The 114924-nt window shown below is 65.8% G+C and carries 98 protein-coding genes, 2 tRNA genes, 1 pseudogene and 2 riboswitches (2 of these 103 cut by a window edge); of the genes and pseudogenes, 78 read left to right on the top strand and 23 right to left on the bottom strand.

Annotated features, from left to right (window positions below; translation table 11 throughout):
• The 5 genes from metF to NP825_RS13480 form a co-directional block, all read left to right on the top strand.
• A protein-coding gene (gene metF, locus NP825_RS13500) for a methylenetetrahydrofolate reductase (protein WP_257544321.1) crosses the window boundary here: on the top strand, positions 1–854 show its 3' portion. The gene continues 91 nt to the left of window position 1, outside the view; the window shows 854 of its 945 coding nt (coding positions 92–945); its start codon lies off the left edge, out of view; it ends in the stop codon at positions 852–854.
• Entirely contained in the window at positions 851–1915 is a 1065-nt protein-coding gene (locus NP825_RS13495) for a homocysteine S-methyltransferase family protein (RefSeq protein WP_257544319.1), read from the top strand. The genes metF and NP825_RS13495 overlap by 4 nt, the downstream gene beginning before the upstream one ends.
• Positions 1915–2439: a GNAT family N-acetyltransferase gene (locus tag NP825_RS13490; RefSeq protein ID WP_257544317.1), complete on the top strand. Its 525-nt coding sequence runs from the start codon at positions 1915–1917 to the stop codon at positions 2437–2439. Before NP825_RS13495 ends, NP825_RS13490 begins: the two co-directional genes overlap by 1 nt.
• A 22-nt stretch (positions 2440–2461) precedes the next feature.
• The gene (gene metH / locus NP825_RS13485; RefSeq protein WP_257544315.1) at positions 2462–5083 is read left to right on the top strand and encodes a methionine synthase; all 2622 of its coding nucleotides are present in this window, start codon (positions 2462–2464) and stop codon (positions 5081–5083) included.
• 125 nt (positions 5084–5208) lie between these two features.
• Positions 5209–6162, top strand: coding sequence for a right-handed parallel beta-helix repeat-containing protein (locus NP825_RS13480; RefSeq protein ID WP_257544313.1), 954 nt, complete (start codon positions 5209–5211; stop codon positions 6160–6162).
• 280 nt (positions 6163–6442) lie between these two features.
• On the opposite strand, the gene NP825_RS13475 is transcribed toward NP825_RS13480, so the two are convergent.
• From NP825_RS13475 to NP825_RS13455, 5 genes are all read right to left on the bottom strand, one after another.
• Positions 6443–6949 (bottom strand): YbjN domain-containing protein, encoded by a 507-nt coding sequence (locus NP825_RS13475; protein ID WP_257544311.1) that lies wholly within the window; start codon positions 6947–6949, stop codon positions 6443–6445.
• A 167-nt stretch (positions 6950–7116) separates the two neighbouring features.
• Entirely contained in the window at positions 7117–7449 is a 333-nt protein-coding gene (locus NP825_RS13470) for an accessory factor UbiK family protein (RefSeq protein WP_257544309.1), read from the bottom strand.
• A gap of 36 nt (positions 7450–7485) precedes the next feature.
• Complete coding sequence (locus tag NP825_RS13465; RefSeq protein WP_257544306.1) at positions 7486–8037, bottom strand: TspO/MBR family protein; 552 nt, start codon at positions 8035–8037, stop codon at positions 7486–7488.
• Positions 8038–8099: 62 nt separating this feature from the next.
• Entirely contained in the window at positions 8100–8840 is a 741-nt protein-coding gene (locus tag NP825_RS13460) for a TlyA family RNA methyltransferase (RefSeq protein WP_257544304.1), read from the bottom strand.
• Positions 8840–10882: a protein-disulfide reductase DsbD gene (locus NP825_RS13455; RefSeq protein WP_257544301.1), complete on the bottom strand. Its 2043-nt coding sequence runs from the start codon at positions 10880–10882 to the stop codon at positions 8840–8842. Before NP825_RS13455 ends, NP825_RS13460 begins: the two co-directional genes overlap by 1 nt.
• Before the next feature lie 124 nt (positions 10883–11006).
• Between NP825_RS13455 and NP825_RS13450 the strand changes: the two genes are divergently transcribed.
• Both NP825_RS13450 and proC read left to right on the top strand, forming a co-directional pair.
• The gene (locus NP825_RS13450; RefSeq protein ID WP_257544298.1) at positions 11007–12689 is read left to right on the top strand and encodes an alkaline phosphatase family protein; all 1683 of its coding nucleotides are present in this window, start codon (positions 11007–11009) and stop codon (positions 12687–12689) included.
• A 22-nt stretch (positions 12690–12711) separates the two neighbouring features.
• Complete coding sequence (gene proC / locus NP825_RS13445; RefSeq protein WP_257544296.1) at positions 12712–13542, top strand: pyrroline-5-carboxylate reductase; 831 nt, start codon at positions 12712–12714, stop codon at positions 13540–13542.
• Here proC and NP825_RS13440 read toward each other — a convergent pair.
• Positions 13539–14048: a MarR family winged helix-turn-helix transcriptional regulator gene (locus NP825_RS13440; protein ID WP_257544294.1), complete on the bottom strand. Its 510-nt coding sequence runs from the start codon at positions 14046–14048 to the stop codon at positions 13539–13541. The genes proC and NP825_RS13440 overlap by 4 nt on opposite strands.
• Positions 14049–14139: 91 nt before the next feature.
• Between NP825_RS13440 and NP825_RS13435 the strand changes: the two genes are divergently transcribed.
• Both NP825_RS13435 and NP825_RS13430 read left to right on the top strand, forming a co-directional pair.
• A complete protein-coding gene (locus tag NP825_RS13435; RefSeq protein ID WP_257544292.1) occupies positions 14140–15225 on the top strand; it encodes a branched-chain amino acid aminotransferase in 1086 nt (361 codons plus the stop codon).
• A gap of 199 nt (positions 15226–15424) precedes the next feature.
• Positions 15425–15499 (top strand) — tRNA-Gln (locus tag NP825_RS13430).
• 599 nt (positions 15500–16098) lie between these two features.
• On the opposite strand, the pseudogene NP825_RS13425 reads toward NP825_RS13430, so the two are convergent.
• Positions 16099–16709: pseudogene (locus NP825_RS13425) on the bottom strand (IS3 family transposase); the annotation flags it as partial.
• A gap of 98 nt (positions 16710–16807) precedes the next feature.
• Here NP825_RS13425 and NP825_RS13420 point away from each other — a divergent pair.
• Genes NP825_RS13420 through NP825_RS13405 form a run of 4 tightly spaced genes read left to right on the top strand, consistent with a single transcriptional unit; the run spans position 16808 to position 20564 of the window.
• Complete coding sequence (locus NP825_RS13420) at positions 16808–17485, top strand: molybdopterin cofactor-binding domain-containing protein (protein WP_374046492.1); 678 nt, start codon at positions 16808–16810, stop codon at positions 17483–17485.
• Positions 17482–18084, top strand: coding sequence for a PepSY domain-containing protein (locus NP825_RS13415; RefSeq protein WP_257544289.1), 603 nt, complete (start codon positions 17482–17484; stop codon positions 18082–18084). Before NP825_RS13420 ends, NP825_RS13415 begins: the two co-directional genes overlap by 4 nt.
• Entirely contained in the window at positions 18081–18368 is a 288-nt protein-coding gene (locus NP825_RS13410; RefSeq protein WP_257544287.1) for a DUF3325 domain-containing protein, read from the top strand. Before NP825_RS13415 ends, NP825_RS13410 begins: the two co-directional genes overlap by 4 nt.
• A 48-nt stretch (positions 18369–18416) precedes the next feature.
• The gene (locus NP825_RS13405; RefSeq protein WP_257544285.1) at positions 18417–20564 is read left to right on the top strand and encodes a TonB-dependent siderophore receptor; all 2148 of its coding nucleotides are present in this window, start codon (positions 18417–18419) and stop codon (positions 20562–20564) included.
• Between the two features lie 319 nt (positions 20565–20883).
• Here NP825_RS13405 and NP825_RS13400 read toward each other — a convergent pair whose 3' ends face one another.
• Entirely contained in the window at positions 20884–21813 is a 930-nt protein-coding gene (locus NP825_RS13400) for a formylglycine-generating enzyme family protein (RefSeq protein ID WP_257551426.1), read from the bottom strand.
• Between the two features lie 139 nt (positions 21814–21952).
• On the opposite strand from NP825_RS13400, the gene NP825_RS13395 reads away from it, so the two are divergent.
• The 5 genes from NP825_RS13395 to NP825_RS13375 all read left to right on the top strand — a co-directional run bounded on the left by NP825_RS13395 (position 21953) and on the right by NP825_RS13375 (position 29833).
• The gene (locus tag NP825_RS13395; RefSeq protein ID WP_257544283.1) at positions 21953–23011 is read left to right on the top strand and encodes a LacI family DNA-binding transcriptional regulator; all 1059 of its coding nucleotides are present in this window, start codon (positions 21953–21955) and stop codon (positions 23009–23011) included.
• A gap of 149 nt (positions 23012–23160) precedes the next feature.
• A complete protein-coding gene (locus NP825_RS13390) occupies positions 23161–25452 on the top strand; it encodes a TonB-dependent receptor (protein WP_257544281.1) in 2292 nt (763 codons plus the stop codon).
• A 65-nt stretch (positions 25453–25517) separates the two neighbouring features.
• Complete coding sequence (locus tag NP825_RS13385; RefSeq protein WP_257544279.1) at positions 25518–27257, top strand: arylsulfatase; 1740 nt, start codon at positions 25518–25520, stop codon at positions 27255–27257.
• A 25-nt stretch (positions 27258–27282) separates the two neighbouring features.
• A complete protein-coding gene (locus tag NP825_RS13380; protein ID WP_257544276.1) occupies positions 27283–29493 on the top strand; it encodes a beta-glucosidase in 2211 nt (736 codons plus the stop codon).
• A gap of 169 nt (positions 29494–29662) precedes the next feature.
• The gene (locus tag NP825_RS13375; RefSeq protein WP_257544274.1) at positions 29663–29833 is read left to right on the top strand and encodes a hypothetical protein; all 171 of its coding nucleotides are present in this window, start codon (positions 29663–29665) and stop codon (positions 29831–29833) included.
• A gap of 61 nt (positions 29834–29894) precedes the next feature.
• Here NP825_RS13375 and NP825_RS13370 read toward each other — a convergent pair whose 3' ends face one another.
• Positions 29895–30554: a TetR/AcrR family transcriptional regulator gene (locus tag NP825_RS13370; RefSeq protein ID WP_257544272.1), complete on the bottom strand. Its 660-nt coding sequence runs from the start codon at positions 30552–30554 to the stop codon at positions 29895–29897.
• Positions 30555–30701: 147 nt separating this feature from the next.
• Here NP825_RS13370 and NP825_RS13365 point away from each other — a divergent pair, with 147 nt between their 5' ends.
• Genes NP825_RS13365 through NP825_RS13315 form a run of 11 tightly spaced genes read left to right on the top strand, consistent with a single transcriptional unit; the run spans position 30702 to position 41388 of the window.
• On the top strand, positions 30702–31868 hold the full coding sequence (locus tag NP825_RS13365) for an amine dehydrogenase large subunit (RefSeq protein WP_257544247.1): 1167 nt from the start codon (positions 30702–30704) through the stop codon (positions 31866–31868).
• Positions 31868–32386: a MauE/DoxX family redox-associated membrane protein gene (locus NP825_RS13360; RefSeq protein WP_257544245.1), complete on the top strand. Its 519-nt coding sequence runs from the start codon at positions 31868–31870 to the stop codon at positions 32384–32386. The genes NP825_RS13365 and NP825_RS13360 overlap by 1 nt, the downstream gene beginning before the upstream one ends.
• The gene (locus tag NP825_RS13355) at positions 32383–32973 is read left to right on the top strand and encodes a redoxin family protein (RefSeq protein ID WP_257544243.1); all 591 of its coding nucleotides are present in this window, start codon (positions 32383–32385) and stop codon (positions 32971–32973) included. The genes NP825_RS13360 and NP825_RS13355 overlap by 4 nt, the downstream gene beginning before the upstream one ends.
• Positions 32974–33003: 30 nt before the next feature.
• Positions 33004–33558, top strand: coding sequence for a methylamine dehydrogenase light chain (locus NP825_RS13350; RefSeq protein WP_257544240.1), 555 nt, complete (start codon positions 33004–33006; stop codon positions 33556–33558).
• Positions 33558–33998, top strand: a complete 441-nt coding sequence (locus NP825_RS13345; RefSeq protein WP_257544238.1) for a cytochrome c — start codon at positions 33558–33560, stop codon at positions 33996–33998. The genes NP825_RS13350 and NP825_RS13345 overlap by 1 nt, the downstream gene beginning before the upstream one ends.
• Positions 33995–34465, top strand: a complete 471-nt coding sequence (locus NP825_RS13340; RefSeq protein WP_257544236.1) for a cytochrome C — start codon at positions 33995–33997, stop codon at positions 34463–34465. The genes NP825_RS13345 and NP825_RS13340 overlap by 4 nt, the downstream gene beginning before the upstream one ends.
• Positions 34466–34503: 38 nt before the next feature.
• Positions 34504–36126 (top strand): TonB-dependent receptor, encoded by a 1623-nt coding sequence (locus tag NP825_RS13335; RefSeq protein WP_257544234.1) that lies wholly within the window; start codon positions 34504–34506, stop codon positions 36124–36126.
• Positions 36123–36731 carry a TonB-dependent receptor domain-containing protein gene (locus NP825_RS13330; RefSeq protein ID WP_257544232.1) on the top strand — a complete coding sequence of 203 codons (609 nt, stop codon included), beginning with the start codon at positions 36123–36125 and terminating at the stop codon, positions 36729–36731. Before NP825_RS13335 ends, NP825_RS13330 begins: the two co-directional genes overlap by 4 nt.
• Positions 36732–36743: 12 nt before the next feature.
• Positions 36744–38153 carry an aldehyde dehydrogenase family protein gene (locus NP825_RS13325; RefSeq protein ID WP_257544229.1) on the top strand — a complete coding sequence of 470 codons (1410 nt, stop codon included), beginning with the start codon at positions 36744–36746 and terminating at the stop codon, positions 38151–38153.
• The gene (locus NP825_RS13320) at positions 38150–39742 is read left to right on the top strand and encodes an AMP-binding protein (protein ID WP_257544227.1); all 1593 of its coding nucleotides are present in this window, start codon (positions 38150–38152) and stop codon (positions 39740–39742) included. The genes NP825_RS13325 and NP825_RS13320 overlap by 4 nt, the downstream gene beginning before the upstream one ends.
• Positions 39739–41388 carry an AMP-binding protein gene (locus tag NP825_RS13315; RefSeq protein ID WP_257544225.1) on the top strand — a complete coding sequence of 550 codons (1650 nt, stop codon included), beginning with the start codon at positions 39739–39741 and terminating at the stop codon, positions 41386–41388. Before NP825_RS13320 ends, NP825_RS13315 begins: the two co-directional genes overlap by 4 nt.
• 23 nt (positions 41389–41411) lie before the next feature.
• On the opposite strand, the gene NP825_RS13310 is transcribed toward NP825_RS13315, so the two are convergent.
• Positions 41412–42017 (bottom strand): cytochrome b, encoded by a 606-nt coding sequence (locus NP825_RS13310; RefSeq protein ID WP_257544223.1) that lies wholly within the window; start codon positions 42015–42017, stop codon positions 41412–41414.
• Positions 42018–42299: 282 nt separating this feature from the next.
• Between NP825_RS13310 and NP825_RS13305 the strand changes: the two genes are divergently transcribed.
• Positions 42300–44858, top strand: a complete 2559-nt coding sequence (locus NP825_RS13305) for a TonB-dependent receptor (protein WP_257544221.1) — start codon at positions 42300–42302, stop codon at positions 44856–44858.
• A gap of 105 nt (positions 44859–44963) precedes the next feature.
• Here NP825_RS13305 and NP825_RS13300 read toward each other — a convergent pair whose 3' ends face one another.
• Positions 44964–48002 (bottom strand): TonB-dependent receptor, encoded by a 3039-nt coding sequence (locus NP825_RS13300; protein ID WP_257544219.1) that lies wholly within the window; start codon positions 48000–48002, stop codon positions 44964–44966.
• 436 nt (positions 48003–48438) lie between these two features.
• Between NP825_RS13300 and folE the strand changes: the two genes are divergently transcribed.
• Positions 48439–49035 (top strand): GTP cyclohydrolase I FolE, encoded by a 597-nt coding sequence (gene folE, locus NP825_RS13295; RefSeq protein ID WP_257544217.1) that lies wholly within the window; start codon positions 48439–48441, stop codon positions 49033–49035.
• A 354-nt stretch (positions 49036–49389) separates the two neighbouring features.
• On the opposite strand, the gene rplI is transcribed toward folE, so the two are convergent.
• The 4 genes from rplI to NP825_RS13275 all read right to left on the bottom strand — a co-directional run bounded on the left by rplI (position 49390) and on the right by NP825_RS13275 (position 52370).
• On the bottom strand, positions 49390–50025 hold the full coding sequence (rplI, locus tag NP825_RS13290; protein WP_257544215.1) for a 50S ribosomal protein L9: 636 nt from the start codon (positions 50023–50025) through the stop codon (positions 49390–49392).
• A 13-nt stretch (positions 50026–50038) separates the two neighbouring features.
• Positions 50039–50263, bottom strand: coding sequence for a 30S ribosomal protein S18 (rpsR, locus tag NP825_RS13285; protein ID WP_037554562.1), 225 nt, complete (start codon positions 50261–50263; stop codon positions 50039–50041).
• Positions 50264–50274: 11 nt separating this feature from the next.
• A complete protein-coding gene (gene rpsF / locus NP825_RS13280) occupies positions 50275–50640 on the bottom strand; it encodes a 30S ribosomal protein S6 (protein WP_257544208.1) in 366 nt (121 codons plus the stop codon).
• 350 nt (positions 50641–50990) lie between these two features.
• Positions 50991–52370, bottom strand: a complete 1380-nt coding sequence (locus tag NP825_RS13275) for a Mur ligase family protein (protein WP_257544206.1) — start codon at positions 52368–52370, stop codon at positions 50991–50993.
• A 157-nt stretch (positions 52371–52527) separates the two neighbouring features.
• Between NP825_RS13275 and NP825_RS13270 the strand changes: the two genes are divergently transcribed.
• The 4 genes from NP825_RS13270 to fabG all read left to right on the top strand — a co-directional run bounded on the left by NP825_RS13270 (position 52528) and on the right by fabG (position 55615).
• Positions 52528–53355, top strand: a complete 828-nt coding sequence (locus NP825_RS13270) for an LD-carboxypeptidase (protein WP_257544203.1) — start codon at positions 52528–52530, stop codon at positions 53353–53355.
• 114 nt (positions 53356–53469) lie between these two features.
• A complete protein-coding gene (gene fabD, locus NP825_RS13265) occupies positions 53470–54408 on the top strand; it encodes an ACP S-malonyltransferase (protein ID WP_257544201.1) in 939 nt (312 codons plus the stop codon).
• A gap of 31 nt (positions 54409–54439) precedes the next feature.
• The gene (locus tag NP825_RS13260; protein WP_257544199.1) at positions 54440–54859 is read left to right on the top strand and encodes a GxxExxY protein; all 420 of its coding nucleotides are present in this window, start codon (positions 54440–54442) and stop codon (positions 54857–54859) included.
• 15 nt (positions 54860–54874) lie between these two features.
• Positions 54875–55615 (top strand): 3-oxoacyl-[acyl-carrier-protein] reductase, encoded by a 741-nt coding sequence (fabG, locus tag NP825_RS13255; RefSeq protein ID WP_257544197.1) that lies wholly within the window; start codon positions 54875–54877, stop codon positions 55613–55615.
• 230 nt (positions 55616–55845) lie between these two features.
• On the opposite strand, the gene NP825_RS13250 is transcribed toward fabG, so the two are convergent.
• The gene (locus tag NP825_RS13250; protein ID WP_257544195.1) at positions 55846–57918 is read right to left on the bottom strand and encodes a TonB-dependent receptor; all 2073 of its coding nucleotides are present in this window, start codon (positions 57916–57918) and stop codon (positions 55846–55848) included.
• Positions 57919–58113: 195 nt separating this feature from the next.
• Here NP825_RS13250 and NP825_RS13245 point away from each other — a divergent pair, with 195 nt between their 5' ends.
• The 31 genes from NP825_RS13245 (at position 58114) to NP825_RS13095 (ending at position 92242) form a co-directional block, all read left to right on the top strand.
• Positions 58114–59085: a cysteine synthase A gene (locus NP825_RS13245; protein WP_257544193.1), complete on the top strand. Its 972-nt coding sequence runs from the start codon at positions 58114–58116 to the stop codon at positions 59083–59085.
• Complete coding sequence (locus NP825_RS13240; RefSeq protein WP_257544191.1) at positions 59082–59429, top strand: hypothetical protein; 348 nt, start codon at positions 59082–59084, stop codon at positions 59427–59429. The genes NP825_RS13245 and NP825_RS13240 overlap by 4 nt, the downstream gene beginning before the upstream one ends.
• Positions 59426–60667 carry a GldG family protein gene (locus NP825_RS13235; RefSeq protein ID WP_257544189.1) on the top strand — a complete coding sequence of 414 codons (1242 nt, stop codon included), beginning with the start codon at positions 59426–59428 and terminating at the stop codon, positions 60665–60667. The genes NP825_RS13240 and NP825_RS13235 overlap by 4 nt, the downstream gene beginning before the upstream one ends.
• A 297-nt stretch (positions 60668–60964) precedes the next feature.
• The gene (locus tag NP825_RS13230) at positions 60965–61465 is read left to right on the top strand and encodes a division/cell wall cluster transcriptional repressor MraZ (RefSeq protein WP_257544187.1); all 501 of its coding nucleotides are present in this window, start codon (positions 60965–60967) and stop codon (positions 61463–61465) included.
• Positions 61462–62454, top strand: coding sequence for a 16S rRNA (cytosine(1402)-N(4))-methyltransferase RsmH (rsmH, locus tag NP825_RS13225; RefSeq protein ID WP_257544184.1), 993 nt, complete (start codon positions 61462–61464; stop codon positions 62452–62454). Before NP825_RS13230 ends, rsmH begins: the two co-directional genes overlap by 4 nt.
• Positions 62448–63062, top strand: a complete 615-nt coding sequence (locus NP825_RS13220; protein WP_257544180.1) for a hypothetical protein — start codon at positions 62448–62450, stop codon at positions 63060–63062. Before rsmH ends, NP825_RS13220 begins: the two co-directional genes overlap by 7 nt.
• Complete coding sequence (locus NP825_RS13215) at positions 63059–64753, top strand: penicillin-binding protein 2 (protein WP_257544178.1); 1695 nt, start codon at positions 63059–63061, stop codon at positions 64751–64753. The genes NP825_RS13220 and NP825_RS13215 overlap by 4 nt, the downstream gene beginning before the upstream one ends.
• Positions 64753–66192, top strand: a complete 1440-nt coding sequence (locus NP825_RS13210; protein ID WP_257544176.1) for a UDP-N-acetylmuramoyl-L-alanyl-D-glutamate--2,6-diaminopimelate ligase — start codon at positions 64753–64755, stop codon at positions 66190–66192. Before NP825_RS13215 ends, NP825_RS13210 begins: the two co-directional genes overlap by 1 nt.
• Positions 66189–67565, top strand: coding sequence for a UDP-N-acetylmuramoyl-tripeptide--D-alanyl-D-alanine ligase (gene murF / locus NP825_RS13205; protein ID WP_257544173.1), 1377 nt, complete (start codon positions 66189–66191; stop codon positions 67563–67565). The genes NP825_RS13210 and murF overlap by 4 nt, the downstream gene beginning before the upstream one ends.
• The gene (gene mraY, locus NP825_RS13200) at positions 67565–68635 is read left to right on the top strand and encodes a phospho-N-acetylmuramoyl-pentapeptide-transferase (protein WP_257544171.1); all 1071 of its coding nucleotides are present in this window, start codon (positions 67565–67567) and stop codon (positions 68633–68635) included. Before murF ends, mraY begins: the two co-directional genes overlap by 1 nt.
• A complete protein-coding gene (gene murD, locus NP825_RS13195; RefSeq protein WP_257544169.1) occupies positions 68632–69939 on the top strand; it encodes a UDP-N-acetylmuramoyl-L-alanine--D-glutamate ligase in 1308 nt (435 codons plus the stop codon). Before mraY ends, murD begins: the two co-directional genes overlap by 4 nt.
• A 4-nt stretch (positions 69940–69943) precedes the next feature.
• A complete protein-coding gene (locus tag NP825_RS13190) occupies positions 69944–71179 on the top strand; it encodes a putative peptidoglycan glycosyltransferase FtsW (protein WP_257544167.1) in 1236 nt (411 codons plus the stop codon).
• The gene (gene murG, locus NP825_RS13185) at positions 71176–72357 is read left to right on the top strand and encodes an undecaprenyldiphospho-muramoylpentapeptide beta-N-acetylglucosaminyltransferase (protein ID WP_257544165.1); all 1182 of its coding nucleotides are present in this window, start codon (positions 71176–71178) and stop codon (positions 72355–72357) included. Before NP825_RS13190 ends, murG begins: the two co-directional genes overlap by 4 nt.
• Positions 72357–73790: a UDP-N-acetylmuramate--L-alanine ligase gene (gene murC, locus NP825_RS13180; protein ID WP_257544162.1), complete on the top strand. Its 1434-nt coding sequence runs from the start codon at positions 72357–72359 to the stop codon at positions 73788–73790. The genes murG and murC overlap by 1 nt, the downstream gene beginning before the upstream one ends.
• Before the next feature lie 118 nt (positions 73791–73908).
• Positions 73909–74808: a UDP-N-acetylmuramate dehydrogenase gene (gene murB / locus NP825_RS13175; RefSeq protein ID WP_257544160.1), complete on the top strand. Its 900-nt coding sequence runs from the start codon at positions 73909–73911 to the stop codon at positions 74806–74808.
• Entirely contained in the window at positions 74805–75728 is a 924-nt protein-coding gene (locus NP825_RS13170; protein WP_257544158.1) for a D-alanine--D-alanine ligase, read from the top strand. Before murB ends, NP825_RS13170 begins: the two co-directional genes overlap by 4 nt.
• Positions 75725–76666, top strand: coding sequence for a cell division protein FtsQ/DivIB (locus NP825_RS13165; protein WP_257544156.1), 942 nt, complete (start codon positions 75725–75727; stop codon positions 76664–76666). Before NP825_RS13170 ends, NP825_RS13165 begins: the two co-directional genes overlap by 4 nt.
• A 3-nt stretch (positions 76667–76669) precedes the next feature.
• A complete protein-coding gene (ftsA, locus tag NP825_RS13160) occupies positions 76670–77926 on the top strand; it encodes a cell division protein FtsA (protein WP_257544154.1) in 1257 nt (418 codons plus the stop codon).
• 151 nt (positions 77927–78077) lie between these two features.
• Positions 78078–79547 carry a cell division protein FtsZ gene (gene ftsZ / locus NP825_RS13155; protein WP_257544151.1) on the top strand — a complete coding sequence of 490 codons (1470 nt, stop codon included), beginning with the start codon at positions 78078–78080 and terminating at the stop codon, positions 79545–79547.
• 137 nt (positions 79548–79684) lie between these two features.
• On the top strand, positions 79685–81466 hold the full coding sequence (locus NP825_RS13150; protein ID WP_257551424.1) for an SPOR domain-containing protein: 1782 nt from the start codon (positions 79685–79687) through the stop codon (positions 81464–81466).
• Positions 81463–82635: a deoxyguanosinetriphosphate triphosphohydrolase gene (locus NP825_RS13145; RefSeq protein WP_257544149.1), complete on the top strand. Its 1173-nt coding sequence runs from the start codon at positions 81463–81465 to the stop codon at positions 82633–82635. Before NP825_RS13150 ends, NP825_RS13145 begins: the two co-directional genes overlap by 4 nt.
• Positions 82636–82702: 67 nt before the next feature.
• A complete protein-coding gene (locus tag NP825_RS13140) occupies positions 82703–83347 on the top strand; it encodes an NAD(P)H-binding protein (RefSeq protein ID WP_257544147.1) in 645 nt (214 codons plus the stop codon).
• 59 nt (positions 83348–83406) lie between these two features.
• Positions 83407–83504: riboswitch (glycine riboswitch) on the top strand.
• A riboswitch (glycine riboswitch) is annotated at positions 83505–83613 on the top strand.
• 53 nt (positions 83614–83666) lie between these two features.
• Positions 83667–84800, top strand: a complete 1134-nt coding sequence (gcvT, locus tag NP825_RS13135; RefSeq protein WP_257544145.1) for a glycine cleavage system aminomethyltransferase GcvT — start codon at positions 83667–83669, stop codon at positions 84798–84800.
• 3 nt (positions 84801–84803) lie between these two features.
• The gene (gene gcvH / locus NP825_RS13130) at positions 84804–85175 is read left to right on the top strand and encodes a glycine cleavage system protein GcvH (RefSeq protein ID WP_257544142.1); all 372 of its coding nucleotides are present in this window, start codon (positions 84804–84806) and stop codon (positions 85173–85175) included.
• A gap of 112 nt (positions 85176–85287) precedes the next feature.
• On the top strand, positions 85288–86106 hold the full coding sequence (locus tag NP825_RS13125) for a glycosyltransferase (protein ID WP_257544140.1): 819 nt from the start codon (positions 85288–85290) through the stop codon (positions 86104–86106).
• Positions 86107–86109: 3 nt separating this feature from the next.
• Positions 86110–87468 (top strand): aminomethyl-transferring glycine dehydrogenase subunit GcvPA, encoded by a 1359-nt coding sequence (gene gcvPA / locus NP825_RS13120; RefSeq protein WP_257544138.1) that lies wholly within the window; start codon positions 86110–86112, stop codon positions 87466–87468.
• A 32-nt stretch (positions 87469–87500) separates the two neighbouring features.
• Entirely contained in the window at positions 87501–89024 is a 1524-nt protein-coding gene (gcvPB, locus tag NP825_RS13115) for an aminomethyl-transferring glycine dehydrogenase subunit GcvPB (RefSeq protein WP_257551422.1), read from the top strand.
• The gene (locus NP825_RS13110) at positions 89021–89359 is read left to right on the top strand and encodes a hypothetical protein (RefSeq protein WP_257544135.1); all 339 of its coding nucleotides are present in this window, start codon (positions 89021–89023) and stop codon (positions 89357–89359) included. Before gcvPB ends, NP825_RS13110 begins: the two co-directional genes overlap by 4 nt.
• Before the next feature lie 149 nt (positions 89360–89508).
• Positions 89509–89955 carry an ABA4-like family protein gene (locus NP825_RS13105; protein ID WP_257544131.1) on the top strand — a complete coding sequence of 149 codons (447 nt, stop codon included), beginning with the start codon at positions 89509–89511 and terminating at the stop codon, positions 89953–89955.
• A gap of 11 nt (positions 89956–89966) precedes the next feature.
• Positions 89967–90584, top strand: a complete 618-nt coding sequence (locus NP825_RS13100; protein ID WP_257551419.1) for a class I SAM-dependent methyltransferase — start codon at positions 89967–89969, stop codon at positions 90582–90584.
• Between the two features lie 98 nt (positions 90585–90682).
• Positions 90683–92242 carry a fatty acid--CoA ligase gene (locus tag NP825_RS13095; protein WP_257544129.1) on the top strand — a complete coding sequence of 520 codons (1560 nt, stop codon included), beginning with the start codon at positions 90683–90685 and terminating at the stop codon, positions 92240–92242.
• A gap of 247 nt (positions 92243–92489) precedes the next feature.
• On the opposite strand, the gene NP825_RS13090 is transcribed toward NP825_RS13095, so the two are convergent.
• Both NP825_RS13090 and NP825_RS13085 read right to left on the bottom strand, forming a co-directional pair.
• Positions 92490–93107 carry a glutathione S-transferase family protein gene (locus NP825_RS13090; protein WP_257544127.1) on the bottom strand — a complete coding sequence of 206 codons (618 nt, stop codon included), beginning with the start codon at positions 93105–93107 and terminating at the stop codon, positions 92490–92492.
• Positions 93104–94057 carry a DMT family transporter gene (locus NP825_RS13085; RefSeq protein ID WP_257544125.1) on the bottom strand — a complete coding sequence of 318 codons (954 nt, stop codon included), beginning with the start codon at positions 94055–94057 and terminating at the stop codon, positions 93104–93106. The genes NP825_RS13090 and NP825_RS13085 overlap by 4 nt, the downstream gene beginning before the upstream one ends.
• A gap of 78 nt (positions 94058–94135) precedes the next feature.
• Between NP825_RS13085 and NP825_RS13080 the strand changes: the two genes are divergently transcribed.
• The 3 genes from NP825_RS13080 (at position 94136) to NP825_RS13070 (ending at position 98373) form a co-directional block, all read left to right on the top strand.
• Positions 94136–94211, top strand: a tRNA-Trp gene (locus NP825_RS13080).
• Positions 94212–94848: 637 nt separating this feature from the next.
• Entirely contained in the window at positions 94849–96300 is a 1452-nt protein-coding gene (locus NP825_RS13075; RefSeq protein ID WP_306996842.1) for an MFS transporter, read from the top strand.
• Positions 96301–96456: 156 nt separating this feature from the next.
• Entirely contained in the window at positions 96457–98373 is a 1917-nt protein-coding gene (locus NP825_RS13070) for an NAD(P)/FAD-dependent oxidoreductase (RefSeq protein WP_257544123.1), read from the top strand.
• A gap of 7 nt (positions 98374–98380) precedes the next feature.
• Here NP825_RS13070 and NP825_RS13065 read toward each other — a convergent pair whose 3' ends face one another.
• Positions 98381–99007, bottom strand: coding sequence for a TetR/AcrR family transcriptional regulator (locus tag NP825_RS13065; RefSeq protein ID WP_184095194.1), 627 nt, complete (start codon positions 99005–99007; stop codon positions 98381–98383).
• A gap of 181 nt (positions 99008–99188) precedes the next feature.
• On the opposite strand from NP825_RS13065, the gene NP825_RS13060 reads away from it, so the two are divergent.
• Entirely contained in the window at positions 99189–100052 is an 864-nt protein-coding gene (locus NP825_RS13060) for an SDR family oxidoreductase (RefSeq protein ID WP_257544119.1), read from the top strand.
• 8 nt (positions 100053–100060) lie between these two features.
• Here the strand turns inward: NP825_RS13060 and NP825_RS13055 are convergent, their stop codons facing one another.
• Positions 100061–101203, bottom strand: coding sequence for an acyl-CoA dehydrogenase family protein (locus tag NP825_RS13055; protein ID WP_184095190.1), 1143 nt, complete (start codon positions 101201–101203; stop codon positions 100061–100063).
• 149 nt (positions 101204–101352) lie between these two features.
• Between NP825_RS13055 and NP825_RS13050 the strand changes: the two genes are divergently transcribed.
• Positions 101353–102234 carry a crotonase/enoyl-CoA hydratase family protein gene (locus NP825_RS13050; protein WP_184095188.1) on the top strand — a complete coding sequence of 294 codons (882 nt, stop codon included), beginning with the start codon at positions 101353–101355 and terminating at the stop codon, positions 102232–102234.
• 20 nt (positions 102235–102254) lie between these two features.
• Positions 102255–102827, top strand: coding sequence for a carboxymuconolactone decarboxylase family protein (locus tag NP825_RS13045; protein ID WP_257544111.1), 573 nt, complete (start codon positions 102255–102257; stop codon positions 102825–102827).
• Here the strand turns inward: NP825_RS13045 and NP825_RS13040 are convergent.
• The 3 genes from NP825_RS13040 to NP825_RS13030 are packed head-to-tail and all read right to left on the bottom strand — an operon-like array spanning position 102824 to position 106764.
• Positions 102824–104158, bottom strand: a complete 1335-nt coding sequence (locus NP825_RS13040) for a TetR/AcrR family transcriptional regulator (protein WP_257544109.1) — start codon at positions 104156–104158, stop codon at positions 102824–102826. The two genes, NP825_RS13045 and NP825_RS13040, sit on opposite strands and share 4 nt — an antisense overlap.
• A 9-nt stretch (positions 104159–104167) precedes the next feature.
• Entirely contained in the window at positions 104168–105631 is a 1464-nt protein-coding gene (locus NP825_RS13035) for an AMP-binding protein (protein ID WP_257544107.1), read from the bottom strand.
• The gene (locus NP825_RS13030) at positions 105619–106764 is read right to left on the bottom strand and encodes a serine hydrolase (RefSeq protein WP_257544105.1); all 1146 of its coding nucleotides are present in this window, start codon (positions 106762–106764) and stop codon (positions 105619–105621) included. The genes NP825_RS13035 and NP825_RS13030 overlap by 13 nt, the downstream gene beginning before the upstream one ends.
• A gap of 273 nt (positions 106765–107037) precedes the next feature.
• Between NP825_RS13030 and NP825_RS13025 the strand changes: the two genes are divergently transcribed.
• The 6 genes from NP825_RS13025 to NP825_RS13000 all read left to right on the top strand — a co-directional run.
• Positions 107038–109398 carry a TonB-dependent receptor gene (locus tag NP825_RS13025; protein ID WP_257544103.1) on the top strand — a complete coding sequence of 787 codons (2361 nt, stop codon included), beginning with the start codon at positions 107038–107040 and terminating at the stop codon, positions 109396–109398.
• A 62-nt stretch (positions 109399–109460) separates the two neighbouring features.
• A complete protein-coding gene (locus NP825_RS13020; RefSeq protein WP_184095178.1) occupies positions 109461–110237 on the top strand; it encodes an SDR family oxidoreductase in 777 nt (258 codons plus the stop codon).
• Between the two features lie 11 nt (positions 110238–110248).
• Positions 110249–110992 (top strand): enoyl-CoA hydratase/isomerase family protein, encoded by a 744-nt coding sequence (locus tag NP825_RS13015; RefSeq protein WP_257544098.1) that lies wholly within the window; start codon positions 110249–110251, stop codon positions 110990–110992.
• Positions 110989–113373, top strand: coding sequence for an acyl-CoA dehydrogenase (locus NP825_RS13010; protein ID WP_257544096.1), 2385 nt, complete (start codon positions 110989–110991; stop codon positions 113371–113373). The genes NP825_RS13015 and NP825_RS13010 overlap by 4 nt, the downstream gene beginning before the upstream one ends.
• A 67-nt stretch (positions 113374–113440) precedes the next feature.
• Positions 113441–114691: an acyl-CoA dehydrogenase family protein gene (locus NP825_RS13005; RefSeq protein ID WP_257544093.1), complete on the top strand. Its 1251-nt coding sequence runs from the start codon at positions 113441–113443 to the stop codon at positions 114689–114691.
• A 62-nt stretch (positions 114692–114753) separates the two neighbouring features.
• Positions 114754–114924 carry the 5' portion of an NADPH:quinone oxidoreductase family protein gene (locus NP825_RS13000; protein WP_257544091.1) on the top strand. 825 nt of this gene lie beyond the right edge of the window, so only the first 171 of its 996 coding nucleotides appear in the window; the start codon lies at positions 114754–114756; its stop codon lies beyond the right edge, outside the window.

Raw genomic sequence — 114924 nt, 5'->3', positions numbered from 1 at the left:
TCGAATTCTTCCCGCCCAAGACCGAGAAGATGGAGGCGCAGCTCTGGGACACGTTCCACACGCTCGAACCGCTCGCCCCCAGCTTCGTCTCGGTGACCTATGGCGCGGGCGGCTCGACGCGCGAGCGCACCCATGCGACGGTCGCGCGGATCGCTGCGACGAGCCCGGTGGCGCCCGCCGCGCACCTGACCTGCGTCGAGGCGTCGCGCGCCGAGATCGACGAGGTGGCAGAGGCTTATTGGGAAGCGGGGGTGCGGCATATCGTCGCGCTGCGCGGCGACATGCCCGGCGGCGCGCCCTATCGTGCGCACCCGGACGGCTATGCCAATGCGGTCGAGCTCGTCGCTGGGCTGAAGGCGGTGGCGCCGTTCGACATTTCGGTCGCCGCCTATCCCGAAGTGCATCCCGACGCGTCGTGCGCCGAGGCCGATCTCGATAACCTCAAGCGCAAGCTCGACGCGGGCGCGACCCGCGCGATCACCCAATTCTTCTTCTCGCCCGACGCCTTCCTGCGCTTTCGCGACGCGGCGGCGGCGGCAGGGATCGACGCGCCGATCCTTCCCGGTATCCTGCCGGTGTCTAACGTGTCGCAGACGCGGCGCATGGCCGATATGTGCGGGACGCAAATCCCGGCGTGGATGGTGTCGCTGTTCGACGGGCTCGACGACCATCCCGCCGCGCGTCAGCTCGTCGCCGCGACGATCGCCGCCGAAATGTGCCGTCGCCTCTATGCGGGCGGCGTGCGCGATTTCCACTTCTACACGCTCAACCGGGCGGAGCTCAGCTACGCCATCTGCCACCTCCTGGGCCTGCGCCCGAAGGCGGCCCCCGCGACGGAGGAAGCAGCCGCATGAACGCCCGCGAAGCCCTGAAAGCCGCCGCGAAGGAGCGCATTCTGCTGACCGATGGCGGCTGGGGCACCCAGATCCAGCTCCGCAAGCTCGCCGAGAGCGATTATGCGGGAAATCTTGGCCTGTCGCACGACCAGAAGGGCAATAACGACATCCTCGCGCTGACGCGGCCCGATGTCGTGACCGCGATCGGCGAGGCCTATCTTGCCGCCGGGTCGGATATCGTCTCGACCAACACCTTCAGCGCCAACCGGATCAGCCAGGCCGATTATGGCGCCGAGCATCTGGTCGCCGACATCAACCATGAAAGTGCGCGGCTGGGGCGCGAGGCCGCCGACAGGTTCGCGGCGCGCGACGGCCGCCGCCGCTTTGTTGCGGGCGCGGTCGGGCCGACGAACAAGACGCTGTCGCTGTCGCCCGACGTCAACAATCCGGGCTTTCGCGAGATCGACTTCGACGAGCTGAAGGCGGTCTATCTCGACCAGGTCGTCGCGCTCGCCGAGGGCGGGGCGGACTTCATCCTGATCGAGACGATCTTCGACACGCTCAACGCCAAGGCGGGGATCGCCGCGACGCTGGAGGCCGAGGCGAAGGTCGGGCGCGAATTGCCGCTGATGATCTCGATGACGCTCACCGACCTTAGCGGCCGCAACCTGTCGGGGCATACGGTCGAGGCTTTCTGGTATGCGGTGCGCCACGCGCGGCCGCTGACGATCGGGCTCAACTGCTCGTTCGGCGCGGCACAGCTTCGCCCGCATGTGCGCGTGCTCTCCGACCTCGCCGACACGCTGGTGATGGTCTATCCGAACGCCGGGCTGCCCAACGAACTCGGCGAATATGACGAGATGCCCGATACGACCGCGGGGCTGGTGCGCGAATGGGCGGCGCATGGGCAGGTCAATATCCTCGGCGGCTGCTGCGGTTCGACGCCCGCGCATATCGCGGCGATGGCGAAGGCTGTCGATGGCCTCGCGCCGCGGCATGTTCCCGACGTGGCGGTGCGTACGCGGCTCGCCGGGCTCGAACCCTTCACCATGGCGGCTTTTGCGGCGGCGGCCTCCTGATGGACGACGGACCATCATGGACGATCCGCGAGGCCGGAGCGGATGACGCCGCCGCGCTGGCGCTGATCGGCGCCGCAACCTTCCTCGAAACCTTCGCGGGGATTCTCGACGGCGACGCGATCGTTTCGCATTGCGCCGCGAAGCATTGCGAAACCGCCTATCGCGCCTTGCTGGCCGATGGCGCGCGGGCGTGGCTTGCCGAGGCGCAGCCGGGCGGCGCGCCGATCGGCTTTGCGCTGGTCGGCAAGCCCGACCTCGCCGCGGCCAAGGACGGCGACATCGAGCTCAAGCGGATCTATTCGCTGTCGCGCTTCCACGGCAGCGGGCTCGGCGCCGCGCTGATGCGCGAGGCCGTCGCGGCGGCGCGGGACCATCGCCGCCTGCTCCTCGGCGTCTATGCCCGCAACGAAAGGGCGCTCGCCTTCTATCGCAAGCAGGGTTTCGCCGACATCGGGACGCGCCGGTTCGACGTCGGGGGCAAGCTCTACGACGACCTTGTCCTTGCCCGCCCGCTCGCTCTCTGACCCTTTGCCTTCTGGACCACCGATGACCGCCTCTCTCTCTTCTTCCTCCTTCGTCAACGTCGGCGAGCGCACGAACGTCACCGGATCGGCGGCGTTCAAGAAGCTGATCCTCGCCGACGATTTCGCCGCGGCGGTCGAGGTCGCGCGCCAGCAGGTCGAGAATGGCGCGCAGGTCATCGACGTGAACATGGACGAAGGGCTGCTCGACGCGGTGCGCGCGATGACGACCTTCCTCAAGCTGATCGCCGCCGAGCCCGACATCGCGCGGGTGCCGGTGATGATCGACAGCTCGAAATGGGAGGTGATCGAGGCGGGGCTCAAATGCGTGCCGGGCAAGCCGATCGTCAATTCGATCAGCATGAAGGAAGGCGAGGAGCCCTTCCTCGCCCACGCGCGCAAATGCATGGCCTATGGCGCTGCGGTCGTCGTGATGGCGTTCGACGAGGTCGGGCAGGCCGACACGAAAGAACGCAAGATCGAGATTTGCGAGCGCGCCTACAAATTGCTCACGGGCATCGGCTTCCCGCCCGAGGACATCATCTTCGACCCCAATATCTTCGCGATCGCGACGGGGCTCGAGGAGCATGACAATTATGCGGTCGACTTCATCGAGGCGGTGAAGGAAATCCGCGTCCGCTGTCCGCACGTCCATTTCTCGGGCGGGCTGTCCAACCTCTCGTTCGGCTTTCGCGGCAACGAGACGGTGCGCCGCGCGATGCACAGCGTCTTCCTTTATTATGCGATCCCCGCCGGGCTCGACATGGCGATCGTCAACGCGGGGCAGCTCGACGTTTACGACACGATCGATCCCGAACTCAGGAACGCCTGCGAGGACGTCATCCTCAACCGCAAGGTCGAGGGCGAGGCGGACAGCCCGACCGAACGGCTGATCGCGCTCGCCGAACGCTACAAGGGCAGCAATGCCGCGCAGGAAAAGGCCGCCGAGGAATGGCGCGGGTGGGAGGTGCGCAAGCGGCTCGAACATGCGCTGGTCAAGGGCATCGACGCGCATATCGTTCCCGACACCGAGGAGATGCGCCTGGCGATGGATCGCCCGATCGAGGTCATCGAAGGCCCGCTGATGGACGGGATGAACGTCGTCGGTGACCTGTTCGGGTCGGGCAAGATGTTCCTGCCGCAGGTGGTGAAATCGGCGCGTGTGATGAAGAAAGCGGTCGCGCACCTGCTCCCCTTCATCGAGGCGGCGAAGGAGCCCGGCGCGAAGGGCAAGGGCAAGGTCGTGATGGCGACGGTCAAGGGCGACGTCCACGACATTGGCAAGAATATCGTCGGCGTCGTGCTGCAGTGCAACGGCTTCGAGATCGTCGACCTGGGGGTGATGGTGCCCTGGTCGAAAATCCTCGAAGCGGCGAACGAGAATGACGCCGACATGATCGGCCTTTCGGGCCTCATCACCCCCTCGCTCGACGAGATGGTGACGGTGGCCGAGGAGATGCAGCGCGCGGGCATGACGATGCCGCTGCTGATCGGTGGCGCGACGACATCGAAGGTCCACACCGCGCTGCGCATCGACCCCGCCTATGAGGGGCCGGTGCTCCACGTCCTCGACGCGAGCCGCGCCGTCGGCGTCGCGACTTCGCTGGTCAGCGACACCGGCCGCGACGCGTTCGTCGAGGGTTACAAGGCCGATTACGAGCATATCCGCGAGGTGCGCGCGAACAAGGGGCAGAGCGCGCTGATCCCGATCGAGGATGCGCGCGCCAACGGCTTTCAGATCGACGAGCATATCCGGCCGTTCCCGCCCGAAAAGCCCGGCATCCACGCCTTCGACCAGTGGGATCTGGCCGAATTGGTCGAATGGTTCGACTGGACGCCCTTCTTCCGGGCGTGGGAACTCGCGGGCGTCTATCCGGCGATCCTCGACGACGACATCGTCGGCGAAAGCGCGCGCGGCCTCTTCGCCGACGCGCAGGCGATGCTGGAGAAGATCGTCGGCGAGGGCTGGCTCCACGCGCGCGGGGTCGCGGCGCTGTGGCCGTGCCGCCGCGACGGCGACGATGTGATCATCCATCTCGAGGAAGAGGAACGCCACGTCCGGCTTCCCTTCCTGCGCCAGCAGATCGCCAAGCGCGAGGGGCGCCCGAACATGTGCCTTGCCGATTTCATCAGCCCCGACGGCGACTGGATCGGCGGCTTTTCGGTCGCGATCCACGGCATCGAGCCGCATCTCGCGCGCTTCAAGGCGGCGCACGACGATTATAGCGACATCCTGCTCAAGGCGCTCGCCGACCGTTTCGCCGAAGCCTTTGCCGAGCGGCTCCACGCGCATGTCCGCACCGACCTCTGGGGCTATTCGCCGGACGAGCAACTGACGCCCGAGGCGATCATCAAGGAGGAGTATCGCGGCATCCGCCCCGCGCCCGGCTATCCGGCCTGCCCCGAGCACAGCCTGAAGCGCATCCTCTTTGACCTGCTCGACGCGGGCAACACCTCGGGGGCGACGTTGACCGATCATTTCGCGATGCTGCCGACGGCGGCGGTCTCGGGCTTTTACTTCGGCCATCCCGACGCGAGCTATTTCGGGGTCGCGCGGGTCGGCGAGGATCAGCTTGCCGACTATGCCGAGCGGCGCGGGGTCGACCTCGCGACGGCGACGCGCTGGCTGCGGCCGAATCTGGATTGATCCACCGTCGCTCCCGCGGAGGCGACGGTTAAGGACGGTGGCGGCTGTTGTCCGATAAAGGGACAGCGCGCCGGTTAACCAGCTTCGCGAACGACGGACGCCGCCGAAGCTGTTATAAAGCCGCCATGATCCAGACGCTTGCCCGCCGGCCGATGTTGCCGCTACTCGCTCTTCCGCTGCTCCTTGCGCCGGCGCCGCTGCCCGCGCAGACCGGCGGCGCGCCCTATTCGGTCGACGGCCGGGGCTTCGCCCGGCTCCAGGATGCGGTCGACGCGATCGGCGATGGCGAAGGGACGATTCGCATCGCGCCCGGCTATCACCGCGACTGCGCGGTCCAGACTCAAGGTCACATCGCTTTCGTCGCCGCCGAGCCCGGCCGTGCGGTCTTCGATGGCGGAATCTGTGAAGGGAAGGCCGCGCTCGTGCTGCGCGGCGCCGGGGCGAAGGTCGACGGTATCGTCTTTCAGAACATGCGCGTTCCCGACGGCAACGGCGCGGGCATCCGCCTCGAAAAGAGCGATCTCACGGTCGAGAACAGCCTGTTCCGCAGCAGCGAGGAAGGCATTTTGACCGCCGAGGATCCGGCCGCGACACTGACGATCGACCGCTCGACCTTCTCCCGCCTCGGCCGCTGCGACCGCGGGCTGAGCTGCGCGCACAGCGTCTATACCGGCAACTATGGCCGCGTCGTCGTCACCCGCACGCGCTTCGAAAAGGGGAGCGGCGGCCATTATCTCAAGACGCGCGCGGCGGTCGTCGACGTCAGCGATAACAGCTTCGACGACACGCAGGGCAAGGCGACCAATTACATGATCGACCTGCCGGCGGGATCGACCGGGCGGATCGTCAACAATCTGTTCGTGCAGGGTTCCGACAAGGAAAATCACTCGGCCTTTATCGCGGTCGCCGCCGAAGCGCGCGACCATCCCTCGCGCGGCCTCGCCATTTCGGGCAACCGGGCGAGCCTGTCGCCCGAAACAAGCTGGCCGTCGGTGTTCGTCGCCGACTGGAGCGGCGAGCCGCTGTCGATCGGCGCCAACGAACTGGGGCCGCGGATCACGAAGTTCGAGAAGAGATAGAGTCCAGGCCCCGATCGTTATCGGGTCAGACTCAATTACCCCGATCCTTATCTCGTCATCCCGGCGAAGGCCGGGATCTCACCATATCAGCCAGACGCACCGGCGAGATCCCGGCCTTCGCCGGGATGACGATTCAGTCTGAAACAGGTTTCCATACCTCGTCATTGCGAGCGCAGCGAAGCAATCCAGAGCGGTTTACGCACGCTCTGGATTGCTTCGCTGCGCTCGCAATGACGCGCTTTATTGATTGGCGGAGTGCCGAAGCAAACCGAAACCGAAATTACGCCTCGCCGCGCGTCTCGATCAGCGAGGCGGCGAGCGCTTCGGCGGGGGTCTTGCCGCCCCACAGCACGAACTGGAACACCGGATAGAAGCGCTCGCATTCGTCGATCGCGCTTTCGATCAGCGTCTCGGCGAGGTCGAGCGGCAGTTGCGCGTCGCTGCCGACGAGCATCCCGTGGCGATAGAGGATCGTGCCGCTGTTCGACCACAGCTCGAAATGGCCGAGCCAGAGCTGTTCGTTGATCATCGCCAGCGCTTCGTGCGCGACGGCGCGCTTGTCCTCGACGACGCGGATGTCGGGGAAGGCGAGCAGCTGGATCACCCCGTCCTCGGGGCGCCACACCGCGCGCAGCTCATAGGCGGTCCAGCTTCCCTGCGCGGTCGCGACGATCTCGTCCTCGCCGACCATCTCGTGCGGCCAGTCGTGCGCGGCGAAATAGGACGCGATCATGTCGATCGGCGCCGCTTCCTGGCCGTCTTCGTCGTCGTAGATATCGTCGCTCATGCGGGGCCTTTAGCGGGTGTTGCGCCGCGAGGCGAGTCTGCAGCCCGCATAGGACAGATCATCCCGGCGAAGCCTGTCCCGAGCGCCTGCAAGGCAGTCGAGGGGCCGGGATCTCGCCGGTGAAAACATCCGAAAGGTCGAGACCCCGGCCTTCGCCGGGGTGACGATCATTTTTTGGGTGCGGCCTTCGGTTTCGTCGCCGGCTTCGGTGCCGCCTTGGCCGCGGGCTTCGCGGCCGCCCTGGGCGCCGCGGCGGGCTTGGCCGCGCCCTCCAGCTTGTCCAGCCGCGCCTTCAGCGCTTCGGCTTCGGCACGTGCCTTGGCGGCCATTTCCTTCACCGCCTCGAACTCCTCGCGGCTGACGAAATCCATGCGGCCGACGAATTCCTTCGCGCGCTCGCGCATCGCGGCCTCGGCCTCGCGGCCGGCGCCCGCGACGGTGCCGGCGATGCCGTTCACCATCTTCGCCAGATCGTCGAAAAAGCGGTTCTCGCTCTGCATTTTCAAATTCCTTCGTCGGGGAGATGATCCCTTGCCTCACCCTATCTGGGTGCTGGCGGCGGCGGGGACAAGGGTTTCAGCGTCGGGGTTGCGCTGGTCGATCTGGAAATTGAGGATCGCGGCGAACAGGAGCCACGCCATATAGGGGGCGAGCAGCCACGCCGCCGCCTTGCGGATCGGGGCGAAGGCGAAGGCGGTCGCGACGGTCACCATCAGGATGAAGATGATCAGATAGAGCGCCGTCGTCACCTGATGCGCGCCGAAGAAGAGCGGCGACCAGGCGAAATTGGCGACGAGCTGGACGAAGAAGAGCAGCAGCGCGAACCCGCGCCCCTTCGCGCCGCGCGCGTGCAGAACCATCGCGAGCGACAGGCCGAGGCCGATATAGAGCAAAGGCCAGACCAGCGCGAACACCCAGCCCGGCGGCGTGATGGCGGGCAGGTCCAGCGCGGCGAACCAGCGGTTGCCATAGCCGCTGTTCGACAGCAGCCCGGACAGACTGCCGATCAGCACGATCGCCGGCACGGTCACCATCGCCCAGCGCCAATAGGACATGCGGAGCTGGTCGGGCGTGGCAATCTCGCTCATGCTTGGCTGGTCCCCTTTCGCGATTCTGCGGGTTACAGATGTTGCGGCTGGAATTTGCGCCGTCAAGCTGCTCGCTTCGTCGCGGCGATCAGAAATTCGACATTACCCTCGGGCCCGGTGATCGGGCTTTCGACCAGATCGAGCACCGTCCAGCCTTCGCTCGTCAGCCAATCGCGGACCTCGGCGCAGACGCGCGCGTGGACCGCGGCGTCGCGGACGACGCCTTTCTTGCCGACCTCGTGCCGCGCGGCCTCGAACTGCGGCTTGATCAGCGCGACCAGCCGCGCGCCGTCCTTCGCGAAGGACAGCGGCACTGGCAGCACCTTCGAAAGTGCGATGAAGCTCGCGTCGCAGACGATCAGGTCGACGGGTTCGGGAATGTGCTCGGCGGTCAGGATGCGCGCGCTCGTCTGCTCGTGGACGATGACCCGGTCGTCCTGCCGCAGCTTCCACGCGAGCTGGTTGGTGCCGGAGTCGACCGCATAGATCCGCGCGGCGCCGCGCGACAGCAGCACGTCGGTGAAGCCGCCGGTCGACGAGCCGACGTCGATCGCGACCGCGCCGGTGACGTCCCAGCCGAGATGCGTCAGCGCATGGTCGAGCTTGATCCCGCCGCGCGACACCCACGGATGGTCGCGGCCCTTGACGCTGATGGCGGCATCATCGGCGATCTGCTGCCCCGCCTTGTCGATCTTGCGGTCGCCGACGAAGGCGAGGCCTGCGAGGATCAGCGCCTGCGCGCGCGTCCGACTCTCGGCCAGCCCGCGATCGACGAGCAACTGGTCGGCGCGCTGCTTGACCATCAGCCGCCCACCTTGCCGGTGAGCAGTCCCGGCGTCAGGATCTGCGGCAATATCTCCGCCTGCGCCGCGCCCGGCGCATACCAGAGGTAGAGCGGCACGCTGTTGCGGCCATGCTCGGCCAGCGTGCGCGTGATGACCGGATCGCCATTGGTCCAGTCGCCGACGAGGGTGACGACGCCTTTCGCCTTGAACGCATCCCGCACCGCTTCGCGATTGATCGCGCCGGCCTCGTTCGCCTTGCACGACAGGCACCAGTCGGCGGTGAAATAGACGAAGACGGGCTTGCCCGATGCGCGGGCTTTGGCGAGCGCGGTGGGAGAGAATATGTGCCCGGCGGAGACGGGGCTGGAAGTCGATGTTGGCCTGTCGGCAAGCAGGACCGCATTGCTTCCATTCATGTAAATCGCTGCGACCGCCAGCAGCACGAGAGGCCAACCTCCGTGCCTGCCCTTTTGATAATTTCCCAAAGCCTGCAAGGCGAGGAAGCCAAATACGACGGCCTGAAGGGCCATTTTCCAGCCGAGGTCATCGGCTTGACGCCACAACAACCAAGCCAGGCCGAGCGTGGTCAATCCCATCGGTACCGCCATCCACTTGCGGAATTTCTCCATCCAGGGGCCGGGTTTGGGCAAGCGTTTGCGGAGCGCCGGGAGGAAGCCGATCGCGAGAAACGGGAGTGCCAGCCCGAACCCCAATCCACCGAAAATCGGCAGAGCGACCCATCCGGGAAGCACCAGCGTGGCACCCAGTGCTGCGCCAAGCAGCGGGCCACTGCAAGGTGTGGCAACGAATGCCGCCAAAGCCCCAGTCCAAAAGCCACCCGCCGCACCGCCCTTTTGGGTTAATGCCTGTCCTCGGCCGAAAGATGGCAATTCATATGTACCGGCGAGGTTCAACGTGATCGCCAAAGCGAGCAGGAGCAGGAGCAGAACGCTGATCGGATGCTGGAGTTGAAAGGCCCAGCCGACCTGTTCGCCGGCCGCGCGCAGGCCGAGAAGAAGGCCCCCGAGCGCGAGGCAGACGAGCACCGCCCCGGCGGTATAGGCGACCGCCTCGACCTTCGCCGTGCGTGCATCGCCGCCCGACCGCGCAAGACTCAGTGCCTTGAGGCTGAGGATCGGAAAGACGCAGGGCATCAGGTTGAGGATGAGGCCGCCCAGAATCGCGCCGCCAAGCGCGGTCCAGAACAATGTCATGTCGATTCCGCTTGCGGCGGTGGCGATCGGCTTGCCCGCGAGGCGCACCACTTCGGGCTCGAAGCGCACCGTCAGCCCGCGTCCGTCGGACAGTTTGAGCAGGCCTTGCACCGGCCCCGCGGCATCGCCCTTCGCCTTGGTCTCGACGATGATCCAGTCGCCGTTGCGGCTGAAGCTCTGCGCGGCGGGATAATCGACGACATTCGGGGTTTCGAGGAACAGGTGCGGCGCATCGAGCGCTGCGTCTGCGGGCAGCGGGACGCCGAACCGCACCGTGTCGCCCTGGCGCTCCCACGCCCCGGCGCGGTCGAGCGGTTGCGGCAGCCGCGCGCGCCAGGCGTCGAAGCGCGTGCGCTCGGCCGCTGCGATCTGGCCGTCGCCCGCCTTCAGCGCGACCGAGATCACCGCCTTTTCGGGCACGCACACCTTGTCGGTGCAGGCGAGCCAGTTGGCGATGCCGGTCAGCGTCAGGTCGGTGCCCGGCGCGACGCTTTTGTCGACGCGCACGTCGGCGAGCAGCGCATAGGGATGCTCGTAGACATGGTTCATCATGCCGAACAGGACCAGCGCCTCGGGCACCGGATAGCGGAAAGGGGTGACCGTGACGCCTTCGGGCGCATTCCATTCGACCTGCAGCCCGAAGCCCGCGTCGCCGCCATTCAGCCAATAGCCGTGCCAGCCCTTTTCGGGCGCCATCGTCAGCGCGATCGCGGTGGTTCCGCCCGGCGCGGGGGCGGCGGACTCGGCGACGAGCTTCGCCGCGATATGCGGCGCCTGCGCCCGCGCGGGGGCGATCGTCAGCGTCACGAGTGCCAGCAGCGCCAGCGCGGCGCGCCAAAATGTCACAATCCCATGCCTACGCAAATCCACTGTCCGCCCGCCGCCGTTCGTCTCGTCAAGGCTTGCCATATAGGCGGCTTTCGTCGAGAGGACAGCCCGCGCCGACGCCCCCTATCGGAGAAGCTGCCCCGTGACGTTCAAATATCTCGCCACCGCTCTTGCCGCCACCCTCTCGATCGCCGCCACGGGCGCCGTCATTGCGCAGGATAAGGCGGCCCCGGCTCCCGCAGCCAAGGTCACCGCGGCCACTCCCGCGCCGAAGCTGGTCATCGCCATTTCGGTCGACCAATTCTCGGCCGATCTCTTCGCCGAATATCGCAGCCATTTCACCGGCGGTCTCGCGCGGCTCGCGTCGGGCGTCGTCTTCCCCTCGGGTTATCAGGCGCATGGCGCGACCGAGACCTGTCCCGGCCATTCGACGATCCTGACCGGCAATCATCCCGCGCACACCGGCATCATCGCGAACAATTTCTTCGATCTGTCGACCGCGCGCGCCGACAAGCGCCTCTATTGCGCCGAGGACGAGACGGTCCCCGACACCAGTTCGAAGAGCGGCAAATATGCGGCGTCGGTGAACCATCTGATGGTTGCGACGCTCGGCGACTGGATGAAGGCCGCCAATCCGAAAGCGCAGGTCGTCTCGGTCGCGGGCAAGGACCGCGCCGCGATCATGATGGGCGGCCGCAAGGCCGACGAGCTGATGTGGCTCTTTCCTGGCGGGCTGACGAGCTATCGCGGCACCGCGCTGTCGCCGACCGCGCAGCAGGCGAGCACCGCGATTGCCGCCGCGATCGCCGCGCCGCGTCCGGCGCTGCCGCTTCCCGCCGATTGCGCGTCGCACGACATCGCCATCCCCATTGGCGATAAGGGCGCCACCGTTGGCACCTGGCATTTCCAGCGCGACGGCGGCGATTTCCGCCGCTTCATGGCATCGCCCGAAGCCGACGGCGCCGTCCTCGCCGCGGGCGCCGCGCTCCGCGCCGCGCGCAAGATGGGCGAGGGCGATACCACCGACCTGTTGATCCTCGGCCTGTCGGCGACCGATTATATCGGCCATGGCACCGGCACCGAAGGCAGCGAGATGTGTATGCAGATGCTCGCGCTCGACCGGGAGCTCGGCGATTTCTTCGCGCGGCTCGACGCGACGGGGATCGATTATATGGTGATGCTGACTGCCGATCATGGCGGGCACGACCTGCCCGAGCGCAATCGCCAGAACGCCTGGCCGGCCGCCGAGCGCGTCGACAAGTCGCTCGATCCCGATGCGATGGGCCAGGCGGTCGCCGAAAAGCTCGGCCTGCCGCAGCCTCTGCTCTACAGCGACGGCCCCTTCGGCGATATGTATCTGTCGAAGGCGCTGACCCCCGCGCAGCGCAAGGCGGCGATGACCGAACTGGTCGCGCGCTTCAAGGCGCATCGCCAGGTCGAGACGGTGGTGACCGGCGAGGAACTGGCCGCGCGGCCGATCTCGAAACAGTCGCCCGATACGTGGAGCCTGCTCGACAAGCTCCGCGCCTCCTATAATCCGCAGCGGTCGGGCGATTTCATTGTCGTCCTGAAACCGCGCGTGACGCCGATCGCCGAATCGGGCATGGGCTATGTTGCGACGCACGGGTCGGTGTGGGATTATGACCGGCGGGTGCCGATGCTGTTCTGGCGCAAGGGACTCACCGGTTTCGAGCAACCGAACGCCGTGATGACGGTGGACATTCTCCCGACGCTCGCGGCGGTGATCGGGGTGCCGCTTGATGCGGACAAGATCGACGGCCGCTGCCTCGACCTCCTCTCGGGGCCCGAGAGCAGTTGCCGCTAGAAGAAAGAAGAAGAAGGGGACGATGAGCGAGACTTTGCGGAATTTCGGCGGCCGACTGCTGTTGGTCGGGTGCGGGAATATGGCGGGCGCGATGCTCGATCGCTGGCTCGCGGCGGGGCTCGACCCTGCATCGGTCGCGATCGTCGATCCCTATGCGGCTCCGCGCGCGGGAATCGCGCATTTCGCATCGCTGGCCGAATGGAAGGACGCGGGGACCGGCGCCGACTGGATCATGCTCGGCATGAAGCCGCAGCAGCTCGGCGAGGTCGCGGCCGACCTCGCCCCGGTCGCGACGGGCGCGTTTCATCTGCTGTCGATCCTCGCCGGCGTGTCGCTCGCCGATCTCGCGGCGCGCTTTCCCGAGGCGAAGGCGCAGGTGCGCATCCTCCCGAACCTCGCCGCGCGCATCGGCGCCGGCGTGTCGGCGGTCGCCAGCGCCGGGGACGCCGACGAAGCAGCGGTAACGGCGCTGCTGACGCCGCTCGGCACCGTGGTGCCGCTCGCCGACGACACGGCGATGGACCTCGTCACCGCTTTCACCGGCAGCGGCCCGGCCTTTGTCTTCCGCCTGATCGAATCCTATGCCGCGGCGGGCGAGCGCCTCGGCCTGTCGGCCGACGATGCGCTCAAGCTCGCGATGGCGACTTTCGGCGGTTCGACCGCACTGCTCGCCGATAGCGGCGAAAAGCCCGGCACTCTGATCGCGCAGGTCGCGAGCAAGGGCGGGACGACGCAGGCGGGGCTCGACGTGCTCGACGAGGACGGCCAACTCGCGGCGCTGTTCACCAACGTGCTGCGCGCGGCGCGCGACCGCGGCCGTGAGCTGGCGGATATTGCGCGGGGCGACGCTTAGCCTTCGCTCCCCAGCTTCGCCACCCGCTCGCGCTCGCGCGGGGGCATCAGCGCTTCGCTGACCTGCCAGAAGCCGGTGACCGCCTGCTGCCCGGCATGGGTATAGGCGCGGCTCATCGCGTCGCGGAGCTGCTGGAAGATCGCGGCCTCGACCGCGCGGCCGCTGGAGGTGAGGCGCAGTTCCTTTTGCCGCCGGTCACGGCCGCCGGGGCGCGTCGTCAGATAGTCACGCGCCTCGAGCTCCTTGATTACCCGCCCAAGCGACTGCTTGGTGATGCCGAGCAGTGCGAGCAGATCCGAAATCGTGATCCCCGGCGCGCGCGCGATGAAATAGAGCGCGCGGTAATGCGCGCGCCCGAGCGCATGTTCGGCGAGCCGCGCGTCGATCGCGCGCCACAGCGCGCCATGGCCGAAAAACAGATATTCGATGCCGCGGCGCACCTCGGCCTCGCGCAAGAAAAGGGCAGAGGCGGCGGGAACTTGTGAAAGAAAATTTTCATCCTGCATGGTCACTACCGTTGCGCTCCGCGCCTGCCTTTGGCAAGAGGCGCGCATCTCTCATCCCTGAGTCACATCCCGAATAACAAGGGTTTCCGTCATGCTTGCTCCCGCCTTCGCCCGCCTTCCGCACCCCAATCCGACGGCGGACGACGTACGCGCGGCGGCGATCGCCGATCCGCAATTCGGGCGCGTCTTCACCGACCATATGGTGTCGATCCGCTACAAGGAGGGGCTGGGCTGGCACGATGCGAAGGTGATGCCGCGCGGGCCGCTGTCGCTCGATCCCGCGACCGCGGTGCTCCATTATGCGCAGGAGATTTTCGAGGGGTTGAAGGCCTATCGCCTCGACGACGGTTCGATGGCGCTGTTTCGCGCGGAGGCCAATGCCGCGCGCTTCAACGCCAGCGCGCGCCGCATGGCGATGGCCGAACTGCCCGAGGAATTGTTCATCGCGGCGGTCAGGGAAGCCGTCGCCGCCGACGCCGACTGGTTCCCGCCGGTCGCGGGCGGCGCGCTCTATCTTCGCCCCTTCATGTATGCGAGCGAAGTGTTCCTAGGCGTCAAGCCGGCCTCGGAATATCATTTTCTCGTCATCGTCTCGCCCGTCGGCAATTATTTCAAGTCGGGCGCGCCCGCGGTGTCGCTGTGGGTGTCGGAGGATTATACCCGCGCCGCGCCGGGCGGCACCGGCGCCGCCAAATGCGGCGGCAACTATGCCGCGAGCCTCGTCGCGCAGAGCGAGGCGATCGCCAAGGGGCACGACCAGGTCGTCTTTCTCGACGCCGCCGAGCATCGCTGGATCGAGGAACTGGGCGGCATGAACATGTTCTTCGTCATGGACGACGGCAGCATCGTCACGCCGCCGCTGACCGGCACGATCCTGCCCGGCATCACCCGCGACGCGCTGATCACGCTGGCCAAGGACGCCGGGCTGACGGTGCGCGAGGAACGCTATGCGATCGATCAGTGGCAGGCCGACGCGGAAAGCGGGCGCCTCACCGAAAGCTTCGCCTGCGGCACCGCGGCGGTGGTGACCCCGGTCGGCAAGGTGACGCGCGGCGAGAGTAGCTTCACGATCGGCGCCGGCGGTCCCGGCCAGGTCACGAACATGCTCAAGGACCGGCTGGTGAGCATCCAGCGCGGCCTTGCGCCCGACCCCCACGGCTGGGTCACGCGGCTCTAGGCTGCATCGACATTCAGCTCTGGCGGCCTGCAAATGGCGGCTTTCCGCGCTTCCGGTGCTCACGTGCAGAAAGCACGCTGCGCTCCGGGTCACGGAAAACCACCATTTTCGACTCGCCATCTTCTGAATGGCGATACAGCCTAAGCCCTTCCTTGCAATCGCCGGCGCCGCGCTATAGAGCGCGCGTCGCACCGGCCGTTGGGGCGTCGCCAAGCGGTAAGGCAGCGGCTTTTGATGCCGCCATTCGCAGGTTCGAATCCTGCCGCCCCAGCCAGCCGGCATTTAAGTTATTGATTTTTGCTGGTTTGATGAGAATGGCCAGTCAAAATTGTGCACCTAGATGTGCCAATCCGCTGGCCGCTCGGGCGAGCACATATGGCAACAATTCCGCATGTCTTTCGGCGAGGCCATGTCTTCGGCGAAGCGCCGCGACGAAGTGCGGATGCTCGTGAACGCCTGCGAGAAAGACCCCGAGTTTAGCAAAAAAGGATCAGCATCGGTCCAACCGAACGCGCAACCGACATATTTCCAGCCTGCGCGGCATCTTTCGATGGGCGGCAGATAATGGGCTTCCCACGCCGGTCATCAATTTCGAGAGCCTCTTCATTAGAATTTCGAAGGCGAAGCGAGGTCGAAACCTCCGTTCCGCCACCCCTGTCGATGACGTTGGAAAGCAGTTCTCGTTGCCAGTGTTCGCTGGACGCCTACCTCATGCAGGAGGCACTGGTGCGGCCGTCCTGAGCGCGAGGTTCGCCGAGGGTGATGCGGTCATCCATGACACCTTCTCTTGGGTTCCCATGCTACTCTAACTACACCGGAGCGCGGCGTGAAGAGCTGTGCAAGCTTCGACCGGACGACGTGTTCGATGCGATGGATGCACGATCCGTCGTTCAGCCACAGACGCCCGCGCTTCGGCTGCCTTTGTGGCACCTTCAGCCCTTCGCGGCGCCAGATACGCTCAACCCGCTTGCGGTTCACATGCCACCCCGCATCGCGTAGCAACGCCGTCACCCGGCGATAGCCATAACGACCATATTGCCGGGCCAGTGCGATGATATCCTCAGTGAGGGCCGCTTCGTCATCCGCCCCGCGTGGCGCCTTGCGCTGCGTCGATCGGTGCTGCCCGAGCACGCGGCACAGCCGCCGCTCGGACACCGGCATCATCATTCTGATGTGGTCGATACAGCGCCTGCGGCGTGCGGGGCTCAGAAGTTTCCCCGGGCAGCCTCCTGCAGGATCAGCTTGTCCAGCGTCAGGTCCGAGATCGCACGACGAAGCCGCGCATTCTCCTTCTCCAGATCCTTCATCCGACGCGCCTGATCGGTCTTCAGGCCGCCATATTCCTTGCGCCACCGATAATAGGTCTGCTCGCTGATCGCGATCCGACGACACGCCTCGGCGGTCGTAGCGCCCTGCGCAAGCACAACCTCCGCCTCACGTAGCTTGCCGATAATCTCTTCCGGGCGATGCTTCTTGCTCGGCATTCTATATCTCCTTCGTCGTCCAAAATATCATCAATTTTGGACCACTCAGAAGGGGGCAGATCAAGGTCGTCATTGATACGCTGACGGGCGAGCATAAGGTGCTGCGCGTTGATATCCTCCACGATGTCGGGCGATCACTCAATCCGGCTATCGACCTCGGCCAGATCGAGGGCGCCTTCATTCAGGGCATGGGCTGGCTGACCACAGAGGAATTGGTGTTCGCGGACGATGGCCGATTGCTGACCCACGCGCCCTCGACTTACAAGATTCCGACCGCCGGCGACCGGCCGCACATGGACATTCGCCTGTGGGAACGCGGACATAACAGCGAGCCGACGATCCACCGTTCGAAGGCGGTGGGCGAGCCGCCGTTCATGCTTGCCATCTCGGTTCTGTCAGCCTTGACTGCGGCGGTTTCCGCCGCCGCTCCAGGCAAGGGACTGGCTGCGCTCGATGCGCCCGCGACGCCCGAGCATACCTGGTATGCCGGGCGCATCATCGGGCTCGACTACCCTGTGGGGCAAGAATGTCGTCGCGGGCTCGGTCAACTTCGTGACCGCCAAACCGGTCGACCATGCCGAAGCCAATGCCCAGCTGACCTTCGGCGAATATGGCCAGATGAACGGCAATCTGATGCTCAACGCGCCGATCACCGACGGATTGGCGGCGCGCCTGACGCTGGGCGCGGTGACCAACGACGGCTTTCGCAAGACCTTCGACGGCCGCGCGCTCGACGACGAAAACAGGGGCGGCAACCGCGACCGAGGGCACGATGATCGGCCTCCACGCCGGCCGCTTCGCCTATCCACTGCTCCGTTGGCTCTATTTCGCATCGGGCGTCGCGGGTTGCGTGATGGTCGGCTCGGGGCTGATCCTGTGGACGGTCAAGCGCCGCGCCAGGCTGCCCGATCCCGACCATCCGCATGTCGGTTTCCGCCTGGTCGAGAAACTCAATGTCGCAGCGATCGTCGGTCTGCCGTTCGGGATGGCCACCTATTTTCTCGCCAACCGCCTCATCCCACTCGGCATCGCGGGCCGGGCGGATCGCGAAATCGCCTGGTTCTTCATCGCGTGGGGCGCGGTCGCGGTCTGGTCGATCGCGCGTCCGCCGCGCCGCGCATGGCTGGAAGGACTCGTCGTCACCGCGCTTGCCTTCGCCGCCGTTCCGCTGGTCGACGCGTTCACGACCGGCCGCTTGCTGGCCGCCAGCCTGATGTCGGGCGACATGGTGTTCGCCGGTTTCGACATCGCGATGCTGGCGATCGCGGCGGGGTTCGGCTTGGCCGCGGTCAAGGTGGCGCGCCAGGGGCAAGCGCGAACGGCGCCGCGGCGTTCGGCGCGCGCGGCGGCCGCATCCAGGGCGGAGGCGGCATGATCCACCTCCTCCTCTTCCTTCTCTCTGCGCTCGGTTTTGGGTTGCTCTGCCTCGCGCGCGACCGGCATCAGCGCGACCTTGTCGGTCGCAAGCTCGCTACCGGGACCTCGAAAAGGCTGCGCGGCGGCGGATTCCTCTGCCTGCTGCTCGCCTACGCGATTGCGGGAGTCGGGCTGGGCTGGGCTCGCGGCACGCTCGAATGGCTCGGCCAGCTCAGCGCCGGCGCGCTGCTCATCGTTTTTTATCTCGCGCGGCTTTCATCCCGCAAATCCTCGGCCCGCTGAAGGCCGCCCGTCGCCGATCGCCTTCGACCCCCTTAAGGAATATTGCTCATGTCCAGGACCATTGCCGGCCGTCTGATCGTCGGGACCGCGCTGTCGTTCATCCTCGCCTTGCCCGCCGCGGCCGCCGAAGCCGACGAGCAGACGCAGCGCGACAGCCGCGAGATCGTCGTCACCGCCGACCGATATGAAACGGTTCCCGAGGCCGGCAAGGCCGACATTCCGCTCATCGAAACCCCGCAGGCTATCTCAGTGATCACCGCCGAGGATCTGGAGAAACGCGGAGTGACGCGGTTGGCGGAGGCGCTGCGCGGCGTCGCGGGTGTGTCGCGCAGCAGCACCTACGGCTTTTACGACGCCTATCAGATTCGCGGCTTCGACGCGGCCTATGGCAGCGTCTATCTCGACGGCCTCGCCAGCCTGAACTCGGCAGGGACCAACAATGAGCTGGCCGGGCTCGAACAGGTGGAGGTGGTGAAGGGACCGGCGTCGATGCTCTTCGGCTCGGCGCCGCTCGGCGGCATCGTCAACCTCGTCAGCAAGCGCCCCAAGCCCGAAGGCTTCGCCGATGCCTCGATCGCGACCGGCTCCTACGGCCTCGTCGAGGCGAGCCTCGACGCCAATGCGCCGCTCACCGCCGACGGTGCGCTGCTCGGCCGCATCAACCTGTTGTTCCGCGACAGCGGCGATTTCGTCGACTTCGCGTCGAAGAACCGCATCTATGTCGCGCCGTCGCTGACGTGGAACATCGGCCCGGCGACGCGCCTCACGCTGCTCGGCCGCTACGAGCGCAACCACGACCGGCCGTGGTCGCCGGTGTCAGCGTGGGGAACGGTGCTGCCCTGGGCCTATGGCGATCAGCCGATCGACTTTTCGATCAACAATGACGAGGTCGATCACGCGATCCAGAACCAGCGCTACGTTCACGCCGGCTATGTCTTCGACCATCAATTTTCGGATGCGCTGTCGTTCAACCAGACGCTCCGCTACACCGATCGCAAGACATTCTACAATAACTGGATTTTCTGGGCGGGTTTCGTCGATAGCGATATTGTCGATGGCGTGCAGCAGGGCCATATCGCGGGCCGCTATATCTATGGTCCCTTCTATGAGCGCGACAAGGACATTGCGGTCGACAGCCGCTTTGCGCTGAAGGTCGCGACCGGCATCGTTAAGCACGACATCATGGTCGGGCTCGATTATCGCAGCAGCAAGAGTGCCTATCGTGACGATGCCAGCAATTTCGATTCGGCGGCGAACCCGCTCGACCTGCTCGATCCCGATTTCGACACGCCGCTCATCCACGATCCGGCGGCCGCCTATGCGGGCGGCGGCAAGACGCGGCAGACGGGCCTCTATATCCAGGACCATCTGAATTTCGACGATGTCGCGACGCTGACGCTGGGCGGCCGTTACGACTGGGCGAGCGCGGATGGACAGAAAGACAAGAAATTTAGCCCGCGGATCGGCGCGACGGTCAATGTCGCGCCCGGCGCCGCGCTCTATGCGAGCTGGTCGCGGTCCTTCGTGCCGCAGCCGGGATATTTCACCGTCGACGGCGACACGCTGCCGCCCGAAACGGGGCGCAATATCGAAGCGGGCATCAAGTTTCAGTCCGGGAACCGCCTGAGCGGCATGGTCTCGATCTTCGACCTGCGGCGTCAGAATGTCGCGACCGAGGACCCGGCAAACCCCTTCTTCTACATCACGACCGGCGAACAGCGCAGCCGCGGGATCGAGGTCGAGGGCACCTGGCATCCCGCGCCCGGCGCGACGCTCGCCATCGCCTATTCCTATCTCGATGCGACGATCACGAAGGACAATCTGCTGCCGGTGGGCGCGCGGCTTCAGAATGTGCCGAAGCATGGTCTGAATATTTTCGGCGAATATATCGTGCCTTCGGGCCCGCTCGCCAATCTGGGGATCAACGCGGGCTTCCAGTACAACAGCCGCAAGGTCGGTAACAATTACCCCGAAGATCTGGATTTCGACGGTAATTTCGATGCGCTGTCGCTGTTCGCGCTGCCGGGCTATGCGCTCTTCGACGCCGGTCTCTCCTATGCCTATCGCGACTGGACGATCCGCCTCAACGTCAACAATCTGTTCGACAAGCGCTATTTCCCCGACAGTTGCTGCGTCGACCGCGTGACGCCGGGCGAACCGCGAAGTTGGCGGCTCAGCTTGTCGAAGCGATTTTAGGGTCAGGACCCTAAGGCACGGGCTGAGCTAACGGCATTTCACGGCGTCCAAGGTGCCGTCGGCCGTCTTTCGGGCCGGCAGGACATTTGCGGGGACCTTCGCCGCATCGGCGCTCAGGCGCAACATGGCACGGACTTGGCTGATTACCGGCTGATCGCGAGATTTCGGGCGCGCGCTGTCCGAGGCGGTCCTCGATGCCAGCGACAATTTTCCGGCAACGGCACGCGAACCCACGACGCTGGAGGGGCTCGGTGCTGGAAGCCGAGCCGTCGGCCATTACTTCGGCGGGACAATGGCCGGTGGCTGGATTTCCGACAGGTCAGGATTCGATGGCGCTTCGGGCCACGCAGCGGAAACCGATATGGCTCGTGGAGCTGTCGATGGTTTCAGGGTGACGGGCGGCCGGTCGGTAACGCTGGCAATAGTTGGGGGCGCAAAGATGCGAGCCGCCCTTGAGCACCTTGCGGCCGATGCGGATATCCGGTTGGGCGGGGTCATAGCTCCGCCGCAGCGGCCCGCCGCGCGGATTGTCGATCGCGCAGCAGGATTTGCCGGGACGCTTCATGCTCGCCGCGGGTGCGGACCACCAGTCTTGCGTCCATTCCCAGACATTGCCGATCATGTCGTGCAGCCCGAAGCCGTTGGCGGGGAAGCTGCCGATCGGCGAGGTGCCCTCCCAGCCGTCGAGGCACTGGTTGGCGAAGGGAAAGAGGCCTTGCCAATAGTTGGCGAGCATCGCGCCCCCGGGCGCCAGTTCATCGCCCCAGGCATAGTCGGCGCCGTCCAAGCCACCGCGCGCGGCATATTCCCATTCCGCCTCGGTCGGCAGCGCCTTGCCCGCCCATGCGGCATAAGCCTCCGCATCGGCATAGGCGATATGGACGACCGGATGATCTTCGAGCCCCGCGATCGAACTTTCGGGGCCGTCCGGATGGCGCCAGTCGGCGCCGAATTCGAACCGCCACCAGTTGGCGGGGTTGCCGAGATCGACGGGGCCGCGCGTCTTGCGAAAGACAAGCGAGCCGGGGCGATCCATGCCGGGCAGCATGCCCGGATAATCGCGGGGATCGGCCGCGATTTCGGCGGCCGTGACATGCCCCGTCGCGGCGACGAAGCGCGCAAAGTCGCGATTGGTGACGGGCGCGGCGTCGATCCAGAAGCCATCGACCCGCACCTGGCGGACGGGGGCTTCCTCAGGGTAGAAATTCCGCGATCCCATGGCGAAGGTTCCGCCGGGCAGGAAGACCATGCCCGGCGGCCCGTTTGCGGAAATCTCGCCGTTCGTGTTGCGCATGGTCACCCCCGCTTCGGGCCGGCTTTGATTTGCATCCGCCGCCGTCTATCGTCAGGGGGCGGTTAGCTCAACGATCGCAGCATGGGGAGGATTTTTGAAGCGGCCAGTCACGATCATCGATATCGCCAACCATGCGGGTGTGTCGTTCAAGACCGTTTCGCGTGTCCTGAACGGCGCGCCGACGGTCGCCGAGGATCTGCGCTCGCGGGTCGAAAAGGCGATGCGCGACCTCGATTACAAGCCGAATCGCGCCGCCCGGCTGTTGCGCGGCGGCAAGGCGCACGCGCTGGGGCTGATCGTCGGGTCGCAGACGCAGGCGATCGCCCAATCGCCCGAACCCGACCGCCGCATGCCGAGCTACGCCGCCGACGTCATTCTGGGGCTGCTGCAGGCCTGCCACGCGGCCGAATATCATCTGGTGATCGAGAATATCTCGCCCGGCGGCACGCCGGAAGCGCAGGCGATGCTGGGCCGCTTCCTCGATCTCGTGAAGCTCGACGGAGTCATTCTGGTGCCGCCGCTGTGCGACACGCCGTGGGTGCTCGATCTGCTCGACAGCCGCGGCATCGCTTGCGCGCGGATCAATCCGGGGCTCGATCTCGACCGCGCGCTCTGCCTCGTCATCGACAATAAGAGTGCGGCGCGCGAAGTGGGCGAGGCGATCCTGTCGCGCGGGCATCGGCGGATCGGCTTTATCGATGGCCCCCGCAGCCACGTCGCGCTCGGCGAACGCCGAACGGGTTTCCTTGAGGCGGTGCGCCGGGTTGCCGGCGTCACGGTCGAGGTGCGGCAGGGCAATTTCCTGTTCACCTCGGGGTTCGAGAAGGGGCGCGAGTTGCTGTCGCTTTCCGAGCGGCCGACGGCGATCTTCGCTGCGAACGACGAAATGGCGGCCGGCGTGCTCGCGGCGGCGGTCGATTGCGGTATCGAGGTTCCGCGCCAACTGTCGCTCGTGGGGTTCGGCGGCCTCGCCATTTCCGAACATAGCTGGCCGCGCCTCGCCACCGTCAGCCAGCCCACGATCGACATTGCGCGGATCGCGGGCGAACAGCTCATCGCCCGCGAAGGAGGGGCCGCGGCCGACTGGAACCGGGTCGTGACCATGCCGTATGAACTCGCGACGCGCCAGTCGCTCGCCCCGGCGCCGGACTGAGACCGGCCGCCGCTTTCATCGATCGAACCCCGATATTGACGATTGGCCGATGCCGTCTTAGGAGGTCGAGACAACGTTGTCCCGAATCATTCGAGGGCAGGACTTCGCTGCTATCGCCCTGGCGACGGCGGCAATCTGGGGAGGAAGACATGACATATCGCCGCAAAGCCTTTTGGATGGGCAGTGCTGTCCTTGCGCTGTCGGCGTCGGTTGCCGCGCACGCGCAGGAGGCGCCCGCTCCGGCGGACGACGTCTCGGGCGACGAGATCGTCGTGACCGCGCAAAAGCGCGAGCAAAATCTTCAGAAAGTGCCGGTTTCGGTGTCGGTCCTGTCGGCGGCGGCGCTGGCCGACAACCGGGTCAGCGGGCTCGAGCAGCTATCGCTGGTGTCGCCCTCGATCGGCTTCACCAACAGCGCCAACACGCGCGGGCAGGGGCTTTCGATCCGCGGCATCGGCACCCTCAACTTCTCCGACGGCGTCGAGCCTTCGGTCTCGACGGTGATCGACGGCGTCGTCATCGGCCGCTCGGCGGCGTCCTTCTTCGATTTCAACGATATCGAGCGCATCGAGGTGCTGCGCGGGCCGCAGGGAACCCTGTTCGGCAAGAACAGCTCGGCCGGCGCGCTCAACGTCGTCACCGGCAAGCCCGACCTTAATGAATCGAGCCTTGAGGCGTCGGCGAGCTATGGCACCTTCGACGATGTCCGGCTGAAAGCCACGGGTTCGCTGGTACTCGATCAGGGGCGCGCAGCGCTGCGCATCTCGGGATTCCGGTCGAAGGCCGACGGGATCATCACCAACACCGTCAACGGCGAAAAGCTCAACGACAACGACAGTTGGGGCGTGCGCGGAAAATTGCTGTTCGAGCCGAGCGACGTCACCTCGATCTATGTGATCGGCGATTATGGCGAGAGCAACCGCAATTGCTGCGTCTCGACCGTGCGCTCGGTGTTGCCGACGACGGTCTATTACAATGGCGACACGCGGGCCGACCTGCTGGCCGGCCAGACGCTCGGCCCGCTCAACCGCGAGGTGACGATCGACGGCGATTATTTCAACCATCAGAAGACCGGCGGCGCGTCGGTCGAGATCAACACCGAACTCGGGGGCCAGACGATCACCTCGATCACCGCCTATCGCGAGTTCAAGGTGTTCGACAACAACGACCCCGATGGAGTTCCGCTGCCGGTGGTGAGCCTCAACAACGCCCGCCAGAAACAGCAGCAGTTCACGCAGGAACTGCGGCTGACGTCGCCCGCGGGCGAGCCGATCGAATATGTCGTCGGCCTCTTCTATTTCTGGCAGGATGTCGTCAGCCAGACGCAGGTGAAGGGCAAGCTGGTCGTGAACCTGCCCGGCGACCTCTATCTCGGCAACCAGGTCGACCGCGACATCACGACCAAGAATGTCGCCGCCTTCGGACAGGTGACCGGGCATCTGACCGACAGCCTGTCGTTGATCGGCGGCTTTCGCCTGACTTCCGAGCAGGCGGTGGCGCATTTCGACCGGACGATCCTGCCGGGCGCCGTCGCGGCGATGCCGAGCCTTGGCGGGCCCGCCTATGTCGCGCCGACGCTGAAAGCCACCGACACCGACCTCAGCTATAAATTGGGCGTGCAATATCAGGCGTCGCCCGACGTCATGGCCTATGCCACCTATACGCGCGGTTACAAGGGGCCGGCGCTCAACATGCTCAACAATCTGACCGCGGTGACGGTCGATGCGGGGCTGGCGGTGCTGCGGCCCGAGATCGCCCGCAACTGGGAAGCCGGCGTCCGCACAACGCTGTTCGACCGGATGCTAACGCTGAACGTCACGGGCTTTTACGAGACCTTCACCGACTTCCAGGCGCAGACCTACAGCGCGCTCCTGACCTCGTTCCAGCTCACCAACGCAGGCAAGCTGATCACCAAGGGGGCCGAGGTCGAGGCGATTCTGCGGCCGGTCGATGGACTCAACCTGTCGGGCAACCTTGCCTTTACCGATACCGAGGTGCGCGGGCTGGTCGTGAGCTGCTATGCCGGGCAGACCGCGGCGCAGGGCTGTGTCGGCGGCCGTCAGGACGTGACCGGCGAAGCGCTGACCAATGCGCCGAAATGGGCGTGGACGCTGAACGCCAACTATGGTGCCGACATCGGCAGCACCCTGCGCGGCAGCGCCAATCTGGCGTTCACCTATCGGTCGAAGACGCTGTTCGGCTATCGCGATCCGAACACCGCGCAGCCGGGCTATGGCCTGCTGAACGGGCGCCTGTCGCTCGAGACGCAGGACGGCCGCTATGGCGTTTCGCTATTCGGGAAGAATCTGACCAACAAGCATTTCGCGAGCTTCATCGGTGCCGGCCTGCTCGACACGTCGGCCACGGGCGCCGGTTACACGCAGTTGCTGACCCCCGATGCCTTCCGCACCTTCGGGGTCGAAGGCCGGGTTCGCTTCTGACCCGTCGCAGACGGCGGGGACGCCGGCCCGTGCGCCGCGTCCCCGCCGGAATATGGAGCCGATCGATGGACTATTCCCGCCGCCGCTTCGTCGGCACCCTCCTTGCCACCACGACCTTGTGCGGGCTGACGTCCGCGCGCGCGATCGGTGCGACGGGGCCGCGGCCCAATATCATCACCATCCTGCTCGATGATGTCGGCTATTCGGATATCGGCTGTTTCGGCGCCGAAATCCGCACCCCGGCGATCGACAGCCTTGCCAAGGCGGGGCTGCGCTACGTTCATTTCGATACCAAGGCGGTCTGCGCCTCGACCCGCGCGTCGCTGCTGACCGGGCGCAATTGCCACACGGTCAACATGCCCGACGTGCCCGATGTCGCCGCGGTGCTGCCGGGCGACCCCCAGATGGCGCGGCTGTTCCGGATGCCGGGCAATGCGCAGACGATGGCACAGGCGCTGCAAGGGCGGGGCTATGCGACCTGGGCGGTCGGCAAATGGCACATGATCCCGATGGACGAACTCGGCGAGGGCACCGGGCGGGACAATTGGCCGCTCCAGCGCGGTTTCGACTATTTCTACGGCTTTCCGAGGGGTTGGACCGACCAGTATCGGCCCGAGCTGGTCGAGAATAATGCCTATATCAAGCGCGACTTTCCCGCCGGCTATCATCTGTCGGTCGACCTCGCCGACAAGGCGATCGACCTCATCGAACGTCATGTCGCGGAAAAGAACGACAGCCCTTTCTTCATGAACCTCGGTTTCGGCACCGCGCATTCGCCGATCCAGGTGCCGCGCGAATATTCGGCGCCCTATGACGCGATCTATGAAAAGGGGTGGGACCAGGTCCGCGAGGACCGCTTCGCTCGCATGAAGCACATGGGGCTGATCCCCGCCGACACGATTTTGCCGCCGCGCGAACCGCGCGACCGGGCGTGGGCCAACTTGTCGGATGACGAGAAAGCCGTCTTTGCCCGCTATATGGCGGTCTATGCCGGCTTCATCGAGCATTGCGACCGGCAGATCGGCCGCCTGCTCGATGCGCTGCGCGAACAGGGGGTGTTCGACAATACGATCATCATCCTTCTGTCCGACAATGGCGCGGCGTCGGAAGCGGGGCAGAGCGGCTTCTTCGACGGACTCTATCGCGCGAACAGCCTGACTCCGGCCGAGCAGCGCGCGCGCATCGACGATCTTGGGACCGCGCGGACGCAGGCCGAATATCCGCGTCCGTGGGCGATGGTCGGCGACACGCCGCTGCGGCGGTACAAGCTGTGGCCCTATTCGGGCGGCACCCGCACCCCGATGATCTTTCACTGGCCGCGCCATGTGACGGACCCGGGCGCGATCCGGCGGCAGTTCGTCGATGTCGTCGATATCGCGCCGACCCTGCTCGAAGCGGTCGGCGCGCGCTTCGATCCGGTTGTCGGCGGCGTGGCCCAGATTCCGGTCGCGGGCCGCTCCTTCCTGCCGACGGTGCAGAGCCGCAAGGCGCCCGGCCGGCAGGTCCAATATTTCGAATTGCGCGGCAATCGCGCGATCACCAGCGGCCGCTGGCGCGCGGTCGCGCTCCACGATTGCGACCAGCCCTATGCGAACGACCGCTGGGAGCTGTTCGACCTCGACCGCGATTTTTCGGAAAGCACCGATCTCGCCGCCCGCTATCCGGCCAAGGTCGCCGAACTGAAGGCGCTGTGGGACGATCAATGGGCGCGTTACGGCAACGGCGTGCTGGCGCAGCCGGGGGCGCTGACGTGCCGGCTGTCCGACCTGTTCGATCGGCACCCGGTTGCCGGACACGAAGGATGAAGCCAGAAACAGGGGAGCGGTAAGGATGCGAGGATATTATGCGACGACGGCGCTGGCGATGCTTCTGGGATGCGCGGCGATGACGGCTTCGGCGAAGGATCAGGCGGCATCGTTCGCGGCGGCCGAGGCGGCGGCCGACGACTGGGCCGCGAAGACCGAAGCGCAGATGACCGACGACGAGCGTTTCTCGCTGCTCCACGGCTTCATGCCGATTCCGATCGGACCCTATGCCGACCCTGAATGGCAGGCGAAATGGCCGAAGGACGTGATTCCGGGTGCGGGCTATGTCGCGGGCGTGCCGCGCCTCGGCATCCCGTCGCAGCGCGCGACCGACGCCAGCCTGGGCGTCACCAACCCCTTCGGCATCCGCAAGGGCGACAGCGCGACCGCGCTGCCCGCCGGCCTCGCGCTCGGCGCAAGCTTCAATCCCGACCTGGCCTTCGCGGGCGCCGAAGCGGTGGCGAGCGAAGCGCGCGCCAAGGGGTTCAACGTCCTGCTCGGCGGCGGCATGAACCTGATCCGCGATCCGCGGAACGGCCGCAATTTCGAATATATTTCCGAAGATCCGCTGCTGTCGGGCGTCATGGGCGGCGCGGCGGTGCGCGGCGCGCAGTCGGCGGGGGTGGTCTCGACCGTCAAGCATTTCTCGCTCAATTCGAACGAGACCAACCGCCATACATGGAACGCCGAGATCGATGAGGCGGCGCACCGCGAAAGCGATCTGCTCGCCTTTCAGATCGCGATCGAGCGCGGCCATCCCGGCTCGGTGATGTGCGCCTATAATCTGGTCAACGGGCAAAAGGCGTGCGGCAACGACCATCTGCTCAACACCGTCCTCAAGAAGGACTGGCGCTACAAGGGCTGGGTGATGTCCGATTGGGGCGCGGTGTCGGGCGCCGACTTTGCGGTCAAGGGCCTCGACCAGCAGGCGGGCGAGCAGCTCGACAAGCAGGTCTGGTTCGATGCGCCGCTGAAGGCCAAGCTCGCCGACGGCAGCCTGACGCGCGACCGATTGTCCGACATGGTTCGCCGCATCCTGCGTTCGATGAAGGCGAACGGGCTGGTCGATGCGGGTCCGGCGCCCGCGGTCGACATGGCGGCGCACGCTGCGGTCGCGCGGCGGATCGCCGAGCAGGGGATCGTGCTGCTCAAGAACGACACGAACGCCTTGCCGCTTGCCGCCAACGTCGGCTCGGTCGCGGTGATCGGCCGCAACGCGCATGTCGGCGTACTGTCGGGCGGCGGATCGTCGCAAGGCCTGCCGCCGCGCGGCTGGGCGGCATCAATCCCGGTTGGCGGCGGCGAGGGATCGATCGGCGCGTGGCGGATCGAGCGCTGGTTCGCGGGCGCGCCGCTCGCCGCGCTGCGCGAAGCCTTGCCCAAGGCGCACGTTGGCTTCGATCCCGGCCTCTATCCGCAGGACGCCGCGGCGCTCGCCGCGCGCTCCGACGTCGCGATCGTCTTCGTCAGCAAATATGAGGCGGAGGGGTTCGATTCGCCCGACCTGTCGCTCCCCGGCAATCAGGACGCGATCGTCGAGGCGACCGTCGCCGCCAATCCCAACACCATCGTCGTGCTCGAAACCGGCAATCCGGTCGCCATGCCGTGGCTGGACAAGGTGAAGGCGGTCGTCGCCGCCTGGTATCCGGGGCAGGAGGGCGCCGCGGCGATCGCCGACGTGCTGACCGGCAAGGTCAATCCGTCGGGCCGCCTGCCGGTCAGCTTTCCCGCATCGACCGACACGCTGCCGCGTCCCGCAATCCCCGGCTACGGCACGCCCGAAAACACGCACGTCACCGCGACGATGAACGAAGGGTCGGACGTCGGCTATCGGTGGAATGCGCGGACCGGGGTGAAGGCGCTGTTCCCGTTCGGCCATGGGCTGTCCTACACGCGCTTCGCGACGGACGGGCTCAGGACCGACGGCGCGACTGCCAGCTTCACCGTCCGCAACAGCGGCGAGCGGGCGGGCGCGACGGTGGCGCAGCTCTATCTCGTGTCGCGCGATGGCAAGCCGGTGCGGCGGCTGGTCGGTTTCCAGCGGGTCGAACTGGCGCCGGGGGCCGAACGGACGATCCGGCTGACGATCGATCCGCGGCTGCTCGCCGACTGGAACGGGACCGGCTGGACGATCGCCAAGGGCGACTATCGCTTCGCACTCGGCGAGGATGCCGAAACCCTCTCCACGCCCGTCGCGGTGTCGCTGAAGGCACGTGTCTGGCAGGATCGGTCCTAGATGACCGTCTTGTAATGCGGCGGTCATGCGCCGGGCAGGCGCACGGGTCTATCCCGTTCTCGTCGGGTCGAGCCGGTCCGCACCATCCCCCCTGACCCTGGCATGGACCGGCTCCCCTGGCTTCGCCCGCACTGGAAGGGGCGGATCAACAGTCAAGGAGAGAAAGTCCATGCGTAACGTTGCCAAACTCGCCGCCGCCGGTGCCTTGTCGCTCGCAATCGTCAGCGGAACCGCTTTCGCGGCGACCGCGCCCGCCAGCCAGCCGGCGAAGACCGCGGTGACCAAGAAGGCCCCGGCCAAGCACGTCGCCGCGAAGAAGGTCGAAAAGAAGGCCCACTGATCGGCCTCATCCTCTCCGTCCGAAAAGGCCGGTCCGCACCCGCGGGCCGGCCTTTTTTTTGTCATAACCTTTTGATTTCGCCCGGGCGCAATGTACGCGCCAGATGGATGAACGAGCGGCGCGCGATCACTTCGAGCATCGGCATCTGCTTGCGCCATGGCTTTTCATAGCCCGCGAACATCGTCATCCCTTCCATTGACCCCGAAATGAACAGCGCCAATATCTCGCGCTCGTCGTCCGGAAGCGCTGGATTGATCTCGGCAATGAGTTCATTGAGCGAGGCGCGCGCGCGCTCGTAAAGATCGTTCATCCGGTCGTGAACGAATTCATCGTGGTTCGCCATCGCCCAGAGTTCGGGGAAGAATCGCGTCGTTTTCTTGGTGGTGATGTCCTCGAGGATTAGCGCGACCAGATTCCCGAGCCGCGCTTCCGCGCTCGCGCCCGGTTCGTGGAGGATCTCGTCGAAGGATTCTTCATAGCTGCTGATCACGGCATTCAGCAGTTCGCGAATCAGATCCTCCTTCGATCTGAAATAATAGTTGAGGCTGCCGACGTTCATGCCCGACTCGGCGGCGATGCGGCGAAGCGTCAAAGCCGATGCGCCGTGGTTCACGAGCAGCGACAGGGCCGACCGCAATATCTGTTCGAAGCCATCCTGACCGCGCGCATAACCCCCGATCCGCGGTGCGATCTTCAGGTCCGGAACGATGAAATTGGTCAATTTTCTTGGCCTCCTGCGCTTCCGCGTAGCCAACTCGCCTCTCTCGGGCAAGCGTCCGACTTTACTCGATTGACTAAATTTAGTCGATCGCATAATGTTTGGATGCGGGCCACCAGAGCCCGGTGCAACAGATGAGGGAGACGGAGGATGGCGCGCATCGACCGAGCGGCGGCTCTTGCCATATTGTTGATGTCGGCGAGCGCATCGAGTGCCGCGGACTATCCGCAGCCGCTGCCCGAAGAGCCGGTCCCGACCGTCGCCGAACTTCCCGAACATTATCCGGGCAGCTGGGTCTTCGTGCAGGACCTGCACTTCAACAGCCTGCCCGACGGCCGTGCGGCGATCGTCGACGTCGGTGCCGAGAATAATAATCTGCGCGGACAGATTCCCGTCGCGCAGTTCGGCGTCATGCTGCCCTCGACCACGCGCGGCGAAATCTATGTCGGCGAAACCTTCTATTCGCGGCTGACGCGCGGCGAGCGGACCGACGTCATCACCATCTGGGACACGAAGACGCTGACCCCCAAGGACGAGATCGTCCTGCCCGGCGGCAAGCGCGGGCTGTTCGTCACACTGCGCAACAGCCTGCAACTCACCAATGACGAGAAATGGGCGCTGGTGTTCAACTTCACGCCCGGCTCGTCGGTCACCGTCGTCGATCTCGACGGCCGCAAGATATTGTCGGACATCGAGCTTCCGGGTTGCTCGCTCGTCTATCCGACCGGGCCGCGCGGCTTCACCTCGCTCTGCGCCGACGGGACGATGACCAGCATCGCGCTCGACGCCGCGGGCAAGGCCGGGCCGGCCGTGACCAGCGCCGTGTTCAACGACATCGACGACGATCCGCTGTTCATGACCCCCGCGATGGTGGGGCGGACGGGCTGGTTCGTCAGCTTCAAGGGCCATGTGCGCGCAATCGATTTTTCAGGCGCCGCTGCCAAGGATCTCGGCAGTTTCGCGCTTCCCAAGCAGGATGGCGGCGAACCCGAATGGCGCCCGGGCGGCTGGCAGGTGATCTCGGCCGACCGCGCCGGGCTGCTCTACATCCTGATGAACCCCAAGAGCGGCGAGGGAACGCACAAGGACGGCGGGACCGAAGCGTGGGTGATCGATCCGAAAACGAAGACGCTGGTCCGCCGCATCGCGCTCAGGAACCACAGCGTGTCGATCGAGGCGACGCAGCAGGAAAAGCCGCTGCTCGTCGCCTCGCGACCCGACGGATCGCTCGACGTCTATGACGCGGCGAGCGGCGCGTTCGTCCGCACGATCGTCAGTGTCGTGCACGATCCGATGACGATGACGGCGGCGCGCTGATGGCCGCCCTGCTTCCCGTCCTCGCGCTGTTCCTCGCCCTCGTCCTGACGACTGCGGCGGCGCACAAGCTGGTCGAGCGCGCGCGGCTGACGCGGGCGACCGCGGGCCTGCTGCGCCTGTCGCCCGCCGTCGCGATGCCGGTGACGATAGCGGCGGCTGCGACCGAGTTCGCGGCGGCGCTCGCGCTGTTCTTTCCCGCTTCGCGGCCGACCGGCGCGCTGCTCGCCGCGCTGCTGTGGGCCGGATATGGCGCTGCCTTGCTCACGGCGCGGCGGCGCGGCGACGGCGGGCTCGATTGCGGCTGCGATTTCGGTGCGCGCAAGAGCGGGATCGGCCGCTTCGCCATCATCCGCGCCCTGGCGCTCGCCGCCGCCGCGCTGCTGCTTTGCCTCTCTCCCGCCGGGGGCGGCGGCATCGACATTCCGTCGATCTTCGCCGCCCTCGCCTTTGTCGCGCTGCTCTTTGCTGCCGGCGAGCTCGCCAGCCTTCCCGCACCTCGCAGGAGTGTCACTCGATGACCGGATTTTTCCTCGCTTCGCAAATATTGCTCTGGATCGCCATCGCCGTTCTCGGCGTCCTCGTCGCGGCGCTCGCGCGGCAGGTCGGCGTTCTGCACGAGCGGATCGCGCCCGCCGGCGCGCTGACGCTGCACCAGAAGGTCAATGTCGGCGACATGGCGCCCGCGATGACGCTCGATACGCTGAACGGCGGGCAGGTCGCGATCGGCGGCAAGCGTCACCGCCGTGGCCAGCTCCTCTTCTTTCTCTCGCCCGACTGCCCCGTCTGCAAGACGCTCCTCCCCATCGTCCGCTCGGCGAGCGGTGCCGAGCACGACTGGCTCGATGTCGTGCTGGCGAGCGATGGCGATCCCGCCGCGCACCGCCGGCTGGCGATCGCCGAGGGGCTCACCGGTTTCGACTATGTCCTGTCGGAGGAACTGGGCCGGTCGCTCGGCGTCTCGAAGCTCCCCTATGCGGTGCTGATCGACGAGGAGGGCCGCATCGCCTCGCTCGGCCTCGTCAACAATCGCGAGCATCTGGAAAGCCTGTTCGAGGCCAAGGAACGCCGCGTCGCCTCGATTCAGGATTATCTCGCGCGCGGTTGAGCCGGGCGAAACGACAGGAAGGGGACGAATATGTCGGGTCTCGACAAATTTTCGGAGAAGGTGACGCGCAACGTCGCGCGCGCGACCTCGCGGCGCAGCCTGCTGACGCTGATCGGTGGCGCGCTGACCGGCGCGGCGGTCATCCCGGTGCTGCCGGTGTCGCGGGCGCAGGCGCAGACCCACGGTGACGGTGGCGATCCGGTCGCGCCGCAATCGAGCGGCAATCCGCAGGATCCCGGCGACCAGACGAAGTGCGATTATTGGCGCTATTGCGCGATCGACGGCTTTTTGTGCAGCTGCTGTGGTGGCTCGCCGAGTTCGTGCCCGCCGGGGACCGAAATGTCGCCGATCACCTGGATCGGCACCTGCCAGAACCCCGCCGACAACCGCGCCTATATCATCAGCTATAACGACTGCTGCGGCAAATCCTCGTGCGGGCGCTGCCTGTGCAACCGCAACGAAAACGACCGGCCGATGGTCCGCCCGCAGGCGAACAACGACATCAACTGGTGCCTTGGCACCTCGAGCTCGGTCTATAATTGCTCGACCGCCGTGATCCTCGGCGTCGCGCTGGAGCAGCAGTGATGCGGCGGCTGGCGACGCTCCTTGCCCTGGCCGCGCTGGCGGCGGCAGCGCCGGCGACCGCGCAGGACGGCGCGACGATCTACAAGCGTTGCGCGGCCTGCCATCTGGCCGACGGATCGGGCGTGCCCGGCGCCTTTCCGCCGCTGAAGGCCGATGTCCGCGCGCTCGCGGCGACGGCCGCCGGGCGCCGTTACCTCGCGCTCGTCGTGATCCGCGGCGTGTCGGGACCGATCACCGTCGCCGGGAAAGTCTATCGCGGAACGATGCCGGCGCAGGGCGGACTCAATGACGCGCAAATCGCCTCGGTCCTCAACCATGTGGTCCGCGGTTCGTCGGCGAAAGCCTTCACGGCAAAGGAGATCGCGGGCTACCGCGCGGGGGGCGCCTCGCTCACTTCCGCCGCCGTGGCCCGGTTGCAGCCGAAGGTCGGCGGCAAATGAAGTGGCTGGCCGTTCCCGCGCTGATGCTGGCGACCGGGGCGGCCGTGGCGACACCCGGCCCGGCCAGTCCGGACGCGATCCCCGGCGTCGCCAACCCGGTGCGCGCGCGGCAGCACTGGATATTGCAATGCCAGGGATGTCACCGCCCCGATGCCACGGGAACGCCGCAGACCGCCCCGACCATGGCGGGCTTCGTCGCGCGTTTCCTGCAGGTGCCGGGCGGGCGCGAATATCTGGCGCGGGTGCCGGGCGTCGCGACGGCGGCGCTGTCCGATGCCGATCTGGCGGAGGTGGTGAACTGGTCGCTGGCGCGGTTCGACCCGGCGCATCTGCCCGCCGATTTCAAACCCTACACGGCCGCCGAAATCGGCCGGCTGCGGAGCAAGCCGCTGCGGGCCGAGGCGAGCGCGCTGCGCGCGCGGCTGGTGGCGGAGTTTGACGAGACGGACGTGACGACACCGAAATGACGACAGGAAAACAGCGATAAAAACAGGGAGGATGTTCGATGATCAAGGTGAATGAAGGTGGGGCGGTGCGCCCCATGCTGCTGCTGATGCTGCTGACCGGAGCGTCGGTGCCGGCGCTGGCTCAGGAAGCCCCCGCTGCTCCCGCTCCGGCCGAGACGGTCGCCGACGACGGGACCGACATCGTCGTCACCGCGCAGAAGCGATCCGAACGGCTCCAGGACGTTCCGATCGCGGTCAGCGCGCTCGGCGGCGATGCGCTCGACAAGCAGCGGGTGACGCAGGCCGACGAACTCGCGGGCAAGATCGTCAATCTTCAGCTCACTTCGACCGTCGGCGACAACACCCCGATCTTTGCGCTGCGCGGCGTGTCGATGTCCGATTACAGCCTCAACCAGGCGAGCCCGGTCGCGACCTATTATGACGAGGTCTACAAGGGCAATTTTGCCTTCCTCGGCGTCGCGATGTACGACCTCGAACGCGTCGAGGTGCTGCGCGGGCCGCAGGGCACGCTCTACGGCAAGAACACCACCGGTGGCGCGGTCAATCTGATCAGCCGGGCGCCCGAGCTGGGCGGCACCGACGGCTATCTGAACCTCGGCTATGGCAATTACGACCGCTACGAGGCCAATGGCGCACTGAACGTGCCGCTCGGCGAGACGGTGGCGGCGCGCGTCGCCTTCACCTTCGCGCGCGCCGACGGTTGGTTCAAGAACCAGCTTCCTGGCCAGCCCGACCTTGCCAGCGTGCGCGAATATGGCGTGCGCGGCAGCCTGCTGTTCGAGCCGAGCGACAGTGCGCGCTTCGTGCTCCGCGCCTCGACCAGCTACCAGAATCCGCGCAATTACGGCATCTACGCCCAGCCCGAGGCGGTGAACCGGCCGGGACTGGGGCGGCGTCAGATCGAAGCGAACGTCACCGACCGCCGCCGCGCGCGCACCTGGTCGGTATCGCTGACCGGCACGGTCGATCTCAGCGACGCGCTTGCGATCACCAGCGTTACCTCGTGGGACAAGGGCCGGCTGGCCTTCTATGAGGACACCGACGGAACCGCGACCGAACTGCTCGAAATCCCCTATACCGACCGGGCAACGCAATTCGCGCAGGACCTGCGGCTGACCAGCGATTTCGACGGCCCGTTCAACTTCATCCTCGGCGCCTATTTCAATCGCGAGAAGGTCTATAACGAAACGACCTTCGAGATCGGCAAGGACATCGACGTCGACGGCAACGGCGTGATCGACGTCGACGACTGCGCGGCCGGGCTTCCGCTCGCCTGCCTGTTCCGCAACAGCTTCGATCAGGTCAAGAAGAGCTATGCCCTCTATACCGACATGAGCTTCGAGGTCACCGACCAGCTCACGCTGCGCGGCGGCCTCCGCTTCACCTACGACAAGGGCGTGCAGAGCAATTTCGAATCGAACGCTCTTGGCGTCGACGGCGTCCTCGTCGCGAACCTGATCCCGCCGTCGCGGCTCGATTACAGCACCGAAAATCTGTCGGGCAAGATCGGCGCCGATTACAAGATCAACCCCGACGTGATGGTCTATGGCAATTACAGCCGCGGCTATCGCGCGCCGAGCTTCAACGCGCAGGCCTTTTTCGATCCGTCCGAACTGTCGGTAGCGAAGGCGGAAAAGATCGATGCGTTCGACTGGGGTTGAAGAGCCAGTTCGCCGACCGCCGTGTCACGCTCAACATGGCGATGTTCCATTACACCTACAGCAACCAGCAGTTCATCAACGTCGATCCGGGCACCGCGGCGCAGACCCTGCTCAACATCCCGCGTTCGCGCATCCAGGGCGGCGAGGCCGAACTGACCGTCCGCGCGGGCGACATGGTGACATTGCGCGGCGGCCTTGGCCTGCTCAGCACCAAGATCAAGCGCGGCACGGTGAGCGGCGTCGACGTCAGCGGCAACCGGCTGTCGAATGCGCCCAAGCTGACCTTCACCGGCGGCTTTGACGCGACGGTGATCGACGGCGGCAGCGGCAAGGTCAGCCTGCACGGCGACCTCAACTATTCGTCGAACCAATATTTCGAGGTGCTCAACGTCCCCCGGCTGCGGCAGAAATCCTATGCTCTGTTGTCGGGGCATATCGACTGGGAATCGGCCGACGGGCGCTGGACGGCGTCGGTCTGGGGCAAGAATCTCGCCAATAAATTCTACTTCACCTCGCGCGTCGACCTGCTCGCGGGCTTCGGTTTCGACTATAACCATGTCGGGACTCCGCGAACCTATGGCGTGACCGTGGGCGCGAAATTCTGATCGGAGAGAGGCATGTCTGACTATAAGATGCTGATCGGCGGCCGGCTGGTCGACGGCGATCACGAGATGGACGTCATCAACCCCGCGACCGAGGAGGTGTTCGCGACCGTCGCGCGCGCCTCCGAGCGGCAGGCCGACGAGGCGATCGAGGCGGCGGCCACGGCCTTTCCCGCCTGGGCCGAGGTGCCGATGGCCGAGCGGCAGGCGAAGGTCGCCGAACTGGCCGATGCGATCGCCGCCGACGCCGACACATTCGCCCGGGCGCTGACGCAGGAACAGGGCAAGCCGCTCGCGGAGGCGCAGGGGGAACTCGCCTGGACCGACGGCTATCTGCGCCATTATGCGACGCTCGAGATCGCCGAACGGACGATCCAGGACGATGCGAGCGGGCTGATCCAGGTGCGCCGCAAGCCACTGGGCGTCGTCGCGGGGATCATCGCCTGGAACTTCCCGCTGCTCGTCGCCTGCTGGAAGATCGGCCCGGCGGTGATTGCGGGCAATACGATCGTGCTGAAGCCCGCGCCGACGACGCCGGTCACCGCGCTGATGCTGGGCGAGCTGTGCCAGACAATCTTCCCGCCGGGGGTGGTCAACATCATCGTCGATGCCAACGACCTCGGCGGATACCTGACCGCCGACCCGCGCATCGCCAAGGTCGGCTTCACCGGATCGACCGCGACGGGCAAGAAGATCATGGCGAGCGCCGCCGACGGGCTCAAGCGGCTGACCCTCGAACTCGGCGGCAACGATCCGGGGATCGTGCTGGGCGATGTCGACGTTCGCGCCACCGCGCAGGGCATCTTCAACGCCGCCTTCCTCAATTGCGGGCAGGTGTGCCTCGCGATCAAGCGCGCCTATGTCCACGACAGCATTTACGACGCGATGTGCGAGGAACTGGCGCGGCTGGCCGAGGCGGCGGTGGTCGACGACGGGCTGGCGCAGGGCGCGCAGATCGGCCCGATCCAGAACAAGGCGCAATATGAAAAGGTGAAGGCCTTCCTCGACCGCGCCCGTGCCGACGGCACCATTGTCGCGGGCGGCGAGGTGATGGACCGCGCCGGTTATTTCCTGCGCCCGACGATCGTCCGCGATGTCACCGACGGCGATCAGATCGTCGACGAGGAACAATTCGGACCGATCCTGCCGGTGATCCGCTTTTCGGACGTCGACGACGTCGTCGCGCGCGCCAATGCATCGCCCTATGGCCTCGGCGCGTCGGTGTGGTCGCGCGACGTCGATCGCGCGCTGGCGGTCGCGGAGCGGATCGAAAGCGGATCGGTGTGGGTGAACCAGCATGTCGCCATCGGCCCGCATATCCCGATGGCGGGGGTCAAATCCTCCGGCCTCGGGGTCGAACAGGCGGAGGAGGGGCTTGCCGAATATACGCAATTGTCGGTGATCAACGTGGCGCGCGGCGGATGAGCGAAGCCTTCGACTGGAATCCGCCGCCGCGCTATAATTTCGCGCGCGACGCGATCGACCGGCTGGCGAGCGAAAGACCCGGCGATCGCGCGATGCTGTGGACCGACGGCGCAGATGTTGTCATCGATCGCAGTTTTGCCGAATTGTCGGATCATGCCGCGCGCGCCGCTGCAGTGCTGCGCGCGGCGGGCGTCGGGCGCGGCGACACGGTGCTGATCCTGATGTCGCGTGAGATCGAATGGTGGGAGCTGATGCTCGCCTGTTTGCGGCTCGGCGCGATCGCTTCGCCCGGCACCGTCCAGCTCACGCCCAAGGATATCGCCTATCGCTGCGAAGCCGCTGAGGCGCGCTGCATCATCGCTGGCATCGACGTCGCGCCGCGCGTCGACGAAACCCCCGTCGATGCCGCGATGCCGCTGATCCACATCGGCGGCGCCCGCGCCGGATGGATCGATTACAGCGCGGCCAAGGCGGCCGTCGAACCACTGGCCGAGATCGCCGACACCGCGTTCGACGATCCCGCGCTCTGTTATTTCACCAGCGGCACGACCGGCCAGCCCAAGATGACGATCCACGGCGCGGGCTATCCGCTGGCGCACGAGATCACCGGCCGCTTCTGGCTCGACCTTGGCCCCGGCGACCTCCACTGGAACATGTCGGACACCGGCTGGGCGAAGGCGGCGTGGAGCAGCCTGTTCGCGCCGTGGCTGATGGGTGCGGCGATCTTCGTCCACCATGCGCCGGGCTTCGACCCCGTCGCCGCGATGAACCTGCTTGAAATGCATCCGGTGACGACGCTGTGCGCGCCGCCGACCGCCTATCGCATGTTCGTGCGCGCCGATCTGGACGGACGGTCCTTCCCGCATCTTCGCCACTGCGTCAGCGCCGGCGAGCCTTTGAATCCCGAGGTCATCGACCTGTGGAAGAAGGCGACCGGGCTCGATATCCATGACGGCTACGGTCAGACCGAAACCGTGCTGCTTTGCTGCAACCGCGCCGGCGCGGCGCGGCAGGGCGCGATGGGCCGCCCGACGCCGGGGATCGATCTGGCGGTGATCGGCCATGACGGTGACATTCTGCCGCCGGGCGAGGAGGGCGACATCGCGCTGCGCGTCGGCGAACGCCGCCCGCCCGGCCTGTTCCTCGGCTATCGCGGCGACGCGGACCGCACCGCGAGCGTGTTCAGGGACGGCTGGTATCTGACCGGCGACCGCGCGACGGTCGATGCCGACGGCTATTTCTGGTTCGTCGGCCGCGCCGACGACGTCATCCTCTCTTCGGGCTATCGCATCGGGCCGTTCGAGGTCGAGAGCGTGTTGTTCGAGCATGAAGCGGTCGCCGAAAGCGCCGTCGTCGCCAGCCCCGACCCGACGCGCGGCGAGGTGGTGAAGGCCTTCGTCGTCCTCGCGGCCGGACACCGTCCGTCCGACGCGCTCGTCACGGCGTTGCAGGATCATGTTAAGCGGACGACGGCACCCTATAAATATCCGCGCCGCATCGAATTCGTGGGCAGCCTGCCCAAGACGGTCAGCGGCAAGATCCGGCGCAAGGAATTGCGCGATGCAGAGTTCGGGAAAGCGGACGCATGACTGACAGCTTCGTTCGCGGCGACGACAGCCCGCCGCTCCTCGATAGGACGATCGGCGATTGTTTCGACCGGGCCGTACTTCGCGATCCCGAAGGCGAGGCGCTGGTCGTTCGGCATCAGGGCGTGCGCTGGACGTGGCGCGCGCTCAAGGCACGGGTCGATGCCGTTGCAGCGGGGCTGCTCGAACGCGGGCTGAAGCCGGGCGACCGCGTCGGCATATGGGCGCCCAATTGCGCCGAATGGGCGATCGTCCAGTTCGCGACCGCGAAGGCGGGGCTGATCCTTGTCAACATCAACCCCGCCTATCGCGTCGCCGAACTCGACTATGCGCTGAACAAGGTCGGCTGCGCCGCGTTGATCTTCGCGCCGTCCCACAAGAGCAGCGATTATGTGGCGATGCTCGGCGAACTCGCGCCCGAACTGGCGACGGCGGCGCCGGGTCAACTGCGCGCCGCGCGCCTTCCCGACCTGCGGCTCGTCGTGGTGCTCGGCGACGCGCCCCACGCCGGTTGCCTGCCGTTCGCGGCGCTTGCCAGCGACGCCACCGGCGCGCTCGCGGATATCGCGATCGATCCCGATGGGCCGGTCAATATCCAGTTCACCAGCGGCACCACCGGCTTTCCGAAGGGCGCGACGCTGTCGCACCGCAATATCCTGAACAACGGGGCGTTCGTCGGTGCGCGGATCGGGCTGTCCGCCGCCGACCGGCTGTGCATCCCGGTGCCGCTCTATCATTGTTTCGGCATGGTGATGGGCAACCTCGCCTGCGTCGTCCACGGCGCGACGATCGTCTATCCGGCCGAGGCGTTCGATCCGCAGGCGGTGCTCGAAACCGTCGAGGCCGAGCGCTGCACCGCGCTCTACGGCGTGCCGACGATGTTCATCGCGGCGCTGAACCATCCCGATTTCGACCGGTTCGACCTGTCGTCGCTGTGCACCGGGATCATGGCGGGGTCGCCGTGCCCGATGGCGGTGATGCGTGAGGTGATCGACCGGATGCATATGGAAGAGGTCACCATCGCCTATGGCATGACCGAAACCAGCCCGGTCAGTTTTCAGAGCGATCCGGGCGATCCGCTCGACCTTCGCGTATCGACCGTCGGGCGCGTCCAGCCGCATCTGGAGGTCAAGTTGATCGACCTTGGCGGCAACATCGTTCCGCGCGGGCAGACCGGCGAACTGTGTACGCGCGGTTATTCGGTGATGCTCGGCTATTGGGACGATGCGGAGCGAACCGCCGAGGCGATCGACGCCGACGGCTGGATGCACACCGGCGACCTCGCGACCATCGACGAGGCGGGCTATTGCCGGATCGTCGGGCGCATCAAGGACATGGTGATCCGGGGCGGCGAAAATATCTATCCGCGCGAGGTCGAGGAATATCTTCTCACCCATCCCGATATTCTCGACGTTCAGGGCGTCGGCATTCCCGACCGGAAATATGGCGAGGAACTATGCGTCTGGATACTGTTGCGCGAAGGCGCGGCGATGAGCGAGGATGCTGTGCGCGCCTATTGCCGGGGCCGCATCGCGCATTTCAAGATTCCGCGCCACATCCTCTTCGTCGACGACTTTCCGATGACGGTGACCGGAAAGGTGCAGAAATTCGCGATGCGCGAGCGCACGCTGGAACTGCTGAAGGGATAAGGCGCGCCGACGATCGCGGGAAGTCAGGGCGCGGGGACGGAGCGTTCACCCGGAGCCTGAAAAGGCGGCATCCGCCCGGCGGCGAGCTGGCGTTCGATCTGATGCTTGAGCGCTGCGGCGACGTGCAGCACGAGCAGCGCCAGCTTCACGAACACGAGCAGTTCGTGGATGCCGCCGATCGCTTCGCCGGCATCGTCCGACACGCCGGGGATCAGCGGCAGGGGGATGCCGCCAAGCAGAGCGGTGCTGGTCTTGCCCTCGGCGCTCGCGCCTCCCGACACGGCCATCAGCCCGGTCAATGGAAGCGCGATGAGCAGGACATAGAAGGCCCGGTGCGTCCAGACGCTCGCGATGCGTTCCCAGCGCGGCAATTCGGTCGGGAAGGGCGGCGGCGGGTGAACAAGGCGCCAGCCGAGCCGCACGAGCGCGAGAACCAGGATCGTCGCGCCGATCGTCTTGTGGACGGTGAAAAGATCGCCGCGCGCCGCGCCGCGTTCCATACCGGCAAAGGCGAAACCGACGACGAACTGCGCCACCACGATCAGCGCCGTCAGCCAGTGCAGCAGCACCGCGCCATTGTCATAGCGCAGCAGCCGCTCCTGCGGCGTGGCTTCGGGGACGGTCGCCATGCAGTATCAACGCGCGGGAGGCATTTCGGATGCATGCGGCATCTCAAGGACCGGCCGCACGGGCCGTCGCCGCTCTTCCGCTCTCGCGCGTCTATCGGGTCGGGGCTCATTGCCGTAGCGTAAACTGTTGCTTTTAAGTCACGAATGCCCGCAAAATGGGCCTGTTCCGGTTCCGCGCGTTGACGCCGCGCGGCGGAGCCTTACAGCCACCGTCACCGCCGGAGCATCTCCCCCTCCACAGGCCCCGACGGGCCGCGCTTCGGTGGTCTGGAGAGAGACACCATGACTTTGCGCAACATCCTGTTGGGCGCCACCATGCTGTGCGCCGCTACCCCCGCTTTCGCCTTTGCCCAGGAGGGCCCCGCCCCCGCTGACGATACGACCGCGACGTCGGACGTCACCGACTATGGCAACGACATCATCGTCACCGCGTCGAAGCGCTCGCAGACGCTGCAGGATACGCCGATCGCCGTTTCGGTGACCTCGGCCGCCGACATCCAGAACGCGCAGATCCGCGACCTTATCGACCTGCAATCGGCGGTGCCGAGCCTTCGCGTCTCGCAGCTTCAGTCGAGCGCGAACACCAATTTCATCATCCGCGGCTTCGGCAACGGCGCGAACAACCCTGGCATCGAACCCTCGGTCGGCGTGTTCATCGACGGCGTCTATCGCTCGCGCTCGGCCGCCCAGATCGGCGACCTTCCCAATGTCGAGCGCATCGAGGTGCTGCGCGGCCCGCAGTCGACCCTGTTCGGCAAGAATGCCTCGGCGGGCGTCATCAGCATCGTCACGCAAAAGCCGCAATATACGTTTGGCGGCTCGGTCGAGGCGAGCTACGGCAATTATGACGCCATCGTCCTCAAGGGCGACATCACCGGCCCGATCAGCGACACCATCGCTTTCTCGCTCGGCGCCAATTTCAACCGCCGCGACGGCTATGCCCGCGACCTGAACCTCGACACCGACGTCAACGACCGCAACCGCTGGGGCGTGCGCGGCCAGTTGCTGTTCGAGCCGACCGACGCGCTGTCGATCCGCCTGATCGGCGATTATGACAAGATCGACGAGAATTGCTGCATCGCCGGCAACGTCATCGCCGGCCCGACCGTGCCGATCACCGACTTCCTGGCGGGCGGCACCAGCGTCGATGCCGAAAATCCCTTCTCCTACCGCGTCTACAATAATTTCCTGTCGTCGAACCGGATCGAGAATTACGGCGGGTCGGGCCAGATCGATTATGATCTCGGCAATATGGCGCTGACCTCGATCACCGCCTATCGTCAGGTGCGCGCCGACACCAACCAGGATTCGGACTTCACCAGTGCCGACCTGATCGGCCGCAAGTCCGACGATACCGCGATCAACACCTTCACCCAGGAACTGCGCCTCGCGTCGGATTTCGACGGCCCGATCAACTTCCTGGTCGGCGGCTATTATTTCAACGAGAAGATCAAGCAGCACAGCCAGATCGCTTTTGGCAGCGATTTCCGGGATTATGGCAATGCCCTGATCCAGGCGGCAAGCGGCGGTGCGCTCAGCGTCGGAACGCTTGAGGGCGCGCTCGGCGCCTATGAGGGCGACCCCACGAAATATCTGGGCGATTTCTTCCACGTCGGCGACGGCATGGACGAATATTACCGGATGAAGAACACCGCCTGGTCGATCTTCGGCACGCTCGACTTCGAGATCAGCGATCGCCTGACGCTGACCCTCGGCGGCAACTATACGAAGGACAAGAAGCGCTTCTCGACCAACGTCAAGAGCACCGATGTCTTCTCTGGCATCGACCTCGACGCCGCGGCCTATACGCCGTTCCGTCAGATGTTGCTCGTCGGCGCCGGTGTCGATCCGGTTCAGGCGGCCTATCTCGCCGCCAATCCGACGCTGACCCTGCCCGACGGCAGCAGTGCCAACCCGCTGAGCGGGCTGAAGGCGTTCCAGTTCCTGCCGCCGTTCCTCGACGTTCCGAACGAGGTCGAACCGGGCAAGACCAACGACGGCGACTTCAGCTACAGCGCGCGTCTCGCCTATAAGCTGACCGATACGCTCAACGTCTATGCGACCTATGCGACCGGCTTCAAGGCAAGCTCGGTCAACCTGTCGCGCGACAGCCGTCCGCTCGCCGCCGACCTGCCCGCGATCATCGCGGCCGGGCGCGGGTTGCCGAATCTGGTTGCAGGCACGCGCTTCGCGGCGCCGGAAGAGTCGACCGTCTATGAAGCGGGCCTCAAGGCGCAGTGGTCGGTCGCGTCGTTGAACCTCGCGGTGTTCAAGCAGTCGATCAAGGGCTTCCAGTCGAACGTCTTCACCGGCACCGGCTTCGCGCTCGCCAACGCGGGCAAGCAGTCGACCTGGGGTCTCGAATTCGACGGGTCGGTGCGGCCGGTGCAGGGGCTGAACCTGAACCTTGCGGTGACCTGGCTCGATCCCAAATACGACAGCTTTGTCAAATCGGCGTTCGGCGACCTGTCGGGCCTGAAGCCCGCGGGCATCCCCGACCTGTCGGTCTCGATGGGCGGCACCTACACCCACGAATTTGCGGGTGGGACCAAGGCGATCATGCACGTCGACTATCAGTATGAAAGCCCGACCCAGATCGTCGACGGCCTGCTCGGCCTTCCGGCGACGGTGGCGCAGAATCTGAAGCGCGAAGTGAACCAGCTCAATGCCTCGTTCACCGTCGCGCTGACCAACGGGTTCGAGCTCGGCGTGTGGGGCCGCAACCTCACCAATGCGCAATATCTGACGACGGTGTTCAACGCCGTCGCCCAGTCGGGCAGCGTGTCGGGCTATCCCAGCCAGCCGCGCACCTATGGCGTGACCGGCCGCTTCAAATTCTGATGCGGAGGCGGGACGGTTCGCCGTCCTGCCCCTTTTGCGGACAAGAAAAAGCCCCGGCCTCTCGATGGAGAGACCGGGGCCTTTTTGGCGCTGCCGCCGGTGGCGTTAGAACTTCATCCCGGCCGCGATGCCATAGCGGCGCGGTTCGAGCGTGAAGATATTGGTGTAGTTACCCGACGACTGGTCGGTGATGTACTCGCCGGTGACGCTGCTCGAATTGAACAGGTTCTGGATGAACCCTTTGACGAACCATTTGTCGTCGGCGCCATTGAGCTGCAGCTGGGCGTTGACCTGGGCATAGCCTTTGATTTTGTTGACGCTGCCGTTGAAGATGCTGCCATAGCTGTCGCCGGTATAGGCAAGGTCGAAGCGCGGGACGAGGGTCATATCGCCCAGATGCGCCGTGTACTGGACGCCAGCGCTGAACTTGTAGTTCGGGGCTTGCGGCAGCTTGTTGCCCTTGAGGTTGACGGGAATGCCGGCCGAATAATATTCGATGCCGCCAAACGCCGCCGGATCGAGGCCGCCGGCCTTGAAGGCGCCGGCCGCAGCCGCTTCGAGGACGCCGCAAATCCCGTAGGCGCCGGTCGAAGCGATGCCGCCATCCGCCGGGAAGGCCGTCGTCCCTTGCAGGCCCGCGCCGGCTTTCAAGCCAGGGACGAGACCTGCGTTGATGACAGTGTTCACCGTGTTCACGAAGGTGTTGACGCCAGCGGCGCTGCCGGATGCCGAAGCAACCGCGCAGTTCGCGCCGTTGGTGATGTCCTTGATGATCACCGCGTCCGACCGTCCGCCGCCGAAATCACGCGGATTGCTGGTGAACTTGTCGCTCGACACCTTGGTGTGCAGATAGCTGAAGCCGAGGTTGATCACCCAGTCCGGATCCGGCCGGACCATGCCTTCGACCTCGAAGCCGTAGATGTCGGCATCGACATTGTCGTTGACCGCGGTGCGGGCGACGATCTTGCTGAGCTGCAAATCCTTGTACTTATAATAGAAGCCGGTGAGGTTCAGTTGCAGCTTGCCGTTGGCGAAGGTGTTCTTCGACCCGATTTCAAAGGCGTCGACCTGCTCGGGCGCGAAGGATTCGGGCACCGTAAAGACCGGCGACAGCGGCGGGTTGATGCCGCCCGACTTATAGCCCCGCGAATAGGAGGCATAGAGCAGATTGTCTTCGGTGAGCTTGAAATCGACCACGGCGCGGCCCGTCCACTTGCCGAATTTCACCGACCGGACCTGGAAAGCCTCGCATCCCGGCACCGAGCCGACCGCCCCGAGCGGCGACACTTCGGCGCAGGTGGGGGTAGGGTCGCCCGCGATGACCGGATTGGTGGCCGGGTCGGCGTCATAGCCCGCGCCGAACGGCGAATCGAAGGCCGATCCGGTCTGGCCGAAGGGCACGAGGAAGCTTGCGAGCGACGTCCGTGCCGCCACTGTCTTGCGGTCATTATTATATCGGATGCCAAGGGTCAGTTTCAGGCGGTCGCTTGCCTCGAAATAGGCTTCGCCGAACAGGCCATAGGATTTGATCTTCAGATCGTCGGTGTTGTTGCGATAGAAGGGCGTGCCGAGAAACGACGGCGGCAGGCCGGCACCATAGGATTTGAATGCGCCCAGCAGGCCCGCCAGATAATCGATCGAGAAAGCGTTCACATAATAGCTGTTCTCGGTCAGATGGTAGTTGGCGTAGATGCCGCCGACAAGGAAGTTGAACGGTCCGTCGAAGTCGCTCGTCAGGATCGCTTCGGTCGACCAGCTGCTGTTATACTGGTTCGAGCGGTCGAACTGGAGCGATTGGTTGGAACAGATGCTGTTGCCGCCGAAGCTGCCGAGCCCGGTGTCGTCCGACAGCGAGGTGCAGAGCGGGCCGTCAGGGCCGTTCGGGATGAGCGCGGCCGCAACGGGTGCCAGATAAGTGGAAATGCCGGGAATCAGGCCGTCAAGATCACCATCGGCGCCAGCTTGCAGATAGCCGAGAGCGCTCGCATAGAGCGACCGGTCGCCGACATTGCTGTTATAGTCCTGCTGGGCTTCCAGCTTGACCTTCTGATACTGGCCCGAGACCTGCAGCGAGACGGGGCCGAAATTATGTTCGATCTGGCCCTGCAGGATCAATTCGCTGGTGAAATAGCTCGGCGTATAGGCCGTGTTCACCGTGCGTGAATCGCTGGGAACCGTCGTATTGGCGTAAATGTCCTCGCCATAGAGACTGCCCAGCGCGAAAATCGCCGGAATGCCCTGTGTGGCCAGAAATTCCTTCGACGTCAGCGCCGCAGTGAAGGTCGCGTTGCCGTTGAACGGCGAATTGTCGAGGCGGGTGTTCAGACAGCCGAGGATGCCGGTCGGGTCGCGCTGGCAAAGCTGTTTCTGGATGCGGGTGCGCTGGTCCCGTTCGTGGAAATAGGAACCCATCAGGTCGATCGTCGTGTCCGGCGTCGGCTCCCAGCGGAACGAGCCGCGCACCGAGTAAAGGTCGCGATCGTCGATGCGGGTGTTGAGGAACGTGTTCTTCGTATAGCCGTCGCGGTTCAGATAGATGCCCGCGATGCGGAAGGCGGCCGTGTCGCCAAGGGGGATGTTGACCATCGCCTTGCCCTTGAGCGAATCGTAATTGCCATATTCGCCCTCGACCGCGGCTTCGAACGCGCCGAGCTTCGGCTTCGCGGTGATCACGTTGACCACGCCCGAGGTCGCGTTGCGGCCGAACAGCGTGCCCTGCGGGCCGCGCAGCACTTCGACGCGTTCGAGGTCGAAGAATTCGGTCTCGAACAGGCGGGTCGAAAACAGCGGATCGCCGTTCAGGTGGATCGCGGTCGCGCTGTCGCAGGTCGTGCCGACGCAAAGGTCGCCGATGCCGCGGATGGTGAAGCTGGCGCCGGTGAAGTTGGTCTTGGTGAAGGTGACGTTCGGCAGGGTCAGTTGCAGGTCGGACGGCGTCTTGATCTGCTGCGCTTCGAGCGCTTCGCTCGAAAAGGCGCTGACCGCGATCGGCACGTCCTGCAGACGTTCGGATTGGCGCTGTGCGGTGACGACGATCTCGCCGCCGAAGGCGTCGGTGGTCGAGCCGCCGCTATCCTGCGCATAGGCCGGTGTCGCCACCGCCATCGCCAGAATCGACGAACCCATCAGTCCCTTGAACTTCATTTACATCCTCCCTTTTTCGAACCCGCGTCGCGGGCCGCCCAAACTCGAATTTGTGCTTAAAGGGGAGGGATGGTGACCAGACGTGGCAAAGGGCGCCGGACCGGATCGGTCTGGTGCCTCGGCATATCCCGCTTGCCAGCTGTGCTGGTCATCGTCCTCTCCCACCGGCGTCGGGGACTACGCCGGGCTCTCCGGATTACGGTCCGCTTGAGCGAACTCTGTAATGACCATGAAGGTGCGCCGAGTTGACGAAAGCGTCAAGCCACTTGTTCGCGCCGAAAATGCGCGGAAATTCAAGCGAGTCCCAAAGCTGGAAAAGCACAGATTCCGCAACGTAAACTTGGCCCGGCGCAGGAATTTCTTGGGTTTGCGGGGTTGCGCATCGCCCATTTCATGGCGAAATGTGCGGCATCGATGCAACAGTAAGGACGGGGTGATGACAAAAGTGGAACTGGGCCCGGACGGCAAACCGGTCGTGCCCGGTCATGTACTCGACGCGGTCCGGACGCTGATCGAATGGGCCGGGGACGATCCGGCGCGCGAGGGGCTGATCGACACGCCGCGGCGGGTGGCGCGCGCGTGGCTCGAATATTGCCAGGGCTATGAGGACGATCCCGCGGTTCACCTGTCGCGCACCTTCGAGGAGGTCGGCGGCTATGACGAGATCGTGCTGCTGCGCGATATTCCGTTCCAGTCGCATTGCGAGCATCATATGGCGCCGATCACCGGCAAGGCGTCGATCGCCTATCTGCCGCGCGACCGCGTCGTCGGCATCTCGAAGCTCGCGCGCGTGCTCAATGGTTTCGCGCGGCGGCTGCAGGTGCAGGAGCGGCTGACTGCCGAGGTCGCCAAATGCATCTGGGACAATCTGCACCCGCAGGGCGTCGCGGTGGTGATCGATGCGCAGCACGGCTGTATGACCGGCCGCGGCGTCCGCACCCCCGGCGTCGGCATGGTGACCAGCCGTCTGCTCGGCTGCTTCCTCGACGACGAGCGCAGCCGCAAGGAAGTGCTGAGCCTGATGGGGTATTGAGGGCGGCCGGAAAAGACCGGAAGCGGACCTGAGTAACGTCGTCATCCCGGACTTGATCCGGGATCCATTCATCCGGCGCCGAGAGAATGGATCCCGGATCAAGTCTGGGATGACGAGAGACTGAAAGTCGCGCGCAGCATCTCTTATCTTCGTCATTCCCGCGAAAGCGGGAACCCAGAGTGGGGTCAGCCGATGCACGCTCTGGGTTCCCGCTGTCGCGGGAATGACGAAAGTTGGGAAGGGGCCGCTCTCCACCCCGAAGCAGGCGTCCGCACCGACTGTTTCAGGTAAAGAAAAAGGCTCCGGAACGCTGGGTTCCGGAGCCTTTTCTGTCTCGCGGGAAGAAGATCGGCCTTAGGCCTCTTCGCCTTCCTCTGCGTCCGCGGCCGGAGTTTCCTCGGCGGCGATTTCCGACGGCGGGGTCGCTTCCTCGAACTCGTCCTCGCTGTCGGGTTCCAGCGCGACCGCGGCAGCGGCAGCCTGTTCTTCCTCGAACATCGCGGCGATGACGTCGATGCCCTGCTTCTGCATCTCGGCCTCGTCGGGCGAGCGGGCGACGTTCACGCCGACCGTCACGACGACTTCGGGGTGCAGCTTGACCTTGACGTCGAACAGGCCGAGCGACTTGATCGGGCGTTCGAGCTCGACCATCGCCTTGGTGATGTTCGCGGCGCCGTCCTCGACCAGCGCGTCGACGATGTCGCGCACCGAAACCGAGCCGTAAAGTTGGCCGGTGTTCGACGCCTGGCGGATCAGGACGACCTGCTTGCCGTCGATGTCCTTCGAGCGCCCCTCGGCGGCGGTGCGGCGTTCGGCGTTATCGGCCTCGATCTTCGCACGATTGGCTTCGAACAGCTTGCGGTTCGCGTCGTTCGCGCGCAGCGCCTTGTTGTTGGGCAACAGGAAGTTGCGGGCAAAGCCGTTCTTGACGGTGACGACGTCGCCGATACCGCCCAGTTTCTCGATACGTTCGAGCAGGATGATTTCCATGACGCTGCCCTCCTTACTTCACGATGTAGGGGAGCAGGCCGATGTGGCGCGAGCGCTTGATCGCCTTCGCCAGCTCACGCTGCTTCTTGGTGGATACCGCGGTGATCCGCGACGGGACGATCTTGCCGCGCTCCGACAGGTAACCCTGGAGCAGGCGGACGTCCTTGTAATCGATGACCGGTGCGTCCTTCGCGCTGAAGGGGCAGGTCTTGCGGCGGCGGAAAAAGGGTCGTGCCATATTGCTGTTCCTTATTCTTCGCCGTCGCGGTCACGGCCACGGCCGCCGCGGCGTTCCTGCTTGCGCATCATCACCGACGGACCCTTTTCGAGTTCGTCGACCTTGATGGTGAGCCAGCGGATGATGTCTTCGTTGATCGCAGCCTGACGCTCGATCTCCGCGATCGCTTCGCCGGTGACTTCGGCCGAGAGCATCACATAGTGACCCTTGCGGTTCTTCTGGATCTTGTAGGCGAGCTGCTTGAGGCCCCAGGTCTCGGTCTTGTGGACCGTGCCCTTATACTCGCCGATGACGTTGGTGACGGTTTCCGCCAGCGCGTCGACCTGAGCCTGGCTCAGATCCTGACGCGCGATAAAGACATGCTCGTAAAACGGCATGGTTCGCGTCCTTCGATTTGGCCGATCGCTGATTCCGCGCCGATCGCGAAACCCCTCCGGCTGTCGTCCGGCTTTGCGTAGTCGTGCAAAGCAAACGGGGCGACAGGCGCAAGGCCTCGCCCCGAATGAGGGCGCCTATACAGATTCGCGGGTGGAAATCAAGCAGAGTCCCCTCTCCCCTTGCGGGAGAGGGTTGTGAAGACTTGCCAGCTTGCCGGCTAGTCGAAGCTGGGTGAGGGGGCGGCGGTCCGCGGGACCGCGCGAGCCAAAGGCTCGCAACCCCTCATCCAACTGCGCCTAGAGCCTGCGGCGCAAGGCTCCGTATCCTTCTCCCGCAAGGGGAGAAGGAATTATGTCAGCTTCTCCAGCAGCTCGCGCCCGAACTCGGTCAGCGTATCGTCGCGCGCGCCGAGGATCAGGATGCGGTCGCCCGGCCGCGCCTCTTCCAGCATCGCGGCGCCGCATTCGGCGCGGGTGGTAAGGTGGACGGCCTCGGCGCCCGCGCCGACGATGGCGGCGACCAGCGCTTCGCTGCCGGTGCTGCGATCGACGGTGCCGCCGAAATAGACGGGGTCGCTGACGTAGAGCTTGTCGCCGTCGCGCATCCCATTGGCGAAACTCGCGGCAAGTTCCCTACCCATCTGGCGGAGCGGACCATAGCCGTGCGGCTGGAAGAAGATCAATGCGCGGCCCGGCAGTTCGGCAACAGCGGCGAGGGTCGCGGCGACCTTATCGGGATTGTGCGCGAAATCGTCGATGACGGTAACATCCTTCGCCCGACCCAAAACTTCGTAGCGACGGGCAAGTCCGGCAAAGTCGGCCAGCGCAGCGGCTGATTGCGCGACCGGCACATTCACCGCGCGCGCCGCCGCGATGGCCGCGAGGGCGTTGGCGGCATTGTGGCGGCCGGGCATCCGCAGGTGGACGTCATGGGTGTCGCCCGCGAAATGGATCATGAAGCGGCAGCCGTCCGGCAAGGCTTCGAAATCGCTGCCGCGCATCGCCGCCATCTCGGAAAAGCCGAAGCGCATCACATTGCCGCCGCCGAGCAGCGGAGCCGATTCCGTATCGTCGGCGTTGACGACGGCGACGCGTGCCTTCGCCGCGAAATCGCCGAAGAGCTGGTGCAGTTCGGCCAGGCTCTTGTGGTCGAGGCTGATGTTGGTGACCACCGCGACGTCGGGGCGGTAGAGGGTGATTGAGCCGTCGCTTTCGTCGACTTCGCTCACATAGGTCGCGGCGTCGCCGACGAGTGCGCTGGCGAAGGGCGTGTCGGGGGTAGCGAAATTGCGCATCACCGCGCCGTTCATCACGGTCGGCCTGCGGCCGGCGCGTTCCAATATCCAGCCGATCATGCCGGTGACGGTCGACTTGCCGCTGGTGCCGCCGACGCCGATGGCCTGTGCGGCGTCGTTGAACAGCGCTGCGTTGAGGTCGGCGCGGGTCAGGCGCGCGAGGCCGAGCCTATTCGCGGCGGCGATGTCGGGCACACTGTCCTCGATCGCGGCCGAGGCGACGAGCGTCTGGCCCACCGCGACGCCGCTGCCGTCCTGCGGGAAGAGGGCGATACCCTGCCGTTCGATCCAGTCGAACTTGCCGGGCGTGCGCCCCTGATCGCGGCTGCGATCCGACCCGGCGACCGCGGCGCCCCGCGCCGCCACGATCATCGCGAGCGGCAACATGCCCGACCCGCCGATGCCGCAGAAGAAATAGGATTTGTTTTCCGACATGGCGGCGCGATATGGGCTTGGCGAAGGGTTTGCAACCGGCACCCATCGTGAATTCCGTTCGTGTCGAGCGAAGTCGAGACACCTATCGGGATGGCGCAAGGCCGGAGGGCATCTCGATTTCGCTCGATGCGAACGGATCGCGGGGTAGTTTCAAGTCATGCGCATCGGAATCGTCGCTCCTTCCACCCCCATCCTCCCTGATGATGCCGAAGCGGTGCGCGCGATCGCGAGCCTTGGTTATCCCGACGTCGAGCTGATCTTCGACGAGCAATGTTTCGCGGTCCACGGCCATTTCGCGGGCGAGGACGGGCATCGTTTCGCCGCGCTGGTCGAAATGGCGAACCGCCCCGACATCGACGCGATCTGGTTCGCGCGGGGCGGCTATGGCGCGTGCCGGATCGCCGAGGACGCGGTCGCGGCGATGACCCCGGTCGCGCGGGGCAAGGCGTTTCTCGGCTATTCGGATCAGGGCAATCTGCTGGGGTGTCTCTATCGCGACGGCTTCGATCATGTTGCGCACGGCCCGATGGTCGCCGACATTCGCCGCGCGGGCGGCGATGCGGCGGTGATGCGCGCGCTCGACTGGCTCGTCGCGCGCGATCCGGCGGCGTGCGAGCCGGGGCTGGAGCATGGGGCGCGCCATGCGGCGTTCAACCTGATGACGCTGTCGATGCTGCTCGGCACGCCGCTCGAGCCCGACCTTGCGGGGCATGTGCTGCTGGTCGAGGAGGTGAGCGAATATCTCTACGCCTTCGACCGCGCCTTTTTCCATGTCGCGACCTGTCTGGCGCCGCGCGGGCTCGCCGGGCTGCGGCTGGGGCGCGTCAGCGACGTGCCCGAGAACGACCGGCCGTTCGGCCTGGAGGCCGAGGAGATCGCCCGCGACTGGTGCGCGCGCACCGGCATCCCATGGCTCGGCCGCGCCGACATCGGGCACGATGCGGCGAACAAGGTCGTGCCCTTCGGCTTGCATCGCGCGGGGTGAAAGAATAGGCGCGGCCATCCATTTCCGTCATCCCAGCGCAAGCTGGGATCGCTGGAGCGGGAAAGTCAACGGTCCCAGCTTTCGCTGGGACGACGAATGAAGAGAGGCAGGGTCATGCGCGCATTCATCTTTCCGGGTCAGGGCAGTCAGGCGGTCGGCATGGGCAAGGCGCTCGCCGATGCGTCGCCCGTGGCGCGCGAGGTTTTTCAGGAAGTCGACGATGCGCTCGGCCAGAATCTCTTCAAGCTGATGAGCGAAGGCCCCGAGGATGAACTGACCCTCACCGAAAACGCCCAGCCCGCGATCATGGCGAACGCGGTCGCGACGCTGCGCGTGCTGGAGAAAGAGGGCGGCGTGACGCTCGCCACCAAGGCCGCCTATGTCGCGGGCCACAGTCTCGGTGAATATAGCGCGCTCTGTGCGGCCGGCGCTTTCGACCTTGCGACAGCGGCGCGGCTGCTCAAGACGCGCGGGCAGGCGATGCAGGCGGCGGTGCCGGTCGGGGTCGGCGCGATGGCGGCGCTGCTCGGCGCCGACATCGACACCGCGCAGAAACTCGCCGACGCGGCCGCAGAGGGCGAGGTCTGCACCGTCGCCAACGACAATGATCCGTCGCAGGTCGTGATCTCGGGACACAAGGGCGCGATCGAGCGCGCGGTGGCGCTGGTCAAGGATTTCGGAATCAAGCGCGGCGTCCTGCTGCCGGTATCGGCGCCCTTCCACTGTCCCTTGATGCAGGGAGCCGCCGATGCGATGGCCGAAGCGCTCGGCGCGAACCCGCCTGCCGCGCCGCTGGTGCCCGTGGTCGCGAACGTCACCGCGAGCCCGGTCAGCGATGCCGACGCGATCCGCGATCTGCTGGTCCAGCAGGTCACCGGCCGCGTCCGCTGGCGCGAGAGCGTCGGCGCGATGGAGGGCATCGGCGTCACCCGGTTCGTCGAATTCGGCGGCAAGATACTGTCGCCGATGGTCAAGCGCAGCGCATCGGGAGAGGTCGAGACGGTGAGCGTGATTTCGATGGATGATATCGAAGCGCTGCTGAAAACCTTTTGAGGTTCACGCGGAGACGCGGAGGCGCGGAGATATGGCGCAAGACATTGATGTCGTGAGCGGGGATGTGCTGGATTTGTCGCTTCGCATCCATCGGGATCTTGGCCCCGGTCTTCTGGAAAGCGTCTATGAAACCGTGTTGGCCGGCAAGTTGGTTGCTGCTGGATATAAGGTCGATCGGCAGAAGCCGATCGACATATTTTTTGAAGACATGCGCTTCGATGCTGCCTTTCGGATCGATTTATTGGTGGATGATCGGCTTCTTGTCGAAATCAAATCGGTTGAACGGCTTAATGCGGCGCATGGCAAACAATTGTTGACCTACCTGCGTTTGACTCGTCAATCGGTGGGGCTGCTCATCAATTTCGGCGGCGCGACCCTCAAAGAAGGCGTCCGTCGCATCGTCAACGATCATAAACCCTCCGCGTCTCCGCGTCTCCGCGTGAACCGGTAAAATATGGAGACTAGCATGTTCGATCTCACCGGTATGACCGCCCTCGTGACCGGTGCCTCGGGCGGCATAGGTTCGGCCATCGCGCAGGCGCTGGCGGCGCAGGGGGCGCGGCTGGCGGTGTCGGGGTCCAACGCCGACAAGTTGAATGGCTTTCGCGACAGCCTTGGCGGCGATCATGTCGCTTTGCCCTGCAATCTCAGTGATTCCGCCGCGGTCGATGCGCTCGTGCCGTCGGCCCTCGATGCGCTGGGGCAGCTCGATATTCTCGTCAACAATGCCGGGGTCACGCGCGACAATCTGATCATGCGGATGAAGGACGAGGAATGGTCGGATGTCATCCGCATCAACCTCGAAGCCAATTTCCGCCTCGCGCGCGCCGCCGCGAAGCCGATGATGAAGGCGCGGTTCGGCCGCATCATCTCGATCACCAGCGTCGTCGGCGCGACGGGCAATCCGGGGCAGGCCAATTATGCGGCGTCGAAGGCGGGAGTCACCGGCATGACCAAGGCGCTGGCGCAGGAACTGGCGAGCCGCGGCGTGACCGCGAATTGCGTGGCGCCGGGCTTTATCGCGACCGCGATGACCGACGACCTGCCCGACGCGCAGAAGGAAGCGCTCAACCAGCGCATCCCCGCGGGGCGGATGGGCGAGGGGAGCGATATCGCCGCGGCGGTGGTCTATCTCGCATCGAAGGAGGCGGGGTATGTCACCGGCCAGACGCTGCATGTGAATGGCGGGATGGCGATGCTGTCCTGATATCGCGACGTTGGGACGTTCGATACTAAACGGCTGTTAGCGACGGGAAGCGGCCACTCTTCTCCCCTCCCGCAGGCGGGAGGGGTTGGGGGTGGGCAGCGACGGTGCGATGGCCCACCCCGCTGCGACTAACGAACAAAGTTCGTAAGTCTCGCTGCCCCTCCCGCCTGCGGGAGGGGAAAATAGCGCCATCCTTCACTGTCCGCTCCCCACCCGACAGCGGACTCCCGCTAGAAACTCGCGCGCGCCGTGATCCGGATGTCGCGGCCGGCGAGCGGGACATAGTCCTTGGTGAAGCTCGCGTGGCGCCGCGCGTCGACGTCGAAGATATTGTCGGCGGCGAGCGTCAGCGACAAGTGCCGGGTCTCCGGCAACGGGCGCCAGGTCAGCGAGGCGTTGACCAGCGTGAAGCCCTTGGTCGGCGTCTCGAAGGCCGCGATGCGGGTCTGGTCGTCGGTCCATTCGACCTCGGCGCGGGCGTCGAGCCGTTCGCTCGACGCTTCGATCCCGCCGCGGATGCGCAGCGGCGGGATGCGCGGGACATAGGGACCGTCGACGATCTTCGCGCGCGTCATGTCGGCGGTCGCGTCGGCGCCGATATGGAAGCCGCCGATCTGCGCGAGCGGCGCGGCGCCCTCGAACTCGAAACCCCAGACGCGTGCCTTGTTCTGGCGGAACTCGAACAGGGGCAGATCGTCGGCGATCAGGCCAGTGTCGGTTTCATAGATGAAATTGTCGAACCGGCTCGCATAGCCGGTCAGCCCCGCCGACCAGCCGTCGCGCTTGAACTTCAGCGAGGCTTCGCCGCCCCAGCTCGTTTCCTTGGCGAAATTCGGATTGCCGCGCTCATAGGTCAGGGTCGCCGCGTGCGGGCCGTCGGACAGCAGTTCTTCGGCCGAGGGCGCGCGCTCGCTGCGCGAGATCGAGACGCTGGCCTTGAGCCCATCGGCGAGCTGATAGCTGAGCCCAGCCGCACCCGACAGGCTGCTGAACGAGCGGTCGAAGCCGATGCTTTCGGCGCGGACCTGGGACTTTTCGAGGCGCAGCGCACCTTCGAGTGTCACCGGACCGCGTTCGAGTTCCTGCAGCGTGAAGGCCGCGATGCGCGTCGTTTCGTTCGCGGGCAGGAAGGCTTCGTCGCCGATCGCCGCGAAGTCTCGGAAGCTGTACTGGACGCCGCTCGCGCCGCGCCAGCCGCCGCGGTCGTTCTGCGCCAGTTCGGCGCGCGCCTCGATGCCGCGGTTGGTGAAGCGGGTTCCGGGCTCGCCATCGTCGAATTCGGTATGGGCATAGTCGGCATAGGCGCCGCGCACGCGCAATTTCTCGAACAGTCCGTCGCCGAGCTCGACCTCGCCGCGCAAGTCGACGCGATACTGGCGCGCCTTGATCGTCGGCACCTCGTCGATGTCGGCGCGCGGCGGGATGCCATATTCATCCGCGAGATAGCCGAAGCTGATCCCGAGCGAGCCGCCGTCGTCGATGAAGGCGGCGCCGACGCCGGCGCTTTTGCTGGTGCTCTGGCTGTTCGGCACCTTGCCGCGGCTGTTCGCGGCGTCGGTCAGCCGCGCCGCCTCGTCGGCATCGCCGTCGGCGGTCGCGTCGGCCGCGAGGTCGAGCAGATGCGCGCGCAGGGCAGGGGCATAGATCAGCCCGCCGACGCGGACATTGTTCGAATCGCGATAATTGCCGTCGGCGTGGACGACGAAGCGCTGGCCGACCGGCACGTCGATCGAGGCGCCGATGCTCTTGTCGTCGGCGGCGGTGCCGTAGCTCGCGAGCGCATCGAGGTGGAAGGGGCTTTCGGGAATGCTGCGCGGGATGCGGCGGTCGAAGACATTGACCGCGCCGCCGACCGCCTGGCTCGAAAAGAGCAGCACCGAGGGGCCACGCAGGATCTCGATGCGCTCGGCGGTCAGCGGATCGATCGACACCGCATGGTCGGCCGAGGTCGAGGAGGCGTCGATCGCGCCGAGCCCGTCGACCAGCACCGCCGCGCGCTCGCCCGAAAAGCCGCGCAGGATCGGGCGCGAGGCGCCGGGGGAGAAGCTGCTCGATGAAACACCGGGCTGTGCGGCGAGCGTGTCGCCGATCTGGCCGCGGATATCCTGCGCCAGCTTCTCGCCCTCCATCACCGAGACATTGCCGAGGATGTCGAGGCTGCGGACGTAGGGCGCGGTGACGACGATCGCCTGGTCGGTGTGATAATCGTCGTCGCCGGTCGGCTGCGGCGCGGCATCCTGCGCAAAGGCGGGGGCGGCGATCATCAGGGCGAGCGTGAAACCGGTGGAGGAGAGAAGGCGCATGAAGGGGATTCCTGTTGTTCGGGACGGCAAGTCGCCGACGCCAGTAATGATATACTGTTACAATGACAAGGGTTGTGCAGCGACGATGGATGCCGTTCGTCGGCGCTCGTGCCCCGTTGGTCGACGAAGTGGGCCTGTGCTTGGGGCAAGCGAAGCTGTCTTGCGGCGCTGGGGCGGCGGTCCTAGATCAAGGGCATGACTATTGCCAAAACCAGCCTGGACCTCATCGGCAACACCCCGCTCGTCCTGCTCGAAGGCCCCAGCAAGGCGACGGGATGCGAAATCTGGGGCAAGTGCGAATATGCCAACCCCGGCGGATCGGTGAAGGACCGCGCCGCACTCTATATCGTCCGCGATGCCGAAGCGAACGGCAGCCTGCGCCCCGGCGGGACGATCGTCGAGGGGACGGCGGGCAACACCGGCATCGGGCTCGCGCTCGTCGGCAATGCCTTGGGCTACAAGACGATCATCGTCATGCCCGACAACCAGAGCGCCGAGAAGATGGCGACGATCCGCGCGCTCGGCGCCGAGCTTGTGCTCGTGCCTCCCGCGCCCTTTGCCAACCCCGGCCATTTCGTCCACACCTCGCGCCGCATCGCCGAGGAAACCGACAATGCGATCTGGGCGAACCAGTTCGACAATATCGCCAACCGCAAGGCGCATATCTTCGGCACCGCCGAGGAGATATGGGAGCAGATGGACGGCCGCATCGACGGCTTCACCTGCGCCGCGGGCACCGGCGGGACGATCGCCGGGACGGGGCTGGGCCTCAAGGCCAAGGATGCCGCCATCACCGTCGCGCTCACCGATCCGCACGGTGCCGGGCTGTATAATTATTATCAGTGCGGCGAGTTGAAGCCTGAAGGATCGAGCGTCGCGGAAGGCATCGGGCAGAACCGCATCACCGCCAATCTGGAAGGGGCGCCGATCGACACCCAGTTCCGCATCTCTGACGAAGAGGGGCTGAAGGTCGTGCGCCAGTTGCTCGATGAGGAGGGGCTGTGCCTCGGCCTGTCGTCGGGGATCAACGTCGCGGGCGCGATGGCGCTGGCGCGGCAGCTCGGGCCGGGCAAGCGGATCGCGACGATCCTCTGCGACAGCGGCTTTCGCTATCTGTCGACGCTCTACAATCCCGAATGGCTCGCGAGCAAAGGGCTGGCGGCATGACCGGACCCTCCGCGACGACCCCGCCCGCGCCGGTGAATGATTCGATGCGCCGGCTTCAGATCGGGATTGCCGGTTTGCTGACCGTGCTGCTGCTCGTCGGCATGGCGGGGCTCATCGGCGATCGCGCGCGCCAGAATGCGGCGCAGGAGGCCCCAGCGACGACGCAGATGGCGCCGCTCGATGCCGCGAAGGCCGGCAGCGCGCCGCTTGAGGAACTGGGCGTGCAGCCGGTGTCGAAGGACCAGAATGAGGTCGGCGGCGTCAAGGCGCCGCAGCCGGCTCCCGCGGTTCCCGACCTCGAACCCGATCCAGCGCTCGCGCGGGCCCGCCAATCGAAACAGTGACCGCGCGCCGCCGCCCGGCTGCGCTCGACGCCGCCGTTGCGGTGTCGGTGCTGCTTGTGCTGGCATGGGTCGCGGGCGGGCAGGCGGCGCTCGGGCGGATCGATCCGGCGCTGGTTTTGCCGTGGCTGGCGTTGGTGCTGGTGCTTCTGGAGCGATGGCGACAAGCTCGCGAAAACAAGCTGCGTGGCCCCGCGAAGGCGGGGACCCATCTCCGGCCGGACCGAGATAGCGCCGACCGGAGACGGACCCCCGCCTTCGCGGGGGAACACGGGTTTCTTGTCGTGGTGCTCCTGCTCCTGCCGGCGCAGGCGATTCTTGCTCTGCTGCTCGCGGGGCAAATGCCTTGGGCGCAACTGGGGCTGGTTGGTGTCGGGGCCGTGCTGGTCGCGTGGCTTGCCGCCCATCTGGCGCGGTGGCGGGCGGGCAGGGCGGTGCGAGGCATGGTTGCGCTGTTGCTTATCGGGGTCTGGTTTGCCGGGTCGCATCTGCTGCTCGCCGCTCTCTATCGCGCTCCACCCGCCGCGGGCGCGCCCGTCACCATGCTCACCGGCCTGCCGCTGCGCTGGTCTGTGGAAGGCGACATGGCGGCGATGATCGCGCAAGGCATGAGCGACGACCCGGCCTTGCAGCGGATCGAGGCGGCGGGGCCGGTGCGCCTGATCGACAGCCTGATCGACCATCCGCCCGCGCCGGGCGGCACGCTGTTCCTCGTCCATCCGCGCGCGCTTGCGCCGCGCGAGCTTGTTGCCGTCGATGCTTTCGTACGTGGGGGCGGGCGCGCCGTCATCCTCGCCGACGCCCTGTCGGGCTGGCCCGCGCGCCATCCGCTCGGCGATCCGCGCAACCCGCCGGTCACCAGCCTGCTGACCCCGCTGCTCGACCATTGGGGCGTGACGCTCGGCGCCGCTCCGGCAGGCGAGCGGGGGCCGCTGGCGATCGATATCGACGGCGCGCGGCTTCGCCTGTTCAGCGCGGGGCGGTTCGAGCGGTTTCCCGCCACCTGTCAGGCCCATGCCGGCCGCCGCATCGTCCATTGCCGCATCGGCGAAGGCGAGGCCTGGCTGGTAGGCGACGCCGACCTGATCTTCGCGCCGCTCTGGAGGGCTGCGCCCGACTGGGCGGCGCATCTGCGGCGGGCCGACACGATGGAATGGCTCGCCGCGCGCCTCTGGCCGGCCGCGCCGCGCGCGATCCTTCGCCCCATATGGATTCGCACCATCGAACAGGCGGGCGAATAGGCGGGCGAAAGCAAAGGCTTCGCGGCCGCTTCCGCGATCGATTCTCCTCTCATTCTCATGCTTCGGGCCCTGCATTGCGGCGTCCGGACCCGTTTTGGTGCTCATTTCATCGCGAAATCACCTATTTGGGGCGTAATATCCCTATCTCACCCTAAAATACCCCTTTCCACCCCGATGGAGTCTTGATAGGCAGGAATCGGAGAGGGGCAATCTCCGCCTGAGTCTTTCGGCCCGAATCTGTCGATTCCGGGCGCAGGGAAATATTGCCCGGTGGCACGAGGCAGGGGGGCTTCAGCGATGGCAGTTGTGACGCCCGGCCGTTATTCGGGCACCAACTTTGCCGCGATCGATGGCAAGGGACGCATCGCCGTCCCCTCGCAGTTCCGCAACAATGTGCCCCTCAATGCGGACGGCCAGCGCGTGCTTTGGGTCGGCTTCCACGAAAAGCTGCCGTGCCTCGTCGCCTATGGGCAGGATCAGTACGATCGCCTGTCGGACGAGATCGAGCGCGACCGCGACACCGCGCTGACCCGCAACCTCGATTTCGACGAGGACGAGGCGTTCAAGAAGCGCTTCAGCTATACCGAGGCCTATACGCTCGACGACAGTGGGCGCTTCCTGCCCAATTTCACCGCGCGCGACCGCGTGGGCGAGGCGGGCGCGACCGCCTTCGTCGGGTCGGGCCGCCGCTTCGAGATATGGTGGCTGCCGACCCTCGCCGAATGCGCCGAGGCCGATCCGGTGCTGCGGCGATTGGCCGGAGCCTGGGAAGAGACCAGGGGGAAGGCGCGAAAGTGACCGAACCCCCCCGAGACCTGCCCCGAGATCCTCGGCACGATCCGGTCCTCCGCGAAGAAGTCATCGCCGCTCTTGCCATCGCCCCCGGCGAGCGCCACGTCGATGCGACCTTCGGCGCCGGCGGCTATACGCGCGCGATGCTGTCTGCGGGCGCCGCGGTGATCGCGTGCGACCGCGACCCCGACGCGATCGCCGAAGGGCAGGCGCTGGTCGCCGAGGCCGATGGCCGCCTGACGCTGATCCACGGCCGCTTCGGCGAGATCGACCGGTTGCTCGCCGAGCGCGGGATCGAGGCGGTCGACGGCATCACCTTCGACATCGGCGTGTCGTCGATGCAGCTCGACCGCGACGCGCGGGGCTTTTCCTTCCAAAAGGACGGCCCGCTCGACATGCGCATGGCGCAGGAGGGCGAAAGCGCCGCCGAGTGGCTCAATCGCGCCGATGAGGGGGCGATCGCTGACGTCCTCTATCATTATGGCGACGAGCGCCAGTCGCGCCGCGTCGCGCGCGCGATCGTCGCCGCGCGGCCGCTGTCGCGCACCGGCGAACTGGCGACGGTGATCCGCAAGGCGCTTCGCCATCCGCCCGGCGCGCCCAAGGATCCGGCGACCAAGAGCTTTCAGGCGATCCGCATCCACATCAACGGCGAACTCGACGAGCTGGCCGAGGGGCTTGCCGCCGCCGAGCGCGTGCTGCGTCCCGGCGGGCGCCTTGCCGTGGTCAGCTTCCACAGCAGCGAAGACCGCATCGTCAAGAATTTCCTGCGCGAACGCAGCGGCGGCGACGCCGGCGGATCGCGCCACCGGCCCGCGCTCCAATCTCCGGCGCGGGCCGCAACTTTCGATCCGCCCGCGCGCAAGGTGCGCCCGTCGAAGGCGGAAGAGGCGCGCAATCCCCGCGCACGCTCTGCAACGCTGCGCAGCGCGGTGCGCACCGCGGCCCCGGCCTGGCCCGGTTCATCGATCAAGAAGGAGTCCTTGTCATGCTGATGGCGGCCCGCAAGCTCCAGGGAATCGGCCTGGTCCTGCTCGTGCTCCTCTTCGCGATGGCGCTCTATCCGGTCTCGCTGAAGGTCGCGGCGACGCGCAGCGAACTGACGCGGATCGAGCGCCAGATCGACCGGACGCAGGCGAATATCCGCTATCTCGAATCCGAACTCGCGGTGCGCGCCTCGATGCGCCAGCTCGAACAGTGGAACGCCGACAGCTTCGGCTATTCGGCGCCGTCGGCCTCGCAATATCTGGAGAGCGAGCGCCAGCTCGCCTCGCTCGACGGCCTGCCGCGCGCGCGCGGTGCCAACGAGGTCGCGCCGGTGCTGATGGCTATGGTGAGCCCGGTGGGAGCGAGCCCGGTCGGCACCCCCGCGTCGGCCACGACCGCCGCCGAAAAGCCGGCGACCAAGCCCGCGGCTGAAAAGCCCGTCGTTCTCGCGCAGGCCGAAACCGCCGTGCGGAGCGATTCGCCGCCGCGCATGGCGCCGACCCGCCGCCGCGAACAGCTCAAGATGATCGAGGACCAGCTGCTCGCCGAATCGACGCTGGCCGACCTCAAGCGCGCCGCGGCGCGCGAGGCAAAGGAGGGCCGCACCGCTCCATGAACACGCTGGTCGTCCGTCCGGCCCGGGTGCGCACCGCTGGGGTGCGGCAGCAGATATTGCTGACCGCGCAGCAGCGGCTGATGATGCTCATGCTGTTGTTCATGGCGGCCTTTTTCCTGATTTCGATGCGCCTGCTGTTTTTCGCGCTGTTCGATACCTCGTCGGGGCATGGCGATGGCGCGGCGACTTTCATTCCGGCGCGGGCCGACATCGTCGACCGCAACGGTGTGCCGCTGGCGCGGACGATCGACGGCTATTCGATCCGCGTCGTGCCGTCGAAGCTGCTCAATAACCGGCAATATCTGGCCGACGAGCTGGTCAAGATCTTTCCCGATACCCCGCGTGAGGAGTTTCTGGCGAAGCTCAGCGGCCCGCGCCCGACATACATCCGCCGCCGCGCGCTGCCCGATCAGGTCGCGGCGGTGAACGCGATCGGCGATGTCGGATTCGACTTCCCGCGAGAAAAGGAGCGGCTCTATCCCCAGCTCAGCCTCGCGGCGCAGGTGCTGGGCTTCACCGATGCCGAGGGGCACGGCGTCACCGGGGTCGAAGGCGCGTTCGACAAGCAGCTGACCGACAAGGCGACGCGCGGCGAGCCGCTGGCGCTGTCGATCGACGCGCGCGTCCAGGGCGTGCTCGAAAGCGAGCTCGGCAACGCGGTGACCAATCTGGAGGCGATCGGCGGCGCGGGCATCATTCTCGACGTCCACACCGGCGAGGTGCTGGCGATGACCTCGCTGCCGACCTATAATCCGAACAAGCTGGTCGCCGGCGACATGGCCGCGCGCCGCAACGCGGTGACCTATAATCTTTATGAGCTGGGATCGGTCATCAAGCCGCTGTCGATCGGCGCGGCGATCGACAGCGGCGTCGTGACCAGCATGGCGAAACGCTACGACGCGACCAAGCCGCTCGCGATCGCGGGATTTCATATTCGCGATTCGCACATGATGGGACGCTGGCTCAACGTGCCTGAGACGCTGATCCACAGCTCGAACATCGTGACCGCGCAGATCGCCGACCAGCTCGGCAAGGAAAAGATGGAGGCGATGTTCCGCAGCATCGAATTCAACAAGCGTCCGGCCATCGAACTCAAGGAACGTGCCTTTCCGCTGTGGCCCAGGGAATGGGGCCGGCTGTCGACGATGACGACCAGCTATGGCCACGGCATCGCGGTGACTCCGCTGCATCTCGCAAATGCCTATGCCGCGCTCGTCAACGGTGGTATCTGGCGCCCCGCGACGATTGTGAAGCTCGGCGACAAGGCACCGCCGCAGGGGCATCGCGTCTTCAAGGCGTCGACCAGCGCGCGGATGCGCCAGCTCCTTCGCCTGATCGTCTCGGATGGCACCGGCCGCCAGGCCGACGCGCCGGGCTTTCGCGTCGGCGGCAAGACCGGCAGCGCTGAAAAGCCGGGCGCGGGCGGCTATCGCCGTCACTCGCTCGTCTCGACCTTCGCCGCCGTTTTCCCGATGGACAATCCGCGCTACGTCGTCATCGCGATGATCGACGAGCCGAAGGGCAATGCCTTCAGCTCGGGCCAGCGTACCGCGGGCTATACCGTCGCGCCGGTGGTCAAGAAGGTGGTGATGCGCGCGGGTCCGATGCTCGGCGTCTTCCCCGACGAAAGCCGCGACGTCGACGTGTCCGAACTGACCCCGCTGCTCTGGAAGAACGGGGAAAGCGAATAATGCGCCTGTCCGCGCTGACAGGCGATCATGGTCTGGCAGGGGCGGACCCGGTGGTGACCGGGCTCGCGATCGACCATCGCAAGGTCGCGCCGGGCACGATCTTCGGCGCCTTCGCCGGCGAGAGATTCAATGGCGAGGATTTCATTCCCGCAGCCGTGGAAGCCGGGGCGATCGCCGTCGTCGCACGGCCCGAGGCGAAGGTCGAGGGCGCGGTCCATATCGCCGACGCCAACCCGCGCCGCGCCTTCGCGCATATCGCCGCGCGCTTCTTTCACCGCTTTCCCGCGACCTGCGTCGCGGTGACCGGCACCAACGGCAAGACCTCGACGGTCGAGATGACGCGTCAGCTCTGGCGCATGGCGGGCTTTCACGCCGCGTCGATCGGCACGCTCGGCATCACCACCTCGAACGACAGCGCCGCGACCGGGCTGACGACGCCCGACATCGTCACTTTCCTGTCCAACATGTCGGGCCTCGCCGCCGAAGGCGTGACCCATGCGGCGTTCGAGGCGTCGAGTCACGGCCTCGACCAGTATCGCACCGAGGGATTGCGCGTGAAGGCGGCCGCCTTCACCAACCTCAGCCACGATCATCTCGATTATCATGGCGATATGGACAGCTATATGGCCGCGAAGATGCGGCTGTTCCGCGAGGTCGTCGACGCCGACGGCACGGCCGTCATCTGGAACGATGATATGTGGTCGCCTGCCGCCGAATATGCGGCGAAGCAGCGCGGCCTCCGCACGCTGACCGTCGGCACGCACGGCGAGGATTTGCGCCTCGTCTCGCGCGAGCCGACCCAGCTCGGCCAGTCGCTGCTGATCCAGGCGGGTGCGCTGGCGCAGAAGGTCACGCTGCCGCTGATTGGTGCCTATCAGGTCGCCAATGCGCTCGTTGCGGCCGGGCTGGTGATCGCGACCGGCGGCGATGTGCAACAGACGCTCGCCAATCTCGCGCGGCTCCAGCCGGTGCGCGGGCGGCTGGAACGCGCGGCGATCACGCGGGCCGGAGCGCCCGTCTATGTCGATTACGCACATACGCCCGATGCGATCGAGGCGGCGCTCGACGCGCTCCGCCCGCATGCGGCGGGGCGTCTGATCCTCGTCTTCGGCGCGGGCGGCGACCGCGACCAGGCGAAGCGCGCCGAAATGGGGCGGGTCGCCGCCGCCAAGGCCGATGTCCTGATCATCACCGACGACAATCCGCGCGGCGAGGATGCCGCCGCGATCCGCGCGGCGATCGCCGGGGGGGCGCCCGATGCGCAAATCATCGGCGACCGCCGCGCCGCGATCGCCGCCGCGATGGCCGAGGCGCGCGCGGACGACATTGTCTGCATCGCCGGCAAGGGCCATGAGCAGGGGCAGATCGTCGGGCGCGGCGAGGCGATGCGCGTCCTTCCCTTCGACGACGTCGCGGTCGCGCGCGAGGAGGCGGCATGAATCCGCTGTGGACCGCACGCGCTATCGCGGCTGCTACGGGAGGGACGGCCAGCGCCGACTTCACGGTGCAGGGCGTTGCCTTCGATTCGCGCGAGGTGACGAAGGGCGACCTGTTCATCGCGATGAAGGGCGAGGCGACCGACGGTCACAAGTTCATCGACAAGGCGATCGCGGCGGGCGCCGCGGGTATCGTCTGCGAGACCGACATCGATTTTCCGCATGTCCGCGTCGCCGACAGCGTCGCCGCGCTCAACGCGCTCGGCACCGCATCGCGCGCGCGCAGTCACGGGCGGATCATCGGCGTCACCGGATCGGCGGGCAAGACCGGGACGAAGGAGGCGCTGTTCGCCGCGCTCGATCGTTTCCGCCCCGGCAAGGCGCATCGCTCGGTCAAGAGCTACAACAATCATGTCGGTGTGCCGCTCAGCCTCGCGCGGATGCCCTCGACCGCCGATTTCGGCGTGTTCGAAATGGGGATGAACCACGCGGGCGAGCTTGCCGCGCTGACGCACATGGTGCGCCCGCACGTCGCGATCGTCACCACTATCGCGCCCGCGCATATGGAATATTTCGGCAGCGAAGAAGCCATCGCCGACGCGAAGGGCGAGATTTTCGAGGGGCTGGAACCCGGCGGCACCGCGATCCTGCCGTTCGACAGTCAGCATTATGCGCGGCTCCGCGCCAAGGCGGAGCAGCATGCCGCGCATATCGTCAGCTTCGGGCTCGGCGAGGGCGCCGACGTCCGCGCGGTCGACTGGCTGCCCGACGGGCAGGGCGGCTCGCTCGTCACGGCGCAGGTGCAGGATGCGCTGCTCTGCTTCACCATCGCGCAGGCGGGCGCGCATTGGGTGTCGAATGCGCTCGCGGTGCTGGCGGCGGTCAAGCAGGTCGGCGGCGATCTGCCCGCCGCGGGTCTCGCCTTTGCCGAGATGGGCGGGCTCGCGGGGCGCGGCGCGCGCCACCGGGTCCAGGTGCCCGGCGGCTCGATCCTCGTCATCGACGAAAGCTATAACGCCAATCCCGCCTCGATGGCCGCGACGATCGAACAGCTCGCGGCCGAATCCGGCGAGCGCAAGGTCGCGATTCTGGGCGCGATGAAGGAGCTCGGCCCCGATGGCGAGGCCTATCACGCCGCGCTCGCGGCTCCGCTCGTCGCGGCGCGCGTGCGGTTCGCCCTGCTTGTCGGCGAAGAGATGGCGCCGCTCGCCAAAGCGCTTGAGGGACGCATCGAATTCGAGCATGTGGCCGCCCACTCGGCCGCGACCGCGCGGCTGAAGGACGTGATCCGGCCCTGCGATACGGTGCTGGTCAAGGGATCGAACAGCGTCGGCCTGTCGCACGTGGTGACGGCGCTGACCAATGGGGAATTTTGATGCTGTACTGGCTGGCGGAATGGCTGGGCTTTCCGGGGGCTTTGAACCTCATCCGCTATCTGAGCTTCCGCTCGGGCGCCGCGGTCGCGACCGCGCTGATCATCGGCCTGTGGATCGGGCCGCGCTTCATCCTGATGCTGCGGATGCGGCAGGGGAAGGGGCAGCCGATCCGCGACGACGGTCCGCAAAGCCACCTCGCGAAAAAGGGCACGCCGACGATGGGCGGGCTGATGATCCTCATTTCGCTGATGATCTCCGCCCTGCTCTGGATGGACTTGTCGAACCGCTTCGTCTGGGCATGCCTGTTCGTGACCGCGGGCTTCGCGGCGGTCGGCTTCCTCGACGACCTCGACAAGGTGACCAAGGCCAGCCATCGCGGGATTCCCGGGCGCGTGCGCCTGCTGGTCGAGTTCGCGATCGCCGCGGTCGCGGTGCTGCTGATCGTTTCGCGCACCGGCACCGACCTCTATCTGCCCTTTTTCAGCAACGTCTACATCCCGCTCGGACCCTTTTATTATATCTTCGCGATGGTGCTGATCGTCGGCTTCGGCAATGCGGTGAACCTGACCGACGGACTCGACGGGCTCGCAACCTTTCCGGTGATGATCGCCAGCCTGACTTTCCTCGTCATCGTCTATTTGTCGGGTAACGTTAAATTTGCCGGCTACCTCGGCATCCCGCACGTTCCCGGTGCCGGCGAGCTTGCGATCTTCGCCGCCGCGATCATCGGCGCGTGCCTCGCTTTCCTGTGGTTCAACGCGCCGCCCGCCGCTGTCTTCATGGGCGACACCGGCAGCCTCGCGCTCGGCGGCGCGCTCGCGACGGTCGCGGTGACCGCGCAGCACGAGCTGGTGCTCGTCCTCGTCGGCGGGCTGTTCGTGGTCGAGGCGCTGTCGGTGATCATTCAGGTCTTCTGGTATAAGAGAACGGGCAAGCGCGTCTTTCGCATGGCGCCGATCCATCATCATTTCGAGCAGCTCGGCTGGCCCGAATCGACCGTCGTCATCCGCTTCTGGATCGTCTCGATCATCCTCGCGCTCGCGGGGCTCGCGACGCTCAAGCTGCGGTGATCACGTCGCGCGCCTTTGCCGGCCGCCGCTATGCGGTGCTGGGGCTGGCGCGCTCGGGCCTCGCGGCGGTCGAGGCGCTCGTCGCCAGTGGCGCGGGCGTCACCGCGTGGGACGACCGTGAGGCCGCGCGCGACGAGGCGATGATGCTCAACGCCGATATCGCTGATCCGCTCGCCATCGATCTCGTTGGCTTCGCGGGCGTCGTCGTGTCGCCGGGCGTGCCGCTCAACCGCCACCCGGTCGCCGCGCACGCGCGCGAGGCGCATGTCCCGGTGATCGGCGACGTCGAGCTATTCGCCGAAGCGCGTCCCGATCTGCCGCCGCACAAGGTCGTCGGCATCACCGGCACCAACGGCAAGTCGACCGTCACCGCGCTCGTCACCCATATGCTCGAAAGCGCGGGGGTGCCCGCGCTGATGGGCGGCAATATCGGCCTGCCGATCCTGTCGCGCGATCCCTTGCCCGAGGGCGGCGTCTATGTGCTCGAATTGTCGAGCTATCAGATCGACCTCGCGCACAGCCTTGCCTGCGACATCGCGGTGCTGACCAACCTGACCCCCGATCATCTCGACCGCTACGACGGCTTTGCAGGCTATGCTGCGTCGAAGGCACGGCTGTTTTCGCTCCAGCATAGGGATCAGGTCGCGATCGTCGCGGTCGACGACGATCCGTCGCGGATGATCGCGGGGCGCCTCAACCATCGCCTCCACCGCGTCTCGGCGCAGGACATCGATCCTGCCGACCAGGCGCGCTGGCCCGCGCTGCAGGGCCCGCACAACGCGCAGAACGCGGTGTGCGCGATCGCCGTCTGCCGGACGCTGGGGCTGAACGACGAAGAGATCGAACGCGGGCTCGCCACCTATCGGGCGCTCCCGCATCGCATGGAATGGGTCGGCGAAGCCGCTGGCGCCAGCTGGTACAACGACAGCAAGGCGACCAACGCGGCTTCCGCTGCACCGGCGCTGGCGGCTTTCCCGCCGGCGCCGGACCAGCGTCTGCACTGGATCGCGGGGGGGCAAGCCAAGGGCGACGGCCTGTCCGCCTGCCGTCCCTGGTTCGGCCATGTGAAGCGTGCCTATCTGATCGGTGAGGCGATGGAGGCTTTCGCGGACGAGATCGGCGATGCGATCCCGGTCGATCGGTCGGGCGACCTCGCGACGGCGGTCGCGCATGCGGCGGCGGCGGTCGAGCCCGGCGACATCGTCCTGCTCTCGCCCGCCTGCGCGTCGTTCGACCAGTTCCGGGACTATGAGCAGCGCGGCGACGCGTTCCGCGACCTCGTTCCGGCGTTGGGAGATGGATGAGGATATGAGCGGGGGGACCGACATGAATGCGACCGAACGCCCGGTCATCGCCGCGACGACGCGGACGGCCAAGCGGCGCGGCCCGCGCCTCAGTCGCGCCGACCGCACACCGCTCGGCCTCTGGTTCTGGGAAATCGACCGGGTACTGCTGCTGCTCGTCTCGATGCTGATCGCGGTCGGACTGGTCGCGGTCGCGGCGGCGTCGCCGGTCGCGGCGCAAAAGCTGTCGACGACCACCGCCAGCCTCGACCCGCTCTATTATTTCTATCGCCAGCTCATGTGGGTGATCGTCGGCTTGCCCGTCATGCTCGGCGTGTCGATGCTGCCCAAGGCGCAGGCGCGGCGCTTTGCCATCTATGGCACGATCAGTTTCCTTGTCCTGCTGTTCCTCGTTCCGCTGATCGGCACGTCGGTGAACGGCGCGCAGCGGTGGATCGGCAGCGGTGTTTTCCGCCTGCAGCCGTCGGAGTTTCTGAAGCCCTTCTTCGCGGTGTCGCTCGCGTGGATCCTGTCGCTGCGGCTCCACGACCAGAGCCTGCCCGTCGTGCCTTTGTCCTTCGTGCTGACCGGCATCATCGGCATATTGCTGATGGGCCAGCCCGACCTTGGGCAGACGATCATCTTCCTCGGCACCTGGCTGGTGCTGGTGATGGTCGCGGGGCTGTCGATGCGGATCATCGGCATTCTTGCCGGGGGCGGGCTCGCCGGGCTCGTCGTCGCTTATTTCACCTATTCGGTCGCCAACCAGCGCATCAACAGCTGGCTGTTCGGCGAGGGAGACAGTTTCCAGGAGGATCGCGCGCACGCGACGATCACCGCGGGCGGGCTGATCGGCACCGGCCCCGGCGCGGGGCTCGCCAAGTTCAAGCTGCCCGAGGCGCACACCGATTATATCTTCTCGGTCATCGGCGAGGAGTTCGGGATCATCGCCTGTATCGCCATCGCGATCCTGTTCCTCGCTATCATCGTCCGCGTCCTCGTTCGCCTGCTCGACGAAGAGGATAGTTTCCAGATCCTCGCGGTCGCGGGGCTGATCGCGCAGTTCGGCGGGCAGGCGACGATCAACATGGCGGTGAATACCCAGCTCTTTCCATCGAAAGGCATGACCTTGCCCTTCATCAGCTATGGCGGCTCCTCGTTCATCGCGCTGTCGATCGGCATGGGTTTGCTCTTGTCGCTGACCCGGCGAAACCCCTATGCCGCGCGGGTGTCGATGACCCGCAACTGGAACAAGCGATGACCGCAACGCGCCACTTTCTGCTCGCCGCCGGGGGGACCGGCGGCCATATGCTGCCCGCCTATGCCCTGGCGGGCGAATTGATTGCGCGCGGGCACCGCGTGGCGCTGGTCAGCGACGACCGCGGCCTGAAAATTCCGGGCGCGCCCGCCGAACTCGAAACGCATGTGCTGCCCGCCGGCCGCGTCCATGGCGGCCCGGTCGGCTGGGTGAAGGCCGCGCTTGCGATCCGCAAGGGCCGCAGGCAAGCGATCGACCTGATCCGCAGCTTCGACCCCGCGGTCGTCGTCGGCTTCGGCGGCTATCCCTCGCTTCCCAGCCTGCTCGCGGCGGGATCGACGAAGCGGCCGCGGGTGATCCACGAACAGAATGCCGTGCTTGGCCGCGTCAACCGGATGATGGCGCCGCGCGTCGATGCGGTCGCGGTCGCCTACCACAATATCCAGCGCTTCCCGGCCGGGAACGAGATGAAGCTGCACATTACCGGCAATCCGGTGCGCGACGAGATTATCGCAATCCGCGAGGACGGCTTCCCGCCGCTGCCCGAGGACGGCATCTTCCGGCTGCTCGTGGTCGGGGGGAGTTTGGGCGCCACGGTGCTGAGCGACGTCGTGCCCGCCGCGATCGCGATGCTGCCGCGCGCTTTGCTCGACCGCTTGCAGGTCGTGCAGCAGGCGCGCGAGGACGACATTGCGGCGGTGCGCGCCAAATATGCCGAACTCGGCGTCGCCGCCGAATGCGCGCCTTACATCGCCGATTTTCCCGAGCGGCTGCGCTGGGCGCACCTGGTGATCGCGCGCGCGGGCGCCTCGACCGTCGCCGAGCTCGCCTGCGCGGGGCGGCCGGCAATCTTCGTCCCCTATCCGCACGCGATGGACGATCACCAGACCTATAATGTCGTCGATATGGTTCAGGCGGGCGGGGCAATTTCCTTCCAGCAGCCCGATTTCACCGCCGCCGAGGTCGCGAAACATATCCAGCGCATGGCGCTCGAACCCGGCGCGCTCGAAGAGGCGGCCGAGCGCGCCGCGAGTTGCGGGCTCCCCGATGCGACGCGCGATCTTGCCGATCTGGTCGAATCCTTTGCCGCGCCGCCGATGATGGACGTGATCCGCGTCGGTGCGCCCGCACGCGCCGCAACCGCGAACAGCATCGCCGCCACCCGCGCGGGAGACGCCTGATGCGCGGCGTCGCGACCGATATCGGCATCATCCACTTCATCGGCATCGGCGGCATCGGCATGTCGGGGATTGCCGAGGTGATGCACAATCTCGGCTATCAGGTGCAGGGTAGCGACATCGCGGATAGCTATGTCGTCGAAGGCCTCAGGAAACGCGGCATCAAGGTTGCGATCGGCCACGAAGCCGCGAACGTCGAGGGCGTCGCGGTCGTCGTCACCTCGACCGCGGTCCAGCGCGGCAATCCCGAGGTCGAGGCGGCGCTCGCGCATCGCATCCCGATCGTCCGTCGCGCCGAGATGCTCGCCGAACTGATGCGCCTCAAATCGACCGTCGCGGTCGCGGGGACGCACGGCAAGACGACGACGACCAGCCTCGTCGCGGCGCTGCTCGATGCGGGCGGGGTCGATCCGACCGTGATCAACGGCGGCATCATCAACAATTACGGCTCGAACGCGCGGCTCGGCGCGTCGGACTGGATGGTGGTCGAGGCCGACGAGAGCGACGGCAGTTTCCTGCGCCTCGACGGTACGATCGCGGTTGTCACCAATATCGATCCCGAGCATCTCGACCATTATGGCAGCTTCGACGCGATCAAGGGCGCCTTCGTCGAATTCATCGAGAATGTGCCCTTCTATGGCGCCGCGATGCTCTGCCTCGACCATCCCGAGGTACAGGCGATCATCCCGCGCATCCGCGACCGGCGCATCGTCACTTACGGCTTTTCTGCGCAGGCCGACGTGCGCGGCACCAATGTGACGCCCGGCCCCGACGGCAACCGCTTCGACGTCGTCGTGCGCGACCGCGACGGGAATAGCCGGACGATTGCGGGCATCCACCTGCCGATGTCGGGGCGCCACAATGTCCAGAACGCGCTCGCGGCGATCGCGGTGGCGCTGCACATGGGCGTGTCGGACGACAAGATCGCGTCGGGCTTCAAGGGTTTCGCCGGGGTCAAGCGCCGCTTCACCAAGGTCGGCGAGATCGCGGCCGAGGGCGGCGTCGTGACGGTGATCGACGACTATGCCCACCATCCGGTCGAGATCCGCGCCGTGCTGTCGGCGGCGCGTGAGGGTGCCGGGGCAGGGCGTGTCGTCGCGGTGGTCCAGCCGCATCGATTCACACGTCTTCGCGACCATATGGACGACTTCCAGCAGGCGTTCAACGACGCCGACATGGTGCTGGCGCTGCCCGTCTATGCGGCGGGCGAAAGTGCGATCGACGGCGTGTCGTCGGAGGCGCTGGTCGCGGGATTGAAGGACCGCGGGCATCGTCACGCATCGACCGTCGCGAATGCCGATGCACTGGCCGCGACGATCGGCGAGGCCATGAAATCGGGCCAACTCGGCGCCGGCGATAAGGTCATCTGCCTCGGTGCCGGCGACATCACCAAGATCGCGGCGGGGCTGGCAGCGGCGGTGGGGGCGGAGAAATGAGCTTCTACCTCTCCTTCATCCCGTTCGTGTCGAGCGAAGTCGAGACACCCATCGGCCTTAGGCCTAGCCTGAGGGGCATCTCGACTTCGCTCGATGCGAACGGAAAAGGGGCGCGGTCATGAACGAGACCGCGATGCTCCCTACCGTGCGTGGCAAGCTCACCCCCAACGCCCCGCTGGCGCCGCTCGTCTGGTTCAAGTCCGGCGGCCCTGCCGATTGGCTGTTCGAGCCGAAGGACGCCGACGATCTGGCGGACTTCCTTCGCGATCTCGACCCGGCGGTTCCGGTGATGGCGCTCGGCCTCGGCTCGAACCTCATCGTCCGCGATGGCGGTTTTCCGGGCGTCGTCGTCCGGCTAGGCAAGGCGTTCGCCAAGGTCGAGGCGATCGACGCTACGACGCTACGCTGCGGCGGCGGCGCGTCGGGCATTCTCGTGTCCTCGACCGCGCGCGACGCAGGGGTCGCGGGGCTGGAATTCCTGCGCTCGATCCCCGGCACCGTCGGCGGCTTCGTCCGCATGAACGGCGGCGCCTATGGCAGCGAGGTCAAGGACATATTGGCCGAGGCTGAAGTCGTCTTGCGCTCGGGCCAACGCCGGACGCTGCCGCTTGTCGATCTCGGCTACACTTATCGCCACAGCGAATTGCCCGAGGGGGCGGTGGTGATCGGCGCGACCTTCCGCGGCCGTCCCGGCGCGAGCGAAGCCATTCAGGCCGAAATGGACCGCATCGCGGCGAGCCGCGAGGCATCGCAGCCGCTGCGCTCGAAGACCGGCGGCTCGACCTTCAAGAACCCCGAGGGGCACAAGGCGTGGCAGCTCGTCGACGAGGCGGGGTGCCGCGGTTTCGCCGTCGGCGGAGCGCAGGTCAGCGAGAAGCACACCAATTTCCTGATCAACACCGGCGATGCGACGAGCGCCGACATCGAAGCGCTCGGCGAGGAAGTCCGCCGCCGGGTGAAGGCGAAGAGCGGCATCGAACTGCAATGGGAAATTCAGCGCGTGGGAATCGAGAAATGAGCCGGGGTCCGTGGCATGTCGCCGTCCTGATGGGGGGCTGGTCGGCCGAACGCGAAGTGTCGCTGATGAGCGGCCGGGACATCGCCGATGCGCTCGAGAGCCGCGGCCACAGGGTCACCCGCATCGACATGGACCGCGACGTCGCGCTGCGGCTCGCCGAGGCGAAGCCCGACATCGTGTTCAACGCGCTCCATGGCGTTCCCGGCGAGGATGGGACGGTGCAGGGGATGCTCGACCTGATGGGCCTTAAATACACCCATAGCGGGCTCGTCACCTCGGTAATCGCGATCGACAAGGAATTGACGAAGCAGGCGCTGGTGCCGCATGGTGTGCCCATGCCGACGGGGACGATGGTCGACAGCGAAAGCCTGTTTTCAGTCGATCCGCTGCCGCGCCCCTATGTCCTGAAACCCGTCAACGAAGGTTCGTCGGTCGGTGTCGCGATCGTCAAGGACGACAGCAATTACGGCAACCCGATCGCGCGCGAAGCCGTCGGCCCGTGGCAGCTATTCGACCGCCTGCTCGCCGAGCCCTTCATCAAGGGGCGCGAGCTGACCGTCGCGGTGCTCGGCGACACCGCGCTCGGCGTAACCGAATTGCGCGTCAAGTCGGGCTTCTACGACTATGACGCCAAATATACCGAGGGGCTGACCCAGCATGTCTGTCCCGCCGAAATCCCCGCCGACGTCGCGCAGCGGATGAAGGATCTGGCGGTCCAGGCGCACCGGCTGCTCGGCTGCAAGGGCACGTCGCGATCGGATTTCCGCTGGGACGACGAGCAGGGTCTTGCCGGCATCTATCTGCTGGAGGTCAACACCCAGCCCGGCATGACGCCGCTCAGCCTCGTGCCCGAACAGGCGCGCGCGATCGGCATCGACTATGCCGAACTCGTCGAGCGCATCGTGGAGGAAGCCCTATGAGCAGCACGCGGATCAAGCGCGGCAAGGCGCCTCCGCGCCGCCCCGCGCGCGCGCCGAAGAAAAGGCGGAAAATCCAGAAGTCGCGGCTGAACGCGGTGATCAACGCGCTGCCGGTCAGCCCCGCAACGCTGCAGCGCGCCGCCAACTGGACGATCGGCATCGGCCTCGCCGCCGCGGTCGCGCTCGCCGCCCATGCGACCGGGGTCACCGCGAAGATCCACGAGGAATATGCGCAGGCGGTCGGCCGCGCGGGCTTTCAGGTCAAGAAGGTCGAGGTCGTCGGCGCCGACCGCATCGACCGGCTCAAGGTCTATGACATCGCGCTCGCGCAGAAGGATCGCTCGATGGCGGCGGTCGATCTCGAGGATGTGCGCCACGACCTGATGCAATATGGCTGGATCAAGGACGCGCGCGTCTCGCGCCGCCTGCCCGACACGCTCGTCGTCGACATCGTCGAGCGCACCCCGGCGGCGATCTGGCAGCATAATAATCGCCTGTCGCTGATCGACGCGAAGGGCGTGGTGCTCGAACCCGTCAGCGTCGCGACGATGCCCGACCTGCCGCTCGTCATCGGCCCGCACGCGAACCGCCGCGCGCAGGACCTCGACCGGCTGCTGGCCGAGGCGAGTTCCCTGAAGGAATTGCTCGCGGGCGCGACCTGGGTCGGCAACCGCCGCTGGGATTTGCGTTTCCGCAGCGGCGAGACGCTGTCGCTTCCCGAGGGCGAGGTCGAGGCGAAGGCGGCGCTCGCCAAATTCGCGCATATGGACGGCGCCAACCGGCTGCTCGGCCGCGGCATCCTGCGCTTCGACATGCGCGATCCCACGCGTTTCGTGCTGCGCCTGCCGCACGAGGGGCAGGTGGCACCCGCGAAGCTCGACGATGCGCATGACGCGGCCGATGCCGTTGCCGCCGCCGCTTCGGCGGAGAAGGGGTAAGCCATGGCGCCGCCCCGCATCGAAAAGATCATCACCGCGCTCGACGTCGGATCGTGGAAGGTCTGCGCGCTGATCGCGGGGCAGACCGCCGACGGCCAGCTCCATGTCCTCGGCACCGGCCAGCGCGAGAGCCGCGGCGTCCAGCGCGGCTATGTTGCCGACATGGAGCAGACCGAACATGTCGTACGCGAGGCGATCGAACAGGCCGAGCGGATCGCGGGGCTCAACATCGACGACGTCTGGGTCAGCTTTTCGGCGGGCAGCCTCTTGAGCGACGTCGCGCCGATCGAGAGCGAGCTCGGCGGTCACCGCATCGAGCAGGAGGATATCGACGACCTGCTCGCCGCGGGCCGCGCCGGGATCGATCCCGAGGGACGAATGATCCTCCACGCCCAGCCGGCGCTCTATACGCTTGACGGGCTCACCGGGGTCAAGAACCCGATCGGGCTCCACGCCGACCGGCTTGGCGTCGACATCCATATCATCATGGCCGACGGTGCGCCGGTGCGGAACCTCGAGGCGGCGGTGCGGCAGGCGCATCTCGACGTCAACGCCGTCGTCGCGTCGCCGATCGCCGCCGGGCTCGCCTGCCTGTCCGACGAAGAACGCGACCTCGGCGTTGCGCTGGTCGAGCTTGGCGCCGCGGTCACCACCGTCTCGCTCTATGCCGGCGGGATGCTCGTCGAGATGGCGTCGCTGCCCTTCGGCGCGAGCGACATCACCGACGATATCGCCTCCGCCTTCGGCATCCGGCGCAGCCAGGCGCAGCGGCTCCAGAGCTTCTATGGCTCGGCGTCGGCATCGCCGCGCGACAATAATGAGATCATCGAGCTCGATCCCGGCGCGCCGGCGGGCAGCGATTCGCCGCGCATCACGCGCGCGCAGCTCGTCGCGGTGATCCGCCAGCGCCTCGACGCGATGATGGGCGACATCGGCCGGACGCTGAAAGACCTGCATTTCGTCGGGCCGGTCGGGCGGCAGGTCGTGCTCGTCGGCGGCGGTGCCGACCTGAAAGGGCTTGCCGACTACACGCAAAGCGCGCTTGGCCGTGCGGCGCGCGTCGGGCGACCGCGCGGGCTGCACGGCCTGCCCGATGCTCATGGCGGTCCGGCTTTCGCGACGCTCGCGGGTCTGGTTCTCTATGCCGCGTCGGACCCGGTGGACCTTCGCGATCTGCCGATGATGGCGCAGGATGTCTACCGGCCGAAGAACGCGGGCATCATCAATCGATTGATGGCCGCTCTCAAAAGCAGTTTTTGAGGGACGGACGTGGGAAAGGTTAATTTTTTGGGTGATTCCCACGTCACAATAGTGCAATGCGGTCACAGAATTCCGGACGGTGGGACTGACGTCCGGATGGGTCGCAAGGTGAGGGACGCGGCGCAGGTCCGCCGCACAGGGAGATGAGTGGATGAGCATCAATATTGGCCCGCCGCAGGTCGATGAACTGAAGCCGCGCATCGCGGTGATCGGGGTCGGCGGCGCCGGGGGCAATGCCATCGCCAACATGATCGCCGCCCGCGTCGAGGGCGTCGATTTCATCGTCGCGAACACCGACGCGCAGGCGCTGAACGCCTCGCCGGCCGAACGGCGCATCCAGCTGGGGACGCAGATCACCCAGGGGCTGGGCGCGGGGTCTCGGCCCGAGGTCGGACGCGCGGCGGCCGAGGAAAGCATCGCGCAGGTCGAGGAAGCGTTGAACGGCGCGCATATGTGCTTCGTCGCGGCGGGCATGGGCGGCGGCACCGGCACCGGCGCGGCGCCGGTGATCGCCAAGGCGGCGCGCGACCGCGGCATCCTGACCGTCGGCGTGGTGACCAAGCCCTTCACCTTCGAGGGGCAGCGCCGGATGCGGTCGGCGGACTCGGGCATTGCCGAGCTTCAGGACCATGTCGACACGCTGATCGTCATTCCCAACCAGAATCTCTTCCTCGTCGCCAACCCGAACACGACCTTCAAGGAAGCGTTCACCATGGCCGACGAAGTGCTTCAGCAGGGCGTCCGCGGCATCACCGACCTGATGGTCATGCCCGGCCTCATCAACCTCGACTTCGCCGACGTGCGCAGCGTGATGCGCGAAATGGGTAAGGCGATGATGGGCACCGGCGAAGCCGAAGGTGACGGCCGCGCGCTCGAAGCGGCGCAGAAGGCGATCGCCAACCCGCTGCTCGACGGCGTGTCGATGGCGGGCGCGAAGGGCGTCATCATCTCGATCACCGGCGGCGAGGACATGCGCCTGATGGAAGTCGACGAGGCCGCGAACCATATCCGCGAGCTGGTCGATCCCGACGCGAACATCATCTGGGGCAGCGCCTTCAACGACAATCTCGACGGCAAGATTCGCGTGTCGGTCGTCGCGACCGGCATCGACAGCACCGGCGACACGTCGGCGCAGGCTGCGCCCGCGACGCGCAGCTTCTCGTTCCAGCCCGCGCGCACCGTCGCACCGGCTCCGGTCGCTGAGGAGCCTGTCGAGGCGGCCGCGCCCGAAACGCCGGTCGAGGCTCCTGTCGAAACCGACAATGACCCGGCCCCCGGCTTCTCGCTCGGCGACGCGCCGCAGGCCGCAGCGCCCGCCGAAGCCGTTGCCGAGGAAGAGCCGATGGAGCTCTCGCAGGTCGCGGCGCGCTACGACGATACCGCTGACGAGTTGGTGCTCAGCGAGCCCGAGGCTCCGACCGGCTATCAGCCTGCCGCCCCGGCTGCCGAAGCAGCCCCGCACGCTGCGCCTGCCGAGGATGCGCCTGCGCGCTCGCTCGGTGGCGGAACGCTGTTCGAGCGCATGTCGCGCCTGTCGCGCGGTTCGACCGCCGACCGCGAAGAGGGCAAGGAGGACGGGGTCGATATCCCGCGCTTCCTCGGACGGCAGAACAACCAGTAACAGGGCAGTAAGCGGCCGTTGCTCCGGGCAAGGCGGGCCTGAAATCGGGATGATCTGACTTGCCCTTGCGGCCATGGAAAGCGATGCGGCGACAGGGTTGGGCCGCCGGACCCGGACGGGCCCGGCGCTTGGCCGCGGTGGCGGGCGCGCTGCTGCTGACGAGCGCGATCGCCACGCCTGCGCTTGCCTTTCAGGCAGCGACGCCCGACGCGGCGACGAAAGCGGCGATGGACAAGCGCACCGCGGCGCGAACGCTGCTGTCGTCGGCGCTCGGGCGGCTGGCGACGAACAGCAATGACGCCGCGGCGCTGCTCGATGCCGGGCGCGCTTCGAACGAGCTCGAGGATTATCGTGCGGCGGTCGGCTTCCTGACCCGCGCCGAGCAGGCGAGCCCGCGCGATGGCGCGGTCAAGGCGGCGCTCGGCTCGGCGATGGTCCACATGGAAAGCCCGACGCGCGCGCTCGACTATTTCGGCGAAGCGCAGCTTCTCGGCGCGCCCGAACGCCTGTTCCTTGCCGACCGCGGGCTCGCGCGCGACCTGCTGGGACAGCAGGATGCGGCGCAGCGCGACTATCAGCTCGCGCTGTCGATCGCCCCCAATGACGAGGTGACGCGCCGTTATGCGCTCTCGCTCGGGATCAGCGGCGAGCCTGACCGCGCTGTGCAGTTGCTGACCCCGCAGCTTCGCGCGCAGGATCGTGCGGCATGGCGGCTGCGCGCGATGATCCTGGCGATGAACGGCCGCGATGCCGAGGCGACCGAGATCGTCAATGCGACGATGCCGCCGGCGCTCGCGCAGAATATCCTGCCCTATCTGACGCAGATGGACCGGCTCAACCCGGCGCAGCAAGCCGCCGCCGCGCATTTCGGTCGCTTCCCGAGCGGCGAGCTCGGCCCGCGCCGCAAGCCGGTGCAGGTCGCCGCCGCGACGCCGGCTCCGACGCCTCCGCCCGCAGTCACAACCGGCAAAAGGGCGGAACGAAGTAAGCCGCCAGCATCGGCCATGCCGAAACCCGCTTCGAAACCGGCGCCGAAACCCGTGCCGGTCGTTTCGCCGGCGCCGCGACCGGCAGCATCCGCGGTACCCGTCCCAGCGGCAGCTCCGCCCGCGTCGCAGCCCCCCGCCGCGCATAGTCCCGCTCCCTCCGCCGCCGGCAGTCCGGCGCCGGTTCCCGCAAGGACGGAAGTGGCTATCGCCACGCCGCCTGCCCCCGTTTCGTCGGCGCCGGCTTCGTCTGCGCCTGCTCCCTCCACGGCTGCGCCCGTTGCCCCGATCGGCACCAATCCCGTGCAGTCGTCCACGCCCGTCGGTCCCGGCTTTTCGATCGCCGATGTCGGACGCCCCGCGCCGGCTCCGGCGGCGGTTCCCATGACGCCGCCGCCTTCGATCGCCCCGGCGGGAAGCGCGGTGACGCCCGAGGCGCCGCTGGCCTCGCTCGCCGCTATCGCCAGCTCGATCGAGATTCCGCCCGAGGAACTGGCGCGGCCCGACAATGCGATCGGTGCCGATACGCTCGCCAAGCTGCGCGAGGACAAGAAGCGCGCCGACGCCGCCGAAGAGGCGAAGCGCGAGAAGGAAGAGGCGGCCGCCAAGGCGAAGGCCGAAGCCGACGCGAAAGCCAAGGCCGAAGCGGCCGAAAAGAAAGCGAATCCCGCGCGCATCTGGGTGCAGATCGCGACCGGCGCCAATGCCAAGGCGCTGGCGTTCGACTATGGCAAGTTCGCGAAGAAGAACCCCGCGCTGTTCAAGGGCAAATCGGCCGCGACGACCGAATGGGGCAAGACGCGGCGCCTGCTCGTCGGGCCGTTCAAGGATCGCGCGGCGGCGCAGGACTGGCTCGGCGACTACAAGAAGGCGGGCGGCGACGGATTCCTGTTCAACAGCGACGCCGGCCAGAGCGTCGACCCGGTCAAATGAGCGTCGCCGCCTGCGCCAGCAATCCGGCGCAGAGCCGCGGCCGCCGCCACGAGGAACCCGGCCGCGTCGTGCGCGGCCCGCGCGACGCCTTTCAGCGCGACCGCGACCGCATCATCCACTCGATCGCCTTTCGCCGCCTGCGCCACAAGACGCAGGTCTTCGTCGCGCCCGACGGCGACCATTACCGCGTCCGCCTGACTCACAGCATCGAGGTCGCGCAGATCGGTCGCGGCATTGCCCGCGCGCTCGGCCTCAACGAGGATCTGACCGAGGCACTGTGCCTCGCGCATGACATCGGCCACCCACCTTTCGGCCATGCCGGCGAGGACGCGCTGAAGGCCGCGATGTTTGATCACGGCGGCTTCGATCATAACGGCCATACGCTGCGGACATTGGCGCGGCTCGAATGTCCCTATCCGCGCTTCGACGGGCTGAACCTCAGCTGGGAGACGCTGGAGGGGCTCGCCAAGCACAACGGCCCGGTGCGCCGCCCCGGCTGGGCGCTGGCCGAGATCGACGGCGAATTTCCGCTCGACCTTGTGAGCCACGCCAGCCTTGAGGCGCAGATCGCGGCGGTCGCCGACGACATCGCCTATGACAATCACGACATCGACGATGGGCTGCGCGCGGGATTGCTGACGCTCGACCAGTTGATGGGCCAGCCGTTCGTCGCCGCCAATTACCGCGCGGTCGAGGGCCGCTTTCCCGGCGCGCCGCGCGACCGCTTGCTGCGCGAACTGGTGCGCGACCAGATCGGCGTCATGGTCAACGACGTGATCGCCGCGACCGAAGCGAACGTCGCCGCCGCCGGTGTCGCGAGCGTCGGCGAAGTTCGCGCGGCGGGCGGCACGCTCGGCGATTTCTCGGACGAACTCGCGAGGGCGGAGCGCGACCTCAAGCGCTTCATGTATGCGAACCTCTACCACCATCCCTCGCAGATCGAGGCGGCGGCGGGGGCGAAGGAGGTCGTGTCGCGCCTGTTCGACGTCTACGCCGCCGACCCGCGCCTGATGGGCGAGGACTGGGCCTCGCGCCTTCCCGCAGGGGAGGGCGCGACGGTACGCCATATCGGTGATTATATCGCCGGCATGACCGACCGCTTCGCGATCGATCGCTTCGCGGAGATATTTGGGCGCGGGGCGGTGCCGGAGGCGTTGGCGCACGCTTGATCGACGGTGCGAAAATAACCACAGGCCCACGTTGCCAACCCGACCCGGCGCAGCTTAGGATCGCCCCATGGCGTCACCCGACATCTTGCTGCTTGGCGCAACCGGCCTCGTCGGCGGCATCGTGGCGCGGTCGGTCGCGGCGACGATCCTCGTCCGCCGCGCGCCCGATTATCAATATTCGCAGCCGGAGATGGACGTTGCGCCCAGCGAGCAATGGCCCGCGATCATCGCCGGCCGGCGACCTGCGACCCTCATCTCCTGTCTCGGCACCACGATCCGGCAGGCGGGGTCGCAGGCAGCCTTTCGGGCGGTCGATCATGATCTGGCCCTCGCTTGCGCGCGAGCCGCGAAGGAGGCGGGCGCGCGGCATATGATCGCGGTCAGCAGCGTCGGGGCGTCGTCGCAAGCCTCCAATTTCTATCTGCGGACCAAGGGCGAGGTCGAGGATGATCTTCGCGCGCTGGCGTTCGACCGGCTCGATTTGCTTCGCCCCGGCCTGCTGACCGGCGAGCGTCAGGGGCCGCCGCGGCTGGGCGAGGGGATTGCGATGGTCGCGGCGCCGCTGACCGATGCGCTGCTCCATGGATCGCTGCGTCGCTATCGCTCGATTCCGGCAGAAAGGGTCGCACAGGCGATCGTCACCCTGACCGGCGAGCGGGCGTCCGGCGTCTATATCCACGAAAACGACGCGATCCGCGCGCTCGCCGATTGACTCCGCAAAAAGGCGACGCCAAGGCTCGGGCGTCTGTCGGGTCTCCTTGCGGAGATTCGGCCGGCCGCGCGGGAGAGCGCGGGGCAGGGCGACCTGCACCGCCACCGAAGGAGCAACCGCCCCGGAAACTCTCAGGTCAACGGACCGCGCAGGCTGGAACGGACACTCTGGAAAGCGTTCCGGCGAAGGTCGTCGGGACCACCGAAGGGGTAACCCTGCGTTCTCGCAGGGGAAAACTCTCAGGTTCCCGTGACAGAGGGGGCATGGCGACAGGACGGCATCGGGCCGCGCCTCGCCATGTCAACCGCGGGAGACTGACATGACCGAAACGGACTTTACGGGCGAGGAAGCGGTTCCCACCGCAACGCTGCCGCTCGACGCCTGGCACCGCGCGAAGGGCGGCCGGATGGTCGAATTCGCCGGCTATTGGATGCCGATCCAATATGAAGGCATCATGGCCGAACATCAGTGGACGCGCGAGAATGCGGGTCTGTTCGACGTCAGCCATATGGGGCAGCTCAGTCTTGAAGGCGAAGGCGCCGTGGAAGCGCTTGAAGCGCTCGTCCCCGGCGACATCGCGGCGCTCAAGCCCGGTCGGATGCGCTATTCGCTGCTGCTCGGCGAAGATGGCGGCATACTCGACGACCTGATGATCACCAACGAAGGCGACCAGCTCGGCATCGTCGTCAATGGCGCGGTCAAATGGGACGACATTGCGCATCTTCGCGAGCATCTTCCCGATGATGTTACGCTCAACCACAACGAGGATTACGGTCTGCTCGCGCTGCAGGGGCCGAAGGCGGCCGAAGCGCTCGCGCGTCTCGTTCCCGAAAGCGCCGGCCTTGTCTTCATGCAGGCTGCGCAGGCGACCTGGAACGGCCATGCGATCGCGCTCAGCCGCTCGGGCTATACCGGCGAGGACGGTTTCGAAATCTCGCTTCCGAACGAAGCGCTCGCGGCTTTTGCCGACGCGCTGTGCGCGATGGATGAGGTGAAACCGATCGGGCTCGGTGCGCGCGATAGCTTGCGGCTCGAAGCGGGACTTCCCCTCTACGGCCACGATCTCAGCGAAGACACCGATCCGATCGAGGGCGACCTTGGTTTTGCGATCGGCAAGCGCCGCCGCGAGGAAGCGAATTTCCCCGGCGCCGCGCGCATTCTCGGCCATCTTGCCGACGGTCCGCCGCGCAAGCGCGTGGGCCTGCTCGTCGATGGCAAGCTGCCGGTGCGTGAAGGCGCGAAGCTGTTCGACGGCAACACAGAGATCGGCGTCGTGACTTCGGGCGGCTTTGCCCCCAGCGTCGGCGCGCCGATCGCCATGGGTTATGTGCCGCGCGATCACGCGGTGCCCGGCACCGCCATCGCCGCCGAAGTTCGCGGCAAGCGCGTGCCTTGCACCGTCGCCGCCATGCCCTTCGTTCCCCATAATTATGTCCGCAAACAGGGAGGCTGACCGATGCCGCGTTATTATACCGAAGAGCATGAATGGGTCGATGTCGACGGCGACATCGCGACGGTCGGCATCACCGACTTCGCGCAGAGCCAGCTCGGCGACATCGTGTTCGTCGAGGTTCCCGACACCGGCGCCGAACTGGCTGCGGGCGGTGACGCCGCGGTCGTCGAATCGGTCAAGGCCGCGAGCGACGTCTATGCGCCGGTCGACGGCGTGGTGACCGAAGGCAACGGCCAGCTCGAAGAGGATCCGGCGCTCGTCAACAGCGACCCGGAGGGCGAAGGCTGGTTCTTCCGCATGACGCTGACCGACAAGAGCCAGCTCGACGGTCTGATGAACGCCGAAGCCTACAAGGCCTTCATCGCCGATCTTTGACTTGTCCTCCCCTCCCGCAGGCGGGAGGGGTCGGGGGTGGGCTTTGGGCAAGCCTGCTCTCGCCGCCATGCCCACCCCCGGCCCCTCCCGCCTGCGGGAGGGGGGAGATGATGTGAGCGCATCCGCCGCCCTCGCCGATTGCCGCCTGATGGTGGCGACGCCCATCTATGACGGGGCGCAGGGTAGCTATGTCCGCGCGGCGCTCGACCTCGCGTTGAAGGCGCAGGCGGCGGGCGTCGCGGTGCGCTTCGAGTTCATTCTTTACCAGCCGTCGATCACGCGCGCGCGCGATCTGCTGGCGGCGATCTTCCGCGCCAGCGATTCCACCCATCTACTGTTCGTCGACGCCGATATCGATTTCGCGGCTGACGACGTCTTTTCGATGCTGGCCGCGATGCGCGAGCGGGACGATTGCGCGATCCTTGCCGCCGCTTGCCCGCGACGGATGGTCAACTGGTCCAACGTCGCACGCGCGGTCGAGCGTGGGATGGCGAAGGACGATCCGGGCGACCTCGCGCGCTTCGGCGGCGAGTTCGCGCTGCATTTCCTGCATCGGGACCAGCGGTTCGCGCTGACCGACCTCGTCGAGTTGACGCGAGCCGGGACGGGGATGATGCTGATCCGCCGCGACGTGCTCGATGGACTCGCCGCGCGGCACCCTGAGCTTGGCTTTCGCACCGACCCCGGCGAGCGCGCCGCGCACGGCGTCGCGGACAGCGAGCAGAGCTTCTTCCTGCCGATGATCGACCCGGACAGCCGCGAATTGCTGTCCGACGATTATGCCTTTTGCCGCCGCGCGCGCGATGCGGGTTTCCGCATCTGGCTCGCGCCATGGGTCCGCACGACGCACAGCGGCCCCGCGATCTTTCAGGGATCGCTTCCCGACCTCGCCCAGCTTTTTGCCGTCCATTCCGCTTCTTCCACGGAGTAGTTCATGCGTTATCTTCCCCTTACCAGCGACGACCGCGCGGCGATGCTCGCCGCCGTCGGCGCCGCGTCGATCGACGATCTGTTCGTCGACGTGCCTGCCGAAGCGCGGCTCGACGGTACGATCGCCGGGCTTCCCGACCATGCCAGCGAGCTTGCGGTCGAGCGCCATATGGCGGCGCTCGCGCGGCGGAACATGGCGGCGGGCGACGGACCCTTCTTCCTCGGCGCGGGCGCCTATCGCCACCATGTCCCGGCGAGCGTCGACCATCTGATCCAGCGCGGCGAGTTCCTGACCGCCTACACCCCCTATCAGCCCGAAATCGCGCAGGGCACGCTGCAGATGCTGTTCGAGTTCCAGAGCCAGGTCGCGCGCCTGCTCGGCACCGACGTCGCCAATGCCTCGATGTACGACGGCTCGACCGCCTGCTGGGAAGCGATTGTCATGGCGCGGCGCGTCACGCGGCGCAGCAAGGCTTTGCTCTCGACCGGGCTTCATCCGCATTATCGCAGCGTCGCGCGGACGATGGCGAACTATACCGGCGACGTGCTCGTAGACGGCGATCCGGCGCTCGAGGCCGGCACCGACTGGGCCGCGCTCGCGGCGGCGGTCGACAAGGAGGTGAGTTGCGTTGTCGTCCAATATCCCGACATCCTCGGCCGCATCGACGACATGACCGCGCTGGCGGGCGCCTGCCAGGCTGCGGGCGCGCTGCTGATCGCGGTGGTGACCGAGCCCGTCGCGCTCGGCCTCATCAAGGCGCCGGGTGAGATGGGTGCCGACATCGTCGTCGGCGAGGGGCAATCGATCGGCGTCGGGCTGCAGTTCGGCGGCCCCTATCTGGGCCTGTTCGGCTGCAAGGCCAAATATGTCCGCCAGATGCCGGGCCGCCTTTGCGGCGAGACCGCCGACGCCAACGGCAAGCGCGGCTTCGTGCTGACGCTCTCGACCCGCGAGCAGCATATCCGGCGCGAGAAGGCGACGAGCAATATCTGCACCAATTCGGGGCTTTGCGCGCTGGCGTTCAGCATCCACATGACTCTGCTTGGCGAGGCGGGCCTCCGCCAATTGGCGGGGATCAATCACGGCCGCGCCAAGGTCGCCGCCGCCGAGTTTGCGAAGGTGCCGGGCGTGTCGCTTCTGAACGGCGGTTTCTTCAACGAATTTACATTGGTCCTGCCGAAGGCGGCGCGGCCCGTCATCCACGAACTGGCGGAGAAGGGCATTCTCGGCGGCGTCTCGCTTGGCCGCCTCTACCCCGACAATGACGCGCTCGCGAACGGGCTTGTCGTTGCGGTGACCGAGACGGTGACCGAACAGGATATCGCCGCCTTTGCCGCGGCGCTGAAGGAGGTGCTGGCATGACCGCGCTCAACCGCGCCGGGTGGCGCCCCGAAATGAACGCCGGCGGCGTCGACGATACGACGACCTTCACCGGCAACCGCGCACTGATGCTCGAGGAGCCGTTGATCTTCGAGATCGGCGGCAGCGAGACGACCGGCGTCGATTTTGACGAGGCCGCGCCCGCCGCCGACCTCGGCGCGCTCGCGCGCTCGGCGCCGATCGGCCTGCCGGGGCTCAGCGAGTCCGAAACGGTGCGCCACTATACGCGGCTGTCGCGGCAGAATTATGCGATCGACCTCGGCCTCTTCCCGCTCGGAAGCTGCACGATGAAGCACAACCCGCGCCTCAACGAAAAGGTCGCGCGGATGCCGGGCTTCGCCGACGTTCACCCGCTCCAGCCGCAGGAAACGGTGCAGGGCGCCTATGCAGTGATCCACGAGCTCGCCGAATGGCTGATCACGCTCACCGGGATGCACAGCGTTGCCATGTCGCCCAAGGCGGGCGCGCATGGCGAGCTTTGCGGCGTCCTTTGCATCAAGGCGGCGCTCGAAGCGCGCGGCGAGGACCGCCGCGTGATTCTCGTCCCCGAAAGCGCGCACGGCACCAACCCCGCCACCGCGGCCTTCGCGGGCTTCACCGTCGAGGATATTCCGGCGACCGGCGAAGGCCGCGTCGACCTCGCGGCGCTCAAGGCGCGGCTCGGCCCCGATGTCGCGGGGGTGATGATCACCAACCCCAACACCTGCGGCCTGTTCGAGCGCGAGATGAAGGCGATTTCGGACGCGGTTCATGCGGCGGGCGGCTATGTCTATTGCGACGGCGCCAATTTCAACGCGATCGTCGGGCGCGTCCGTCCCGGCGACCTCGGCGTCGATGCGATGCACATCAACCTGCACAAGACCTTTTCGACCCCGCACGGCGGCGGCGGTCCGGGCTCGGGTCCGGTCGTGCTGTCCGAAGCGCTCGCGCCCTTCGCGCCGCTGCCTTTCGTGACTAGGGAGGGCGACCGCTTCCGCCTGATCGAGGAGGAAAATGCGGGCGAGGATCATCCGCAGACCTTTGGCCGGATGACCGCCTTTCACGGCCAGATGGGCATGTTCACCCGCGCGCTCGCCTATATCCTCAGCCACGGCGCCGACGGGCTCAAGCAGGTCGCCGAGGATGCCGTGCTCAATGCGAACTATGTGCTACGCAGCCTCGAGGATGTGCTCGACGCGCCGTTCGCGGCTTCGGGTCCGTGCATGCACGAGGCGCTGTTCAGCGATCGCGGGCTGGCCGAAGGCTTCTCGACGCTCGACGTCGCCAAGGGGCTGATCGATGAGGGCTATCATCCGATGACGGTCTTCTTCCCGCTCGTCGTCCACGGCGCGATGCTGATCGAGCCGACCGAGACCGAGAGCAAGGCGGTGCTCGACCAGTTCATCGGCGCGCTGCGCAGCATCGCGTTGCGCGCGAAGAACGGCGATCCGGCGCTCAAGTCGGCGCCGCATTTCGCCCCACGCGCCCGGCTCGACGAAACGCTCGCGGCGCGAAAGCCCGTGCTCGCGTGGAGCGAGGCCGAGGTCGGCGGCAGTTGAAAGGTGTCGACGACCGCGCGGCGAAGCGCCCCGGTGCCGGCTGCCTCGCCGGCGGGGCGCTGTTCGCGGTCGTTTTCGTCGCGATCTGGCTCGCCGCGATCACCTTCTATGGGCTGATCGTCGAGCAATGGGAACTGGTCCGCGTCCGGCGCGAGTTCAGCTATGACTGGGCCTTTCTCTATGCGCCGCTGATCGCGCTGGGGGTCGGGCTGGCGGCGGCCTTTTTCGCGACGCGGCGATTGCCTGCGGCGCGGATGACGCTGCTGATCCTGACCGTCGGCCTGATCGCGTTGTTCGGCGGCATCCTGCTCTTCGGGCTCGGCGCGGTGATTTAGGCGAGGGCGTCAAACCCACCGATTCCCCGAGCGAAGCCGAGGGGCTGTGCCGAGCGAAGTCGAGGCAGCGGCGGTGCAGGTTCTCGCTTTGCTCGAACGAGCCCCTCGGCTTCGCTCGGGGAATCGGTTTGATAGGACAGGAGAGCGAGATGAACTGGAACGGCCTTTACCTCATCGCCAATTACTGGGCGATCGCCGGCTGGCTGCTGCTCGCCTTCGCGCCGCGCAGTCCGCGGACATTGTCCGCCATCCTCTATGCCGGCGTGTCGCTGCTCTGCCTTTTGTATATTGTCCTCATCACCGGTTTCCTGACCGGCGGGATCGATCCTGGCGGGACGGGCGGCAGTTTCACGTCGCTCGCCGGGGTGATGAAGCTGTTCGCGGCGCCGGGCGGAGCGACGCTCGGCTGGGTCCATTATCTCGCCTTCGACCTGTTCACCGGCCTGTGGATCGCGCGCGATGCCGACAACAAGGACTTCGGCCGCCTCGTGCAACTGCCGTTCCTGTTCCTGACCCTGATGGCGGGGCCGGTCGGCCTGTTCTGCTGGCTGGTCGTCCGCGAAGGCCGCGCACGGGCGCAGGCGCGCGCCGCGTGACCCGGCCGTGGATGGCGGAGGACGGCGGCGCGGGAGCGAAGCGCCACGCCCCCGCGACGGTGCGCAATCGCGACGTGATCGCCGCCGTGCTCGCCGACTGGCTGCCGCCCGCGGGCCTTGTGCTGGAGGTCGCGAGCGGATCGGGCGAACATGCCGTCCATTTCGCGGCTGGCTTTCCCGGCCTCCAGTGGCAGCCGAGCGATCCCGATCCGACGGCGCTGACCTCGATCGCGGCGTGGCGCGCCGAGGCCGGCCTTGCCAATATCGCGCCGCCGCTCCTGCTCGATGCCGCCGCGCCCCTATGGCCGGTGAACGCGGCCGATGCGCTGCTGTGCGTCAACATGGTGCATATCAGCCCGTGGGCCGCGACGCGGGGGCTTCTCGCCGGGGCTGCCCGCGTCTTGCCGCAAGGCGCGCCGCTGATCCTTTACGGTCCCTATCTCGAAAGCGACGTGGAAACCGCGCCCTCGAACCTGGCGTTCGACCGCTCGCTGAAGGAACGCAATCCCGATTGGGGGCTGCGCGATCTGGGCGCGGTCAAGGCGGCCGCCGCCGAGGCGGGTCTCGCCTTTGCCGAGCGCCGCGCGATGCCCGCGAACAATCTGATGCTGCTCTTTCACCGCCGCTGATTGCACCCTGTCACATCTGCGTGCTTTTCCCGCGCGTGCGGAGCCGCTAGCCTTGCCATCGATTGCAAAAAGCAACGCGATTCGAGGAGAGAGGATCGATGGCCGCCGACATTTCGGACCTGGTGACGTTCGACGAATTCATGACCCATTGGGCGGCCGACCGACCGGATCGCATCGCGATGCGCGAAGAAGACCGAGTCTTCACCTATGCCGAACTCGAAGAGCGCACCGCGCGCGTCGCAAGCGCCTTGCTCGCCGCGGGGCTGGAGAAGGGCGACCGCATCGCGTGGATCGGCAAGAACAGCGATCTTTATTTCACCATCTTCTTCGGCGCGGCGCGCGCGGGCATCGTGATGGCGCCGATCGGTTGGCGGCTGTCGCCGACCGAGTGGGCCTATATCGTCAATGATACGAAGGCGAAGATCGTCTTCACCGGGCCGGGTTTCGACGCGGCCGCGGAGCAGCTTGCCGGCAAGCTCGACCACGCTCCGCGGATCATCGACGCCGATCAGGCGCGCGCGCTGATCGACGGCACGCCGCGCGCCGCCTTCGCGCCTTCGGGACCGAACGAGGCGGTGCTGCAACTCTATACCTCGGGCACCACCGGCAATCCCAAGGGCGCGGTGCTGTCGAACCGCAACCTCTTCGCGCTGCGCAAAAATTCGGCCGACGCCGACCTTGCCTATACGAAATGGGACGATGACGAAGCGGTGCTCGTCGCCATGCCCTGCGCGCATATCGGCGGCACCGGCCTCGGCATCATGGCGCTCGCGGCGGGGCTGCCGGGCATCGTCCTCGCCGAGTTCAATCCCGACGGCGTGTTCGACGCGGTCGAGCAGCATGGCGTCACGCGCTTCTTCATCGTCCCTGCGGCGCTTCAGATGTTGCTGATGCATCCGCGCTGCGCCAGCGTCGATTACAGCCGCCTCAAATATATCCTCTACGGCGCCGCGCCGATTCCGCTCGACCTGCTGCGCCAGTGCATCAAGATGTTCGGCGCCGAATTCATCCAGGCCTATGGGATGACCGAGACCACCGGCACCATTTGCATGCTGCCGCCCGAGGATCATGATCCCGAAGGCAACAAGCGGATGCGCTCGGCGGGGAAGGCGCTGCCCGGCGTCGAGATCAAAATCCTCGATGCTGACGGCAAGGAGGTTCCGACCGGCGACGTCGGCGAGGTCGTCACTCGCTCGTCGAACAACATGCTCGGCTATTGGAACCTGCCCGACGCGACCGCGAAGACGATGACCGGGGACGGCTGGATCCACACCGGCGACGCGGGCTATCTCGACGAGGACGGCTATCTCTTCATCCACGACCGGATGAAGGACATGATCATCTCGGGCGGCGAGAATGTCTATCCGGCCGAGGTCGAAAGCGCGATTTTCGGTCACCCCGCGGTGCAGGAGGTCGCGGTGATCGGCATCCCCGACCAGAAATGGGGCGAGACGGTGAAGGCGGTCGTCGTCGCCAAACCCGGTATGAACATCGACGAAGCCGATATCATCGCCTGGGCCCGCGACCGCATCGCCGCCTTCAAGGCCCCGCGCAGCGTCGATGTGATCGAAGCGCTGCCGAGGAATGCATCGGGCAAGATTTTGCGCAAGGATCTGCGCGCGCCCTATTGGGAAGGATATGAGCGGATGGTGAATTGAGGGGAAGCGGCTAACGACCGGAAGCCGACTGACCTTACATCGTCATCCCGGACTTGATCCGGGATCCATTCTCTCAGCGCCGGATGAATGGATCCCGGATCAAGTCCGGGATGACGAGAGTCTGAAAGTCGCGCTCAGCATCTCTTATCTTCGTCATTCCCGCGAAAGCGGGAACCCAGAGTGGGGTCAGCCGACGCACGCTCTGGGTTCCCGCTTTCGCGGGAATGACGAAGAGAGAGGGGAGGGTTCAGTTCTTCTGCCGCGCCCGCGCCCTTATGAACCCCTCGCGCGCCATACATCGCGCCAGCCAGTCCTGCGTCGCCTCGCCCAGCACATCCTCCGCGCCAAGCGTGGTCGCCAGAAACGCCGCATAGCCGATAACGATGTCGGCAATCGTGAAGCGCCCCGCCACCAGCCACTCGCGTCCGTCCGTCAGCGCCGCCTCGACGCTCCGCGCCCGCCCGCCGAAGAAGGCCCTATAGTCCGCGACCGCCTGTGCGAGGCGGCGTTCCTCGGGCTCGACGCGGGTGTAGCGGATCATGATCGCGAGCGGAAAGGTCAGCGTCGCGTCGCTGCGGTGGAGCCAGTTGCGGTAATCCCAATAATCGGCCTCGTCGCGGCGCACCTCCAACTCCGTCCCTTCGGCGATCCGTTCACAGATGGCGGCCGATTCGGTCATCAGTCGTCCGTCTTCGACCCAGCCGGGCACCGTCATCAGCGGGTTTACCGCGCGGTAGTCGGGCTCGAAGGCGCGCGGCGGGAATTTCAGGATGCGCAGGTCGACGTCGATCCCGGCCTCCTCGACCGCCCACAGGCAGCGGAGCGAGCGCGCGTCGGGGCAATGATAGAGGATAGGCTGGCTCATGCGGCGACTTCCTTCACGCGTTCGATATGGCGGCGATGCTCGCGCCAGGCGATGAACAGGCCGCTCGCGACGATCAGCGGCGCCCCCGCCCAGGTCGTGTCGGCGGGCAGGGTGCCGAAGAACCACCAGCCGCAGGCGATCGACCAGAGCAGGCTCGAATAGTCCATCGGCGTCACCACCGACACCGGCGCGAGGCGCAGCGCGCCGGTCAGCGACAATTGCGCCACTGCGCCGAGCAGGCCGAGCCCGGCGAGCAGGCCCCACTCCGCCGCCCCGTGCGGCGTGATGACGAAGGGCAGCGCAAGGCCGAGCGGGATCAGCGAGATCAGGCTGAACCAGAAGACGATCGTCAGCGCGCTTTCGGTGCGGCCGAGGTCGCGCACCTGGATGGTGATCAGCGCGGTCATCACTGCGCCGCCGAGCGCGATCAGCGTGCCGAGACCGTGATCGCCCGCGAAACCCTGGGTCAGCAGCGAGGTCGGATTGAGGACGATCAGCACGCCGGCGAAGCCCACGAACACCGCGCTCCAGCGTGCCGGCCCGACGCGCTCGCCGAGCAGCGCGGCGGCCAGGAAGACGCAGATGATCGGCACCGACAGGTTGATCGTCGTCGCCTCGGCCATCGGCAGATAGATCATGCCGCCGAAATTGAGCGCCATCCCGGTCAGCCCCATCGCGGCGCGGCGCGCGTGGACGCCGATCCGCCGGGTACGGAACAGGCCGAGCCCGCCATGGGTCAGCGCCCAGAGGACGAGCAGCGGCAGCACCATCGCCTGCCGCCAGAACAGGCTTTCGACGATGTGGATGCCGTCGGCGGCGATATATTTCACGAGCACGAACATGAATGACAGGCTCGCCATCGCGAGCAGACGCAGCGCGATACCGCCGAGATAATGCTGCGGAGCGGCGGAGGAGGGGGACGCGGCGGCGATCATGCGGCCTTCGCGCATATCAGGCGAGTTGCGATAAGCAACCCGTCATCCCTCTTGCCCGCGCCCCGCAATCGGGCTAGGGGCGCACTCCGGCCTAGGGGTATAGCTCAGCTGGTAGAGCATCGGTCTCCAAAACCGAGGGTCGCGGGTTCGAATCCTGCTGCCCCTGCCAGGCCGTTTCATGACGTCCCAGAACATCCCACGCTCTCGACTGCGAAACTCGCAGAAAATCTTGCCGAGATGGTTCCAAATCGTCCCGCGACGTCCCATCGCCGCGGCTTGTGACATGTCCCAGCCTATCGCGTTTGTTGGTAGGAGTGCTGGTAGGAAGCAGGGATTCTTCAATCCCTACCGACAAGCACCCAATGCCCCCGACTTCGAATCATCAATTGTTAGAACAATTTGGAGAGCTTAGGTGCTGAACGGCGTTTGAATTTATGCCGCAGGTTCGAATCCTAAGAGGCCACGGATGGCTGTTTGCGCCCGATCCAAGCCGTTCAACTCTAGCTCGGCTGGCCATAAAAGCAGTCGTTAGTCGTTCGGACGGATGAGCGTGCGAATAAGCGCGGGGCTGCATTCGCTATGGGGGCACTGATCGGCCCACTCGCTGGCAGCGCGGGGGATCAATATCGAGCGAATCGGTCCGATGACCCATATGATGACGAAGGGGCTCGCGACGGCGGCAAGCCCCGGGGCACCTGCATCCCTGCGTCACCGTGTCGATCCGCGCGACCTACGCCCTCGCTTTCCGAGCATTGTGCAGATGATCTGGCAACGCTAGAGGCGGCCCCGGATAAAGGGAGACGCTGATGTTTCATATAGATGCCAGTGCTGGCAAGCCGCCGCTTTCGGTGAAAATCATGTACGGTAGCGGGCAGGGAGTCGATGCGGCGACCCAGGTCGGATTGAACACCTTCCTTCTCTATTATCTAACGGCGGTTTGCGGTTTCTCGGGTTCCGCCGCCGGGCTCGTTTTCTTTCTGTCGCTGACGCTCGACGCCTTGCTGGATCCGCTGATCGGCCGCACATCGGACCGGTACCGGTCGCGCTGGGGACGCAGGCTCCCTTTCATGGCCGCAGCTCTGGTGCCGATGGCGGGGTCGGCCTTTGCGATCTTCTCGATCCCCGAGGGGCTCGGCGAGGCCGGTCTGTTCCTTTATGTGCTGCTGTTCAACGTCGCGCTCCGCCTCGCGCTCTCGATATTCGCGCTGCCTTATGCCGCGCTGACGGCGGAACTCAGCGACGATTACGGCGAGCGATCGGCGATTTCGGGGTTTCGCGCCCTGTTCATCTTCCTCGGCACGCTCGCGTGCCTGATACCCGGCTCGGCGGTCATCCTGTCGGGCGACAAGCTGCAATCCCCCGATGCTTACCGTCTTTTCGGCGTCTGGCTTGCCTTGCTGATCCTGCTCTTCGGCACGGCCTGCCTGGCAGGAATCCGCAGGACCGTTCTGGCGCTCCCGACCCCGCCGGTTGAGGAGACGTCGCCGCGCTTCGTAACTGAGCTTGCGAATCTGGTCCGCAATGCCGCTTTCGTGCGTCTGTTCGCTGCCGCTGTTCTGGTTCTGGTCGGACAGGGCATCACGCTAGCGCTGAATATCCATGCCTTCCGTTACTTTTGGCATGTGTCTGCGGACCAACTTCAATTACCGTTGATGGTGCTTGTGGTGGGTCAAGCGCTGGGGTTGCCGGTGGCCGGACTGCTGCTGCGCGTCGTGGAAAAGCGCAGCGGTATCGTCTGCGCGGTGATCGGCACTGCGGGCTATACGGTCATGATCGCGCTGTTGGCGCTGGCCGGTGTGTTGCCCGTCGGCACAAATCTCAGCCTGGCGCTGCTCGTGGCGAATGCGATCATACTCGGCGCGGCCTCCACCCTCTTCGTCATTTGCCTGTTTTCGATGATGGCGGACGCGGTCGATGAACACGACTATCTGTTCGGCGTCCGGCGGGAGGCGCTTTACGCTGCCGCGCTGATGCTGGGGATCAAGGCGGCGACGGGGATCGGCGGTTTCGTGGCGGGTGTCGGGCTCCAGTTCATCGGCTTTTCGGCCCAAGGGCCAGCGAACGCGGCGGGCCAGCCGCCGTTTCCTGGGGTGGAAGCGATCAACCACCTCGGTCTGCTGTGGGGCGCGCTGCCATCGCTGCTGCTGTTCTCATCGCTGCCTCTGCTCCTCCGCTATCCCGTCACTCGGACGCGTCACGCCTTCGTGATCGAAGAACTCGACAAGCGAGCGTCCGGCGCGGCCGCTCAGGGCCAGTGATGGAAGCCTTCCCTGGCGTCCGCGATTTCTTCTCGTTTCGAAACTCGCTCGCGCCTCAGCCGCGGGGGTGATGGATAATCGGCGTTGCACATTAAACGAAACATATTCATATCGAATAAAGATCGAGTCGCGATCAGGATATGCTCGGAGGGAATTATGGCGTCGGTCCATGCGCTGGCAGTAGATGGTCAGGACGAAGCCTTCATTCGCCGGATGCTGAAGCAAGCGAATATGAACGTGCTGCGGCTTGCGCTGTATCAGCAGACACGCGACCCCGAACTTGCCGCAATGGAGGTCGCGACCGAAGGCCGCGATGGTAGCCCCTTTCTCTTCACCAGGGTCCGGCGCGAGCATTATGACCGGATTCAGGAGAAGGCGCTGGCCTATTTGCTCAATGCTCCGCGCGCTGCGCCGCCACCGACGCGAGCCGAGGCGGCGGCGATGATGGAGATGTTTCTTGGCAAGACGCTGTCGGTCGAACATCTGGAATTCGGCTGGGAGGATCTGAGCTTCGAGGGTTTCGCGCGTCGTGCGTGCTGGGAGAAGAAGCCGGCCGCCGAAATCCTTGGCCAATATCACGTCACCATCGTCGGGGCGGGGTTCAGCGGATTGCTCGCGGGCATTCAGCTCGATCTTCTGGGTATTCCGTACCGGATCATCGATCGCCAGGCAGGCATAGGCGGCACATGGTATCTCAACGACTATCCCGAGGCACGGGTCGATATCACCTCCTTCATCTACCAATTCAAGTTCGAGAAGGACTATCCTTGGAAGAGCCATTATGCGACCCAGGCCGAGCTACAGGATTATCTCGCGCATATCGTCGACAAATATCGACTGCGCGACCGGATCCATCTGAGCACTGCGTTGCAGGATGCGCGCTGGGACGCGGAAAAGGCGAAATGGACCTTGCGTGTCCGCCATCCCGACGGCCGCGTCGAAACGACCGACAGCGATTTTGTCATCAGTGCGAGCGGGCTGTTCAGCACGCCCAGACTCCCCGACATTCCGGGGATTGAGACCTTCGGCGGCAAGATGTTCCACACGACCGCATGGGACCATGGCTATGATTATGCGGGCAAGCGCGTCGCGGTCATTGGCACGGGTTCGACGGGTGCGCAGCTCGTCCGCGGAGTGGCCGAAACCGCGGGGTCGCTGACCATCTATCAGCGCACTCCGAACTGGGTGAATCCCACCCCCGGCTATCGCAATCCCGTATCGACCGAATTGCGCTGGCTCCTCGACAATATGCCTGGCTATGCAGCCTGGTATTCCTACCATCATTTCACTTCGCAACTACAGGTCGAGGATCTTCAGATACTCGACCCCGAATGGCGCGCGAACGGCGGCCTTATCAACGAGAAGAACGACCGGCTGCGCGAGGACCTGAAAGCCTATGTTCGCAGCAAGGTCGGCGACGACGACGAACTCTACGCCAAGCTGATCCCTGATTATGCACCGCTATCGCGCCGATTGGTCGTCGACAATGACTGGTACGACACGCTGTTGCGCGACAATGTGACATTGCAGACGAACGGCATCGCCCGCTTCACCGAAACAGGGATTATCGCCAACGACGGCACGCTGGAGAATTATGATCTCGTCGTCCTGTCGGCCGGCTTCGACGTCGAGCGCTATTTGTGGCCGGTCGAATATATTGGCCGCGAGGGTGTGACGCTCAAGGATTTGTGGGAAAAGGACGGTGCGCGCGCACACCTGACGATGACGTTGCCGGGATTCCCGAATTTCGCGATCATGTACGGCCCCAACGCGGGTATCGTCACCGGCAGCTTTCATTCGTGGATAGAGGTGCTTTCACGCTATATCTGCGGCCTCATCACCCATACGATCGAAGGCGATGCCAGGAGTTTCGAGGTCCGGCACGAGGCGTATCAATCCTACAACGACCGGATGGACGTCGCACTGAAGGCGATGCTGCTGGAGGAAGAGGGTGGTGGGGGCGGATATTATATTAACAGCTTCGGCCGTCCAGGCGTCAGCCTGCCGTGGACGCTTGAACAATGGTATGCGCTGATCAGGACGCCCGATTGCGACGAGTTCCGGTTCGAATGATCCGCCATCAGGATTCGGGTGGCACGCGCATCCGGGTCAGGATGCTATCGACCAGCCATTCGGTCATTCCTTCCTCGCCAAGGTCCGCGCCTGTCATCAGCAAACGATGGTAATAGGCGCCAGTCATCGCGTCGAGCGCCCATTCGACTGGCGCATCGGCGCGTATCTCGCCGCGTTCGATCGCACGCCGGAAAATGCTGCGCTCGCTTTCCCGGCGCGCGCCCACCAAGGCGCTCAGCAGCCCGTCGAAGCGGCTGTCGGTCTGCGACGCTTCGATGATCGAGGGGAAGACCGAGCGCCAGATCGGACGTTCGAGAATCCGCGTGAAGCGCTTGTAAAGCAGGACCAGATCCGACCGGATATCGCCTTCGTCGGGGATGGGCGGATTGGGGCCCAGCGCGGTGTCGAAGGCATCGATGGCGAGCTCCGCCGTGTTGCGCCAGCGGCGATAGATGCTCGATCTTGCAACGCCGCTGCGTTGCGAAATCTGTTCGATTGTCAGAGCGCGATAACCCGATTCGGCCAGCAAGGCCGCCGCTGCGTCGAGGATCGCCCGCGTCGTGCGCCCAAGCTGCGCCTGCTTGGGTGCGCGCTTGGAGCGGGTGGCGGTGGAAAGCGATGATTCTGATTGCATGGGTGTCCGTCCGGCGCGGCTCGTTTCTGTCTGCGTACCACGACGACATCTAGAGCCTATTGCATCAGCCGTCGACAGCGCGCGAGATTTTAAATAAAATTATAATGTATCGAATAGTTGACAAGCTGATGGGAGCGGGGGCACCTGAGAACAGGGCATTGGGATGAGGTGGAGAGGACGCATGTCGGAAACGATGCTGATCACGGGATGCTCGACGGGATTGGGGCAAGCGCTCGCCGTGGCAGCGGCGCGCGAAGGGTATAAGGTCTATGCCACGATGCGTGACCTTGCGAAACGGGACGGCCTCGCGACCCGCGCTGCCGAGGCGGGGGTCGCGATCGAGATTCGCCGGCTTGACGTTCGCGACAGCGCAAGCATCGCGGCGGTTGGGGAGGAGATCATCGCGATCGACGGCCGGATCGATGTGCTTGTCAATAACGCTGGCGTCGGCTTCGTCCGATCGACCGAACAGGCGTCCGAGGCCGAGATCGCCGCCGTTGTCGACGTCAATCAGATGGGAGTCATTCGCTGCACCAAGGCGGTACTCCCTCATATGCGGCGTCAGCGATCGGGGCGCGTGCTGACGATATCGTCGGTGGGCGGGCTGGTCGGCCAGCCCTTCAACGAGATTTATTGCGCGACCAAATTTGCGCTCGAAGGTTATATGGAAGCCCTCGCTTGCTATGTCGGGCCGGTGTTCAACATCCATTTCACGATTCTCGAGCCGGGCGGCATCCAGTCGGAATTCGCGAACAGCACGCTGGCCCAGCTTGCGGCGACCGGCGGCATCCTCGACGACGAATATCGTCCCGTCCTCGAGCAATATATGGGAACGGTCCAGGGCCGCGAGTGGGCGAACAGCCCCTATCAGAGCGCCGAGGAGGTGGCGGCGGTCGTTCTGTCATGCGCCCGATCCGAGACGCCGCCGGTCCGTATGCGCACATCACCCTGGGGCGAGGAGCTTTGCCGCCTTAAGACCGATGTCGATCCAGATGGCCGGAAGATGCAGGCGATGGTCGGCGAGATGTTCCTCGGACAGGGGTGAACGGCCGGTCAGAGCGACCGGCCGATCACTTCCTTCATGATTTCCGACGTGCCGCCATAGATGCGCTGCACGCGCGCGTCGCGCCACAGGCGTGCGATCGGGTATTCGTTCATATAGCCCGCTCCGCCGTGGAGTTGCAGCGCGGCATCGCAGCATTTCCATTGCAGCTCGCTGTGCCAGAGCTTCGCCGCCGACCCCTCTACGGCGGTAAGGTCGCCGGCGATATGGCGTGCGATGCACCAGTCGAGATGCGCCCAGCCGACCTGCAGTTCGGCGGCCAGATCCGCGAGCGTGAAGCGCGTATTCTGAAAATCGAAGACCGGCTGACCGAAGGCTCGGCGTTCCTTGGTGAACCGCACAGCCTCGTCGAAGGCCCGCTGCGCCCCGGCTTGCGCAGCGGCGGCGATGCTGAGCCGCTCCTGCGGCAGTTGCGACATCAGATAACCGAAGCCCGCCCCCTCGGCACCCATCCGGTTGGCAACGGGAACGCGCACGTCGGTGAAGAAGAGTTCGGACGTGTCTGCGCAATGCTGGCCGATCTTGTCCAGGTTGCGCCCGCGCGTAAAGCCGGAGCGCTCCGCTTCGACGAGGATCAACGATATGCCTTTGGCGCCCTGTGCCGGATCGGTCTTGGCTACGGTGATCACGATATCGGCGTTCTGGCCGTTGGTGATATAGGTCTTTGACCCGTTGATCACATAATCGTCCCCGTCGCGGATCGCGGTCGTGCGGACTCCCTGCAGATCCGACCCGGTTGACGGTTCGGTCATCGCGATCGCCGCGATCGCCTCGCCCGAAATCATCCGCGGCAGCCATGTCCGCTTCTGATCTTCGGAGCCGTAGGAAAGGATATAATCGCCGGCGATGTCCGACTGCAGGCCGAGGCCCGCCGAGCACCCGGCGTATGTCATCTCCTCATCGATGATGATGTTGTAGCCGAAATCGGCGCCCAGTCCGCCATATTCGGAGGGCATGGTGGGGCAGAGCAACCCCGCGGCGCCACAGGCGCGCCAGAAATCCCGATCGACGATGCCGTCGCGCTCCCAGCGGTCGAGATTGGGATGAAGGTGCTTTGCGAAGAATTTGCGTACCTCGTCCCGAAACAGCGCGTGGCTTTCGGTGAAGGCGGTGCGGTTGTGGGTTTGCAGCATGGTCGTCTTCTCCCTTCGATCGGCCGGCGCCGTCCGGGCTAAGCGATAGCCTATTTATTAATACAATAAAGTATGTATAATAACATTATCGTCAGATATATAAATTTGCGAAGGAACCGCGAGAAGGTCGGTCCGGTCGGGAGAAGTGCGTGACCAAGGATTTCGAAACCCTGCTGTTCGCGGTCGAGGATGGCGTTGCGACGATCACGCTGAATCGGCCTGATCGGATGAATGCGTTCACGCCGCAGATGGCGACCGACCTGATCGCCGCCTTCGACATCACCGACGCCGAAGACGCCGTGAAGGCAGTGATCGTCACCGGCGCTGGTGAGCGTGCCTTTTGCGCCGGGGCCGATCTGGGGGCGGGCGGCAACACCTTCGATTATAACAGCTATGACGGCGCCGAGGCGTTGCCGCAGGCGAACGGCGTCTACCGCGACATCGGTGGGCTCGTCACGCTGCGGATCTTCGATAGCCTCAAGCCGGTGATCGCTGCGGTCAACGGTGCGTCGGCGGGGGTCGGGGCGTCGATGCAACTGGCGATGGATATCCGGATCGCATCGACCAGCGCGCGGTTCGGCTTCGTCTTCGCGCGCCGGGGAATCGCGCCCGACGCCGCTGCATCGTGGTTCCTGCCGCGTATCGTCGGCATTGGCACCGCGCTCGCCTGGACCTGCAGTGGGCGGGTGCTGCCCGCGGAGGAAGCACTGGCGCGCGGGCTGGTGCAATCGCTGCATGCGCCGGACGAACTGATGGCGGCGGCGCAGGCGATCGCGCGCGAGATCGTGGACAATTGCGCGCCGGTTTCGGTCGCCGTCACGCGGCGGCTGATGTGGGACATGCTGGGCGCGGCGCACCCAATGGACGCGCACCGCGCCGACAGCCGGGCGATCCAGGCGCGCGGGCTCTCCGCCGATGTCAAGGAAGGCGTGACCGCGTTCCTCGAGAAACGCGCGCCGACCTATCCCGATCGCGTTTCGGACGGACTGCCCGACATGTATCCGGGTCGCAGTGTCCCGTCGTTTTACTGATCAACGTAGGAGAGACTGATATGCGCCTTCGGACTCCGCGGGTTCCACCGCTACCCGACACCGAACTGAACGCCGAGCAGCGAGACATTCTCGATTCGGTCCACCCGCTGGCCCGGAATGCGAATCTGTTTCGCACGATGCTGCGCTTTCCGGAGGCTATGAAGGGGCTGACCGCTTGGGGACGTTATATCCAAGGCCGGAAGAACGACCTTCAGGGGCGTTTCAAGGAAATCGTCATCCTGCGCACCGCCTATCGTGGCAAGGCCGCCTATGAATGGTCACATCACCATCGCATCGGCCGCGAAACCGGGCTGACAGACGGCGAACTCCTGGCGCTCAAGGACCGACGGCCCGATCATTGCTGGAACCGGGCCGATGCGGTGCTGATCGCCGCGTGCGACGAACTGATGGCGGATGATTTCATCAGCGACGCGACCTGGGAGGAGATGGCGCGGCATTTTTCTCCCAAGGAGATGGTCGATATCGTGCTGACGTCGGGACATTATGCGCAGGTCGGGCGGATCGTGAACGCGCTCGGCATCCAGATCGACGAGGGCGCTCACTTCGATCCCGATCTTGTAGACCCGATCTAATCGGCGGGTTCGGGCGTCAGTCCGCGCAACAGCAGATCGCAAATCGCGTCAGCGATATCGCAGGGGTCGGGACCGCCGACCACCGGCAGCCATTTAGGCAGCCAGCCGAAGGCGCCGGCGCACATGTGGGTGACGAGCGGCGCATCGCATTCGCGCGCCACCCCTTCCGCCGCACCCATCGCCAGCGCACGCGCAACGGCGCTGTTCTGGCTGCTCGCGCGTCGGTGCAGCCGGTCGCGAATGGTCTTGGGCATTCCCTCGAACCCCGGTTGTGGCATGAGTGGCGACAGCGTCCCCGCCTGCGCCTGGATGTTGAGATGCGCGTTGATCATTGCGGCTTCGAGGCCGTTGCCGCCATGCGCGTGCGCCGCATCGACGAACCGGTCATACAGCTCGAATGAACGCTCGTAACAATGTTCGACCAGATCCGCCTTGTCGTCGAGATAATGATAGACCGCGCCCTTGGTCAGACCCATCGCCGCGGCAATCTCGTCGAGCGAGGTCGCTTCGATCCCGTTGCGGTTGAACAGCGCGGATGCGGTCGCGAGCAGCTGCGCAATCTTGAAATTCGCCGATTCCTTGCGATCGAAGATATTCTCGATCTTAGGCTGGAATTGCTCCGCGGACACGGGGCATTCGAACTGCATCGCCCGATCGGCCGCGAGGCCCGAGGTCAGCAGGTCGATCATGCTCTCCATCGCGCGGTGCCGCAACTTCGGCCCGCTTCCCTGATCGGACCACTGCGGCAGCAATTGCGACCAGGCGAGCATTCCGATGATCGCCTGTGCGACCACGATCGGATCGCAGCGGCGAATGCTGCCGTCGTCGATCCCTTGCGCGATGAAACCTACAAGAGCCGTGACGTTGCGGTCGTTGGCCTTGCGGATCAGGCTTGCGATGTCGGGGGTGAGCGAATTGATTTCGGTCATCACGGCGACGGGGGGCCGGTCGGGAGTGAGCGCGCGCCGGATATAGGTCGCTACCCGGGCGAAGCCGTTGGCGGCGAGGCTCGCTTGCGCCAGATCCTCGGCTGCCAGTTCGCATGCGCGCATGTAGCATTGGAACACCAGTTCGGTGCGGTCGCTGACATAATAGTAGACCGTGGCGCGAGACAGATCGAGGACGTCGGCGACGTCAGTCAGGCTCGTCGCCGAAATTCCCCGCGCGTTGAACAGCGCGGTGGCTCCGTCGATCAGTTCCTCGCGCTTGCGTGCCTTGGTCGATGGGCGCCCGCGCGGCTTTTTAGGCGGGCCGCGTTCATCCGCCGGTGACGTGGAATTCGGCGCGGCGGTTTCCGTCCGTTTCGGTCGAGAGACGCCCGCGATATTCACTATGAATCGTTACTCCCCGGCGGCGATCCGTTCGCTCCGCAACCGCGACCGGCGTACCTTTCCGGCGGCATCGCGTAAAGGGGCGTCGGTGAACTCATAGCTGCGCGGTTGCTTGTAGCGGACCAACCTTTCGGCGACGAACTCCTGCAGTGCGAGATTGGGCAGCCCGGGACGCGGCTGAACGATCGCGTGGATGCGTGCGCCCAGATCGTCGTCGGGCAGTCCGATGACCGCGCATGACTGGACGTCGGGATGTTCCTCTATCGCGGCCTCGACTTCGGCGGGATAGACGTTCGAACCGCCGACAAGAATCATGTCGCCGCGGCGATCGCCGAGGTAGAGATAGCCCTCGGCGTCGAAATAGCCCATGTCGCCCAGCGAATGCCATTCGCCGCGCGTGTTGGCTTCGGCGCCGACGTAGCGATAGGTCACCTGCCCCTCCTCAGCCGCGCGCATGAAGACTTCGCCGGTTTCGCCGGGCGGCAGTTCCCGACCGTCGTCGCCGAATATCTTGATCTGGCCCGAGAAAACCCGGCCGACCGATCCGCGATGCGCGAGCCATTCGGTGCCGTCGATGACAGTGCCGGCGATGCTTTCGGTCGCGCCATAAAGTTCCCAGACCGCGCCGGCACCGATCCAGTCGATCCAGACCTGTTTCAGCCACGCCGGACAGGGGGCGGCGATATGCCACATCGTCTTCAGCGACGTGATGTCGTACTTCGCCTTCACCGCATCGTCCAGTTTCCAGATGCGGTTCATCATCGTCGGTACCAGGCAAAGCCAGCTTGCTTTGTGCCGGTCGATCGCTTCCAGAACGGCTTCGGCATCGAAGCGCGGCTGGACGACAAGCTTGGTGCCCGCCGCCATAGCGTTGATCGCCGTTGTGAAAGGGCCGGTGTGATAGAGCGGCCCCGGGATCAACGCGACATCCTCGCTGCCGAGGCGCCACGCCGAGGCGATCGACACGTCGATCGTCGCGGGCTCGCCCGACAGGATCAGCTTTGGCCGCCCCGACGAGCCGCCCGAGGTCGGCGCCTTGAAGCAGCTGGCGATTACGAGCGGCAATGGAGTATCGTCGCTTTCTGCCGCAAGCAAATCGGAGTAAGTGATAGTGGGACGGCCGATTTCGAGGTCGGGCCGTGCGATGATGATCGAGGGCTTCGCGAGCGCAATGATAGCCTCCATCTCGGCCCGCGGCAGGCGCGAGGACAAGGGTTGCGGTGTCGCGCCCGCTTTCCAGCAGGCGAAGCAGGCCTCGAGGAACGCATTTTCGTTAGGCAATGCGATCGAGATCAGGTCATCGGTCTGGACGCCATGCGCAAGGAGTGCGCGCGCGACCCGATTGGTACGGCTTTCCAGTTCCGCCCAGGTAAGCGCGGTGCTTTCGTCGGAAAGCGCCACCGTCGACGGCTTGAGTGCCGCATGATGGGCAAGCAGCGAAGCAAGCGGTAGCGTGTCCATCAACGCAGACATTCGAATATCTCCCCGCAAAGCAGCGTGCAGCGTGGATCGCCGACGGTCTTGTCGCCCATCTGATTGAGCACATAGCCGATGCCGACCTGATGGACGGGGTCGAAGCAACCGAACGATCCGCCCCAGCCAGAATGCCCGATCGTTGTGTCGGCGTGGGGCCCGTACATGCGGTCGATGTTCCCCGCGAGACCCTGGCGCCAGTAAGCGGGATGTCCGAGGAGGATGTCGACGCGGTCGGTCTGCAATTCGCCGAGCTTCGCTATCGTCTCTGGATGCATTATCCGGATGCCATCTAGCGTGCCTCCGTTGGCGAGCGCGCCATAGACCCGCGCGAGGCCGCGCGCGGTCGCATGGCCGTTGCCTGCGGGAATCTCAGCCGCCCGCCAGGCCCGCTCGTTCGGGTGAGTTGCCACCATCAGGGGGTTGGTCACTGCCATGACTGCCGCGCGCGGCACGCCGGTCAGGGTGAATTCGCGCTGGAGCGGCGAAGGGACGAGCGGCGCCACGCGAGGCTCCTCGCTTTCGGGCAGGCCGATGAACACGTCCGCCGCCAGCGGCGCTGCGATGCGCTCGGCCAGGAAACGGCCCGGGTTGAGCCCCGACGTGCGGCGGACCAGTTCACCCGCCAGAAAGCCGTAGGTCATCGCATGATAGGAATTCTGCGTGCCGGGTTCCCACAACGGGGCCTGGCGAGCGAGGCGATCGGCCACGACGTCCCAGTCGTAGAAATCCTCCAGCGAGGTTGGTTCTTCTAGTCCCGGAAGGCCCGCCTGATGCGACATGATATGCCCGACGGTGGTCGCCCCTTTGCCGTTGGCGCCATATTCGGGCCAATAATCGGTGACCGGCGCCGCATAATCGAGCTTTCCGGCCTCGACGAGCATTGCAACCTCGATTGCGGTCAGGCCCTTCGTGGCCGACCAGATGTTGACAAGTGTGTCGGGGGTCCAGCGCGTCGTACGCTCCGCGTCGCGCCATCCGCCGTGAAGGTCGACGACCAACTCGCCCTTCACATAGACGGCCAGCGACGCCCCGAGTTCGCGATAGGCGTCTTCGCGTGCGAAATTGGCTGCAAATGCGTCGCGCACGGCGGCGAATTGCGGCGCGACATATCCTTCGATTGGCTGTTCCAAGCGCCTTCTCCCATGACGGCGTGATGCCTCCGTCCGAACGGCGGGGCCCGAAGAGCGGTTTATCGCGGGTCGCTAATTAAATCAACGTAGAAATATATATACATACGTTAGTGTTGAAAAAAGATTGACAAGCAGAAGCCGGCATATATGAAGGGCAACATCCGCGGATGTAGGAAAAATGCGGGGGAAGGCGATCGCGTGCCGGGGTTTCGTTACGGGGCCGGTGCGGGACTGCAGCGCCCCGGCGACAAGAGCGCGGTGGGGAGAGTCGAGATGAACGATCATTCTATATCATTGACAGCAGGGCGCCGTCCGATTGCGCTCGGCGCCTGCGCGCTTGCCATCACCTGGGCCCTGGCCGCTGGCGGCGCGGCCGCGGCCCAGGAGGTCGCGCCGTCCGACGACGCCGACCGCACGATCGTCGTGACCGCGCAGAAGCGCGAGCAGGCGCTGAACGATGTTCCGCTGTCGGTGACGGCCTTTGGGGCGGAACAACTCGCCAGCCGTGGAATCGACAGCACCGTCGATCTTGCGAACAGCGTCCCGGGCTTCACCTATACCGAATCGCGCATCGGAACGCCGATCTACACATTGCGCGGGGTCGGCTTCAACGACATCGCGCTCGGCGGACGGCCGACGGTCAGCGTCTATCAGGACGAGGCGCCGATCCCCTTCACGGTCGAGACGCGCGGCGGCTTCCTTGATCTCGAGCGCGTCGAGGTTCTGGCAGGGCCGCAGGGGACGCTGTTCGGCCAGAATGCGACCGGCGGTGCGATCAACCTGATCGCGGCCAAGCCCACTGACGTTTTCAAGGGATCGCTGACCGCCGGATATGGCCGATTCAACGAAGTGACGCTCGGCGGCTTCGTCAGCGGCCCGATCTCGGACACGCTGAAATTCCGCCTGGCGGTGAAATCGGAACAGGCCGACGGTTGGCAGTACAGCACCACGACCGGCGACACCAACGGCAAGAAGAATCTGATCAGCGGACGCTTCCTGCTCGAATGGACGCCCGCCGAAGCGCTGAGGGTCAATCTCAATCTCAATGGTTTTCTGGACCGGTCGGATAACCAGTCGCCGCAATATCTTCTTGCCCGGCCGAGCGATCCGACGGCGGCGGCCAGTATCCCCGGCCTTGCGACGCTCGTGGTGCCGCCGCGAAACAATCGCGCGACCGATTTCAATCCCGGCGATTATGCGCGCGACAATGATTTCCTTCAGGCGAATCTGCGGATCGACTACGATCTCAACGACCAGCTGACGCTGACGTCGCTGTCGTCCTACAGCAAATATAACCAGAACCAGCTTCAGGACCTCGATGGAACGCCGCTGATCGGGCTCACCCAGCGCACGATGGGAGACATCGAATCCTTTGCGCAGGAATTGCGGATCGCCGGCGATCTGACCGACCAGCTCTATGTCGTTATCGGCGCCAACTATGCCGACGACAAGACGCGCGAGCGCGTGAGCGGTGATCTCAGCGAAAGCACCCAGGCCTACGCCTTCGTCGGCCTTGGCCTGCCGCCCTTCTACTCGTTCGGGCTCCGCCACGATCAGGACATCACGACCTATGCGCTTTTCGGTAATGCGGAATTCAAGCTCACCGACGCGCTGACCCTGCAGGCGGGGGTGCGCTACACCAATTCGAACAACCGCTTCGTCGGCTGCACGCGCGACATCGACGGCGTCACGAACCAGGTCTTCTCGGGCTTCCATGATTTCGTCCGCACTGTCGTTCTCGGCCTGCCCGCGCTGGCACCGATTCCGGCGGGCGGCTGTATCACCGCGGATGCGTTGCAGGTTCCGCAACTCGTCACGAGCCGGCTGAAGGAAGACAATGTGTCGTGGCGTTTTGGCGCCGATTACGAAATCGCCGACGACGTCAAAGTCTATGCCAACGTCAGCCGTGGCTACAAGGCGGGGGGGTATCCGTCGCTCGCCGCGACCTCGACCGCGCAATATGATCCGACGCTGCAGGAATCGCTGACCGCCTATGAAGCCGGGCTGAAAGCGGCCTTCTCGCGGGATTTCCAGCTCAACGCGGCGATCTATCATTATGATTATCGCGACAAGCAGCTGCTGGGCATCGTGGCCGACCCCTCCTTCGGGCGTCTGCTGCGGCTGCTTAATGTGCCCAAGTCGCGGATCAACGGTGCCGAACTGCAACTCGCCTGGTCGCCGGTCCGCGGGCTCGATATCACGGGCAACGCATCCTATGTCGACTCGAAGATCACGGCGCCATTCGTCGCCGAAGACCCCAACGGCGTCACAGCCGACTTCAACGGCCAGGCCTTTCCCAATTCGCCGAAATGGCAGCTTTCGGGGGATGTGAATTACGAGGTGCCTGTTTCAGACAGGCTGAACGCGATCTTCGGTGCGAGCGCCAGCTATCGTTCTACCACCAATTCGGAGCTCGGCCGGCTGCCCGAGTTGGTCGTCGAGGATTATGCGCTGGTCAATCTGCGCGTGGGCCTTGCCGATAGCGACAAGAAATGGCGCCTGATGGCGTGGATGAACAATGTCGGGGACAAATATTACTACACCTCGGCGACGCGCAGCATCGACGTGTTCAACCGCATGATGGGGGCGCCACGGACCTTTGGTCTGACCTTCACCTATAATTTCCAGCCCTGACTCTCCTCTCGGTGGCGCCGGTTCCTTGCTGCCGGCGCCGCTTCCTCCTCAGGATATTTTCTTTGACTGCTTCCGCCCCTGAATTTTCATTCGACCTCTCCGGACAGACGGCCTTGGTGACCGGAGCGTCGTCTGGCCTCGGCTGGCGTTTCGCCAGGATATTGGCCGCATGCGGCGCCAAGGTGGCGATTGCGGCGCGGCGCGCCCAGCGGCTCGACCAGTTGACTGCCGAAATCCGCGCGGAGGGGGGTGTCGCCGAACCGTTCGCGCTTGATGTCGCGGCGGTCGGCGGCATCGCCGCGGTGGTCGACGAGATCGAGCGGCGGCTTGGTCCGGTTTCGATCCTCGTCAACAATGCGGGTGTTCCCGACGCCCAGCACGCGACCGCGCTGACGCTTGAAAAGATCGATCAGGTGATCGACACCAACATGCGCGGCGCCTTCATTCTGTCAACCGAGGTTGCTCGGCGACTGATCGCGGCGAAGACTCCGGGCCGGATCGTCAACATCGCGTCGATGGCCGCATTCGAATATTCGGGCGGCGCCGCAGCGCTCTATTCGGTGACGAAAAGTGCGCTCGTTCGCATGACCGAGACGCTTGCAGTCGAGTGGGCGAAATTCGGCATCAACGTGAACGGCATCGCGCCCGGTGTTTTCGCTTCCGAAATGACCGACGGAATGTTCGCGCGGATGAGCGACCAGATGGTGTCGGCCTTTCCGCGCAAACGCATCGGGCGCCCCGAACAGCTTGATGGCGCGCTGATGTTTCTCGTTTCCCCGTCCTCCGACTTCGTCACCGGCACGATCATCAAGGTCGACGACGGGCAGGGCTCGCGCTGAGGAGATTATCGTTGACCGACCAGATCATCCGGACCGACGCTGCGGGATGCGCCATGCTGACGCTCAACCGGCCCGAAAAGCTCAACGCGCTGACCGTCGCGATGTTCAGGGAACTGCGGCGACACATCGATGATATCGCGGGCGACACCAGCATCGGGGTCGTCGTGCTGCGCGGTGCCGGCCGTTGCTTTTCGGCCGGCCACGACCTCGCCGATATCGAGCAGGGAGAGGAGCCGCCGACACCCAACTTCCAGTCGGAGACGATCGAGCGTCTCGCCAACCTGCCGCAACCAGTGATCACGGCTGTTCACGGCTATTGTTATACCGGCGGTCTTGAGCTTGCGCTGGCAGGCGACCTGATCGTCGCGTCGGCCAACGCTCGCTTCGCCGATACCCATGCTAAATGGGCGCTGACCCCTGTGTGGGGTCTGACGCAGCGACTGCCGCGCCGGGTCGGCCTGACCAAGGCAAAGGAAATGATGTTCACCTGCCGCACCTATTCGGGCGAAGAGGCGGCCGCGATCGGCCTCGCCAACGAGCATGTCGCCGACGACTGCTTTGACGATCGGCTGGGAGAGATCGTCGCCGAAATTCTCGACCACTCGTGGTTCAGCCATCGTGCGAACAAGCGGTTGCTGCTCGAAACCGACGGCCTGCCGATCGGAGCCGGAATCGCGCACGAGAGTTTTCGCACCGAAGGCGGTGGCCCCGACGCCTATGAACGGCTCGCGCGTTTTACGCGGCGCGAAACATGAGCGGTTTCTTCGGCTTTGAGTTTTCCGAAGAACAGGATCTATTGCGCGAAAGCCTGCGGCGCTTTCTCGCTGATGCCTGCCCGTCTTCGCTGGTGCGTGAAACACTGGAAGGCCGGCAGGCTTTCGGTGCTGCGCTATGGTCCGGGCTCGCGCAAATGGGATGCATAGGCGCGGCAATTCCAGAGCAATATGGCGGATCTGGACTCGGTCCCGTCGAAATTTGCGTCATTGCCGAAGAACTCGGACGCGTGCTTGCTCCGATCCCGTCGCTATCGACCATCTACCTCTTCGCCGAGATAGTGAAAGCTGTGGGGAATGACGAGCAGAAGGCGCTGTTGCTGCCGGACATCGCGCGTGGGCAGGCGATCGGTACGCTGGCGGCCATCGAGATGGACCCCAAGGGCCGGAAGGTGCCGACGGCCAGCGAGGTCCGCGCCGGGAAACTATACGGCAGAAAACATCTCGTTCCCGATGGCATGATCGCCGACCATGCTATTGTCGTGGCGCGGGAAGGTGAGCGCGATGAATCGCTTTTCCTCGTTGATTTGCATCAGGATGGCGTCGTCCGGCGAGCGTTATCGACGATCGATCCGACGCGCGGTCACGCGCGGATCGAGTTCGATGGCGCTGCGACATCGCCTATCGGCGCTGCAGGGAATGGCTCCGCGATCATAAGTGAAGCCATGGCGCGCGCCGCCGTGTTCGTCTCCTTCGAGCAGATCGGCGGCGGCGAACAGGCGCTCGTCTCAGCCTGCGATTACGCCCGGCAACGCTTCGCGTTCGGGCGACCGATCGGGTCGTTCCAGGCAGTCAAGATATTGCTCGCCGACATGCATGTGTCGCTTGCGATAGCGCGGGCTAACGCGTTGCGCGCGATCTGGGCACTTGCAGATATGGCGGGTGAGGCAGAATGGGCCGCGGCCAGAGCCCATCTGAGCGCCTCGGCAGCTTTCGGCCACGTCGCCGCCGACACGATACAGGTCCACGGCGGGACGGGGTTCATGTGGGATAGCGATCCGCATCTTTTCTATCGCCGGGCAGAGGCGCTGGGGCAGTCGCTGGGCGGTGCGCGGCGCTGGGAAAGAATTCTGATCGAAGGCCGCCGGTCGGGGGCTGGCGGCAGCGAGGCGGTCAGCGTCAATGAAGGAAATGCCGCCGAGAGCGAATTTCGTGCCTCTGCACGTGCATGGGTTGCAGCCAATGCGCCCTGGCATTTGCGCGAGGCGATTGAACGCTCGCCGGTCGGCGCGCTCGACCTCGGACCCGATGCGTTGGCGGCGCAGAAGGCGTGGCAGCAGCGGAAACACGATGCCGGTTGGGCCTGTCTCGGCTGGCCTACCACTTATGGCGGACGCGGCGCGACGCCGATGGAGCGGATCATCTGGCATCAGGAGGAAGGCTGTTTCGCTCGTCTGTCGAACCTCTTCCACAACGGACAGGGCATGTGCGCCCCGACGCTCATGGACTTCGCGAGCGACGAGCAGAAGGCTGAACTCCTGCCCAGAATATCGTCGGGTCAGGATGTGTGGTGCCAGCTGTTTTCCGAACCGGCGGCAGGTTCCGACCTTGCGGGACTCCGCACCCGCGCCGACCGCGATGGTGACGGGTGGATGATAAACGGCCAGAAGATATGGACGAGCGGTGGTCAATATGCCGACTGGGGCTTGCTGATTGCCCGGTCTGATTTCGATGTCGCCAAGCATAAGGGATTGACTGCCTTTTTCATAGACATGCGCGCGCCGGGTGTGGAGGTGCGGCCAATCCGCCAGATGAACGATCACAGCGGTTTTGCCGAGGTCTTCTTTCACGATCTGCGCATTCCCGACACACAGCGGCTCGGCGGCATCGGCGATGGATGGAACGTCGCGCTGACGACGCTCTCGCACGAGCGGTTGGCGATCGGACTCGAAATGCCGACGGGCTTCGACGATCTTCTCGACTACTGTGGAGCACTGGAACTCGAAACTGGATCGGCGGTCGCGGATAGACATGTCATATCCCGGCTGGCGAGGTTCGAATGTCAGGCGGCGGGGCTGGAGAATTTCATGCTCGGCTCTCTCGCGCGCTTTGCGAAGGGGGAGCTGCCTGGCCCCGAAAACTCGATCATCAAGTTGGTCGCGGGCAAGATGATGCAGGACATTGCAGGGTTCGCGATCGAGCTTCAGGGCGAAGCGGGGATATTGACCGGAACAGACGAATGCGCGTTCGGTGGCCGGTTTCAGGGCATGTTGCTCCGTGCGCCCGCCACTCGGATCGAGGGAGGGTCCGATCAGATCCTGCGCAATATTCTTGCCGAACATGTGCTGGGAATGCCGCCGGACATGCGCGCCGACAAGAACCTCCCCTTCAGCGCGATTCCCGCACAGTCGCCATCGCGATAGCGAACGGGATCATACCGTCCATTACCGTCCTCGCAGGAGCGCCGGTACGCATTTCATGGAGTAAATCATGACTGAAATCGAGCTTGAAGCCGAACTCAACGACTTGCGGATGTCGAAGGAGGCGCAGCCGCTCTTCGAAGCGGTGAAACGCCATATCGCCGAAAATGTTGACCCGATCACCGAAGAATTTTTCCGGCTGGGCGAAGGGCGTGCCGATCGCTGGAGCTGGGCACCGGGGCAACTCGAACTACTCGACGGGGCGAAGGCGAAAGCAAAGGCGGCGGGCCTGTGGAATTTCTTTCTGCCGCACGGCGACACGGGCACGCCGCTCAGCAATCTGGACTACGCCTATATTGCCGCCGAACTCGGCAAGTCGTTGCTCGCATCGGAATCGCTCAATTGCTCCGCACCCGACACCGGCAATATGGAGGTTCTCGAAATGGTCGGCACGCCCGAACAGAAGGAACGCTGGCTGAAGCCGCTCCTGAACGGGGAAATTCGCTCGGCCTATGCGATGACCGAACCCCACGTCGCTTCGTCGGATGCCGGAAATATCGAAACCAGCGCCGTGCTCGATGGTGACGACTGGGTCATCAACGGCGAGAAATATTTCATCAGCAGTGCAGGCGATCCGCGCTGCAAGCTGTTGATCGTGATGGTGCGCACCAATCCGGAGGCAAGCGGGAAGCGGCGTCATTCGCAGATTCTCGTCCCGATGGATACGCCGGGTGTGCAAATCCTTGGCCCGATGCATGTCTTTGGAGAAGATCATGCGCCGTTCGGCCATATGCACATGCGCTTCGACAATGTCCGGGTTCCGAAGGACAACATCCTGCTCGGTGAAGGACGCGGGATGGATATTTCGCAGATGCGCCTCGGCCCGGGCCGCATCCACCACTGTATGCGCACGATCGGCAAGGCCGAGGTTGCGCTCGACCTGATGGTGAAGCGGGGTAATTCGCGCAGCGCGTTCGGACATCCGCTGTCCCAACTCGGCAAGAATCTGGAAGTCATCGCACGGGCGCGCTGCGACATCGAGGCGCTTCGCCTGATCGTGCTCAAGGCCGCGAAGGCAATGGATCTGCTCGGCAACCGTGAGGCGCGCGTCTGGGTGAGCATGGCGAAGGCGATGATTCCCGAGCGCGTCTGCCAGATCATCGATCAGGCGATCCAGATCCATGGTGCGACCGGCATCTCGCAATGGACCCCGCTTGCAGGGCTCTACACCGACGTGCGCCATCTGCGCTTCGCCGACGGCCCCGACGAGGTGCATTACATGGTCATCGGCCGGGCCGAATTGGCGCGACATCAGGATTGAAGCGGAAACGCATCTTGTCGGGCCCACGGCGGCACGAGCACAGCATAAAAAGGAGAAGGAAGATGAAGGCTCTCTTGTCGACCGCGACCGGCGGCCCGGAAACGCTGACCCTAGGCGAGCTGCCGCGCCCCACCGCGGGCAAGGGCCAGATCGTGATCGATGTGAAAGCCTGCGCGGTGAACTTCCCCGACGTGCTGATCATCGAGGATAAATATCAGTTCCGCCCCGAGCGC

The sequence above is a fragment of the Sphingopyxis sp. DBS4 genome (genome assembly GCF_024628865.1).
Lineage (GTDB): Bacteria > Pseudomonadota > Alphaproteobacteria > Sphingomonadales > Sphingomonadaceae > Sphingopyxis.
The sequence above is the reverse complement of the archived record's forward strand: the minus strand, read 5'-3'. Positions and strand labels throughout refer to the sequence as shown.

Excerpts from the sequence above, each read along its gene's own strand:
- NP825_RS13310 (WP_257544223.1), bottom strand. The coding sequence starts at position 42,017 with ATGGCGACCGTCCCCGAAGCCACGCCGCAGGAGCGGCTGCTGCGCTAT.
- NP825_RS13460 (WP_257544304.1), bottom strand. The coding sequence starts at position 8,840 with ATGGTCAAGCAGCGCGCCGACCAGTTGCTCGTCGATCGCGGGCTGGCC.
- NP825_RS13250 (WP_257544195.1), bottom strand. The coding sequence starts at position 57,918 with ATGCGCCTTCTCTCCTCCACCGGTTTCACGCTCGCCCTGATGATCGCC.
- NP825_RS13085 (WP_257544125.1), bottom strand. The coding sequence starts at position 94,057 with ATGCGCGAAGGCCGCATGATCGCCGCCGCGTCCCCCTCCTCCGCCGCT.
- murF (WP_257544173.1), top strand. The coding sequence starts at position 66,189 with ATGAATCCGCTGTGGACCGCACGCGCTATCGCGGCTGCTACGGGAGGG.
- NP825_RS13355 (WP_257544243.1), top strand. The coding sequence starts at position 32,383 with ATGACCGGATTTTTCCTCGCTTCGCAAATATTGCTCTGGATCGCCATC.
- murB (WP_257544160.1), top strand. The coding sequence starts at position 73,909 with ATGAACGAGACCGCGATGCTCCCTACCGTGCGTGGCAAGCTCACCCCC.
- rpsR (WP_037554562.1), bottom strand. The coding sequence starts at position 50,263 with ATGGCACGACCCTTTTTCCGCCGCCGCAAGACCTGCCCCTTCAGCGCG.
- gcvPB (WP_257551422.1), top strand. The coding sequence starts at position 87,501 with ATGAACGCCGGCGGCGTCGACGATACGACGACCTTCACCGGCAACCGC.
- NP825_RS13375 (WP_257544274.1), top strand. The coding sequence starts at position 29,663 with ATGCGTAACGTTGCCAAACTCGCCGCCGCCGGTGCCTTGTCGCTCGCA.
- NP825_RS13380 (WP_257544276.1), top strand. The coding sequence starts at position 27,283 with ATGCGAGGATATTATGCGACGACGGCGCTGGCGATGCTTCTGGGATGC.
- gcvPA (WP_257544138.1), top strand. The coding sequence starts at position 86,110 with ATGCGTTATCTTCCCCTTACCAGCGACGACCGCGCGGCGATGCTCGCC.
- NP825_RS13145 (WP_257544149.1), top strand. The coding sequence starts at position 81,463 with ATGAGCGTCGCCGCCTGCGCCAGCAATCCGGCGCAGAGCCGCGGCCGC.
- rpsF (WP_257544208.1), bottom strand. The coding sequence starts at position 50,640 with ATGCCGTTTTACGAGCATGTCTTTATCGCGCGTCAGGATCTGAGCCAG.
- NP825_RS13335 (WP_257544234.1), top strand. The coding sequence starts at position 34,504 with ATGATCAAGGTGAATGAAGGTGGGGCGGTGCGCCCCATGCTGCTGCTG.
- gcvH (WP_257544142.1), top strand. The coding sequence starts at position 84,804 with ATGCCGCGTTATTATACCGAAGAGCATGAATGGGTCGATGTCGACGGC.
- ftsA (WP_257544154.1), top strand. The coding sequence starts at position 76,670 with ATGGCGCCGCCCCGCATCGAAAAGATCATCACCGCGCTCGACGTCGGA.
- NP825_RS13240 (WP_257544191.1), top strand. The coding sequence starts at position 59,082 with ATGACCGGACCCTCCGCGACGACCCCGCCCGCGCCGGTGAATGATTCG.
- NP825_RS13465 (WP_257544306.1), bottom strand. The coding sequence starts at position 8,037 with ATGAGCGAGATTGCCACGCCCGACCAGCTCCGCATGTCCTATTGGCGC.
- NP825_RS13230 (WP_257544187.1), top strand. The coding sequence starts at position 60,965 with ATGGCAGTTGTGACGCCCGGCCGTTATTCGGGCACCAACTTTGCCGCG.
- NP825_RS13070 (WP_257544123.1), top strand. The coding sequence starts at position 96,457 with ATGGCGTCGGTCCATGCGCTGGCAGTAGATGGTCAGGACGAAGCCTTC.
- NP825_RS13190 (WP_257544167.1), top strand. The coding sequence starts at position 69,944 with ATGAGCGGGGGGACCGACATGAATGCGACCGAACGCCCGGTCATCGCC.
- NP825_RS13405 (WP_257544285.1), top strand. The coding sequence starts at position 18,417 with ATGTCCAGGACCATTGCCGGCCGTCTGATCGTCGGGACCGCGCTGTCG.
- NP825_RS13010 (WP_257544096.1), top strand. The coding sequence starts at position 110,989 with ATGAGCGGTTTCTTCGGCTTTGAGTTTTCCGAAGAACAGGATCTATTG.
- NP825_RS13315 (WP_257544225.1), top strand. The coding sequence starts at position 39,739 with ATGACTGACAGCTTCGTTCGCGGCGACGACAGCCCGCCGCTCCTCGAT.
- folE (WP_257544217.1), top strand. The coding sequence starts at position 48,439 with ATGACAAAAGTGGAACTGGGCCCGGACGGCAAACCGGTCGTGCCCGGT.
- NP825_RS13105 (WP_257544131.1), top strand. The coding sequence starts at position 89,509 with ATGAACTGGAACGGCCTTTACCTCATCGCCAATTACTGGGCGATCGCC.
- NP825_RS13480 (WP_257544313.1), top strand. The coding sequence starts at position 5,209 with ATGATCCAGACGCTTGCCCGCCGGCCGATGTTGCCGCTACTCGCTCTT.
- NP825_RS13215 (WP_257544178.1), top strand. The coding sequence starts at position 63,059 with ATGAACACGCTGGTCGTCCGTCCGGCCCGGGTGCGCACCGCTGGGGTG.
- NP825_RS13260 (WP_257544199.1), top strand. The coding sequence starts at position 54,440 with ATGGCGCAAGACATTGATGTCGTGAGCGGGGATGTGCTGGATTTGTCG.
- NP825_RS13140 (WP_257544147.1), top strand. The coding sequence starts at position 82,703 with ATGGCGTCACCCGACATCTTGCTGCTTGGCGCAACCGGCCTCGTCGGC.
- NP825_RS13435 (WP_257544292.1), top strand. The coding sequence starts at position 14,140 with ATGCTTGCTCCCGCCTTCGCCCGCCTTCCGCACCCCAATCCGACGGCG.
- NP825_RS13495 (WP_257544319.1), top strand. The coding sequence starts at position 851 with ATGAACGCCCGCGAAGCCCTGAAAGCCGCCGCGAAGGAGCGCATTCTG.
- NP825_RS13470 (WP_257544309.1), bottom strand. The coding sequence starts at position 7,449 with ATGCAGAGCGAGAACCGCTTTTTCGACGATCTGGCGAAGATGGTGAAC.
- proC (WP_257544296.1), top strand. The coding sequence starts at position 12,712 with ATGAGCGAGACTTTGCGGAATTTCGGCGGCCGACTGCTGTTGGTCGGG.
- NP825_RS13065 (WP_184095194.1), bottom strand. The coding sequence starts at position 99,007 with ATGCAATCAGAATCATCGCTTTCCACCGCCACCCGCTCCAAGCGCGCA.
- NP825_RS13210 (WP_257544176.1), top strand. The coding sequence starts at position 64,753 with ATGCGCCTGTCCGCGCTGACAGGCGATCATGGTCTGGCAGGGGCGGAC.
- NP825_RS13270 (WP_257544203.1), top strand. The coding sequence starts at position 52,528 with ATGCGCATCGGAATCGTCGCTCCTTCCACCCCCATCCTCCCTGATGAT.
- NP825_RS13490 (WP_257544317.1), top strand. The coding sequence starts at position 1,915 with ATGGACGACGGACCATCATGGACGATCCGCGAGGCCGGAGCGGATGAC.
- rplI (WP_257544215.1), bottom strand. The coding sequence starts at position 50,025 with ATGGAAATCATCCTGCTCGAACGTATCGAGAAACTGGGCGGTATCGGC.
- NP825_RS13035 (WP_257544107.1), bottom strand. The coding sequence starts at position 105,631 with ATGTCTGCGTTGATGGACACGCTACCGCTTGCTTCGCTGCTTGCCCAT.
- NP825_RS13100 (WP_257551419.1), top strand. The coding sequence starts at position 89,967 with ATGGCGGAGGACGGCGGCGCGGGAGCGAAGCGCCACGCCCCCGCGACG.
- mraY (WP_257544171.1), top strand. The coding sequence starts at position 67,565 with ATGCTGTACTGGCTGGCGGAATGGCTGGGCTTTCCGGGGGCTTTGAAC.
- NP825_RS13095 (WP_257544129.1), top strand. The coding sequence starts at position 90,683 with ATGGCCGCCGACATTTCGGACCTGGTGACGTTCGACGAATTCATGACC.
- NP825_RS13320 (WP_257544227.1), top strand. The coding sequence starts at position 38,150 with ATGAGCGAAGCCTTCGACTGGAATCCGCCGCCGCGCTATAATTTCGCG.
- fabD (WP_257544201.1), top strand. The coding sequence starts at position 53,470 with ATGCGCGCATTCATCTTTCCGGGTCAGGGCAGTCAGGCGGTCGGCATG.
- NP825_RS13345 (WP_257544238.1), top strand. The coding sequence starts at position 33,558 with ATGCGGCGGCTGGCGACGCTCCTTGCCCTGGCCGCGCTGGCGGCGGCA.
- gcvT (WP_257544145.1), top strand. The coding sequence starts at position 83,667 with ATGACCGAAACGGACTTTACGGGCGAGGAAGCGGTTCCCACCGCAACG.
- NP825_RS13475 (WP_257544311.1), bottom strand. The coding sequence starts at position 6,949 with ATGAGCGACGATATCTACGACGACGAAGACGGCCAGGAAGCGGCGCCG.
- NP825_RS13415 (WP_257544289.1), top strand. The coding sequence starts at position 17,482 with ATGATCGGCCTCCACGCCGGCCGCTTCGCCTATCCACTGCTCCGTTGG.
- NP825_RS13275 (WP_257544206.1), bottom strand. The coding sequence starts at position 52,370 with ATGTCGGAAAACAAATCCTATTTCTTCTGCGGCATCGGCGGGTCGGGC.
- NP825_RS13300 (WP_257544219.1), bottom strand. The coding sequence starts at position 48,002 with ATGAAGTTCAAGGGACTGATGGGTTCGTCGATTCTGGCGATGGCGGTG.
- murG (WP_257544165.1), top strand. The coding sequence starts at position 71,176 with ATGACCGCAACGCGCCACTTTCTGCTCGCCGCCGGGGGGACCGGCGGC.
- NP825_RS13060 (WP_257544119.1), top strand. The coding sequence starts at position 99,189 with ATGTCGGAAACGATGCTGATCACGGGATGCTCGACGGGATTGGGGCAA.
- NP825_RS13365 (WP_257544247.1), top strand. The coding sequence starts at position 30,702 with ATGGCGCGCATCGACCGAGCGGCGGCTCTTGCCATATTGTTGATGTCG.
- NP825_RS13090 (WP_257544127.1), bottom strand. The coding sequence starts at position 93,107 with ATGAGCCAGCCTATCCTCTATCATTGCCCCGACGCGCGCTCGCTCCGC.
- NP825_RS13220 (WP_257544180.1), top strand. The coding sequence starts at position 62,448 with ATGCTGATGGCGGCCCGCAAGCTCCAGGGAATCGGCCTGGTCCTGCTC.
- NP825_RS13350 (WP_257544240.1), top strand. The coding sequence starts at position 33,004 with ATGTCGGGTCTCGACAAATTTTCGGAGAAGGTGACGCGCAACGTCGCG.
- NP825_RS13410 (WP_257544287.1), top strand. The coding sequence starts at position 18,081 with ATGATCCACCTCCTCCTCTTCCTTCTCTCTGCGCTCGGTTTTGGGTTG.
- ftsZ (WP_257544151.1), top strand. The coding sequence starts at position 78,078 with ATGAGCATCAATATTGGCCCGCCGCAGGTCGATGAACTGAAGCCGCGC.
- NP825_RS13400 (WP_257551426.1), bottom strand. The coding sequence starts at position 21,813 with ATGGTCTTCCTGCCCGGCGGAACCTTCGCCATGGGATCGCGGAATTTC.
- NP825_RS13245 (WP_257544193.1), top strand. The coding sequence starts at position 58,114 with ATGACTATTGCCAAAACCAGCCTGGACCTCATCGGCAACACCCCGCTC.
- NP825_RS13025 (WP_257544103.1), top strand. The coding sequence starts at position 107,038 with ATGAACGATCATTCTATATCATTGACAGCAGGGCGCCGTCCGATTGCG.
- NP825_RS13325 (WP_257544229.1), top strand. The coding sequence starts at position 36,744 with ATGTCTGACTATAAGATGCTGATCGGCGGCCGGCTGGTCGACGGCGAT.
- NP825_RS13360 (WP_257544245.1), top strand. The coding sequence starts at position 31,868 with ATGGCCGCCCTGCTTCCCGTCCTCGCGCTGTTCCTCGCCCTCGTCCTG.
- metH (WP_257544315.1), top strand. The coding sequence starts at position 2,462 with ATGACCGCCTCTCTCTCTTCTTCCTCCTTCGTCAACGTCGGCGAGCGC.
- NP825_RS13440 (WP_257544294.1), bottom strand. The coding sequence starts at position 14,048 with ATGCAGGATGAAAATTTTCTTTCACAAGTTCCCGCCGCCTCTGCCCTT.
- NP825_RS13385 (WP_257544279.1), top strand. The coding sequence starts at position 25,518 with ATGGACTATTCCCGCCGCCGCTTCGTCGGCACCCTCCTTGCCACCACG.
- NP825_RS13075 (WP_306996842.1), top strand. The coding sequence starts at position 94,849 with ATGTTTCATATAGATGCCAGTGCTGGCAAGCCGCCGCTTTCGGTGAAA.
- NP825_RS13165 (WP_257544156.1), top strand. The coding sequence starts at position 75,725 with ATGAGCAGCACGCGGATCAAGCGCGGCAAGGCGCCTCCGCGCCGCCCC.
- NP825_RS13055 (WP_184095190.1), bottom strand. The coding sequence starts at position 101,203 with ATGCTGCAAACCCACAACCGCACCGCCTTCACCGAAAGCCACGCGCTG.
- NP825_RS13305 (WP_257544221.1), top strand. The coding sequence starts at position 42,300 with ATGACTTTGCGCAACATCCTGTTGGGCGCCACCATGCTGTGCGCCGCT.
- fabG (WP_257544197.1), top strand. The coding sequence starts at position 54,875 with ATGTTCGATCTCACCGGTATGACCGCCCTCGTGACCGGTGCCTCGGGC.
- NP825_RS13170 (WP_257544158.1), top strand. The coding sequence starts at position 74,805 with ATGAGCCGGGGTCCGTGGCATGTCGCCGTCCTGATGGGGGGCTGGTCG.
- NP825_RS13005 (WP_257544093.1), top strand. The coding sequence starts at position 113,441 with ATGACTGAAATCGAGCTTGAAGCCGAACTCAACGACTTGCGGATGTCG.
- NP825_RS13045 (WP_257544111.1), top strand. The coding sequence starts at position 102,255 with ATGCGCCTTCGGACTCCGCGGGTTCCACCGCTACCCGACACCGAACTG.
- NP825_RS13340 (WP_257544236.1), top strand. The coding sequence starts at position 33,995 with ATGAAGTGGCTGGCCGTTCCCGCGCTGATGCTGGCGACCGGGGCGGCC.
- murC (WP_257544162.1), top strand. The coding sequence starts at position 72,357 with ATGCGCGGCGTCGCGACCGATATCGGCATCATCCACTTCATCGGCATC.
- NP825_RS13390 (WP_257544281.1), top strand. The coding sequence starts at position 23,161 with ATGACATATCGCCGCAAAGCCTTTTGGATGGGCAGTGCTGTCCTTGCG.